Source organism: Empedobacter sp. R132-2, assembly GCF_030324375.1.
In the GTDB taxonomy this organism is placed as follows: domain Bacteria; phylum Bacteroidota; class Bacteroidia; order Flavobacteriales; family Weeksellaceae; genus Empedobacter; species Empedobacter falsenii_B.
In genome coordinates this window covers 1-101,710 of sequence record NZ_JACAGG010000006.1, presented here as the reverse complement: position 1 = coordinate 101,710, position 101,710 = coordinate 1, and the positions used below count along the sequence as shown (strand labels likewise).

The 101,710-nt window shown below is 31.6% G+C and carries 87 protein-coding genes, 7 tRNA genes and 1 riboswitch; of the genes, 64 read left to right on the top strand and 30 right to left on the bottom strand.

The annotated features are described in order from the left end of the window. Positions 1-137: 137 nt before the first annotated feature. Complete coding sequence (locus HXZ69_RS05415; RefSeq protein WP_286495291.1) at positions 138-536, bottom strand: DUF4296 domain-containing protein; 399 nt, start codon at positions 534-536, stop codon at positions 138-140. After that, positions 533-1,255 (bottom strand): polyprenol monophosphomannose synthase, encoded by a 723-nt coding sequence (locus HXZ69_RS05410; RefSeq protein ID WP_280037302.1) that lies wholly within the window; start codon positions 1,253-1,255, stop codon positions 533-535. The genes HXZ69_RS05415 and HXZ69_RS05410 overlap by 4 nt, the downstream gene beginning before the upstream one ends. Before the next feature lie 66 nt (positions 1,256-1,321). On the opposite strand from HXZ69_RS05410, the gene HXZ69_RS05405 reads away from it, so the two are divergent. From HXZ69_RS05405 to recJ, 3 genes are read left to right on the top strand one after another with little or no spacing between them, the layout of a single operon-like run. Then, complete coding sequence (locus HXZ69_RS05405; protein WP_221854394.1) at positions 1,322-1,996, top strand: DUF4271 domain-containing protein; 675 nt, start codon at positions 1,322-1,324, stop codon at positions 1,994-1,996. Between the two features lie 7 nt (positions 1,997-2,003). Then, positions 2,004-2,753: a uroporphyrinogen-III synthase gene (locus HXZ69_RS05400; RefSeq protein WP_019974792.1), complete on the top strand. Its 750-nt coding sequence runs from the start codon at positions 2,004-2,006 to the stop codon at positions 2,751-2,753. A gap of 48 nt (positions 2,754-2,801) precedes the next feature. After that, a complete protein-coding gene (gene recJ, locus HXZ69_RS05395; protein ID WP_221854393.1) occupies positions 2,802-4,502 on the top strand; it encodes a single-stranded-DNA-specific exonuclease RecJ in 1,701 nt (566 codons plus the stop codon). Here the strand turns inward: recJ and rsmI are convergent. The 4 genes from rsmI to HXZ69_RS05375 all read right to left on the bottom strand — a co-directional run bounded on the left by rsmI (position 4,499) and on the right by HXZ69_RS05375 (position 7,807). Next, positions 4,499-5,173, bottom strand: a complete 675-nt coding sequence (gene rsmI / locus HXZ69_RS05390; RefSeq protein ID WP_221854392.1) for a 16S rRNA (cytidine(1402)-2'-O)-methyltransferase — start codon at positions 5,171-5,173, stop codon at positions 4,499-4,501. The genes recJ and rsmI overlap by 4 nt on opposite strands. Positions 5,174-5,233: 60 nt before the next feature. Further along, positions 5,234-5,728 (bottom strand): DUF4252 domain-containing protein, encoded by a 495-nt coding sequence (locus HXZ69_RS05385; protein WP_038336746.1) that lies wholly within the window; start codon positions 5,726-5,728, stop codon positions 5,234-5,236. A gap of 61 nt (positions 5,729-5,789) precedes the next feature. Further along, positions 5,790-6,071, bottom strand: coding sequence for a hypothetical protein (locus HXZ69_RS05380; RefSeq protein WP_219034042.1), 282 nt, complete (start codon positions 6,069-6,071; stop codon positions 5,790-5,792). Then, positions 6,071-7,807 (bottom strand): 1-deoxy-D-xylulose-5-phosphate synthase, encoded by a 1,737-nt coding sequence (locus tag HXZ69_RS05375; protein WP_286495290.1) that lies wholly within the window; start codon positions 7,805-7,807, stop codon positions 6,071-6,073. The genes HXZ69_RS05380 and HXZ69_RS05375 overlap by 1 nt, the downstream gene beginning before the upstream one ends. A 71-nt stretch (positions 7,808-7,878) precedes the next feature. Between HXZ69_RS05375 and HXZ69_RS05370 the strand changes: the two genes are divergently transcribed. From HXZ69_RS05370 to HXZ69_RS05355, 4 genes are read left to right on the top strand one after another with little or no spacing between them, the layout of a single operon-like run. Continuing rightward, the gene (locus tag HXZ69_RS05370) at positions 7,879-8,457 is read left to right on the top strand and encodes a DUF3109 family protein (RefSeq protein WP_286495289.1); all 579 of its coding nucleotides are present in this window, start codon (positions 7,879-7,881) and stop codon (positions 8,455-8,457) included. An 11-nt stretch (positions 8,458-8,468) separates the two neighbouring features. Beyond that, positions 8,469-10,130, top strand: coding sequence for a DUF6909 family protein (locus tag HXZ69_RS05365; RefSeq protein ID WP_125349979.1), 1,662 nt, complete (start codon positions 8,469-8,471; stop codon positions 10,128-10,130). A gap of 5 nt (positions 10,131-10,135) precedes the next feature. Beyond that, positions 10,136-11,140, top strand: coding sequence for a Gfo/Idh/MocA family protein (locus HXZ69_RS05360; RefSeq protein ID WP_219034045.1), 1,005 nt, complete (start codon positions 10,136-10,138; stop codon positions 11,138-11,140). Continuing rightward, positions 11,121-11,516 (top strand): acyl-CoA thioesterase, encoded by a 396-nt coding sequence (locus HXZ69_RS05355; RefSeq protein WP_038336752.1) that lies wholly within the window; start codon positions 11,121-11,123, stop codon positions 11,514-11,516. The genes HXZ69_RS05360 and HXZ69_RS05355 overlap by 20 nt, the downstream gene beginning before the upstream one ends. A 48-nt stretch (positions 11,517-11,564) precedes the next feature. Here HXZ69_RS05355 and HXZ69_RS05350 read toward each other — a convergent pair whose 3' ends face one another. Continuing rightward, on the bottom strand, positions 11,565-12,086 hold the full coding sequence (locus tag HXZ69_RS05350; protein WP_219034046.1) for an acyl-CoA thioesterase: 522 nt from the start codon (positions 12,084-12,086) through the stop codon (positions 11,565-11,567). A gap of 174 nt (positions 12,087-12,260) precedes the next feature. Here HXZ69_RS05350 and HXZ69_RS05345 point away from each other — a divergent pair, with 174 nt between their 5' ends. The 4 genes from HXZ69_RS05345 to HXZ69_RS05330 all read left to right on the top strand — a co-directional run bounded on the left by HXZ69_RS05345 (position 12,261) and on the right by HXZ69_RS05330 (position 18,528). Then, the gene (locus HXZ69_RS05345) at positions 12,261-12,662 is read left to right on the top strand and encodes a hypothetical protein (RefSeq protein WP_286495288.1); all 402 of its coding nucleotides are present in this window, start codon (positions 12,261-12,263) and stop codon (positions 12,660-12,662) included. Positions 12,663-12,818: 156 nt separating this feature from the next. Next, positions 12,819-13,901 carry an efflux RND transporter periplasmic adaptor subunit gene (locus HXZ69_RS05340; protein ID WP_219034048.1) on the top strand — a complete coding sequence of 361 codons (1,083 nt, stop codon included), beginning with the start codon at positions 12,819-12,821 and terminating at the stop codon, positions 13,899-13,901. 18 nt (positions 13,902-13,919) lie between these two features. Further along, a complete protein-coding gene (locus tag HXZ69_RS05335; protein ID WP_286495287.1) occupies positions 13,920-17,087 on the top strand; it encodes an efflux RND transporter permease subunit in 3,168 nt (1,055 codons plus the stop codon). Further along, positions 17,080-18,528 carry a TolC family protein gene (locus HXZ69_RS05330; RefSeq protein ID WP_286495286.1) on the top strand — a complete coding sequence of 483 codons (1,449 nt, stop codon included), beginning with the start codon at positions 17,080-17,082 and terminating at the stop codon, positions 18,526-18,528. The genes HXZ69_RS05335 and HXZ69_RS05330 overlap by 8 nt, the downstream gene beginning before the upstream one ends. 78 nt (positions 18,529-18,606) lie before the next feature. On the opposite strand, the gene HXZ69_RS05325 is transcribed toward HXZ69_RS05330, so the two are convergent. Further along, positions 18,607-19,761: an HU domain-containing protein gene (locus tag HXZ69_RS05325; protein ID WP_286495284.1), complete on the bottom strand. Its 1,155-nt coding sequence runs from the start codon at positions 19,759-19,761 to the stop codon at positions 18,607-18,609. A gap of 88 nt (positions 19,762-19,849) precedes the next feature. Here HXZ69_RS05325 and dprA point away from each other — a divergent pair, with 88 nt between their 5' ends. The 4 genes from dprA (at position 19,850) to HXZ69_RS05305 (ending at position 25,224) form a co-directional block, all read left to right on the top strand. After that, a complete protein-coding gene (gene dprA, locus HXZ69_RS05320; protein ID WP_286495283.1) occupies positions 19,850-20,947 on the top strand; it encodes a DNA-processing protein DprA in 1,098 nt (365 codons plus the stop codon). A gap of 58 nt (positions 20,948-21,005) precedes the next feature. Next, the gene (gene porZ / locus HXZ69_RS05315) at positions 21,006-23,270 is read left to right on the top strand and encodes a type IX secretion system anionic LPS delivery protein PorZ (protein ID WP_286495282.1); all 2,265 of its coding nucleotides are present in this window, start codon (positions 21,006-21,008) and stop codon (positions 23,268-23,270) included. Further along, positions 23,270-23,989, top strand: coding sequence for a DNA repair protein RecO (gene recO, locus HXZ69_RS05310; protein WP_125349971.1), 720 nt, complete (start codon positions 23,270-23,272; stop codon positions 23,987-23,989). The genes porZ and recO overlap by 1 nt, the downstream gene beginning before the upstream one ends. A gap of 83 nt (positions 23,990-24,072) precedes the next feature. Next, positions 24,073-25,224 (top strand): cystathionine gamma-synthase, encoded by a 1,152-nt coding sequence (locus tag HXZ69_RS05305; protein ID WP_286495281.1) that lies wholly within the window; start codon positions 24,073-24,075, stop codon positions 25,222-25,224. Positions 25,225-25,274: 50 nt separating this feature from the next. On the opposite strand, the gene HXZ69_RS05300 is transcribed toward HXZ69_RS05305, so the two are convergent. Next, positions 25,275-26,333, bottom strand: a complete 1,059-nt coding sequence (locus HXZ69_RS05300) for a hypothetical protein (RefSeq protein ID WP_286495280.1) — start codon at positions 26,331-26,333, stop codon at positions 25,275-25,277. 124 nt (positions 26,334-26,457) lie between these two features. Here HXZ69_RS05300 and HXZ69_RS05295 point away from each other — a divergent pair, with 124 nt between their 5' ends. Beyond that, complete coding sequence (locus HXZ69_RS05295) at positions 26,458-27,051, top strand: hypothetical protein (protein WP_286495279.1); 594 nt, start codon at positions 26,458-26,460, stop codon at positions 27,049-27,051. 2 nt (positions 27,052-27,053) lie between these two features. On the opposite strand, the gene HXZ69_RS05290 is transcribed toward HXZ69_RS05295, so the two are convergent. After that, positions 27,054-27,638, bottom strand: coding sequence for a hypothetical protein (locus HXZ69_RS05290; protein ID WP_286495278.1), 585 nt, complete (start codon positions 27,636-27,638; stop codon positions 27,054-27,056). A gap of 27 nt (positions 27,639-27,665) precedes the next feature. Beyond that, positions 27,666-28,145 carry a hypothetical protein gene (locus tag HXZ69_RS05285; protein ID WP_286495277.1) on the bottom strand — a complete coding sequence of 160 codons (480 nt, stop codon included), beginning with the start codon at positions 28,143-28,145 and terminating at the stop codon, positions 27,666-27,668. Positions 28,146-28,193: 48 nt separating this feature from the next. Here HXZ69_RS05285 and HXZ69_RS05280 point away from each other — a divergent pair, with 48 nt between their 5' ends. Beyond that, positions 28,194-28,940, top strand: coding sequence for an alpha/beta fold hydrolase (locus HXZ69_RS05280; RefSeq protein ID WP_286495276.1), 747 nt, complete (start codon positions 28,194-28,196; stop codon positions 28,938-28,940). Here the strand turns inward: HXZ69_RS05280 and HXZ69_RS05275 are convergent. Further along, entirely contained in the window at positions 28,937-29,377 is a 441-nt protein-coding gene (locus tag HXZ69_RS05275; protein WP_286495275.1) for a nucleoside deaminase, read from the bottom strand. The genes HXZ69_RS05280 and HXZ69_RS05275 overlap by 4 nt on opposite strands. A 77-nt stretch (positions 29,378-29,454) precedes the next feature. Between HXZ69_RS05275 and HXZ69_RS05270 the strand changes: the two genes are divergently transcribed. Next, complete coding sequence (locus HXZ69_RS05270) at positions 29,455-30,360, top strand: EamA family transporter (RefSeq protein ID WP_286495274.1); 906 nt, start codon at positions 29,455-29,457, stop codon at positions 30,358-30,360. A 36-nt stretch (positions 30,361-30,396) separates the two neighbouring features. Here HXZ69_RS05270 and HXZ69_RS05265 read toward each other — a convergent pair whose 3' ends face one another. Further along, positions 30,397-31,350: a YncE family protein gene (locus tag HXZ69_RS05265; protein WP_353655962.1), complete on the bottom strand. Its 954-nt coding sequence runs from the start codon at positions 31,348-31,350 to the stop codon at positions 30,397-30,399. 129 nt (positions 31,351-31,479) lie between these two features. Further along, complete coding sequence (locus tag HXZ69_RS05260; protein WP_286495272.1) at positions 31,480-33,288, bottom strand: TonB-dependent receptor plug domain-containing protein; 1,809 nt, start codon at positions 33,286-33,288, stop codon at positions 31,480-31,482. Between the two features lie 34 nt (positions 33,289-33,322). After that, positions 33,323-33,465: riboswitch (cobalamin riboswitch) on the bottom strand. Between the two features lie 175 nt (positions 33,466-33,640). Here HXZ69_RS05260 and HXZ69_RS05255 point away from each other — a divergent pair. The 5 genes from HXZ69_RS05255 to HXZ69_RS05235 all read left to right on the top strand — a co-directional run bounded on the left by HXZ69_RS05255 (position 33,641) and on the right by HXZ69_RS05235 (position 39,716). Next, on the top strand, positions 33,641-33,892 hold the full coding sequence (locus HXZ69_RS05255) for a TM2 domain-containing protein (RefSeq protein WP_125349960.1): 252 nt from the start codon (positions 33,641-33,643) through the stop codon (positions 33,890-33,892). A 158-nt stretch (positions 33,893-34,050) separates the two neighbouring features. Then, on the top strand, positions 34,051-35,028 hold the full coding sequence (locus HXZ69_RS05250) for a pyruvate dehydrogenase complex E1 component subunit beta (RefSeq protein ID WP_114998120.1): 978 nt from the start codon (positions 34,051-34,053) through the stop codon (positions 35,026-35,028). A 78-nt stretch (positions 35,029-35,106) separates the two neighbouring features. Continuing rightward, the gene (locus HXZ69_RS05245; protein WP_286495271.1) at positions 35,107-37,644 is read left to right on the top strand and encodes a DUF5686 family protein; all 2,538 of its coding nucleotides are present in this window, start codon (positions 35,107-35,109) and stop codon (positions 37,642-37,644) included. A gap of 30 nt (positions 37,645-37,674) precedes the next feature. Continuing rightward, the gene (locus tag HXZ69_RS05240) at positions 37,675-38,157 is read left to right on the top strand and encodes an inorganic diphosphatase (RefSeq protein WP_038336778.1); all 483 of its coding nucleotides are present in this window, start codon (positions 37,675-37,677) and stop codon (positions 38,155-38,157) included. Between the two features lie 125 nt (positions 38,158-38,282). Next, positions 38,283-39,716 (top strand): M28 family peptidase, encoded by a 1,434-nt coding sequence (locus HXZ69_RS05235; protein ID WP_260392384.1) that lies wholly within the window; start codon positions 38,283-38,285, stop codon positions 39,714-39,716. A gap of 40 nt (positions 39,717-39,756) precedes the next feature. Here HXZ69_RS05235 and tnaA read toward each other — a convergent pair whose 3' ends face one another. Continuing rightward, a complete protein-coding gene (tnaA, locus tag HXZ69_RS05230) occupies positions 39,757-41,133 on the bottom strand; it encodes a tryptophanase TnaA (RefSeq protein WP_286495270.1) in 1,377 nt (458 codons plus the stop codon). A gap of 119 nt (positions 41,134-41,252) precedes the next feature. After that, complete coding sequence (locus HXZ69_RS05225) at positions 41,253-41,666, bottom strand: acyl-CoA thioesterase (protein WP_282630886.1); 414 nt, start codon at positions 41,664-41,666, stop codon at positions 41,253-41,255. A gap of 343 nt (positions 41,667-42,009) precedes the next feature. On the opposite strand from HXZ69_RS05225, the gene HXZ69_RS05220 reads away from it, so the two are divergent. The 3 genes from HXZ69_RS05220 to HXZ69_RS05210 all read left to right on the top strand — a co-directional run bounded on the left by HXZ69_RS05220 (position 42,010) and on the right by HXZ69_RS05210 (position 43,482). After that, positions 42,010-43,161 (top strand): LOG family protein, encoded by a 1,152-nt coding sequence (locus HXZ69_RS05220; RefSeq protein WP_286495269.1) that lies wholly within the window; start codon positions 42,010-42,012, stop codon positions 43,159-43,161. A 169-nt stretch (positions 43,162-43,330) separates the two neighbouring features. Then, a tRNA-Met gene (locus HXZ69_RS05215) sits at positions 43,331-43,403 on the top strand. 6 nt (positions 43,404-43,409) lie between these two features. Beyond that, positions 43,410-43,482, top strand: a tRNA-Met gene (locus HXZ69_RS05210). A gap of 254 nt (positions 43,483-43,736) precedes the next feature. Here the strand turns inward: HXZ69_RS05210 and HXZ69_RS05205 are convergent. Next, the gene (locus HXZ69_RS05205) at positions 43,737-44,138 is read right to left on the bottom strand and encodes a hypothetical protein (RefSeq protein WP_286495268.1); all 402 of its coding nucleotides are present in this window, start codon (positions 44,136-44,138) and stop codon (positions 43,737-43,739) included. Positions 44,139-44,147: 9 nt separating this feature from the next. Beyond that, on the bottom strand, positions 44,148-44,882 hold the full coding sequence (locus HXZ69_RS05200; RefSeq protein ID WP_286495267.1) for a hypothetical protein: 735 nt from the start codon (positions 44,880-44,882) through the stop codon (positions 44,148-44,150). A 488-nt stretch (positions 44,883-45,370) separates the two neighbouring features. On the opposite strand from HXZ69_RS05200, the gene HXZ69_RS05195 reads away from it, so the two are divergent. Together HXZ69_RS05195 and trxA are read left to right on the top strand one after the other, a co-directional pair. Continuing rightward, entirely contained in the window at positions 45,371-46,006 is a 636-nt protein-coding gene (locus tag HXZ69_RS05195) for a suppressor of fused domain protein (RefSeq protein WP_286495266.1), read from the top strand. Positions 46,007-46,240: 234 nt separating this feature from the next. Beyond that, complete coding sequence (gene trxA / locus HXZ69_RS05190; RefSeq protein ID WP_084106970.1) at positions 46,241-46,597, top strand: thioredoxin; 357 nt, start codon at positions 46,241-46,243, stop codon at positions 46,595-46,597. A 73-nt stretch (positions 46,598-46,670) separates the two neighbouring features. Here the strand turns inward: trxA and HXZ69_RS05185 are convergent, their stop codons facing one another. Beyond that, positions 46,671-47,447 carry an enoyl-CoA hydratase/isomerase family protein gene (locus tag HXZ69_RS05185; protein WP_219033920.1) on the bottom strand — a complete coding sequence of 259 codons (777 nt, stop codon included), beginning with the start codon at positions 47,445-47,447 and terminating at the stop codon, positions 46,671-46,673. Positions 47,448-47,700: 253 nt separating this feature from the next. Between HXZ69_RS05185 and HXZ69_RS05180 the strand changes: the two genes are divergently transcribed. The 12 genes from HXZ69_RS05180 to HXZ69_RS05125 all read left to right on the top strand — a co-directional run bounded on the left by HXZ69_RS05180 (position 47,701) and on the right by HXZ69_RS05125 (position 54,817). Then, positions 47,701-49,095 (top strand): anthranilate synthase component I family protein, encoded by a 1,395-nt coding sequence (locus HXZ69_RS05180; RefSeq protein WP_219033919.1) that lies wholly within the window; start codon positions 47,701-47,703, stop codon positions 49,093-49,095. Positions 49,096-49,098: 3 nt separating this feature from the next. After that, positions 49,099-49,662, top strand: a complete 564-nt coding sequence (locus tag HXZ69_RS05175) for an anthranilate synthase component II (RefSeq protein WP_125349948.1) — start codon at positions 49,099-49,101, stop codon at positions 49,660-49,662. Between the two features lie 4 nt (positions 49,663-49,666). Then, entirely contained in the window at positions 49,667-50,653 is a 987-nt protein-coding gene (gene trpD, locus HXZ69_RS05170; protein WP_286495264.1) for an anthranilate phosphoribosyltransferase, read from the top strand. Next, positions 50,650-51,435 carry an indole-3-glycerol phosphate synthase TrpC gene (trpC, locus tag HXZ69_RS05165; protein WP_125349946.1) on the top strand — a complete coding sequence of 262 codons (786 nt, stop codon included), beginning with the start codon at positions 50,650-50,652 and terminating at the stop codon, positions 51,433-51,435. Before trpD ends, trpC begins: the two co-directional genes overlap by 4 nt. After that, positions 51,432-52,103: a phosphoribosylanthranilate isomerase gene (locus HXZ69_RS05160; RefSeq protein ID WP_125349945.1), complete on the top strand. Its 672-nt coding sequence runs from the start codon at positions 51,432-51,434 to the stop codon at positions 52,101-52,103. Before trpC ends, HXZ69_RS05160 begins: the two co-directional genes overlap by 4 nt. 12 nt (positions 52,104-52,115) lie before the next feature. After that, on the top strand, positions 52,116-53,300 hold the full coding sequence (trpB, locus tag HXZ69_RS05155) for a tryptophan synthase subunit beta (protein WP_125349944.1): 1,185 nt from the start codon (positions 52,116-52,118) through the stop codon (positions 53,298-53,300). A gap of 60 nt (positions 53,301-53,360) precedes the next feature. Further along, positions 53,361-53,435: transfer RNA gene (locus HXZ69_RS05150), tRNA-Pro, on the top strand. Positions 53,436-53,482: 47 nt separating this feature from the next. Then, positions 53,483-53,557, top strand: a tRNA-Pro gene (locus HXZ69_RS05145). Between the two features lie 24 nt (positions 53,558-53,581). Next, positions 53,582-53,655 (top strand) — tRNA-Arg (locus tag HXZ69_RS05140). 19 nt (positions 53,656-53,674) lie between these two features. Continuing rightward, positions 53,675-53,758, top strand: a tRNA-Ser gene (locus HXZ69_RS05135). A gap of 22 nt (positions 53,759-53,780) precedes the next feature. Next, positions 53,781-53,855 (top strand) — tRNA-Pro (locus HXZ69_RS05130). A gap of 47 nt (positions 53,856-53,902) precedes the next feature. Then, complete coding sequence (locus HXZ69_RS05125) at positions 53,903-54,817, top strand: hypothetical protein (RefSeq protein ID WP_125349989.1); 915 nt, start codon at positions 53,903-53,905, stop codon at positions 54,815-54,817. Between the two features lie 36 nt (positions 54,818-54,853). On the opposite strand, the gene HXZ69_RS05120 is transcribed toward HXZ69_RS05125, so the two are convergent. The 3 genes from HXZ69_RS05120 to HXZ69_RS05110 all read right to left on the bottom strand — a co-directional run bounded on the left by HXZ69_RS05120 (position 54,854) and on the right by HXZ69_RS05110 (position 56,999). Next, positions 54,854-55,756 (bottom strand): ketopantoate reductase family protein, encoded by a 903-nt coding sequence (locus tag HXZ69_RS05120; RefSeq protein WP_125349990.1) that lies wholly within the window; start codon positions 55,754-55,756, stop codon positions 54,854-54,856. Between the two features lie 89 nt (positions 55,757-55,845). Next, the gene (locus HXZ69_RS05115; RefSeq protein ID WP_221855472.1) at positions 55,846-56,334 is read right to left on the bottom strand and encodes a hypothetical protein; all 489 of its coding nucleotides are present in this window, start codon (positions 56,332-56,334) and stop codon (positions 55,846-55,848) included. After that, positions 56,331-56,999 carry a hypothetical protein gene (locus HXZ69_RS05110; RefSeq protein WP_219033914.1) on the bottom strand — a complete coding sequence of 223 codons (669 nt, stop codon included), beginning with the start codon at positions 56,997-56,999 and terminating at the stop codon, positions 56,331-56,333. The genes HXZ69_RS05115 and HXZ69_RS05110 overlap by 4 nt, the downstream gene beginning before the upstream one ends. A gap of 181 nt (positions 57,000-57,180) precedes the next feature. On the opposite strand from HXZ69_RS05110, the gene HXZ69_RS05105 reads away from it, so the two are divergent. From HXZ69_RS05105 to HXZ69_RS05070, 8 genes are all read left to right on the top strand, one after another. Beyond that, on the top strand, positions 57,181-58,617 hold the full coding sequence (locus HXZ69_RS05105; RefSeq protein ID WP_371875724.1) for an amino acid permease: 1,437 nt from the start codon (positions 57,181-57,183) through the stop codon (positions 58,615-58,617). Between the two features lie 67 nt (positions 58,618-58,684). Then, the gene (locus tag HXZ69_RS05100; protein WP_286495261.1) at positions 58,685-59,461 is read left to right on the top strand and encodes a hypothetical protein; all 777 of its coding nucleotides are present in this window, start codon (positions 58,685-58,687) and stop codon (positions 59,459-59,461) included. A 13-nt stretch (positions 59,462-59,474) separates the two neighbouring features. Continuing rightward, positions 59,475-60,179 (top strand): SDR family oxidoreductase, encoded by a 705-nt coding sequence (locus tag HXZ69_RS05095; RefSeq protein WP_038330800.1) that lies wholly within the window; start codon positions 59,475-59,477, stop codon positions 60,177-60,179. A 124-nt stretch (positions 60,180-60,303) separates the two neighbouring features. Next, positions 60,304-61,353, top strand: coding sequence for a glycosyltransferase family 9 protein (locus HXZ69_RS05090; RefSeq protein ID WP_286495260.1), 1,050 nt, complete (start codon positions 60,304-60,306; stop codon positions 61,351-61,353). Between the two features lie 124 nt (positions 61,354-61,477). Beyond that, on the top strand, positions 61,478-62,191 hold the full coding sequence (locus tag HXZ69_RS05085) for a glycosyltransferase family 2 protein (RefSeq protein WP_286495259.1): 714 nt from the start codon (positions 61,478-61,480) through the stop codon (positions 62,189-62,191). Beyond that, a complete protein-coding gene (locus HXZ69_RS05080) occupies positions 62,191-62,826 on the top strand; it encodes a lipid-A-disaccharide synthase N-terminal domain-containing protein (RefSeq protein ID WP_180905754.1) in 636 nt (211 codons plus the stop codon). The genes HXZ69_RS05085 and HXZ69_RS05080 overlap by 1 nt, the downstream gene beginning before the upstream one ends. Continuing rightward, the gene (locus HXZ69_RS05075) at positions 62,810-64,441 is read left to right on the top strand and encodes an ArnT family glycosyltransferase (RefSeq protein ID WP_286495258.1); all 1,632 of its coding nucleotides are present in this window, start codon (positions 62,810-62,812) and stop codon (positions 64,439-64,441) included. Before HXZ69_RS05080 ends, HXZ69_RS05075 begins: the two co-directional genes overlap by 17 nt. Positions 64,442-64,534: 93 nt before the next feature. Further along, the gene (locus HXZ69_RS05070; RefSeq protein ID WP_286495257.1) at positions 64,535-67,918 is read left to right on the top strand and encodes a DUF8818 domain-containing protein; all 3,384 of its coding nucleotides are present in this window, start codon (positions 64,535-64,537) and stop codon (positions 67,916-67,918) included. A gap of 43 nt (positions 67,919-67,961) precedes the next feature. On the opposite strand, the gene HXZ69_RS05065 is transcribed toward HXZ69_RS05070, so the two are convergent. The 3 genes from HXZ69_RS05065 to HXZ69_RS05055 form a co-directional block, all read right to left on the bottom strand. Further along, positions 67,962-70,325: a TonB-dependent receptor gene (locus HXZ69_RS05065; RefSeq protein ID WP_286495256.1), complete on the bottom strand. Its 2,364-nt coding sequence runs from the start codon at positions 70,323-70,325 to the stop codon at positions 67,962-67,964. A 129-nt stretch (positions 70,326-70,454) separates the two neighbouring features. Then, the gene (locus HXZ69_RS05060) at positions 70,455-72,809 is read right to left on the bottom strand and encodes an alpha-2-macroglobulin family protein (protein ID WP_286495255.1); all 2,355 of its coding nucleotides are present in this window, start codon (positions 72,807-72,809) and stop codon (positions 70,455-70,457) included. A gap of 225 nt (positions 72,810-73,034) precedes the next feature. Beyond that, on the bottom strand, positions 73,035-75,245 hold the full coding sequence (locus tag HXZ69_RS05055) for an NADP-dependent isocitrate dehydrogenase (RefSeq protein WP_286495253.1): 2,211 nt from the start codon (positions 75,243-75,245) through the stop codon (positions 73,035-73,037). A 352-nt stretch (positions 75,246-75,597) separates the two neighbouring features. Here HXZ69_RS05055 and HXZ69_RS05050 point away from each other — a divergent pair, with 352 nt between their 5' ends. The 10 genes from HXZ69_RS05050 to HXZ69_RS05005 all read left to right on the top strand — a co-directional run bounded on the left by HXZ69_RS05050 (position 75,598) and on the right by HXZ69_RS05005 (position 85,084). Further along, positions 75,598-76,545 carry an endonuclease/exonuclease/phosphatase family protein gene (locus HXZ69_RS05050; RefSeq protein ID WP_286495252.1) on the top strand — a complete coding sequence of 316 codons (948 nt, stop codon included), beginning with the start codon at positions 75,598-75,600 and terminating at the stop codon, positions 76,543-76,545. A gap of 27 nt (positions 76,546-76,572) precedes the next feature. Then, positions 76,573-77,046, top strand: a complete 474-nt coding sequence (locus HXZ69_RS05045) for an Lrp/AsnC ligand binding domain-containing protein (protein WP_180905762.1) — start codon at positions 76,573-76,575, stop codon at positions 77,044-77,046. Between the two features lie 9 nt (positions 77,047-77,055). Then, positions 77,056-77,799: a deoxyribose-phosphate aldolase gene (gene deoC / locus HXZ69_RS05040; protein WP_171623290.1), complete on the top strand. Its 744-nt coding sequence runs from the start codon at positions 77,056-77,058 to the stop codon at positions 77,797-77,799. 228 nt (positions 77,800-78,027) lie between these two features. After that, the gene (locus HXZ69_RS05035) at positions 78,028-78,891 is read left to right on the top strand and encodes a helix-turn-helix domain-containing protein (protein WP_286495251.1); all 864 of its coding nucleotides are present in this window, start codon (positions 78,028-78,030) and stop codon (positions 78,889-78,891) included. Positions 78,892-79,059: 168 nt separating this feature from the next. Next, positions 79,060-79,614, top strand: a complete 555-nt coding sequence (locus HXZ69_RS05030) for a hypothetical protein (RefSeq protein ID WP_286495250.1) — start codon at positions 79,060-79,062, stop codon at positions 79,612-79,614. 49 nt (positions 79,615-79,663) lie between these two features. After that, positions 79,664-80,470, top strand: a complete 807-nt coding sequence (locus tag HXZ69_RS05025) for a fimbrial biogenesis chaperone (protein WP_286495249.1) — start codon at positions 79,664-79,666, stop codon at positions 80,468-80,470. Further along, positions 80,460-81,485, top strand: coding sequence for a hypothetical protein (locus HXZ69_RS05020; protein ID WP_286495248.1), 1,026 nt, complete (start codon positions 80,460-80,462; stop codon positions 81,483-81,485). Before HXZ69_RS05025 ends, HXZ69_RS05020 begins: the two co-directional genes overlap by 11 nt. A 102-nt stretch (positions 81,486-81,587) precedes the next feature. After that, complete coding sequence (locus HXZ69_RS05015) at positions 81,588-84,305, top strand: COG1470 family protein (RefSeq protein ID WP_286495247.1); 2,718 nt, start codon at positions 81,588-81,590, stop codon at positions 84,303-84,305. Positions 84,306-84,344: 39 nt separating this feature from the next. Then, the gene (locus tag HXZ69_RS05010; RefSeq protein WP_286495246.1) at positions 84,345-84,845 is read left to right on the top strand and encodes a DUF4184 family protein; all 501 of its coding nucleotides are present in this window, start codon (positions 84,345-84,347) and stop codon (positions 84,843-84,845) included. Positions 84,846-84,877: 32 nt separating this feature from the next. After that, positions 84,878-85,084 (top strand): hypothetical protein, encoded by a 207-nt coding sequence (locus HXZ69_RS05005; RefSeq protein WP_286495245.1) that lies wholly within the window; start codon positions 84,878-84,880, stop codon positions 85,082-85,084. 41 nt (positions 85,085-85,125) lie between these two features. Here HXZ69_RS05005 and HXZ69_RS05000 read toward each other — a convergent pair whose 3' ends face one another. Genes HXZ69_RS05000 through HXZ69_RS04990 form a run of 3 tightly spaced genes read right to left on the bottom strand, consistent with a single transcriptional unit; the run spans position 85,126 to position 88,118 of the window. After that, the gene (locus tag HXZ69_RS05000; protein WP_125350010.1) at positions 85,126-86,193 is read right to left on the bottom strand and encodes a diphosphomevalonate decarboxylase; all 1,068 of its coding nucleotides are present in this window, start codon (positions 86,191-86,193) and stop codon (positions 85,126-85,128) included. Between the two features lie 14 nt (positions 86,194-86,207). Further along, positions 86,208-87,209, bottom strand: a complete 1,002-nt coding sequence (locus tag HXZ69_RS04995; protein ID WP_221856494.1) for an NAD-dependent epimerase/dehydratase family protein — start codon at positions 87,207-87,209, stop codon at positions 86,208-86,210. Between the two features lie 6 nt (positions 87,210-87,215). Continuing rightward, positions 87,216-88,118: a CorA family divalent cation transporter gene (locus tag HXZ69_RS04990; RefSeq protein WP_286495244.1), complete on the bottom strand. Its 903-nt coding sequence runs from the start codon at positions 88,116-88,118 to the stop codon at positions 87,216-87,218. A gap of 216 nt (positions 88,119-88,334) precedes the next feature. Between HXZ69_RS04990 and HXZ69_RS04985 the strand changes: the two genes are divergently transcribed. The 3 genes from HXZ69_RS04985 to tyrS all read left to right on the top strand — a co-directional run bounded on the left by HXZ69_RS04985 (position 88,335) and on the right by tyrS (position 94,438). Next, positions 88,335-91,478 (top strand): SusC/RagA family TonB-linked outer membrane protein, encoded by a 3,144-nt coding sequence (locus HXZ69_RS04985; RefSeq protein ID WP_286495243.1) that lies wholly within the window; start codon positions 88,335-88,337, stop codon positions 91,476-91,478. A gap of 18 nt (positions 91,479-91,496) precedes the next feature. Continuing rightward, entirely contained in the window at positions 91,497-92,981 is a 1,485-nt protein-coding gene (locus HXZ69_RS04980; RefSeq protein WP_286495241.1) for a RagB/SusD family nutrient uptake outer membrane protein, read from the top strand. Positions 92,982-93,142: 161 nt separating this feature from the next. Next, positions 93,143-94,438, top strand: a complete 1,296-nt coding sequence (gene tyrS, locus HXZ69_RS04975; RefSeq protein WP_280050042.1) for a tyrosine--tRNA ligase — start codon at positions 93,143-93,145, stop codon at positions 94,436-94,438. Between the two features lie 74 nt (positions 94,439-94,512). Here tyrS and trpA read toward each other — a convergent pair whose 3' ends face one another. Further along, positions 94,513-95,280: a tryptophan synthase subunit alpha gene (trpA, locus tag HXZ69_RS04970; protein WP_286495240.1), complete on the bottom strand. Its 768-nt coding sequence runs from the start codon at positions 95,278-95,280 to the stop codon at positions 94,513-94,515. A gap of 2 nt (positions 95,281-95,282) precedes the next feature. After that, on the bottom strand, positions 95,283-96,488 hold the full coding sequence (locus tag HXZ69_RS04965; RefSeq protein WP_280050609.1) for an endonuclease/exonuclease/phosphatase family protein: 1,206 nt from the start codon (positions 96,486-96,488) through the stop codon (positions 95,283-95,285). A 91-nt stretch (positions 96,489-96,579) separates the two neighbouring features. Here HXZ69_RS04965 and HXZ69_RS04960 point away from each other — a divergent pair, with 91 nt between their 5' ends. The 3 genes from HXZ69_RS04960 to HXZ69_RS04950 form a co-directional block, all read left to right on the top strand. After that, on the top strand, positions 96,580-99,336 hold the full coding sequence (locus HXZ69_RS04960; RefSeq protein WP_286495239.1) for a carboxypeptidase regulatory-like domain-containing protein: 2,757 nt from the start codon (positions 96,580-96,582) through the stop codon (positions 99,334-99,336). Positions 99,337-99,363: 27 nt separating this feature from the next. Further along, positions 99,364-100,749 (top strand): DUF5689 domain-containing protein, encoded by a 1,386-nt coding sequence (locus HXZ69_RS04955; RefSeq protein ID WP_286495238.1) that lies wholly within the window; start codon positions 99,364-99,366, stop codon positions 100,747-100,749. A 524-nt stretch (positions 100,750-101,273) separates the two neighbouring features. After that, positions 101,274-101,710 (top strand): transposase family protein (locus tag HXZ69_RS04950; protein WP_502875736.1); only part of this gene is annotated, 437 nt, incomplete at its 3' end.

Sequence of the window (101,710 nt, the reverse complement as noted above, 5' to 3'; positions counted from 1 at the left end):
TGTAGTAACTACAATTTACTGCTTTTTAGCAGGTTGTACAACTTTTATATACAATCTAATACAAATGCACTACCGGTTATGTATACTAAAATATAGTAAACAAAAAAAAACTCAAGTGATTCACATGAGGGTTTTTGTTATTTTTCTGCTTTTATGGTATTATTTAAGCTATTCTTTTGATTTTTTTGACGCTCTTTTTCTTCGTCAGATAATTTATCTTCAAGATTTATTTTCACATCATTCAGCATTTCTTTGAATTTTTCAGGTTGCATCATATAATATTTGTAACTCTCAGAAAATTGATGAAATGTGATATCATAATTTTTCATAATATCTACCGCATCTTTTGCTAAATCGATACTTTGATCTTGATTTTGAATAGGAAACATCTGCAATCCTTGTTGACTAATATATAAATCAGTAAGAATATCAATCATTTCAGATTTACCGATGAGATCTTTTGGTTTGTCGTAATTTTTTGGTGCGCAACTAAAAATACTCAAAAAAATCAGTGATAAAAAGATCAAGTTTTTCATAATTTGCCAAATATTTTTCTTAATCGTAACGAAATTACACCAAAAACGGCTTCTCCAATAATATCAGAACTAATTTTTGATTCGCCTAAAGTTCTGTCTGTAAATATAATTGGAACTTCTTTTAGTGTAAATTTTTTAATCCAAGTTTTGTACTTCATTTCAATCTGAAATCCATACCCTTTGAATTGTATTTTATCCAAATCCAGAGACTTCAACACGTTTGCTCTATAACCAACAAACCCTGCTGTAGCATCATGAACAGGTAATCGCGTGATGATGCTCACATATTTCGACGCAAAATAAGACAATAAAACTCTGTTCATTGGCCAATTCACAACATTTACACCATTAGAATAGCGTGAGCCAATAGCTAAATCGGCACCATCTGCTAAAGCTTGGTATAAGCGAGGTAAATCATTTGGATTATGCGAAAAATCGGCATCCATTTCGAAAATATATTCGTATTTATTTGCTAAAGCCCACTTAAATCCATGTACATAAGCGCGTCCTAAACCATCTTTTGTGGTACGAATTTCTAAATGCAAACGTCCATTAAACTCAGGAATCAAACGTTTTACAATATCATTCGTTCCGTCTGGAGAACTGTCGTCAACAATAAGCACATCAAATGCTCCGTCAACAGCCAAAGCTGCACGAATAATGGCTTCTATGTTTTCTTTTTCGTTATAGGTCGGGATAATAACTAATTTGTCCGACATAAATATTATTTTGTGGGCATAAAGATAGTTATAAGATTGTTAGTCTTTTGTATTTTTGAAAAAATTATGAAAACAAACGATTTAATCTCGATAGGAAAAAATACACTTGGCAATGATACTGTTCTTATTGCTTTGACGGTGTGTTTGTTATTGGTTTGTGCAGCAAAATACTTGTTTGCGAAAAATTTCAAAACGCTAGATAATAAAACCGAATACATGAGTTTTACAGATGATAATACGACGTTATTTAGTTTTATTGTCAATGGTGTGACGGTTTTACTGATAAGTTTGTTGTTGGTTTCGTATTTTGATATTACGTATAATCATATTCCAAATTTTAAGTTTTATTATCTTTCACGTGTCGGAATTACCTTTGGTTTAATCAGTTTGATTATGCTCTTTAGGTTGATGATTGAGGTAATTTTTTATCGTGTTTTCTACGAATCTAGTTCTGTTTCATATTTTATGAAAAGTTCGAGTTTTGTTAATGCAAAAAATGTTTTACTCTTACTTATTATTTGTTTTTTGTTTTTTTACACACAAATTAACAAAGATTACTTGATGGTGATTGGCTTTATTTTGTTGTTTTTGAATAGAATATTCGAAATTTATCATATATATGCAAAACAAATAAGTGACAATAAATCAGTTTGGTATTATAATATTTTGTACCTTTGCACCCTAGAAATTTTACCTATAATGGTATTAGCAAAACTATTAATTGTAGGTAAAGTAATCTAAAATTACTATGAAAGTTAAATCAATATTAGTATCTCAACCTAAGCCTCAGGCAGAAAACTCGCCATACTACGAGATTGAAAAAAGAAATAAAATCAAAATTGATTTTAGACCATTTATCCAAGTTGTCGGAATAGACGCTAAAGAAGTAAGACAACAAAAAATTGACTTTAGCAAAGTGACTGCTGTAATTTTTACAAGTAGAAACGCTATTGATCATTTTTTTCGTTTAGCAGAAGAAATGCGCTTTACTGTTCCTGACTCTATGAAATATTTTTGCGAATCAGAAGCAATTGCATTCTATTTACAGAAATACATTGTTTACAGAAAACGTAAAATTTATATTGGAGAAAAAGTTTTTGCGGATATGGTGCCTTTATTTAAAAAGCACAAAGACGAAAACTTCTTATTACCAGCATCTGATGTTTTAAAACCAAATGTTCCTACTTTATTAGATAGTTTAGGATTAACTTGGCAAAAAGCAACTTTGTTTAGAACTGTATCGAGTGATTTATCTGATTTGTCTGATGTAAAATACGATATTTTAGTATTCTTTACACCTTCAGGAATCAAATCATTATTTGAAAATTTCCCAGATTTCGTGCAAGAAAATACAAGAATTGCCGTTTTCGGAAAATCGACAGTAGATCAAGCAAAAGAGATGGGATTACGTGTAGACATTGAGGTGCCAACACCACAAACGCCTTCAATGACAATGGCGTTAGATAAATACGTGAAAGAAGCAAATAAATCAAAATAATATTCGCTTTACCCTTCTCTCTAATTAAAAAATATGTAAATTAAAGAGATGGAAAAAAGATGGGAAATAAAAGAACAGCCCAATACTGAAGTTGTTAAGGATTTAAGAGAATCGCTTAACATATCTGAGGTGCTTGCTATTTTATTAGTCCAACGTGGAATTACGAATTTTGCTCAAGCCAAATCGTATTTTAATCCATCCTTAGACGAATTGCATGATCCTTTTTTGATGAAAGGAATGTCTGATGCGGTTTCACGTATCAAAAATGCAATTGATGATGAAGAAAATATCTTAATATTTGGAGACTACGATGTAGATGGAACGACAGCTGTAACTTTGTTTTACGAATTTCTGACTTCTATCTACTCGAAAGTCTTTTTTTATATTCCAGACCGAAATAATGAAGGTTATGGAATCTCTCAACAAAGTATAGAATTCGCTGTACAAAATAATATTTCACTTGTTATTGCTTTAGACTGTGGGATTAAAGCACACGAAGAAATAAAATATGCACAATCAAAAGGCATAGATTATATTATTTGTGATCACCATTTACCAGATCGTTCTGTGCCAAAAGCGTACGCTGTTTTAGATCCGAAACAAAAAGGTTGTCGCTATCCTTACAAAGATTTGAGCGGTTGTGGCGTTGGGTTTAAATTGGTACAAGCTTATACCGAGAAATTTAATCTTCCGAAAGAAAATCTTTTATCTCTTTTAGATTTAGTTGCAGTAAGTATTGCGGCTGATATTGTTCCGATTACAGGAGAAAATCGTGTATTGGCTTTTGCTGGTTTGAAACGATTAAATTCAGAACCTCGTTTAGCTTTTCAGCAATTAATTCCGACTAATATTAAAAATAATGTCAATATTTCGAATGTTGTTTTTTCTATTGCGCCAAAAATTAATGCTGCAGGACGTATAAAACACGGTTCGGAAGCGGTTCGTTTTATGTTGAGTACAGATGAAGAGGATTGCCGTAAATATTTGAATGATATAAATTCATTAAATAATGAACGCAAAACCTTGGATCTTGATATGACACATGATGCACTTTTTCAACTGGATCAAATTAATACCAAAGAAAAATATTCGACCATTGTTTACGATGCTTCTTGGAATAAAGGAGTAATCGGAATTGTTGCTTCTCGTTTGGTCGATTTGTATTATAAACCAACCATTGTTTGCACGAAGAATAATGAAGGCGAAATTGTATGTTCGGCTCGCTCTATTCAAGAGTTTGACATACATTCGGCAATCGAAAAAAACAAAGATTTGTTAACACAGTTTGGTGGACATATGGCTGCTGCTGGTTTGGCAATGAAAGAAGAAAACTTTGAAGAATTCAAGATTAGATTTGATCAAACAGTGAAAGAAATGTCGAATGGAAAACATTTTACGCCATCAATTTTGATCGATAAAGAGATTTCTTTTAAGGATATGACACGTTCTTTCTTGGAATCGGTGATGCGAATGGCGCCTTTTGGACCAGATAATATGAATCCTGTTTTTATTTCGAAGGATTTATTAGCAACGGATTTCCGATTAGTTGGTAAAGAACACGCGCGTTTGTACGTACATCAGCGAGATACACGTATTACGTTTCCTGCAATTGGTTTCAAATTAGGGAAATTTGGACCAAAATTAGAGAAAGGACAATCGTTTGATATGGTTTACACAATCGGAATGAATTATTGGCAAGGAAAAGGAACTTGGCAATTGAATATCAAAGATATTCGCTTCAACGATTAATGATGTCCTTCTATAACCAAAACCATTTCACCTTTTAAATTTCTTTTTTCAGCTATTTCGGCTAATTCAGTTAATGTTCCGCGTAAAGTTTCTTCAAATTTTTTCGAGATTTCGCGTGATAAACTTGCTTTGCGTTCAGCTCCAAAAGCTTCGGCTAAATCTTTTAATGTGCGTCCAATTTTATGTGGAGATTCGTAGAAAATCATCGTTTTCTTTTCTTCTACTAATGAATCTAATTTCGATTTTCGACCTTTTTTCACAGGTAAAAATCCAACAAAAGTAAATTCATTATTTGGTAATCCAGAAACAACTAATGCAGGAACAAAAGCGGTTGCACCTGGTAAACATTCGATTACGATATTATTTGCTACACATTCTTTTGCTAATAAATAACCTGGATCAGAAATACCTGGAGTTCCGGCATCAGTAATAATCGAAATGATTTGACCATCTTTTAGCTGACGAATAATATCTTCAGTTGCTTGATGCTCATTGTGCATATGGTAGCTACGCATTGGAGTAGAAATTTCGAAATGTTTCAGTAAAATACCACTATTTCGCGTGTCTTCTGCCAAAATCACATCCGATTCTTTTAGCACATCAACCGCTCTAAATGTCATATCTCCCAAATTTCCGATTGGCGTCGGAACCAAATATAATTTTCCACTCATGCGACAAAGTTACAAAGTAATTTCAAAAGAAAAAGCCAGCAAATTAGCTGGCTTCCTATATTATTTCAAAATATCTGCTAAATCTGCAATATCTTCAGCCGAAACTTTGTCCAAAATTTTGTCTAAATCTGTTCTAGGAATATCTAATTTCGAATCGATAACCAATACATTTCGTAAACCGTTAATTCCAAAAATCATTTTCTTAACTCGTCCGCCATCTTCTTGTAATGAAATGTTCAAACGGCTGTCTTTCGCTTTGAATTTTACTAAGTTCTCATATTTTTCACCACGCATAGATGACTGCAAATCATTCATGATTCTTTTTTGCTTTCCTTGTCCAGCATCTGAAACAACAAAAACTTTAGCCGATTTTAAATAATTAAATAAATCTGTTCCACCAGCTTTTCCAGCTAATTTCAACGCAAAAGAAGGTAAAGGAATTACAGTAGATTGATTATCATATTTTTTGTAGAATTCTTGCATGTTGCTTGTTGTACCGCAAGATTGCAATGTTAACAATACTGCTATAAAAGATAAACCGATTATTTTTTTCATTGTTGTTGTGTTTATAAATTAGAAAAAGCTATTACAACTCTCGTACCGAAAATTATTAAGTTTAAAAATATTCAATAATTCCTAAAACCAAATAGACAATTGAAGAAATTATCAGGAAAAATCCTATTATAATTCCACCTATTAATCGATTATAAGCTAAAACTTTAAAACCGTCTTTTAAATGGTCTAATTTATTTTCTCTTTTTACTGCATAATCAATTCCAAATTTAGGTTTCGATTTTTTATTTTTATAATATGGATAATAGAAAGGAGATATAAATATTAACATTCCTAGACCTAATAAAAAACCAACTAAAGCTTTTTCTAAATACTCATTTTCCATTACAAATAACTTTTTATCATTTCCAAAATTGATTCATCATCCAAACCAACGATTTCTTCTAATTCGGTAATCGAAGCGTGTTCGATAAATTCGTCTGGATAACCGTTGATTGTAATATTTCCTTTGTAATGTATTGAATTCAGAAACTCTAAAATTCCACTTCCAAAACCTCCTTTTTTAATCCCATCTTCAAAAGTTAGTATGGTAGAATATTTCAACGAAATAGCTTTTAAACGAGATTCATCTAAAGGTTTGATAAAAGGAAAATCAATCAAAGCAACTTTATCTTGAAGATGATTTTGGATGATAATTTCTTCGATTCGAGAACTAATCAATCCAGTCGAAAGAATTGCTAATTGATTTCCTTCAAAAATAATTTCAGATTTACCGATTTCTATTTTTTCGACTTTAGAATTACTTGTTTGGATATTATTTTTTGGATAACGAATTGCAAAAGGACGAGTTGTAAACTGTGCTGTATACAATAGATTTTTGAAATCTTTTTCGTTTCGAGGCGAAGACACAATCATATTTGGAATTTCGCGTAAATATGCTATATCAAAATAACCATGATGCGTTGCGCCATCTGTACCAACGAATCCTGCACGATCAATACAAAACACAACTGGTAGATTCTGTAACGCTACATCGTGTATCACTTGGTCGTAGGCACGTTGTAAAAATGTCGAATAAATCACACAATACGGAATGGTATTTTTCGTCGCCAGACCAGCTGCAAACGTTACCGCATGTTGTTCTGTAATTCCGACATCAAAAACACGTTCAGGAAAATCTTGATGACATTTCACCAAATTACTTCCTGTTAACATTGCAGGCGTTATCGCAACGATTTGTGAGTTATTTTCAAGTAATTGATGCATGGTTTCACCAAAAACATCTTGATACGATTTTTCTTTTTTCTTTGATTTTATTTCGCCCGTTTCTTTATCAAACAAACCTGGAGCATGCCATTTTACTTGATCGATTTCGGCTTTTTCGTAACCTTTTCCTTTTATTGTTTTGATGTGTAAAACTTTCGGACCTTTTATAGAATCAGCTTTATTGAAAGCATTTAATAATTCATCAAAATTGTGTCCATCAATTGTTCCAATAAAATTTAAACCGAAATTGGTAAAGATATTTTCGGATTGATTTTCTAAAGATTTAAAATGTTTTTTCAATCCACCAACCGAAGGATCAATTCCGATATCATTATCATTCAAAATCACTAAAACATCCAAATCTGTTGATCCAAGATGATTTAATGCTTCTAAACTCATTCCAGAAGTAATCGATGCATCACCAATAATTGCAATGTGTTTTCTATTGATTTGATTGATTTTATCTGCTGTTGCCATCCCAACAATTGCTGAAATAGATGTAGAAGAATGTCCCGTTCCAAATGTATCAAACTCACTTTCTATACGCGTTGGAAAACCAGAAATACCATCTTTTTGACGAAGAGAATCGAAAATTTGTTGACGACCAGTCAAAATTTTATGTGGATAACATTGATGACCTACATCCCAAATCAACAAGTCTTTAGGTGTATTGTAGTGATAATGTAAAGCAATCGTTAATTCAATCACACCCAAACTAGCACCTAAATGTCCTGGTTTTACACTCAAAGTATCCAAAATAAATTCGCGCATCTCGTGAGCTAAAGCAGTTAATTGAGACGCTTCAAAAGTCCTAAGTTCCTTAGGATGATTGATTTTTGAAAGTAGATTATCCATTATTCTTTTACAAAATTACATTTTTCTGAGGAAAATTCCGTACCTTTGCATGTTACAAAATTTAATGTAACATGTTCCAAATAGGAAAAACCCTTGTATCTGAAGAACTACTAAATGAAGATTTTGTTTGTAATCTGAACAAATGTAAAGGGATTTGTTGTGTAGAAGGTGACGCAGGAGCGCCTTTGAATGATGACGAACTAATTGTATTAGACGATATTTATGAAGATGTAAAACCTTATTTGCGTCCAGAAGGAATTGCGGTGATTAAGCAAGAAGGTAAGTACACAATGGATACTGACGGCGATTGGGTAACTCCATTAGTCAATAATCGTGAATGTGCCTATTTAGTTTTCGAAGAAAATGGTTTTTCAAAATGCGGTATTGAAAAAGCATACGAAGATGGAAAGGTCGATTACAAAAAACCAATTTCTTGTCATTTATATCCAGTTCGTGTTAAGGAATATTCAAATTTCACTTCTGTGAACTATGATGTATGGGATATCTGCTCAGATGCTTGTACCTTAGGAAAAGAATTGAAAGTGAATGTTGCAACATTTGCAAAAGATTCGTTGGTCCGAAAATTTGGACAAGAATGGTACGATGAATTAATGGCCATTCAACAAGAATTGAACAACCAAAAAAAGTAAAAAAAATTATTATGTCAATAACAAGAGCAAGAAGATCTACTGACGCTATTGAAAGATTATATATCTCTATGCGTCATTTATTTCATAGAGGAGTGTACCGTCCATCTGGTGCACCTGGAAAAATATTAAGAAATTTATTATTCGAAATTAATCCTGAAATCTACGGATCAATGACAGATCCAAACAAAGTAGAATTAAGTGGATTAATGTATGTTTTAGATCGTTTACCAGAAGGAATTGTAGAAACGCCATATGTGTCTTTTACATCTGACGAAGGCTATGATCGTTCTATTTTTACACCAATTATTCCTGCAAAACGTCGTCGTTTTTGTTATAGAATTGATGATGACCAGATGAATATCGAAATTTCTCGCGGTCGTTCTGACATTTATGATGTGTTAACGCACTTAACGTTTTTATATAACGAAGCGGATAAAATCAGAAATAGAGCATTTAGTAACGAAACACTTTCTAAAAGTAGAGCGTGGGAATTTATCGAAAATGTTGCATTTAATGAAGTTGAAATTTCTCGAAAAGAACGCGAAGTTGCTTTGATGCATTTATCGACGATTTTAGGAAGAACATTTGAAGAAACACAAGAAATTCATCATTATTTCAGTAAAGCAGACGACAAAGATTATTTTTTCCGTGTAGTTTATTGGATGGGCTATACTAGCCAACAAGATCGTATCGGAACAAAGAAACGTGAAATTACATTTACGTCAACTTTACGTGAATCGATTGGTCATCATATGATTGGAGAAAAATGGGCGAATGAAATCAAACGTGTATTATTCGAAAATAATCTTCAAGATAAAAACATTCACATTATTTCTGCTAATATGCATAGTGTGTCTAACATGTTGTATGCCTATGATGGATTAAAAAGAAAATACAAAAATGATGGTGTAGAAATTTACGAAGATTTGAGTGCGGCAAACAACAAAATGTTGCGTGATTCGTTAAATGAATACACTCAACAAAATGGTTTAGTTTACATCAAAGATCAATCAGGAACAAATATCGATGTTCAGATTATTGATTTATCTAAAGTAAACATTGCCAATTCTGCGTTTTCTTATGCAAAAGATAAGAACAATGAGGTGATTATTGTAATGGATTATGCCTTTGGTGAGCAAGCATTTGAGGCGATGGATGAGTTGTTGAAACCATACAAAGTAGGAGATGTAAAATTCAAAATGAATGTAAAATCTGTTGCGATTATGGGTAAAGCTGGTATTCTTGAAGGAATAAAAGGTGATATAATGATTGCGACAGCACACGTTTTCGAAGGAACAACAGATAATTATGTTTTTGATAACGAATTAACCGCTGCAGATTTCGAAGGACAAGGTTTAGGTGTTTACGAAGGACCAATGATTTCGGTTTTAGGAACATCATTACAAAATAAAGACGTTTTAGAGTATTTCAAAAATTCGTCTTTCCAAGCGATTGGATTAGAAATGGAAGGTGCGCATTATCAAAAAGCGATTCAGGTTGCGTCAAAAATTAGACATCACATTGATAAAGATGTTAAAGTAATGTATGCTTATTACGCTTCTGATAATCCGTTAGAAACAGGAAGTACATTGGCTTCTGGAGGTTTAGGATTAACAGGTGTAAAACCAACTTATCTAATCACACAAAAGATATTAGAAAAAATTATTAAATAAATTCAATGAAGAATTTTTCCATTTTAGGCTACGGTCATATTGGACGTGTACATCAACAAGCGATAGAAGAAACGGAAAATGCGCAATTAATTTCGGTGATTGATTTCAATTTACCAGAAGATTTACCTTTCAAAGGTTATTCAACACTTGAAAGTTTTCTGAACGAAGATCAAGAAACTGATGTTGTTGTGATTGCTACGCCAAATGGTTTGCACCGCGAACATGCGATTCGTTGTTTAAAAGCGGGAAAAAATGTTTTGATTGAAAAACCAATTGCATTAACTGTAGAAGATATTACTGAAATACTGAAAGTTGCTGACGAAAAGAAACTTAGAGTTTTTACGTCGATGCAGCTTCGTTTTTCTCCAGTTGTGCAATATGTAAAGAATTTGATAGATAATAATTCATTAGGGAAAATTTTCATGGTGAATATTAATTGCTATTGGAATCGTAACAAGAATTATTACAAGTTGCGTGAATGGCACGGAAACCAAGAAATGGATGGAGGTGTTTTATTTACTCAATTTTCGCATTTTGTTGATATCATGAATTTTTGGTTTGATGAGGTAATTTGTACAAATTCAAAAAGTTTCAATTTTACGCATCAAGAAGTGACAGAATTTGATGATTCGGGTTGTGTTGATTTTACTGCCGATGGAGCAATCGGACATATGATTTATACAACGTCAGTTTTCAATAAAAATTTCGAAAGTAATATCACGCTTATTGCTGAAAAAGGAACAATAAAGATTGGAGATCAATATCTTAATCAAATGATTTATTCTGATTTAAAAAATGTGTGTTGTTCAAACAAAATTTCTACTGAACAAAAGAATTTTCATCCTAACGCCATTGCCGAAATTTCTGACGCGTTAATCCGTCATAATGAATCTTTGTTAGATGGAAAATATGCTGTAAATTTAGTCAAGTTTATTTCGGATGCGAATCATTTGGCAACAGAAAATAAGCAAGAACTTAAAATAGAAAACTATGAAATTTCACACTCGTAAATGGGTAAAACCAGAAGATCTTAACCCAAACAAAACACTTTTTGGAGGAAAGCTTTTGGCTTGGATTGATGAAGAAGCGGCGTTGTATAGCATTGTGCAATTAGAAAATTCGCATGTTGTGACCAAATATATGTCGGAAATCAACTTTATGGCTTCGGCTCGTGAAGGTGATATTGTAGAAATTGGAATTGAAGTGGTGAAATTTGGAACAACTTCATTGGTTTTACAATGCGAAGTACGTAACAAAATGACGCATGAAACCATTATTACAGTCGATCGAATTACGATGGTAAATTTAGATGCAGAAGGAAAACCAAAACCACACGGGAAAACACAAATAGAATATGTGGTGGATCGTTTAGCTGGAAAAGGTTAAAAAATTATATCAATAAAAAAGTCGAAACATTGTTTCGACTTTTTTATTTTATTCTGTAATAAACAACGATTTTAATTCGTGTGCATCAGCAGGATTCATTCTGCCAGCCAAAATCAAACTTAATTGTTTACGACGCAAAGCAGCTTCATAACGCTCGATTTCTTGTTCAGATTCTGGAATTAATTCAGGGACTTGAACAGGTTTATTATCATTATCAACGGCTACAAATGTATAAATACCGCTATTTGTTTGGTTATAAACACAATTTTCGTAATCGTAAACATAGACATCAACATACACTTCCATCGATGATTTGAATGCGCGAGTTACTTTAGATTCTAACTTCACTGTACTTCCCATCGGAATCGGAATGTTAAACGCAACGTGATTGACACTTGCTGTTACAACCAAAAAACTTCCACCATGCATTTTCGCAGAAATAGAAGAAATTCTGTCCATAGAAGCCAATAATTCGCCTCCGAACATGTTTCCTAAGTTGTTGGTTTCATTCGGTAAAACCAAGTTTGTCATTACTGCTAACGACTCTTTTGCTGTTTTTGCTTTCGCCATAAACTTTTGTTTGTTGGGTGCAAATTTCAACAAAATATTCGAGTTTTGAAACAGTTATTATCGTTGTGTTAAGTATTTGTAATTGAGTTTTTTATTAAATCAATAAAATTTTATAGTTAAAAAATGTTAATATAGATTATTGTATTATTTCAAGTCTTACATTTGAACAGAATTATGAAAATGTTTATCACATACTTGCTGTCTGCTTTATTTCTGCTATTTTTTGCGGAAACTAAAGTGTTTGCGGGTACTCAACATTTTCAAGGAAATTTAACTTCGCAGACAGTTGTTAACGATAATACACATATTTATCACGCAAGTAAAATTGTTGAAACTAAATTTTCTAAAACTTCAAATTCAAATCAATTTCAAGAATTTAATCCAAGTATCGAAACGATTGATGATGATTTTCAGACATCAAACAAAATCGATTTAGAAACTTGTATCAAACTATTAAGTGTTGTTCTGGTTTTAAACTTTATGATTCAAGGTTTAAGAAAGAAGCACATCTTCTACAATAAAACCATCAAATTTTCGAGTTGTAAGTACATTTTGTTACGTACAATCAGAATTTGATTGATTTCTTAAATTTTTAAAATTACACCAAAAATTAGTGTTCAGTTCATGAATAGCTGAATGTTAACCAATTTTTGTATGTAATATTTTTTGGTAAAACTACTTCTGCCAAGAAATCCATTTCATCAAATTTTACATTTAATAGTTAGAAGAATTATGAAAAGAGTCGCATTATTTGTAGCTCTAAGTACTGTATTGTTGACAACAAGTTGTTCATCAAAAAAACAGGAAAAAGAAGAAGTGAAAGATTATCCAATCACAACGCCAATCAAAATGGATACGATTGTAGATAAGGATTATGTAGCCCAAATTCAATCGGTACGAAACATCGAAATTCGTGCGCAAGAAAAAGGTTATTTGCAAAAAGTTTTTGTGGATGAAGGTCAACATGTACAAGCTGGTCAATTGTTGTTTCGCATTATGCCTTCGATGTATCAAGCCGAATATTTAAAATCGAAAGCTGAGGTAAAAGAGGCACAAATTGAATTACAAAATTCAGCAACTTTGGCTGATAATAATGTCGTTTCTAAGAACGAAAAAGCCATTGCGCAAGCACGATTAGAAAAATCGAAAGCAGAAATGCAATTGGCTCAATTACATTTATCATTTACAGATATTCGTGCACCATTTTCTGGTGTTATTGATAGAATTCCTATGAAATTGGGAAGCTTGATTGACGAAGGAATGTTATTAACAAATTTATCTGATAACTCATCAATGTTTGCTTATTTCAACGTTTCTGAACCTGAATATTTAGATTATCAAACAAATATTCAAGATAGAGCGAATAAACAAGTTTCGTTGATTATGGCGAATAATAAACCTTTACCAGAAAAAGGTTTGGTAGAAACGATAGAAGGAGAATTTAACAACGAAACAGGAAATATTGCGTTTCGTGCACGTTTTGCAAATCCAAATCATCTGTTAAGAAATGGTGAAACAGGGAAAGTAAAAATGACAGTTCCGTTACATGATGCTTTATTAATTCCACAAAAAGCAACCTACGAAATTCAAGATAAAACCTATGTTTTTGTAGTAGATAAAAATGGTGTTGTCAAATCGAGAAATATCACGATTGGTCTAGAAATGCCTGATGTTTATGTGGTAGAAAGCGGACTTTCGGAGAAAGATAATATTTTGTTAGAGGGTGTTCAGAAAGTGAAAGATGATGATAAAATCAAAACGAAATTTATTGCACCAAGAAAAGTTCTTTCATCGTTGAAATTAAAATCAAACTAATCTAAAAAATTCAAAGTTATGTTTGATAAATTTATTCGAAGACCCGTTCTATCGATTGTCATTTCGTTGATTATAGTTTTCTTAGGAATTCTATCATTAGTCAAATTACCCGTAACGCAGTTCCCTTCAATTTCGCCACCAAAGGTGAATATTACAGCGGAATATCCGGGTGCAAATAATGAATTATTAATCAAATCGGTGGTAATTCCATTAGAACGTGCGCTAAATGGTGTTCCAGGAATGAAATATATTACATCTGATGCTGGGAATGACGGTGAAGCGTCTATTCAAGTGATATTTGATTTAGGAACTGATCCCAATATTGCAGCTGTAAATGTGCAAAACCGTGTTTCTTCGGTTGTCAATAAACTTCCGCCTTTAGTAGTTCGCGAAGGAGTGAAAATTACACGCGAAGAATCAAACATGTTGATGTACATTAACTTGTACAGTAACGATCCAAAAGCTGACCAACAATTTTTATATAATTATGCAGATATCAATATTTTATCTGAGTTGAAACGTATTAATGGAGTTGGAGATGCAGATATTTTAGGAAACCGAGAATATGCAATGCGTGTTTGGTTAAAACCAGATAGAATGCAAGCCTATAATATTTCTGCGGATGATGTGATGAAAGCGTTGGATGAACAAAGTATTGAAGCTTCGCCAGGGAAAACAGGGGAAAGTTCTGGAAAACGTTCAGAAGCTTTTGAATATGTATTAAAATATTCAGGTCGATATAACACAAAAGAACAATATGGAAACATCATTTTAAGAGCAAATCCTGATGGAGAAATCTTACGTTTAAAAGATGTTGCTGATATAGAATTCGGAAGTTCGATGTATGATATTTACTCAACATTGAACGGAAAACCTTCTGCCGCAATTGTGATAAAACAATCGTACGGAAGTAATGCGAGTGAAGTGATTAAAAATATCAAAGCATTAATGGCTGATCTTAAAGAGAATAATTTACCAAAAGGAATGGATTACGAGATTTCATATGACGTTTCGAAATTCTTAGATGCTTCAATGGAAAAAGTGGTACATACACTTTTTGAAGCTTTCGTTTTAGTTGGGATTGTTGTGTTTTTATTCTTAGGTGACTGGCGTTCTACATTGATTCCTGCGTTGGCGGTTCCTGTTTCTTTGGTCGGAACTTTTGCGTTAATGAGTTTCTTTGGAATTACATTAAACTTGATTTCATTATTTGCCTTAGTTATGGCGATTGGAGTTGTCGTCGATGATGCGATTGTGGTGATAGAGGCTGTCCACGCCAAGATGGAAGAGAAAAATCTCTCGCCTTTACGAGCGACGGAAGAAGCGATGCGCGAAATTAGTGGAGCAATTATAGCAATCACATTTGTAATGGCAGCTGTTTTTATTCCAGTTGCGTTTATGTCTGGTCCAGTTGGAATTTTTTATCGTCAATTTTCGATTACGATGGCAACATCAATTATTTTATCAGGAATTGTTGCCTTAACGCTTACACCAGCTTTGTGTGCAATGATTTTGAAAAATAATCATAATCAACCAAGAAAGAAAACGATGCTAAATAAATTTTTGTTGAAGTTTAATAATTTGTTCAACAAAGGTTCTTTTAAATACGAAAAAGTTTTAACCAAAACAGTTAACAAACGAACTGTTACATTCGGAATTTTACTTGCATTTTGCGCTGGAGTTTTCTTTTTGAATAATAGTTTGCCTTCTGGATTTATTCCAAACGAAGACCAAGGAATGTTTTATGCAATTATTCAAACACCTCCAGGTTCTACGTTAGAAAGAACGAATGAAGTTTCTCAAAAATTACAAAAAATAGCGGAAGGAATTGATGGCGTTTCATCAGTTTCATCTTTGGCTGGTTATGAGATTTTGACAGAAGGTACAGGAGCAAACTCTGGAACTTGTTTAATTAACTTGAAAAGTTGGGACGAACGTTCTAAGTCTGCGGAAGAAATCATCAAAGAATTAGAAGAAAAAGCTGGAAATATTAATGGTGCGAATATCGAATATTTTCAACCACCATCTGTTCCTGGATATGGAGCTGCAGGAGGTTTCGAGTTGAGATTATTGGATAAAGCGGGTAGTGGAGATTATCATAAAATGGAAGAAGTGAGCCGTGATTTTATAAAAGAATTAACTCGTCGTCCAGAATTGAGCTCTGTATTCACATTTTATAGTGCTTCCTTTCCTCAATATGTCTTGAAAATTGATAATGATATTGCCGAACAAAAAGGAGTTTCGATCGAAAATGCGATGGATAATTTATCAACATTAGTTGGTTCTAATTACGAAACAAGTTTCATCAAATTTGACCGACCTTATAAAGTGATGGTACAAGCTTCGCCAGAATATCGTGCGCTACCGGAAGATTTATTGAAATTGTATGTGAAAAATGATCAAGGTGAAATGGTTCCATATTCAGCTTTCATGAAAATTGAAAAAGTATATGGTTTATCAGAAATTACGCGTCACAATATGTATAATGCAGCAGAAATTAGTGGTACGCCAGCTTCTGGTTATAGTAGTGGACAAGCGATTGCAGCGATTAATGAAGTAGCTAAGAATACTTTGCCTCGTGGTTTTGGAATTGATTGGGCAGGAATATCGAAAGATGAGGTTTCTCGTGGAAATGAAGCAGTGATTATTTTCGCCATTTGTTTAATTTTCGTTTACATGATTTTAGCAGCACAATACGAAAGTTTTATTTTGCCTTTACCAGTTATCATTTCACTACCAACAGGGATTTTCGGAGCATTTTTCTTCTTGAAATTATTAGGATTAGAAAATAATATTTATGCACAAGTTGCAATGGTGATGTTGATTGGACTTCTCGGTAAAAATGCGGTGTTGATTATTGAGTTTGCAGTACAAAAACATAACGAAGGTTTATCAATTGTAAAATCAGCGATTGAAGGTGCGGGTGTTCGTTTCCGTCCAATTTTGATGACATCATTTGCGTTTATTGCAGGTCTTATTCCGTTGGTTATTGCTTCTGGTCCGGGAGCAGTAGGAAATAGAACAATTGGTACTGCTGCTGCAGGCGGAATGTTGTTCGGAACTATTTTCGGGTTGTTTATTGTACCCGGTTTATATGTTGCGTTTGGCGCTTTGGCGGATAAAATGCAATTGGTGAAATATGAAGATGAAAATCCTTTAACAGAAGAAATCACGGAAGATGAATAAAAATAGTTTAAAAAATATAATTGCAATAAGTCTTTTTGGAACAATGATTTGGAGCTGTAAAGCTCCTGCGGTAAGCAAAGAGATTGAAAATCATCAAGCACCAAAAATTCCAGAAGCTTATCAAAATGTGCAAAATGATGATGCACCAAGTTCTGGGTTGACGCCTTGGAAACAATTTTTTACTGATCCAAATTTGGTCGTTTTGATTGAAGAAGCGTTAAAAAATAACCAAGAATTGATGATTACACTTCAAGAAATTGAGATTTCTAAAAATGAAGTGTTGTACAAAAACGGAAAATTATCGCCAAATGTTTCAGCAAATGCAGGAATTGGAGTTGAGAAAGTTGGTCGTTATACAAGTCAAGGTGCTGGTGATGCTTCGACTGAGATAAAACCCGGGAAAGAAATGCCTGATCCTTTGATGGATTATGCGATTGGATTGAGCGCTGATTGGGAAGTTGATATTTGGAAAAAATTACGTAATTCGAAAGATGCTTCGATTGCGCGATATTTATCAACGGTAGAAGGAAAGAATTTTGTTTTGACAAATTTAATTTCAGAGATCGCATCGTCTTATTATGAATTATTGTCTTTAGATAGTCAATTGGAGTTAATTCATCGAAATATTGAGTTACAGAAAGAATCACTTCGTGTAGTTAAAATTCAAAAGGAAGCAGCGCGTGAAACTGAATTAGCGGTGAAGAAATTTGAAGCAGAATTATTAAAATCAGAAAGCGAAGAGTTTAATATTAAACAAGATATTACGGAAACCGAGAATAGGATTAATGCTTTATTGGGAAGATATCCGCAAAAGATAAAACGTGATGGTTCGTCATTTATGGATTTGATTCCACAAACAGTACATGCAGGAATTCCTTCTGAATTATTATCAAATCGTCCTGATATCAAACAAGCAGAATTAGAGTTAAAAGCTTCTGCTTTAGATGTGAAAGTGGCTCGTGCAGAGTTTTATCCGTCACTTAATATTTCTGCGGCTTTAGGACTAAATGCGTTCAAACCATCTTATTTGGTAAAAATGCCAGAGTCTATTTTATATTCGTTGGCTGGAGAATTAGCTGCGCCTTTAATCAATAAAAGTGCGATAAAAGCGGAGTTTAATACAGCAAATGCTCATCAAATACAAGCGTTGTACGAATATGATAAAACGATTTTAAATGCTTATTTAGAAGTGTCAAATCAAATGTCGAAGATTAATAACTTAGAACAAAGTTATTCGTACAAAGATAAACAGGCGAAAGCACTTGTAGAATCTATTGATATTGCGAATCAGTTGTTCAAAAATAATCGTGCAGATTATCTAGAAGTGTTAACAACTCAACGTGATTTATTGGATGCAAAAATGGAATTAATCGAAACAAAAGAAAAACAATTAAGTACAGTTGTCGCTATATACAAAAGTTTAGGTGGTGGCTGGAAGTAGTTTTCATATTCATTCTAACAAAGAAATAAGCTGCCTTTTGGGCAGCTTATTTCGATTTATATTGTATTAAAAAATGATTTAATTTTCAGTTCTAACCCAAGTTCCAGGAGACTTTTTATTCACATCATTCATATATTTTTGCGCGTCTTCTATGTTATTGAAGCTGCTATATGTAACATAATAATAGCGACCTTTTACATAAGAAACTCCTGCATCTTTGTAACCTTGTTTTTTCAATTCTCGAACCAAACGATCAGCATCTTCTTGACGTTTAAGCGAAGCCGCAATTACTTGATATTTTTTATTGTTAGATTTTGAAGTTGTTTTAGTTGCAACTTCTTTTTTGTCCTCAACTTTCTTTTCAGCTGTTTTAGGAGCTTCAACTTTCGTTAATTTTTTTGTTTCTGTTTTTACAATTTCTTTTGTCGAAGGCTTTTCCTTTACAATTGCCGTAATCTCCTTTTCAGTTTCATTCAGTTTCGTTTCCTTTACAACTGTAATTTCAACTTTTTTAGGCGTTTCAATTGTATCTGTTTTCGTTACCGTTTCGGCAATCTGATATTCAACTAAAGAAGGCTCAGCAATCGTTTGCGGCATATTATACACATCGTATTGCACTGTAGGTTTTTCAGTTTTGGTTGCGTCATCTTTACCAATCATTGGTAAAACCAAACCGCTCCATTGTTCTGTTACGAATTCTTGTACGGGTTGCGGCGTATTAAAATATAGGAAGCCACCAACAATAATGGGAATTAATGAGGCTGCGGCTAAAAATTTTGACATGTGTTTGTTAGAGGTTTTAGTTTTAGACGAATCTAAAATGTAATTGGCTTGTAAATTTGAAAGACCATAAGCGGCGATGAAATAATTTTGAGCATTTTCTGGTTTGAAGTCAATTTTTCCAGTGTCATTAAATTGTAATGATCCGATATTTTGTAAGGTTAAAACTTTTCCATTTTTCAAATGTTCTTGCCAAAAATAAACTTGTTCATTCAAAAATGTTTGCGCATTTTCAAAAGACATTGGCTCATCTTCTACAATTTTATTCACCAAAACACCATCACTTTTTGTTAAAGTTGTATTGAAAGAAAGCTCTTTTCTTGGTGGAATAAATGTGTTTGTTTGCTCGTCAAACGCCACATTAGCATTGTTTGAGATAAACGCTCCAAAGTTTGGAACGATTACACAATCGTGCTGAAATAATAATTGACTAATATGCTCTTCTAACCTCATACTACGAAATTAACATTTTTTTTAGATTTAGCAAAAAATAAATACTTAAAATTCTGCTTAGTTGGTTTAATATTAGTAATTTAACAAAATGCAAACCGATTTACCATATATTTTAGCACTTTCTTTTCAGAAAGGAATTGGCGATATCACAGCTCGAAAAATTATTCAATTTTTTGGTTCAGCACAGGCTGCTTGGAATTGTAAACCAAAAGATTTGCTGCAAATTTCGGGAATTGGACAGCAAATAAGCAAAGATTTTGGGAATAAAAAATGGTTAGATTTAGCTTTTAACGAAATAGAATATTGTAAAAATAATCAAATCAATATTTTAACTTTTTATGATGAAGCTTATCCACAATTCTTAAAAGAATGTATTGATGCACCTTTGGTGATTTTTTGTAAAGGAAGTTTAGAATTTAATCAATTCAATAACAAAAAGATTTCGATTGTTGGTACGCGAAAAATGACTAATTATGGACGAAATTTTATTACTGAATTAATCGAAGGTTTAGCAGATTTTGATGTTACAATTGTTAGTGGATTAGCGTACGGTTGCGATATAGAAGCACATACAAATGCGCTCAAAAATAATGTTGCAACATGGTCGGTAATGGGAACAAATTTTGAACGAATTTATCCTGCTACTCACAAAAAAATTGCGATTGAAATTTTACAAAAAGGAGGTTGGATAACGGAGCAACCAAGTTTTAAAATTGCTACACCTGAAGCTTTTTTGCAACGAAATCGGATTATTGCAGGCTTATCAGATGTTACAATTGTGGTAGAATCTGCTTTTAAAGGTGGAAGTTTGGTGACTGCAAAATTTGCAAATGAATATAATCGAGAAGTGTTTGCTTTGCCAGGGAAATCAACGGATGCGTTGAGTATTGGGTGTAATTATTTGATAAAATCTCATCAGGCTTATTTGGTCGAAAATTCGAAAGATATTATTGATTATTTTAACTTCAATTCGAAGAAGAAACCAAAACAAATAGATTTGTTTATTGAGTTTTCTAATGATGAAAATTTAATTGTAAATTATCTCAAAACCAATGGAAAACAACATATTGATAAAATGTCTTTTGACTTAAATTTGAAATCCTACGAATTGATGCCAGTTTTATTAGATTTAGAATTGAAACAAATAATTTCTACTCTTCCAGGTAAATTTTATGATTTATTGTAACAAGCAATACAATTTTTAGCAAGTTATTTTGTTATAAATTACAGTATTTTTGTGCATTATGAAGACAAAATTGTTCATTTTCATCACCATGATTTTCACAAGTTTAAACGCTCAAAATGATAAAGTGCGTTGGACTGATCTTTTTTCTTACAATAATGTGAAATTGTTGGAAGAAGTAAATGGTGTGATTTATTGTGGAACTGAAAACGGAATTTTCTTGTTCAATCCTCTAAATCCAACAAGTGATTGGATTAAACTAAATAAAACCAATTTTTTGAACAATGTTGGGGTTTCTGCAATGGCTTATGATAAAGATTCGGATTCGTTTTTAGTTGGGTATGAAAATGGAGGTTTAGATTTATTGAAATCTGGAGAATCGACAATGGTTTTGGATATCAAATGGAATGGTTTTTCGGGTGATAAAAAAGTCAATCATATTTTTATAAATGATGGCATTGCGTTTATTTCTGGAGCTTTTGGAATTGTTTCTTTCGACTTAAAACAGGAAGAATTTAAAGAGACAACACGTACAAATACAGCTGTTGTAAATGATGCAACAATTAACGGGACAACTCTTTATATTGCAACAGATAAAGGAATCTATTCGAGCGAATTATCGGATAAGAATTTGAATAATCCAGATTTTACAAATAGAAAAATTTGGAAAGAAGAAATTGTTGGTCAAAATGTTACCAATATAGAATTATTTGAAAATGAGATTTATTATTCGGTAAACAATGAATTGAAAACTTTAAATGGCTCTTCAGTGGGTTCTTATAATACAATTCTTAATTTAAAATCATCTAATGGACAATTAATTGTTACTCAAAACAATCAAGTTTCTGATTTGAGTGGTGTACATTATTCTAAAAATGATCAAGATGGAAATGTTATAAACTTCAACACAGGAATTTTTATTAACAATATTTATTTTGGAGGATCTGTAAATCATGGAATTATTAATTTATCTAATCATAAAGAATTTTATCCCGATGGACCTTTCAATAATAAAGCTTGGTCTGTATCAACAGCTAAAAGTAAAGTCTGGATTGCACCAGGAGGAATGGGAGATGTTTATAATACTCCAGCTGAAAATGTAGATGGTTTTTCATATTACGATAGTAAAAATTGGAAACATTTTTCTTTCTCAAAAATTAAAGCAAAAGATATAGTACAAGTAGAAGTGAATCCATTAGATGATAATAAATTTGTAGTAGGATCTTATAATTATTATGATAGAGATGTAGATGGACGACGAGATGTGTTAGAGTTTAATTTAGCAGATAACGATGAGCCAAAAATAATTTTACAAAAAAATGATTTTTCTAGTTCAAGAATAGCAGGTCTTAATTACGATCTTTTAGGAAATCTATATGTTGCAGCTTCTTTTCCTGTAGATAAAGCGGCAGGTGCTGGATATCCTGATTCAAAATTTAATTATTATGCAAGAAGAAAGAATGGAAATACTTCTTGGGAAATTATTGGATCTGAAAAAAATATAGCTTCTACTGCTGTAAAACCTATAGCAGGTAGCCAATATACTTTTTTTTCTAATGCACGTTATGGTGGAATCTCTGTTGTGGATAACTCAAATTTTAAAGAGATTGTAAATATAAAAGTTGCAAATGGAGACTTACCAAGTGATGATGTACATACAGTTTCACTTGATAAAAGTGGAAATCTTTGGATCGGAACAGGGCAAGGTTTAGTCGTTTTATACGGAGCTGATAATGCTGTAAGTTCTAATAATATAATTGCCGAGCCTATTGTTATTATTCAAGATGGAATTCCGGAAGCGTTGTTAACTGATGTTGGGATTTACGCTATAAAAGTAGATAACGCAAATAATAAATGGATTGCAACAAATGGGGCAGGAGTTTATTATGTTTCGGATAGTGGAGAAACGACGAAATTACATTTTACGTCTAAAAATTCACCTTTACCTTCGGATGTTGTGTACGATGTTTCGATTGATGAATCGACAGGAAAAGTATATTTTGCAACAGAAAAAGGTGTGGTTTCGTATAATGGAGATGTGTCGACAGAAGCGAATAATTTTAACAATGCAATTGCGTATCCAAATCCTTATCGACCAGAATATAAAGGTAATGTTACGATAAAAAATCTTCCAAATCGTGCGTTGGTTAAGATTACAGATATTGTTGGAAATTTACTTTTTGAGAAAAAAGCCGAAGGAGGAATTGTAGAATGGAATACAAATAATGCAAAAGGAAAGCCAGTAGCTTCTGGAATTTACTTAGTTTTGATGACAAATGCTGATGGTACAGAAACCAAAACATTGAAAATTGCAGTTGTCCGTTAATGAAAATTTTAGAAACCAAAGCCATTGTACTTTCAAGCTTAAAATATGGTGACACGAGTTTAATTATTCGTTGTTATACACAAGATTTTGGCTTAAAATCATTTATAGCAAAAGGAGTTTTCTCCAAAAAAAAGCGAAATACTTCGTTGTATTTTCCGCTAGCAGAAATAGATTTGAGTTTTCAACCGAAATCAAATGAACAACAATTGGTTTTCTTAAAATCAGCTCAGACGTCGCATTATTATGAATCGTTGCATTTTCATCCCATCAAATCGGCGATTGTTTTTTTCTTAGCTGAAATCCTAAACTTAGTTCTAAAAGAAGAATCAGATAATCCAGAATTATATTTTTACATTGAACATTCGTTAAAAGAATTTGATCAAAAAAAAGATGATTTTGCAGATTTTCATTTGATTTTTTTAATTCAATTATCACATTTTCTTGGTTTTTATCCCAACTTAGAAATTGATGGAAATCTATTCGATTTAGAAAATGGATTTTTCACAAATTCGAATTCATCTATCAATATGTTGAAAGCAGATGAAACTGTTTTGTTCAAAAAATTGTTAGAATTACACTTTTCCGAAGATTCAAAAAATACATTCAACCAATCGCAACGTTCTCTTTTACTCGAAATTCTAGTGAAGTACTATCAAATTCACACCAATAATTTTAAGAAGCCAAAATCATTACAAGTTTTATACGAATTGTTTAGTTAATCTCCCGAAATAAATTCTAACAAATCTTTAAAACAAAGAATAAATAAAACTCCATATATTTGCTATAGTTAAAAGCATTTACAATGAAATTCAATACAAAAGCTATACATGGAGGTCAACAACATGACCCTTCTACAGGAGCCGTAATGACTCCAATTTACCAAACATCAACATTCGCGCAAAGATCACCAGGAGATTACAAAGGATACGAATATTCTCGTGGTGCAAATCCAACAAGAACTGCTTTAGAAAATGCATTAGCATCTATCGAAGGTGGAGTTGCAGGTTTTGCATTTGGTTCTGGTTTGGCAGCAATCGATGGTGTATTAAAATTATTTAAACCAGGTGATGAAATCATCGCGATGGACGATTTATATGGAGGTTCTTACCGTTTGTTTACACGTGTTTATGAAAAATTTGGATTGAAATTCCATTTCGTAGATATGACAAATGTTGAGGCTGTTGTTGTTTTAATCAATGATAATACAAAAATGGTTTGGGTTGAAACACCTACAAATCCATTGATGAAAGTGGTTGATATCAAAGCGGTAAATGATGCTGTAAAAGCAAAAAAATCTGATATTTTAGTCGCTGTTGATAATACATTTGCTTCGCCTTATTTACAACGACCAATTGAGTTGGGAGCAGATATAGTGATGCATTCTGCAACAAAATATTTAGGAGGTCACTCAGATTTAGTTGCTGGAGCAATTGTGGTTAATTCAGAGCAATTGGCAACTGATGTTCACTTCAATTTATTTGCAACAGGAGGAATTTTAGGACCACAAGATTCTTACTTAGTTTTACGTGGAATCAAAACTTTGGCTGTTCGTATGGATCGTCACTGTTCAAACGGAATGAAGATCGCACAATTTTTAGAGGCTCATCCAAAAGTTGCGCACACGTATTATCCAGGTTTGGAAAATCATCCGCAACACGAAATTGCGAAAAAACAAATGAAAGATTTCGGAGGAATGGTAACGTTTACGTTGACTTCTGGGAAGAAAGAAGATGCTTTCAAAATTTTAGAAAACTTAAAAGTTTTCACTTTGGCTGAATCTTTAGGTGGTGTTGAATCATTAGCAAATCACCCAGCTACGATGACACATGCGTCTATTCCTGCTGAGAAACGTGCTGAAATTGGTATTACAGATGATTTAATTCGTTTGTCTGTTGGTATCGAAGATATAGATGACTTATTAGAAGATTTAGAACAAGTTTTGAATTTGATTTAATCGATATAAGGAAAATAAAAAAAAACGGAATCTATAAGATTCCGTTTTTTTTATTGAATTGGAGTTAATGCTTCAGAATTACGAAGAATTGCAACGTATTGAAAATAATCAGTTGTTTTTAAATTTTCTTTTGGCGTAATGTTTTCTCCAAATAATCTTGACTTTATTTGAATTAAATTTTGAGAAGATTTGTATGGTGAATTTTTCGCATTAAGATTAAAAATTGAAATGGAATTAGACTTTGCAAGTTCTTTAAAATCAAGAATACCTTTTATTAACATCATCGGTCCATCAGCATTTACCCAGTTTATTTTTTCATTTTCTGGAGTAGGAAATTGATCATTTTTAGGTAAATACATTTCACTGTCCAATGTATAACTTACGATGCTTGTTACGTTATATTTATTGTCTAAAAGTCTTTCAGCAAAAGGTTTTTCTTTATCATTCATACTTTTTTGAAGTGTATGAAAAAGACCAAATAATCCATAGAATTTTTCATTTTGTAGATGATTCTTTGAAATGATATGATTAAAATTTTCAATCATTGTAGAATCTCTTGAAATTTTGTTGTTAGAATCATCAAAGTTTGTATCAATACCCAAAACAACGATTTTAGATGAATCATTTAATGTTTTATTGTAATCATACAAGTTGTTCCATTTTTTTAGTAACTCTTGACTTGATTGTTGAGGAATTCTTTTTTTAATAGCTAAAACAACTTCTTTTAATAATTTTTCATTTTTAACATCGGAGCTTAGAAATGTGTTTAATTTTTTAGAATTTAAACTGTCCATTTCGGCAATGTAATAGTTGAATCCAAGATTCTTATTCAAATATTTAAACATAAATTCATCTAATTTTTGATTGTCAGCAAAACCATGAATTTCACCTAATAGAATAACATTTGAAGTGTTGAAGTTATTATCAAAAATCTGAGAATCAAAGTTGCTGTCAATTGTTGTTTTATTATTTTTTAGATAGCCAATATTTGTTTCATTTTTAGAAGCTAAGAAAATTTTATTACTAATAAATAAATACAAAAAAATAAGTGTAATTATTGAAATTAGAGCAATAAAGAAGATTTTTAGGATTTTGATAAGTGTTTTCATGTTGTTAATTTTTATCAAAACTATAGTTAGCAAAAGACTTGTATAAATATATGTTTACGAATTGTTGATTTTTTAGGATGAATTGAGAAAATCATTTACTGAAAATTTTTTCTATTTTTATAAAATGAAGTTTCTAATTCTTTTCTTACTTTCTGTGATGAGTTTTGCTCAAAAGTTGGATACGATTAATCTCAATCAAGTTGAGGTAGTGAATTATTCCAATTACAAACAATTTCGTCCAAAGTTTAAACAAGTGGTTCGATTAACGGATAACACAAGTTTCGGACTTAAAATATTTTCGAATTTATTACTTCCAAATGAGAAAGAAATTGAAATTGTCGCAATTGAAATTTTGTTTGAATCAAAAGTGAAAAAGAAAAATTATTGCAACGAATATTATTATTTCAAACCAATGATTCTAAAATCGATTGAGGATAAACAAAGTTTGATTGAAGAAAAATGGTTTGAAGTGGATAAAGATTATCAAGGAAAATATATTTTTCCGATTCATTTAGAACTTAACCCTTTAGAGGTGAAAAATTATTTCATTGGATTAGAAACTTCCTACGAAAATCCTTTTTGCCCCGAAGGAAATGGTTATTTTGATTTGATAAATACGAAACAACCAGTTGATTTATATTATGAAATTAATGGTGAAATGATTAAACAAGATATTCTGAAAAATCATTCACTTAACTACAAAATCTATTACAAATAGATTTATTTCCACAATAATTTCAATTCCACTTTATATTTCCCAGCGTATGGTTTTGAGTTTGTTGGTTTCTCCGAAATCGAGAATTGATACACGCCACGCGCAGGCAATTCGAAAATGGTTTCTTTGCCAAAAGGACCACCTTTTATAGAATCCGCAGGTCCTTTGATGTGATTAATTCTAATATTCGCTGTAGAATCTTGAGCAGAAATTTTGATCCAAACTTTTTTAGCAGAATCTGCATTAAAGGTAAAAGTATTTGTTTGTCCTGCTATTTTATTAGGTTCTGCTTTAGCTTTAGCATAACTTACTTCAAGATTTTCGGTAGTATTATTAGCACTTAAAGGAACAATTTTATCTATGTTAGACACAATTTTTTGTTGAGGTTTTGCAGTAACTTTTTTCTGATGTGAAGTTGTTTTCACGACTTCTTCTTTCATTACATCTTCTGTTGTTGGTTTATCTTTTTTTACCAAATCTTTGTACGCAGAATCAACTCCAATCTTGCTTGGATAAATGGTTGGCGTAGATTTGTCTTCGCAACTATAAAGCGTAATCAATGTAATAAAAGCGATAAAAGTCCATTTCATAACAGAAAAATTCTGTTGTAAAAGTAACTATTTTAACTGCAATTTCAAGGTATATTTTCCTTCAAATGTATCTCCTTGCATCAAACTTTCGCCAATTCGGATTTGATACAAGCCTTTTTCGGTTAAATCATAATTGATTTCTTGTCCAAAAGGACCATCTTTCTCGTTATTTGGAGAGATAAGTTGATTAATTCTGATGTTTCCGAGTTTATTTTGAGGAATAATTTGAATAAAAACAGAGGAAGAAGAATCATTCCTAAAACTAAAAGTTTGTTGTTCTTTCGCTTCTTTTTCAATCTCAAATTCGCCTTTTCCATGAATTAATTTCAATTCAGAATTATTCATAGTCTTTGGAGAAGCAAAAGCAATTTCTTGAAAAGAAGAATCTTTTTTGACTACTTTTTGAGTCGTTTCTCCTATTGATATTGTTTGATTACTTGTCATACAATAAATGATAATAGCACCAATAGCTATTGATAGTATTATTATGGGACTATATTTTTTCATTATTGTAAATTTGTGCATTAGTTAATTACAAATTCTGAACCAAACTATATGTTGTTTTACGAAAATACAGGAAACGGTAAACCCTTGGTGTTTTTACACGGTTTCTTAGAGAGTCATTTAATTTGGAATAATTTACGAAAAAATCTTGAGAAAGAAGTGCAAATTATTACAATTGATTTACCTGGGCATGGAAATTCTGAAAATTCGCAAGAGGTGAATACGATGGAAGAAATGGCTGAAAAAGTGATTATAGTTTTGGATGAATTAAATCTAGAAAAAGCAACTTTTATTGGGCATTCGATGGGTGGTTATGTGGCTTGTGCGTTGGCTGAACTTTTTCCAGAGCGTGTAGAAAATATTGTTTTAATCAACTCTTCGACTTTGCCAGATGATGAAGCGAAGAAAAATCAACGTTTGAAAGCGTGTGAAACTGCTCGTAAAAATTTCAATGCTTTGGTGAGTTTTAGTATGCCAGCTTTATTTGCGGCGCATCATCGTGATCAATTCAAAGATGAGTTGAAATTTGTAAAAGAAATTGCTTTAGAAACTCCAATCGAAGGCGTTTGTGCAGCTTTGAAAGGAATGCGAGAGCGTCCAGATCGTTCGTCGATTTTGTATGATTTTAAAGGTGGAATTTATATCATTGTTGGAATGAATGATGAAACAGTTAATCCTGAATTATTTTTAACCTTAATTCCAGATTTACCTAATATTCATTTGTATAAATTTGATGGAGGACACATGGCTTTTATAGAAAATTATGACGAAGTTTTATCGATTTTGAAATCGATTTAACGCTTGCGTTGAAAAAATTCTTTCATTAATAGACCACATTCATCTTCCATAATTCCCGAAACAATTTCAGTTTTTGGATGTAACTCGCCAATTTTTGCTTTAAAACCACGTTTTTCATCCGAAGCACCATAAACCACTTTCGAGATTTGGCTCCAATACAATGCCCCGCCGCACATTACACAAGGTTCTAAGGTTACATACAATGTACAATCTTGTAAGTATTTTCCACCCAAATAATTTGCTGCTGACGTAATAGCTTGCATTTCAGCGTGCGCTGTAACATCAGTCAACGTTTCGGTTAAATTATGCGCTTTTGCAATAATTTTGTTGTTACAAACAATCACAGCTCCAACTGGAATTTCGTCTCGCTCGAAAGCTGTAATCGCTTCATTAAAGGCGATTCGCATAAAATATTCATCTGTAAAAAGATTTTCCATTTCTATAAAATTTAAAGCAAAAATAATCATTTCCAAATTGGATATTCGATACATTTGTACAAATTGACGCCTCTTTTATGAATCAATCAAAATATATCATAGCAGCCATTATAACCTACTTTATGTGGGGATTTTTCAGTTTCGGATTGAAACCAATCGCTGGTTATCCACCTTTGGATATTCTATTTTTTAGATTGTACGTTTCCGTTTTCTTTTTAGTGGTCATTAATGTTGGATTTCGACGCAATAAGATGAAAGCTGATTTTGATTTGTTTAAATCATTTGATAAAAAGAAACAGAAAGAATTAGGAAGTTTAATTGTTGGCGGATCATTGGTTTTGATGACAAATTGGTTGATGTTTATTATCGTGATGAATCATATTAGTGTGCAAGCTGCGTCGCTGTCATACTTGGTTTGTCCGATTATCACCACCGTTTTGGCTTTCATTATTCTGAAAGAACATTTGACCAAAATAAAATGGATTGCAGTTGGTATTAGTTTTTTAGCATGTTTGGTTCTTTCTATAGGTCATCTTATAGACTTGGTTTATAGTTTGATTGTAGCGTGTACATTTGCACTCTATATCATTATTCAGAGAAGTTTGAATGTTTTTGATAGTTTCAATTTGTTGATGACACAATTATTAATTGTAGCCATTCTGATGTTACCATTGGTTTTCATCTTTTCAGGACCAATTCCGACCGAAACAATTTTCTATCAATGTATCATGATGATTGTGATTTTGTTCACTATCATTCCAATGTTCTTAAACAATTTTGCTTTAAAAGGAATTGACTCTTCAACTGTTGGAATTTTAATTTATTTGAATCCAATTATGAATTTTGTTTTAGCAATTTTCTATTACAAAGAAGCCGTTTCTCCAATGCAAATGATCGGTTATAGTTTGATTTTACTCGCGATTGTAGGGTTTAATTCACAAACAATTTTCAAAATGAAAAACATAAAAAAATCTGAAGTTTAAACTTCAGATTTTTTTATGTTGATTTTTCAGGAAATATTATTTGATGTAAACAGAATTTGGTGAAACTCCAGTTGTAATTGCTGGATTTTTAAGACCTCCTTGTGCATTCTGAATTAATAATCGTCCATTAGAATTGTAATCTTTTGCGTCTAAAACATAAAAAGTATCACCTTTTACATAGAAACCATATACACTATCAGCACCTGTTATGTAATCTGCTTTTGTAGGCAAAGCTGTTGCATTTGTAGCCATAGAATAAACAGAATTATTAACGATGTAATACAATTTACTATTCTCCGCAACTAAGAAATTAGGATGTTGTCCATCAGGAAAATTCATTTCTAATTTATCTTCTGAAGTTAAATTATAACGAACCAATTTTCCTTTTGTAGTAGTTCCCCAATTAACACCTTGAGAAAGCACAAATAAATTTCCGTTTTGAATTGTTAAATCTGTCGGAACATCACCAACATTTATACTTTTTTTATCATTTGTTTTAAGGTCAATAATTGTAACTGTTTTACCTGTTCCCCAGCCACCTTTTTGTGCAACATAAAGTTTGTTATTGTCAAGAATCATTTTTTCTGGACCTTCATCTACTTTATATTTTTCTACAAATGTTAAATCACTGATTTTGTATTTTGCAATAAAATCATCTGTCGTTACATTAGGATCTCCCCAGTTTGAGATATACAAAAATTGATCATCAGAAACGATATAACGAGGGTTGCTCATATTATCTGATGATGGAATTGTACTAATTTTTTTGAAAGTTGTGTTGTCTACAACTTCTACTTTATTAGAAACATTAAGAACAATATAAGCTTTGTTTCCTTTGAAATACATGCTTTGTCCTACAGAACCCAATTGTGCACCAGCGTTCGCAGTCTTGAAAATTTCTTGAATAGGATTTGTTGTACTTACATCTTTTGTTGGATCAAAATAAGTGATTTCTGCGTTAGCTGAATTGAAACCTCCTTCATTCAAAATAAAAACTCCTTTCGACTAGTTTCCTTTTTCAGGATCATTATTTGGCCCATCATCGTCATTTGAACAAGATTGTAAAAATACTCCTGCCAAGGCTATAAGTGCGATTGATTTAAATTTAGTCATAGTTTTTTAAAATTTTATTTGTATTTGTATGTTATAATTTGTGCCGGGTTGCCAACGATTTTCTTGCGTTTGATATTCTTGGTTAAACACATTATTCACACTCATAGAAACGCTATAAAGTGGTGAAATCGTAAAATTTAAACCTAAATTCGTTAGCCAAAAACCATCAAGTGTTCTTTCTTCTTCCGAATCGGTAAAAACTTTACTTGTATAAATATTTTGTACAAAAGCAGATAAACGTTTGTAAGTGTATTGTGCGCTCGCCGTCCATTTATGATTTGGGGAATACATCAATTCCTTATTTTTAAATTTATCTTTTGTTTTGGTGTATGCATAAGTTGTATTGAAACTAAATGCATTCCATTTGTAGCTTCCAATTATTTCAAAACCATAGGTTTCAGCTTTGTTGATGTTCACAGGAACCCAATAAGAAGTGTTTTGCGAACTCGGAATCCATTGAATCATATCACTCAACTTATTATAAAAAATATTGGTTTGAATGTTTAAATTTTTGTTGATAAAATCATTTCCAAGTTCAAATTGATAAGCTGATTCTGATTTCAAATCTGGATTTCCACCAGTTTTCCAAAATAAATCATTGTAGGTTGGATTTCTGAAATTTTTCGAAACATTTCCTCTCAATTGATACGAATGAATCGGACGAAAATTAAAACCCAATGAATAAATAAATGGATTTTGGTACGTATCAGAAAAATCTTGACGAATACTCGCTTCGTATTCCAAAACATCTGATAATTTATGCTTCGCGATTAAGGCAAAATTGATTGAGTTTTGATCGCTTTTATTCAAATTATTTCCACTTCCTTGATTATAATTAGCTTCAGATAAAAATGAAAGCTCGAAATTATTAGTCAATTGATGATTCAGATAATATTTTAAAACATAATTATCCACCTGTAAATCGTCCGAATAAGATTTGTGAATATTGTTGAAATAACTGTTTTCTTCTCGGATATATGCCAATTTTAACTGCGATTGCCACTTTTCATTTGGATTGAAATTCCATTCTGTCATCAAACGGTAATCCTGATTTTCGTATCCAGAAGGCGTTGAACCAATGTCAACCAAAGGAAATTCGCGCTTTCCAAAATTGAACATTGAATAAAGTTTCAATTCGTGTTCAGGATTAATTTTATAGCCAAAATTTCCATTAATTGTATTGAAATAATATTTTCCATTCAAATTCTTCTTCATGTGATTCGGAATTTTATAATCATTATCAGATTGATTTCGTTCGTAATCGATTGAAGAACTAAATTTTTCTGTACTATATTTCAATTGATATTTTCCCGACCATGTATCGTAACTTCCGTATCCTAAATTTATTTTTTGCTGTAAACCTTTGTCATACTCAAATTTATTCAACAAATGAATTGTACCGCCGATAGAACCTGTTCCATACGCAATACTTCCGCCGCCTGGTTTCACTAAAATTCCGTCAAACGAATTACTTGCAAATAAATTAAAATCCGTTTGTCCTGTTGTTTGCGAATTGACATTAATTCCGTTCCAAATTACGGCTGTGTGCGAAGCTAAAGTTCCTCGAAACGAAGGTGAAGAAACCATTCCTCGTCCATTTTCTTTAAAATAAATTGGCGTTTGCTCTTGTAAAACTTGCGTCAGTTGATTAGGATTTTGCTCTAAAATACTATCATTAAGTTTGATAATACTTTGAGATTTGTAATGATTTTTAAGAAAAGCATCGTTCAAAATCAAAGGTTTCAAATTGATGGTATCCGTCTGTGCAAAAGCAATTCCAGCGATAAGATTAAAACAAAGAAAAAGTTTTTTCATATTAAAATCTGTTTTTCCTCCGAAAACATTTTCTATTAATTTGTTAGCAATGGCAGGTTTCCTGACTTATTCTTTTACAAAAAGTATGTTAGAATTTACAGTTGCGGGGACAGTTTTGGAATTGAACCAAATTCCCTTTTAACTCACTCGTTGAGCACCATTTTATGCAAATGTAAAGAAAAGCAATTGATTTTATAAAAAGTAGATTGTTAAATCGTTAACCTTAAATTAAGATCAGATTTATTTTATTTGTACAATATTCAAAATCATTATATCTAGTGATTTTTAAGAAAGATGGACAAATTAAATTTGTAACCAACAAAAACAATTATTTAGTTAAACTTTAAAAATTATGGAAAACAATCAACCGTACAAATCAGAGAAAAAACTTATTGCCGGAATTTTAGCGATAGTATTAGGAACTTTAGGAGTTCACAAATTTTATTTAGGCTACACTAAAGAAGGTGTTATTCAATTAATTATTGGTCTTGTGACATGTGGAGCAGGAGGACTTATTGGATTAATCGAAGGAATTATGTATTTAACAAAATCTGATGAAGAGTTTGATGAAACTTATGTAAAAGGTCACAAAGGCTGGTTCTAAAAACAGAGATTACATTCTTTTTCAACTATTTTTCGATCCCAAAATAACTTTAGATTATTTTGGGATTTTTTATTGAATGAATTCGTTTTAAATAATTCGCAAGTTTTTTATTACATTTGCTTTAGGAAAAAATATAATAAAGAACGAAATCGCATAAAATGGCTATAAAAACATTTAGAGAAGTAATCGCAGAGGCAATGAGTGAAGAAATGCGTCGCGATGAATCTATATTTTTAATTGGAGAAGAAGTAGCAGAATACAACGGAGCGTACAAAGCTTCGAAAGGAATGTTAGACGAATTTGGAGCAGAACGTGTAATTGATGCGCCAATCGCAGAGGCTGGTTTTTCTGGAATCGCAATTGGATCTACAATGACGGGATGTCGCCCAATCGTAGAATACATGACATTCAACTTCTCATTAGTGTCTATTGACCAAATTATCAATAACGCTGCAAAAATTTATCAAATGTCAGGAGGACAATTCAACTGTCCAATTGTATTTAGAGGACCTACTGCTTCTGCAGGACAATTAGGTGCAACACACTCACAAGCTTTTGAGAATTGGTATGCAAATGTACCAGGTCTTAAAGTAATTGTTCCTTCAAATCCTTATGATGCAAAAGGTTTATTAAAATCTGCAATTCGTGATAACGATCCAGTAATTTTCATGGAATCTGAACAGATGTATGGAGATAAAATGGAAATGCCAGATGAAGAATACACAATCGAAATTGGTAAAGCAGAAATCAAACGTGAAGGTACAGATGTAACGTTAGTTTCTTTCGGGAAAATCATTAAGCAAGCTTACATTGCTGCTGATGAATTAGCTAAAGAAGGAATTTCTGTAGAAGTAATTGACTTACGTACAGTTCGTCCATTAGATTACGATACAATTTTCAAATCTGTTAAGAAAACAAATCGTTTAGTAGTTTTAGAAGAAGCTTGGCCTTTCGCTTCAGTTGCTTCAGAAATTACGTATATGGTTCAACAAAAAGCATTCGATTATTTAGATGCACCAATCAAACGTATCACAACAAAAGATACATCAGCGCCTTATGCTCCAAACTTGTATGAGACTTGGATTCCTAATGCAAAAGATGTAGTTGAAGCTGTAAAAGCTGTGATGTATAAATAATTAAGATTTATAAACTATATTTGTAAAGTCTAGCATACATTTTGCTAGACTTTATTTTTTTTTAACCAAATCTTATTGATGAAAAGTTATATAACAGCTTTTTTTATAGTTGTTTTAGCGTCTGTGCACGCGCAAGTAAAAATTCAAGGAAAGGTAATCGATTCTGAAACTCAGAAGCCTATTCCTTACGCAGATATTCGTTTACCAGAACTTAAAGTAAGTGCAACATCAAACTCTGATGGTACTTTTTATATCGAATCTAGTTCGAATACAAATAAAATTGTCGTATCAAAAAATGGATACGAAACTTCTGATTATGTTATCGAAAATAAAATCGATTATAATTTTATTGCTCAATTATTTTTAACAGAAGACAATACTTCAGAAGAAGATGGCGGAACGGTAGATTTACAAACTGCGGTTGTTTCGGCAAAGAAAAAACGTCCTAAAAAGAAAGAAAATCCAGCTTATGCTATTTTGCGTGAAGTATGGAAGCGTAAAAAGAAAAATGGGCTAAAATTAGCGCCACATTATCAATATGATGAATACGAAAAGTTGCAATTTGATATTAGTAATATCGATTCAACTTTTATGAAACGTAAGATTTTTAAAGGAATGGAGTTTGTTTTCGAGAAAGTAGATACTTCTTCTATTAATGGAAAAACATATTTACCAGCTTTCTTGAATGAGTCAATTTACAATGTTGCAGGAATTAATAAACCTTCTACAAAAGAACGTCGAGAATTAATTGCAAATAAAACATCAGGTTTCGAGAAAAATGAAGTGGTGGCTTCTACGGTAAAAAATCTTTTCCGTGATATTGATATTTATGATAATCGTGTCAATATTTTGGATATCAAATTTGTGAGTCCAATTGCTACAGATGGTTTCGCGGTTTATGATTACGAATTGAAAGATACTATTGATGTAGATGGAATAGAATCTTATCGAATCAAATATTATCCACGTCGCGAAGGTGAATTGACATTTAAAGGAGAATTATATATTTCGAAAGATGCTTATGCGGTGAAAGAGGTTGTGATGGAAACGACGAAAGAAATGAACGTGAATTTTGTGCGTAATATTTTCATGAATCTAGAATATGATATTCCAAACGATTCTATTTTCTATCCGAAAAAAGAATATGCGATGTTGGATATGTCGTTGTTGAGTAAAAAGGAAAGTGCGAAAGGAATTTTTGCGCATAAAACGGTGAATTATTACAATTACGATTTCGATACAACACATCCCGAAGCTTTTTATTACGAGAAATTAGATCCAGCAAAAGCTGCGCTTAACGAAAAAGATAATCAGTTTTGGGCAGAAAATCGTCCTGAAGCTTTAACAAAAGATCAAGAAGGGATTTACGAAACATTAGAGCAATTAAATAAAGTACCAAAATTCAATAATATTGTGAAAGCAATCGAGATTTTTGGTTCTGGATATTACAATGTCGGAAATGCAATTGATATCGGGAATTTATATTCATCTTTTGGATACAACCAAATCGAAGGATTCCGTTTGAGAGCTGGAGCTCGTACATATTTTTCGCAAAATGATATGTGGCGTGCGCAAGGTTTCTTGGCATATGGTTTTCGAGATGATAAATTCAAATATGGAGCAGATTTTCGTTACATGTTCAATAAATATAATCGTTTTCAAGTCGGTATCGGAACAAAACGTGATGTAGAACAATTGGCTGCAACGTTAACGGCTTCTGACGGAATTATGACCCGTAGTTTTGCTTCGTCATCAATCATCAATCAAGGAGATAATACATTTTTGAGTAACAATAATTTGACAAATGTGTATGCGTCGATAGAGCCTTGGAAGAATGTAACGTTTCGTGTTGATGGAAATTATCAATTGATAAAACCAGCTGATGCAGTACATTTTTCGATTGGATATGAAAAAAACGGTCAGATTAAAGAAACTTTAACAAATTCAAGTGTAAGTGTTTCGGTAATTGCTCGTCCAGGTGCAAAATATTCGCAATACGGGATTGATCGTTACGAAATGACAACACTTGCACCCACGTTAATGTTGCGCTATACAAAAGGATTGAAAGGTGTAATTAATTCAGATTTTGAATATGATAAATTACAATTTTTATATACACAACCAATTTTGATTGGATCTTTTGGTAAATCATTGGTAACTGTAGAAGCAGGAAAAACATTTCAAGATGTTCCTTTATCATTAATGAGTGCGTTACCTGGAAATGAGAGTTACGGACAAGTTTATGGTACATTTTCACAATTAGATTATTATGAATTTGTAACAGACGAATATGTAACGATGAACTGGGAACATCATTTTAACGGTTGGATTTTGAACAAAGTTCCGTTAATCAAAAAATTAAAATTAAGAGAAGTTGGATTCTTGAGAGCGGCTTACGGAGACATTTCTGAGAAAAGTAAAGCTATTAATCGTTCGACAATAGAATATTTTGCACCAAATCAACAAATCTACTACGAATACGGGTTTGGGATCGAAAACATTGGTTTTGGAAACATTAGACCAATACGTGTTGATTTTAATTGGCGCGGAAATTATAATAATTTGCCAGATGTTCGTAAATTTGGCATCACAATCGGTTTAGATTGGAATTTTTAGAAAATACATAATAAAAAAAAGAATATTACAATGACTTTTGATGCAATCATTGAAATCCCAAGAGGATCTCGCAATAAATATGAAATGGATCACGAAACAGGAAGAATCCGTTTTGATCGTGTTTTATACTCTCCAATGTTCTACCCAGCTGATTACGGTTTCGTAGAAAATACATTAGGATTAGACGGAGATCCAATTGACGTATTAGTTTTCTTAACAGAACCTACTGTTCCTGGATGTGTAATCGAAGTAAAAACAATCGGTGTTCTTAAAATGTCTGATGACAAAGGACAAGATGAAAAATTAATTTGTGTACCAGTTGCTGATCCAACATGGAACCAATTAGAAAACATCACTGATATGAATCCTCATACATTGAAAGAAGTTGAGCACTTTTTCAGAGTTTATAAAGACTTAGAAAATAAGACAACAACAATTGAAGGGTACGGTGATAAAGCAGAAGCAGAACAATTATTGCAAGATGCAAGAGAGCGTTTCGTACCAGCTCATTAAGAAATAATTTATAATTTCATATAAATAGTCCTCATTTTTTGAGGACTATTTTTTTTAAGTAAATTTTTCTTCCATTCTATCAACTATTTCCAAAAACATTTTTAAGTTTATAGAAATACTCACACATGAAATCGAAATTTTTATTAACACTAGGTTTAATCTCTACAATCATGAGTTTATCTGCTCAAACTAATCAACAAGTTTTAGACTTGATTAACAAAGAAGTAAAACAAAATTCTGAAGCTTATCAACAATTAAAAAAAGCAACCGAAACAATCGGACATCGTGCAACAGGAACAGAAAATGGACGAATAGCAGAAGAATATGCAGCAAATTTGTTGCGTTCGTATGGTTATGATGTGTCTTTTCAAGAGTTTACATTTAGCGGATGGAATCGTAGAAGTTTAGATTTAAAAATCAATAATCAACCTATAAAAGCCGTTGCTTTGGCGCATTCGCCAGAAAATGTTAGTCTTTCGGGAGAATTGATTGATTTAGGAAATGGACTTGAAGAAGATTACAAAAAGATTGGTGATAAAGTAAAAGGAAAGATTGTTTTTGCTGCGCTTGGTTTGTTGGATGGAACGCCAAAAGAAATAGAAAATCTACATCGTTCCGAAAAAACAGCTTTAGCAGAAAAGTACGGAGCGAAAGGAATTATCTTGTTTAATCGCCCTGCTGGAGGAATTCTATTGACAGGAACGGCTTCTGTAACGGGAGAAATTATTAAAATTCCTGCAATTAATATTAGTTTAGAAGATGGATTGAAAATTAAAGAAAATCTATCAAAAGGAAAAGAAATTGCTAAAATCGAAATGAAAAATGATGTTGGACAAATGAAAGGTCGCAACATTATTGCAAAGAAAATCGGTTCTAAATTTCCAAACGAAAAAATAGTTCTTGGAGGACATTTAGATAGTTGGGATTTGGCTACAGGAGCGATTGATAATGGTGTTGGAAGCTTTTCTGTGATGGATATTGCGAGAACATATAAGAAGTTAAATCTTCAAAATGATCGAACAATAGAATTTGTTTTATTTATGGGCGAAGAAGTTGGTTTGATAGGTTCTAAATATTACGTCAATCGAGCGCTGAAAGATGGTTCTATCAATCAAATCAAAGCAATGTCGAATATGGATATGACAACAAATCCAAAGTCTTATTATTCGACAATGGAAAGTAATTTACCTATTTTAACTGATTATGCGAATGATGTGCAAAAAGTAATTCCAGATTTTAAATTGAAAACATTTGCGAGTGTAGATTTACATTCAGATCATCAACCGTTTATGTTGCAAGGCGTGCCTATTATTGGGCTTTCGGATAGTCAATTTACAAAAGGAGCGTTAAATTGTTACCACGCGAATTGCGATACATTTGATTATGTAGAAGAAATTGGTTTGAAAAATAATGTGATTTTGGAAACCTATTTGTTGTATCGTTTGAGTAATTTGAAAGAAATTCCTTCAAAACGTTGGAACGAGCAAGAAGTAAAAGAAGCCTTAATCAAAGGAAATTTAGAAACTCCACTTCGTATTTCGGGCGATTGGAGATGGTAATATCAAAAAAATCCTTCAGATTATCTGAAGGATTTTTTATTTATTTCTTTTTCAATTTTACAGTGAAATGTCTTAAAATTTCAGATTCCCACGAAATTTCATAACCTGAATTAATCTCGTTTCGTCGATCAAAAATATTTTTCAAAGCAACGGCGATATAATCCATATGACTTTGGAAATAAGTTCTTCTAGGAATTGCTAAACGCAATAATTCTAATTTTGGATAACGATTTTCTCGTGTTTCAGGGTCACGATCAGCCAAAATAGTTCCGATTTCTACACCACGAATTCCAGCTTCTTTGTACAATTCGATTCCCAATGTTTGCGCAGGAAATTCTTCACGTGTTACATTTGGTAAAAACTTTACAGCATCAACAAAGATGGCGTGTCCACCAATTGGTTGCTGAATTGGAATTCCAAACTCAATTAATTTATTCCCTAAATATTCAATTTGTTTGATGCGCGATTGTAAATAAGAATATTCTGTCGATTCTTGTAAACCTTGTGCTAAAGCTGCTAAATCACGTCCAGCTAAACCGCCATAACTTAAATATCCTTCGTAAATAATTCCGAAATTTCCACAAATTTTATATAGCTCTTCATTATTCAGTGCAATAAATCCACCAATATTTACCAAACCATCTTTTTTCGCAGACATTGTCATTCCATCACCGTAAGAAAACATTTCTAAAACAATTTCTTTAATCGTTTTTGTCTTGAATTCTTCTTCTCTTTTTTTGATGAAATAAGCGTTTTCTGCAAAACGAGCGCCATCAAAAAAGATTGGAATTCCATATTGATTAGACAATTCACGAACTTGACGAATATTTTCGATTGATACAGGTTGGCCACCAGAAGAATTACATGTAACAGTGATTAATGTAAATGGAATTTGTTCTTTTCCGTATTCTTTGTAGACATTTTCTAACTTTTGTAAATCGATATTTCCTTTGAAAGGATGAATCAATTCGCTGTCAAAAGCCTCATCAATAGTACAATCAATTGCGTGTGCTTTTCTAAATTCGATGTGACCTTTTGTCGTATCAAAATGCGAATTTCCAGGAACAACATGACCTTCTTTTACAAGAGCTGAAAACAATACATTTTCCGCTGCACGACCTTGATGCGTAGGCAAAAGAAACTCAAATCCCGTGATGGTATTAATGGTTTCTTTCAGTTTTAAGAAAGATTGAGAACCAGCATAACTTTCGTCTCCAGTCATCATTGCAGACCACTGTTTGTCGGACATTGCTCCAGTTCCAGAATCAGTTAATAAATCAATAAATACTTTGTGGCTTTCTAGGTTAAATAGGTTGTAATCTTTTTCTTCGATCCACTTTTCACGTTCTTCTCGAGTAGATTGATAAATTTCTTCGACCATTTTTATGCGAAATGGTTCGGCAAAAGGTAATTCCATTTTTTGTGTTTAATGTAAAACTAAGAAACCTTTAGAATATTATCAATTATTAATTGGAATTCATAAAAAAATCCTCTATCAAAAAGATAAAGGATTAATAAAATTTCTATAGCTCGTTATTAATCAATAACAGGAACAGGTCTTTTATTCTCGTTGATTGCAACTAATGTAAAAGTTCCCGATATAGCTTTATCTCGCCCGTCTCTATACATACTTTCAATATAAACATCAATTTGTACATCCAAACTTGTGCGTCCTACGCGTACAACTTTTCCTACAAATTCAACAATTGTTCCAGCAGGGATAGAATGTTTAAAGTCTATTTTATCGCTACTTACCGTAACAATAGGTTTGCGACAAAAACGAGTTGCTGTCATAAAAGCAATTTCATCCATTAAATACATTACTGATCCTCCAAACATTGTGTTGTGGTGATTTGTATCTCCAGGAAAAACAGCTTTGAAAATGCGAGTTTCAGAATTGATGATACGTTGTTCAATCAACTCTTCTCTTGGTGTTTTTTCCACTTCCATTATCATATATTTACACGTTACTTTTCTTCATTAATTTTTGAGTTGATAATGTTTTTTTGTGGTGGTTTGATGATTTCATAGAACATAATTTTACTTTTTTCGCGAAAGTTTTTGGTTAATTATTAACTCAATTTAGTGGCATTCTGACTTGTCAAAAATATTGATTTACAGTTGCGCGACAGTTCGTGATTTGCATACGATTCCCCATTAAGTTGAGCACGAATTTGATGCAAATATAAATTAGAAAAATGAAAATTAGCAGATTTATTGTCCCGAATTCGTAGGTATGGAATAATTCGTGTAAATTCATTTTTTCGAATTTTTAATGAAGTAAGAAAAAAGAATGAAAATAAAACCAATCAAAGATTTAGTTCATAATCTATCAGAATGGAATGAATTAGTTTCTCAAACCAAAGATTTAACCGATAAAGTAGTTCAAGATGTTAATTTTTTGCGTCAAGAAATCAATTGGGAAGAGTATAATTTATGTAATACATCGTTTTTGGGTTGTAAGTTTAAACAATATGAAGCAATCTATTTAATCGAAAAAGGAGCATTCGTTTATCCAAAATTTGAATCAGTTCCCTATAATCCATATCGTGGAAAATTGTATACTTGGCAAGAGTTGATGGAAGGTTATAATCCGGACAATGATGAAAGTATAGATCTTAAAATCTATAAACATTTCAAAAAACATAAATATAATCCGTCTGTTTCAGAAGCTTTGGCGCAACGTTTACACGATTTGTCAATTGATGATGGTTTGCGTCGAATTTTAGAATATGATGAAAACGGAATGACGAAGAAAAAAGTGATTGGTTTTATGGGTGGACATTCTACTGCGCGCAATTCTGAGTTTTATAATGAAACGGCGAAAGCAGCGAAATTGGCAACTGAAAAAGGTTATTTTGTTGTTTCTGGTGGAGGACCTGGAATTATGGAAGCAGCAAACTTAGGTGCTTATATGGCAAACTATGCAGATGAAGATTTGATGAATGCGATTAATATTTTAGCAGATTTAGATTTTATTGATGATCAAAGAACCGAATACTTGGCAAAAAATTATATGACTAATGCACAGAAGGTTTTAGAGATTTACCCAAATGGTGCAGAAAGTTTGGCTATTCCTACTTGGTTTTATGGTCACGAGCCAAGTAATTTATTTGCCACGAATATTGCGAAATATTTTTCTAATAGTATTCGTGAAGATATGTTGTTAACAATTAGCTTATTTGGTTTAGTTTATGCGCCTGGAAGTGCAGGAACGACACAAGAAATTTTTCAGGAAGCAGCTCAAAATCATTATGGAACTTCCGGATATTACAGTCCAATGATTTTTTTGAGTAAGAAAAGATATGTAGAAGATACAGCGATTTATTCGGTTTTGCATCAATTAGCAACAGGAAGACCATATAAAGAGTTATTATTTTTAACAGATAGTGCTGATTTAGCAATTGATTTTATCGAAAATCATCCACCAATCAAAGCGATTTAAAATTATTTTAGAAGATTATTAAAAATAAATTTAATTATTTAAAACTACATAAACCTCTTTAATAAAATGGTTTATGTGGTTTTTATTTGTTTTATGTCCGAATAAAATAAAATAATTTCGAAAAATGTTTGGTATTTTAAATAATGAACGTATATTTGCAGTCCAATAACGCGAGATGGAGCAGTAGGTAGCTCGTCGGGCTCATAACCCGAAGGTCACAGGTTCGAGTCCTGTTCTCGCTACTAAATCGCGAGGTGGAGCAGTAGGTAGCTCGTCGGGCTCATAACCCGAAGGTCATCGGTTCGAGTCCGGTCCTCGCTACTACAAAGAGAGTTTCTAACAAGAAGCTCTCTTTTTTTATGTCTTTAACTGAGAATTAAGATTGGATAAACTATTTTTGTATGATGAATGTAGAAGAATATAAAAAACAATATAACGCTAAACAGCGAAAACTGAATAGCGTTTTTATCATTTGTAAATAACAGTTAAAAGCATATGATTTTTAACTCATTTTTACACCTATTTTTATATCGTTTTTTACGATGGATTTTTATATTAAAAATTACACTATCATTTTAATTGATTTTATAACCTTTTTTCTCAAGTAAATCTATTAATTTGGTATAATCATCTCCTTTCTTGATATTTATCGATACATATTTAATTATATAATAAATAACAATAGGATTAAAAACAATTGGCAAATACATTGTAATTGAAGTATGATTAGCATTATAATCATCATTTAAATGAATACCTTCTTTTACAATATTGAGAAAAGTTGAAATACCAAGATAAATAACAATAGTAATAAATAAAACTATCCACATGCTTACATATGGTTTAAGCTTTATTTCTTTATCGTTCTTTCTGATTTTAAATTTTTTACCATTAAATTCATATTTGTACCACTTTCTATTTTCTAATGATTCAATTTCAATAGATACAACCTCATCTAACTTCTCTAAATTATTCATACTTAATATTTATATATAAAATATTTCACGTTTAATTTCCTGTTCTAAATTTTCGTTAATTGATTGTCTTTTTAATATCCAATCATTATTCTCGTTATATTCGTATATAGATTTTGATTCATTTTCAATATCTAAATTGTTTAAAAAATTATAAAAATCATCATCATTTACAAACTGACCTTCTTTTAAAAAATATACATCAATTTTTTTTCTATGTTCATCAAATATTTTGTAATTCTGAATAAATTTCTTTTTATACAACTCTTTATTTTTAAAATAAAACTTTTCAACATCATCAGAGTCACTTTTCTTTACACTCAAACAATTAAAAAACCATCTATAAGAATATTTACAGACTTCTGTTTTACCATTTTTTAATAATCTTTTCTCATAAATAAGATTACCATTACTATTATATTCAAAAATAACTTTTTCAAAAGGCTTTTCATTAATACATTCATAAAAATCAACTTGCCTTAGATTACATGAACCATCAAAATAAAAATCTCTAAAATATTTTCTATTTATAGGAGGTATCCATCCATCAGATTCAGAAATTTCATTACTTCTAATTTTTATTTTTTCTACTTGACCAATGTTATCTTCAATTATATCAATAAAATCATATTTATAATCAGGTTTATATTTAAAATTTAAAACTTCTGGATATTTTAATAGTTTACTATATAAATAGTAAATTAAAAATATAAGTACTAAAAAAACTAAAAGTAATTCAATATTCATATAGTGTAATTTTAGTATTTTTAAAAAGTTCGTTTTATAATATAGAAGATCCGGTACACATCATTTAGATTAATCGTAAAATCTTCACATTTAGGATTTCTCGAATGCAAAGTCAATTTTCCATTATAAGGATTATAACCTACAATATCTTTATGATAGATATTATTTTTTGTCATCAAGAATCCTCATTTATATTATCACCTTCTATAATGAGTTTTTTTCTTTTCTTGAATATTACGAAATAGTACAAAAGTAACCAAAACGTAACTCAGTAAAAATAGGAAAAATTACCTATTCAATAATAGTTTATGATCAAAAAATATTTTTCTAAAATCGTAAAAGATCAAAGAAAAGTATAAAGAAGTTATAAGTACTTGGTAAAACATTTTGTGCTCTTCAAAACGACTACAAAGAGAGTTTCTAACAAGAAGCTCTCTTTTTTTATGTCTTTAACTGAGAATTAAGATTGGATAAACTATTTTTGCATCATGAATGTAGAAGAATACAAAAAACAATATAAATCAGATCAAGCGGTTGGTGCAATTGCGATTGAAAATCGCTTAAAAGAAGTTTATGGGACTTTAGAGCCTCGTTTTTATTCGCCGCAGGTAATGTCTTTTCAAGGAGGTGATGATCCAATTGATGGAGTTGCGGTTTTTGATGTCAATGGGTATTATCATTTGGTGAGTTACGGAATGTCACATTTATACTATTCGGAAGAGAGTGTAGGAGCGGATTTTAGTAAGTGGGGATTTGAGTTTTCTTTCCGTGTGAAACCTGTTAAAGATGATAATGGTGAAGATCCTTTTTGGGTGGTTCAATTAATGAATAATTTGGGACGATTCGTGAACGAAACAAAAGTTTGGTTTGATGAATACCAATTTTTACCATTAGGAGGACCAATTCGTACAGATTCGGAAACGGATATTGTTGGTTTGGCTTTTATCAAGGATGATGATTTAGATGAAATTGATACGCCACATGGAAAAGTTACATTTATACAAATGATTGGTTTGAATTCGGAACAATTGAAAAGATTGGAAGATAATTCAACCAAAGAAGAAATAATGTCAGTGATAGCTGAAATAAAGTCAGTTAATCCAAAATTTGTGTGTGAATTATAGTAGAATTTCTAAAATAAAACATATTTACGTTAACCTATTTCTTAAATTATGTTAAATGTAAAAAACAGATTGTCAGTGTTTTAAGCTTGGTATTTGTTTTGATTATACCTAAATGTTAGTAGCACTAACAGTAGAATAAATTTTTCATAGGTTAGGTTAATAATTAGTAAAGCTAATTATGAAGCACTTCTTCGGAAGTGCTTTTTTTAGTATATTTAAGAAGAAAAAATAAAGATGTTTAAAAATTTATTCAACCGAAATAAAAATCAATCAAATAACAAAGAAGAATCAAAAACGATGACTTTCGAAGAAATTATTAATTCAGATAAACCAGTTTTGTTAGATTTTTTTGCAACTTGGTGTGGTCCTTGTCAAATGATGGGTCCAGTTTTGCAACAAGTGAAAGAAGAATTGGGAGATGATGTCAAAATCCTAAAAGTGGATGTTGATAAATATCAAGATTTAGCTGCACGATATCAAGTGCAAGGGGTTCCGACTTTTGCCATTTTCAAAAATGGTGAATTATTATGGAAACAAAGTGGAGCACGACCAAAAGAACAATTGGTTACAGAAATCAAAAAATATATTTAAAAATAGGTTTGCTTTGCAACCAAAGTCGATTAAAAAATCCGCTCAATGAGCGGATTTTTTTGCTTATGTAAATTTACTTAAAATTAGGTTTTCTTTTCTCAACAAAAGCAGTTGTTCCTTCTTTGAAATCTTCTTCGTCAAATAAATTTCCGAAACTTTCAATTTCAACTTCAAAACCATTGTCTTTATCTGACGCATTAATCGCTCGAATCGCGTGACGAATCGCTACAGAAGAATTTTTTGAAATTTTAGTCGCAATTTCTTTTGCTCGATCAATTAATTCAGCTTGCTCAACAACTTCATTCACTAAACCAATTTCATACGCGCGTTCAGCTGTAAACATATCTGCTGTCATAATTGCCTGCATTGCACGACCTTTTCCAATTAATTTTGGCAAACGTTGCGTTCCTCCATAACCTGGAATCAAACCTAATGTAACCTCTGGTAATCCTAATTTTGCATTGGTTGATGCTATACGAAAATGAGACGCCATCGCTAATTCTAAACCACCTCCTAAAGCAAAACCATTCACTGCGGCGATTACAGGTTTTTTAGAATTTTCAATTTTATCAAAAACATTTTCTTGTCCTTTTGCAGCTAATTTTTCACCTTGACGACCATCAAAACTTGCAAATTCTTTGATATCAGCACCAGCAACGAAAGATTTTTCACCAGAACCTGTTAAAATAATTACTCGAATAGCGGGATCAGAATCTGCGTCTGTAAAAAAGTTTGAAATATCATCTAATAAATCTTTGTTCAATGCATTTAATGCTTGCGGACGATTTAAGGTAACTAATGCAATTTTATTTTCTACTTCAACAATCAGATTGTTATAATTATATTCCATTTTGTTTGTGTTTTTATTATTCACTCAAAAATATCAATTGTTCACTCAACTAAAAAATTTATCAAAAAATAATTTGTACAATTCAAAATCCTTCCTAAATTTGTCCCAATGAAAACATTATTTACAAATAACTGGTGGTGGAATATCGAACAACAAAACGTTGGTTCGTAAGACCTCTATGCAGTTATATGTAGAAAAGGCTTGTCGTAACCGACAAGCCTTTTTTTGTGCTCTAAACCTAAATATTTAACAAATGAATTTAACTTTTAACATACAGAAAGAAACTGTTTTAGCCGATTTAACAACTCCTGTTCAGCTTTATTTGAAATTGCGAGATATTTATCCGAATGCCTTATTATTAGAGAGTTCTGACTATCATTCTAAGACAGATGCTAACTCTTTTATTTGTCTAAATCCGATCGCAACTTTTAAGGTTACAAACGGAATTGTGAATGAAACGTATGCGAATGGAGAAACAAAAGAATATGCGTTGAATGGTCAAGAATTGACAGAGAAATTCAAAAAATTTACAAGTCAGTTTATGATTCAAAATGGAGAAGATTTACCTGTAAATGGTTTATTTGGATACATTGCGTGGGATGCGATTCCACATTTTGAAACAGTAAAATTTTCAGCAAAAGGAAACGAAGCAACGATTCCAGAATTTTCGTATTCGTTCTATCAAAATATTGTGGTGTTCAATCATTTTCACAATGAAATTCAATTCATCGAATTTCAAAATGATGAAATAGATTCTAAATTTTCTGAAATTAAAAGTGTTGTTCATAACAAATCAATTGTTGAATATCCATTTAATGTAGAAAGTGAAATTCAATCGAATTTAACAGATGATGAATTCAAAGAAATGGTGACAAAATGTAAACAATCTTGTTTCCGTGGAGATGTTTTCCAAATTGTTCCTTCTCGTCAATTCAAACAAAAATTTTCGGGTGACGAATTTAATGTTTACCGCATTTTACGCTCTGTAAATCCTTCGCCCTATTTGTTTTATTTCGATTACGGAAATTATAAAATCTTCGGATCTTCACCAGAAGCGCAAATTATCATTAATAATAATCATGCAGAAATTCATCCTATTGCAGGAACAGTTCGCAGAACTGGAAGTCCAACTTTGGACAAAGAATTGACCGAAAAATTAATTGCTGACCCAAAAGAAAATGAAGAGCATGTGATGTTGGTCGATTTGGCTCGCAATGATTTAAGTCGAAATTCTGCTGATGTAAAAGTCGCACAATACAAAGAAATTCAGTATTTCTCGCATGTGATTCACATGGTTTCAAAAGTAACTGCTCAATTGGATCCAAGCGTAAATACGATGAAAGTTTTTGCAGACTCTTTTCCGGCTGGAACACTTTCTGGCGCACCAAAATTCAAAGCAATGGAATTATTAGACGGTTACGAAAATCAAAATCGTGGCGTTTATGGTGGCGGAATTGGATATTTAGGATTCAACGGTGACATCAACATGGCGATTGCGATTCGTACGTTCGTCAGCAAACAAAATACCTTATATTTTCAGGCTGGTGCTGGAGTTGTTTCCAAATCGGTCGAAGAAAATGAATTACAAGAAGTCAATCATAAATTAGGAGCGCTTCGTCGCTCAATAGAAATCGCTCAAAACCTATAAACTATGAAAATTTTAGTTATCGATAATTACGATTCGTTCACCTATAATTTAGTGCATTCATTAAAGAAATTCGCCGATGATATTACCGTTGTTCGCAATGATGGAATTACTTTGGAAGATGTGAATAATTATGATAAAATATTACTTTCTCCAGGTCCAGGAGTTCCTGATGAAGCCAATTTATTGAAACCAATCATCGAGAAATATGCTTCAACAAAATCTATTTTTGGCGTTTGTTTAGGACAACAAGCAATTGGAGAAGTTTTTGGAGGGAAATTATTAAATACACAAGAAGTTTTTCACGGAGTTGAATCTAAAATTGAAGTAATAAAAGACGAAGTGTTATTCCAAAATTTACCAAAAAAATTAGAAGTTGGACGTTACCATTCTTGGGTAGTTTCAAATGAAGATTTTCCTGAAGAATTAGAAATTACAGCAGTTGGTCCAAAAGGAGAAGTGATGGCTTTACGTCACAAAACGTATGATGTTCGCGGTGTTCAGTTTCATCCAGAATCTATTTTAACACCACTTGGAGATGAGATGATTAAGAATTGGTTAGAAGCTTAAAACGATGAAAAAATTATTAAATTTATTATTCGAAAATTATACTTTGAGCGAAAATGAAGCCTATCAAATTATGGTGGAAATTTCGGAAGAAAAATATTCGGCTGTCGAATTAGCTTCATTTATGACCATTTTTAATATGCGTAACATTACGTTGGAAGAATTAAAAGGATATCGTCGAGCGTTGTTAGATTTATGCATCAAAGTTAATTTACCAAAGCAAGCGATTGATGTTGTAGGAACGGGCGGTGACGGAAAAGACACTTTTAATATTTCGACATTGAGTTGTTTTGTCTTGGCTGGAGCTGGAGAGAAAATTATTAAACAAGGAAATTACGGAACGTCGTCTGTAAGCGGTTCTTCGAATATGTTGGATAATTTTGGTTACGAATTTTCTGTTAATCAAGATAAATTAAAACGTGAGTTCGATGAAGTTGGAATTACATTTTTACATGCGCCACTCTTTCATCCGGCTTTAGCGAAAGTTGCTCCGATTAGAAAAGGTTTGGCGATAAAAACATTTTTCAATTTAATGGGGCCTTTGGTGAATCCTGTTCAACCAGAATTTCAAAATTTAGGAACATATGATGTCAAAACTGCTCGATTATATCATTATGTGATGCAAAATTCGGGCGTGAAATATTCGATTTCGACTGCGTTGGCTGGTTATGATGAAGTTTCGTTGACATCGCCTACAAAAGTGTTCAATAATTCGGGGGAATTTGTTTTAGAAAGTAAAGATTTTGGTTTAAATATTCTTCAACCTGATGAGATAAAAGGAGGAAAATCAATCGAAGAAAATTCAAAAATATTTTTGAGCGTTTTAGAAGGAAATTCAACTAAAGCACAAAAAGAAGTTGTTTTAGCAAATGCTGCTTTAGCGCTTAAAACAATTTATCCAACCAAAGATTTAATCGAATGTGTAGCAATTGCGAACGAAAGTTTAGACAGTAAAAAAGCATTGAATGTATTCCAAAAATTAATGAAACCATGAAAACGATATTAGACGAAATTGTCGCGCAAAAACGTATTGAAATTTTAGAAAAACAGAAAACTCAATCAATAGAAAGTTTTAGAAATTCAGAAAATTTTTTGCTTCCTGTTAAATCTACAAAAGCTTCAATTTTAGATAAATTAAAATCTGGAATTATTGCAGAATTTAAGCGAAAATCACCATCGAAAGGTTTTATTAACAAAGACGCAAATGTAAAAGAAGTTGTTTCCGGTTACGAAAAGTTTGGTGCTTCTGTCGTTTCTGTTTTAACAGATGAGCAATTTTTTGGCGGAAGTTTTGATGATTTAAAACAAGCAAAAGAAGTGTTGAATATTCCTGTTTTGCGTAAAGATTTTATTGTTGATGAATTTCAAGTGTACGAAACAAAAGCGATTGGTGCAGATTTGATGTTATTAATTGCAGAATGTTTAACAAAAGACGAAGTCTATAATTTAGCTAAAACTGCTAAGGGAATTGGATTAGAAGTTTTATTGGAATTACATTCAGAAGATCAATTAGAAAAGGTAAATGAATTCATTGATTTGATTGGAATTAACAATCGTAATTTGAAAAATTTCGAAGTTGATATTGAAAAATCAAAACAAATCTTGAAACAATTACCAACCGATTTAATTAAAGTTGCGGAAAGTGGAATTTCTGATCCTAAAACAGTAAAAGAATTAAGACAAGCTGGATTTCAGGCATTTTTAATTGGTGAAAATTTTATGAAAGCAGATAATCCATCTCAAGCATTTGAGCAATTTGTAAAAGAATCAAAATGAAACGTTTTCAAGTAAAGGTTTGCGGAAATAATAACATCGAAAATTTTAAAGAAATTGCAGCAATCGAACCCGATTATGTAGGCTTTATTTTCTATCCAAAATCAAAAAGATTTGTAGAAGACGAATCTATTTTTGAAGTTTTTCCGAATGCAGAAAAAGTTGGCGTTTTCGTGAATGAATCAGTCGAGAAAATTCTCGAAAAAGTTGAAGAATATAAATTAGATGTTGTCCAATTACATGGTGATGAAACAGCTGACTTTTGTGAAGAATTAATCAATCAAAAACATCAACGATTATTAACTGATGAAAACTTTTTAGACTTTAAAATTTGGAAAGCCGTTGGCATAAAATCGATTGAAGATTTTCAACAATTAACCACTTATCAACAAGTTATTGATAGTTTTGTTTTCGATACAAAATCAAATAATTACGGAGGAACTGGAAAGAAATTTGATTGGCAATTGTTAACAAATTATCAGTTATCAATACCCTTTTTATTAAGTGGCGGAATAACACTTGAAGATGCATTTATCTTGAAAAATTTTCAGCATCCGAAATGTATTGGATTTGATATCAATAGTGGTTTTGAGTCAGCACCAGGAATAAAAAAAACTGACGAAGTAAAACAGTTTATCGATACAATTGATGGACGAATTGAACAAAATTAAAAAAGAAACAAAATGAAATACGAAGTTGACGAAAGAGGTTTTTATGGTGAATTTGGAGGAGCATTTATCCCAGAGTTATTACATCATAATTGTGAAGAATTATCTGAAGCTTTAGCACAATATATCGATACAGACGAATTCAAAAATGAATTTAATTTGTTATTAAAAGATTACGTTGGTCGACCAAGTCCATTGTATTTTGCACCAAATCTTTCAAAAAGATATAACACCAATATTTTATTAAAGCGTGAAGATTTGAATCATACAGGTGCACATAAAATCAATAATGCGATTGGTCAAGCTCTTTTAGCAAAACGAATGGGTAAAACCAAAATTATTGCCGAAACTGGTGCTGGACAACATGGTGTTGCAACTGCTACTGTTTGTGCGTTGATGGGATTAGAATGTATCGTTTTTATGGGAGAAATTGACATTGCTCGTCAAGCACCAAATGTTGCACGAATGAAAATGTTAGGTGCAGAAGTTATTCCAGCAACCTCAGGAAGTAAAACCTTGAAAGATGCAACAAATGAAGCGATTCGCTATTGGATCAATAATCCTGAAACTTTTTACATCATTGGTTCTGTAGTTGGTCCTCATCCTTATCCAGCAATGGTAACGAAATTCCAAGCGATTATTTCAGAAGAAATTAAAGCACAAATGAAAGAGAAATATGGGAAAGAAAATCCTGATTACGTGATTGCTTGTGTTGGTGGCGGAAGTAATGCTGCGGGAGCTTTTTATCATTTTTTAAATGATGATTCTGTCAAATTAATCGCGGTTGAAGCGGCAGGTTTGGGCGTAGAATCTGGAGAAACTGCTGCTACAACTATCAAAGGAACAGAAGGAATTATTCACGGAAGTCGAACATTATTGATGCAAGATAAAGATGGACAAATTGTTGAACCTTATTCAATTTCGGCTGGATTAGATTATCCTGGCGTTGGTCCTTTACATGCGCATTTGTTCAAAACTGGACGTGCTGAATTCTTAAATGCAACAGATGATGAAGCCTTGGAAGCTGCTTTTATGTTGACAAAAGAGGAAGGAATCATTCCTGCATTAGAATCTTCTCACGCTTTAGCTGCTTTAGAAAAAATTAATTTTAAACCGCAAGACATTGTGATTCTGAATCTTTCAGGAAGAGGAGATAAAGATTTAGAAACATATATGAAAGTTTCCGAAAAATATTCTTAAAAATATTTGGTTAATTTTCAAAAATCACCTTACATTTGCACCCACGATAATGAAATCTATCGGGGTGTAGCGTAGCCCGGTCATCGCGCCTGCTTTGGGAGCAGGAGGTCGCAGGTTCGAATCCTGCCACCCCGACAAAATTTTCATCCGAAAAAAGATTTATCGTAAAAGAATGACCGAATCGGGGTGTAGCGTAGCCCGGTCATCGCGCCTGCTTTGGGAGCAGGAGGTCGCAGGTTCGAATCCTGCCACCCCGACAAAATTCAATGAATTTTTGGATCGGTCCAGTAGCTCAGCTGGATAGAGCAACTGCCTTCTAAGCAGTAGGTCTCAGGTTCGAATCCTGACTGGATCACACGTTTTATTAAAAACCAGGAGAGGTGCCAGAGCGGTAATGGAGCAGATTGCTAATCTGTCATCGGGAAACCGATGCCAGGGTTCGAGTCCCTGTCTCTCCGCATTTTTTTTGAATGACCGAATCGGGGTGTAGCGTAGCCCGGTCATCGCGCCTGCTTTGGGAGCAGGAGGTCGCAGGTTCGAATCCTGCCACCCCGACAAAAACCTTTGTATATTTGCAAAGGTTTTTTTTATACATTTATTTCATGAAATCTATCTTAGGTAATAAAGAATCTTTTGTCTCATACTCTGTCGCTTTTCTATTTATTTTAATCATGATTGGAACAGCAATGATTTATGATGATAAAGAAATTATTTTACCAGAAGTTGCTGCATTATCTGTCGGAATTTTAACGTTTCGAGAAAATAAATGGCTACAACGACCATTTCATATTTTTTTACTTCCATCCATAACTGCTATTTTAGGATTTGGGATTAATTTTTTACCGATTATATTATCATTCAAATTAGCATTGGTATTGGTTGCAATGTTAATTGTCCTGAAAATTTTTAAAAGTCAACTTGCGCCAGCATTAGCTACGGGATTATTACCAATTGTTACAAATACAGAATCTTTTGTATTTCTATATGCGATATTTCTATTTGTCTTTTTACTTTTTCTATCAATAAAAATATTCAAACTAAAACCAACTGAAAATGCGGTTCCAATGATTTATACAAGCCATAACAGATGGTTAATCGGATTATGTGTAGTTTGGTTTACAGCTTGTTATTTTAGCGGTTTTGCACATTTCTCTGCTATTCCACCTATTATCGTAATTTCTTTTGAATCTTTAAATAATCCAACATTAAAATTAACCGTACGTCTAAAACGTATTCTTGTAATGTTCATGGCTACAATGGCTGGTTGTTTAACAATGCATTATCTTGATAATTGGTTAATCATTGGCTTGATCGATTTGATTATCGTAATGTTTATTTTGAAATTAACAGATTTACGCTTACCTCCTGCTTTTGCAATGGTTATTTTACCAATGATTTTACCTTCTGACTCGATAAAATATTTACCTGTTGCAACATTAATCATGAGTATATTTTTTATGCTATCGATTTATATTATTCAGAAAGTTGCTTATCCAAAAGCGATTGATTTCAAATAAAAAAGTCATCCAAAATTGAATGACTTTATGACTATTTTAATATGTTTCTTCGATTGATTTTACCATATTATAAATGAACTCGTTGTAAGGTGTCGGAATATTATATTGTTTTCCTAAACTGATAATTTCGCCTGCAAATTCATCCACTTCCGAATATCGTTTTGCTTCGCGATCTTGTAACATCGAAGTTTTACCAAATTCATCCACAATTTTCATCGTAGATTTCATTCGATCCACTTCTTCTTGACCAATTGCAACTCCATGTGCATTCCCAACTGCAAGAACTTCATTAGAAATCATATCCATTAAAACCTCGAGATGTTGATTGGTACGAAATTGTCCATATGGAAACTCCAACAAAAACGTCAATTGATTTCCGACAACATTTACCAAATATTTCGCCCACTGCGCTTTCTGAATATCATCCGATAATTGATTTGGAATTTCAGCAACATTCATCAATTCATGTAAATCGACTAATTTATCATGATTAATTGAATCCATTTTCCCAAAAATAATTTTTCCTATACTCGAAAACGTCACGCGATTATCAACTTTTACAGCATCCATATATGCAACTGCATTCACCACACGATCCCATCCAAAATGATCTGCCAAAACACGTTCAGAAGAAATTCCGTTCATCAAACTTACAATCATTGTGTTTTCACCAACAAAAGGCTTCATATCTTCTATCGCTTGCTGTAAATGTGAACTTTTAACGACTAAAAATATATAATCTGGATAATTATTCTCCTCGATTTTTGTGACATAATTAAAATCATACGCTTTATCATTCACAAAAATTTGCGATTTTTCGTATCGATTTTTTCGCTCCTCATCTACAATTACACTTACAATTTCTGGATTATATTCATAAAAACTCGCTGCATATTTTGCTCCTAAAGCTCCCAATCCAAGAAAATAAATTGATTTCATTTTTTTGTTATTTAGAAGATAAATTTAAAATAAAATCTACAACATTTACGAATTAAAGTCTTTGAAAAAATTTAATATTTCGGTTATAATTAGTTTTGATAAACTTTTGACAATTCTTTTGGATTGAGATACAAATAATAAATCAAATTACGCAAATCATCAAGGTTTGAGCTAGAATCTACAGCTATTTCATTCTCTTTTTGAAAATTCTTTTTCAATACATCATACAATTGATTTATTTTCTTCCAATTATCTTTTGCAGCAATTTTTTCAACAGATTTATTATTCGCAGATTTCGCTAATTGTGAGGGCATTTTCTGAATCGCTTCAAATAAAACATATAGATTGTTGACATGATTGATATAATTGTATGTTTCATTTACGGCAAAATAATTCAGAAGAGTTTTCTCTTCATCCGAAATTTTCAAGCTTGAAATTAACATCATTTCCTCACCTAACCATTCATAAGCCGACAATCCAATTTGAGAAGCATTTGACGTCACAACCATTCTTGGAATTGGTTCTGCATTTGCAATTTTATTTAAAGTAAATCCTGTTTTTTGATTCAGAATATTCAATCGATTATTTGCAGGAGCAAGACATTCAAAGCATAATCGCAATTGTATCCTAACGCAATAATCTCTTCAAATTCAGAAAAAATATCGGCAGAAGTATCGTTGTTAAAACTCTCAAAATTTTGCAAACAATTATCTTGATATTTTTCTATAAAATCATTCATAGAAGAATAATCTTTTTTATCATCATCCCAAATAAGATTAAAATTATAAGCAAAAATATTCACAAATTGCATCGTTTTACTTTGAGGATTTTCATCAACAAATTTTTGATATACTTCTACTTTAGGAGATTCTATATCGTAATCATCCATCAACGCAATTAAAAATCGTTCATTGATTGGAGTTTTAGTTCCAAATTTCTTTCCAACTGACTTTTTAAATTTCTCTTTATAATCAACAAAATATGATTTTTGATTATCATTCACCACAAAATAAACTTCGAGTTCAGAAAGAAGCCCAACTTTTTTGCCTAATTCTATATTATTATCCAACATATATTTTTCGAAAGTAGAATAATCAATTCCTTTTTCTTTCGTTTTTTCTAAGATCGTTTCATCAGGATAAACTCTCGAACCAAAAGGTAAAGAATATAAAAAAGGTCCATCTGCAAAAAGTTGAACTGAGGTGAATAGAGTCAATAGAAAAGTAAAAAGTAGTTTTTTCATAAGGTTGATTTTTATATAATTAGAAATTTTATTGAATATTTTTTCAATTTTTAGATGATTTAACATGAATAAAATTTATTATTAAAGCATTTTCTTTATATTAATTCAAACAAGACAATTCTTCAAATTGTTCTTTTAGAAAATAGTTTTTACATATATTTAACAAATTAATACATCACACGTGAGTCAAATAAATAATACTGAAGAAAAAGAATTACAAAGAGGCCTTACTAACCGACATATTCAATTGATTGCTTTAGGTGGCGCGATTGGAACTGGTTTGTTTTTAGGAATTGGACCTGCTGCTGTTTTAGCTGGACCATCTGTTATTTTGGGATATGCAATTGCAGGAATTATAGCCTTTTTTATTATGCGCCAATTAGGAGAAATGGTTGTTAACGAGCCTGTTTCAGGAAGCTTTAGTCATTTTGCATATAAATATTGGGGATCTTTTGCTGGATTTGCTTCTGGTTGGAATTATTGGATTCTTTACGTTTTAGTAAGTATGTCCGAATTGACTGCAATCGGAATTTATGTACAATTTTGGTGGCCAGAAATTCCATTATGGGCGTCGAGTTTGTTCTTTTTTATTGTGATTAACGCATTGAATTTAGGCTCAGTAAAAATGTTTGGTGAAGCTGAATTTTGGTTTTCTATCATCAAAGTAATTGCCATTATTGCTATGATAATCTTCGGAGCTTACTTATTAATAAGCGGAACTGGAGGTGAACAAGCAACAATACAAAATCTTTGGAACAACGGAGGTTTTTTTCCAAAAGGTTGGTTATCTGGTAATAGCGAAGGCGGTTTTAGTGGATTATTCGCCGCAATGGCTCTTATTATGTTTTCTTTTGGAGGTTTAGAATTGATTGGCATCACAGCTGCTGAAGCTAAAAATCCAGAAAAAACAATTCCAAAAGCAACCAATCAAGTAATTTATAGAATTTTAATCTTCTATGTTGGAGCATTAATTATCTTATTTTCGTTAGCTCCTTGGGAAACGATTACGGATAAAAGTAGTCCTTTTGTAATGGTTTTTGAGAATTTGAATCATTTGAAACTAAATATTTTTGGTAACACAATTGATTTTTCAAGATTAATTGCCAATGCACTAAACATTATTGTTTTGACGGCTGCTTTATCAGTTTACAATAGCTCTGTTTACAGTAATAGTAGAATGTTATATGGTTTGGCAGAACAAGGAAATGCGCCTAAATTCTTAAAAAAATTAAACAAAAATCACGTCCCTGTTATGGCGATTTTAGTTTCATCTTTTTTCGCAGCAATTTGTATTTTAATTAATAAAATAATTCCAGAAGATGCATTTCATGTATTGATGTCTTTAGTGGTTTCTTCGTTGGTAATTAACTGGATTATGATTTCGATAACACATCTTAAATACCGAAAACAAAAGAATTTGGAGAATACAAAAACATTATTTCCATCTTTCTTGTATCCTATCAGTAATTATATTTGTCTAATTTTCTTATTTGGAATTTTAGTGATTATGTGGTTTACAGGACTTAAAATTTCAGTAGAATTAATTCCAGTTTGGTTGATCTTCCTTTACATCGCTTATCGAATTGTAAAAGAAAATAAAAAGACTAAGAATTCTTGATAAATTTTAATTTAAAATAGTTCATATAAAAGCTTCAAGATTACTTGAAGCTTTTTAATTTTACATCATGAAAAAAATAGTTGTTGGATTCATTTTGATGATGAGTTCTATTGTGTTTTCACAAGAAATTTATCAAGTTATAGCGCAAGAAGGATTGACAGTTAGAACAAGTCCGAATGGAAAACGAATTGGTAAAATTCCGTATGGATATCCTGTTAAAATTTCAGAAAAAGGTGAAGCGTTTGCAATTAAAGATAATGGGAAAGCAAAAAATGGAAACTGGGTGAAATTAGATGTTAGCTCGTCTAAATTAATTTTGGATGAAGGAGTTAATGATTCTTCTGCTCAAGGCGATTTGTATGCGTTTAGTGGTTATTTAATCACACAACAAAATTTTGTCAATCAATTCGAAACAGAAATTTCTACGCACCCAGCTTTTAGCGAATTTTATTTAGCAACAGCTTACAAATGCTTCGCAATTAAAGGCGACTTTTTTGGTGACGGTGTGGTGGATTATTTATATAGAATGATTGATACAAAAGGAAATATCCGTTTATTTATTGTGAATAATATGAAAAAAGGAAGTCAAATTTATGGTTTGGGAGGAGCAAAAGATCCGTTCAAAATTACAAATTATGATTTCGGAACGTTGATGATGATTCCAAAAGGAACGCCACTTTATTCGAATTATAAAGATGGAGTGAAACGAAATTTAAATGGAGTTTCTAAAAATGAAATCGTAACTTTAGATTATGATGCGATTTATGTGCATCAAGATAACGCAAAAGAAGGCGGATTTATTTACCGAAAAGATGGTAAATGGAATTGGCTGAACCAAAAATAAAACTAAAATAATTATGCAAAATATAGAAGGTAAAGTAGCTTATATAACGGGGGGAACAAAAGGAATTGGATTAGGAATTGCAAAATCATTGGTAGAAAATGGTTTGAAAGTGGCAATTTCTGGACGAAACATTGATGATGTTGAAAAAGCTCGTCATTATTTAGGAAATCAAAATGTATTGGCTATTCAGTCGGATGTGAGACATTTCGAAGATGAACAAAATGCAATTGAGCAAATTATTTCTGCGTTTGGACGTTTGGATATTGTGATTGCAAATGCTGGTTTAGGAAAATTTGCGCCAGTTGATGAACTTTCTTTAGAAGATTGGAATGCGATGATTGATACTAACCTGACAGGAGTTTTTCATACGATAAAAGCTTCAGTTGAAGCATTAAAAGTTTCGAAAGGATATTATATTTCGATTGCTTCTTTGGCTGGAACAAATTTCTTTGCGAATGGAGCTGGTTACAATGCTTCGAAATTTGGAGTTGTTGGTTTTACACAGGCTGCGATGCTTGATTTGAGAAATTATGATATCAAATGTACGACAATTATGCCTGGTTCTGTGACTTCAAATTTTAATGATCATGTGCCAAATTCTGAGGATGGATGGAAAATTCAACCCGAAGATTTAGGACAAATGGTAGTTGATTTATTGAAAATGAATCCAAATGTTTTGCCAAGTAAAATAGAAGTTCGTCCTACGAAAACAAAATAATTTAAAGATCTCGATAAGAGATCTTTTTTTATGAAGAAAATATTTCGTAATTACCAATAGTTTACATAGTTTCGTGGAAAAATAAGAAATACAATAAAGGTATTTTTTTTATGAACCCTTTTTAATGAGTTTTAAAAAATCAGTCAATCATTTTCGTCGTACAATTATGCGTCGATTAACAGGAGGAATAGGTGATGGTAATTTGCCAAAAGTAGACAAAGAAAAACCTCTTGAACTTAATAGAGTACTGATAAACAGACCCAATCAACGTCTGGGAAATATTCTATTGATTACACCTTTGATTCAGGAAATTATCCGATATAATCCTGATGTTAAAATTGACTTATTTGTAAAAGGAAAGGTCGCTCCGATTATTTTTGAGAATTATCCTAAAGTTGATCAAATTATTGAATTACCTAAAAAACCTTTCAAAGAATTGATTCAATACGCTAAAGTTTGGCTAAAAATCAAAAAAAAGAATTACGATTTAGTGATTAATGTTGATAAAAATTCATCTTCAGGACGACTTTCAACTTCTTTTGCGAATTCTAAGTATAAAATTTTTGGGAATGAATTTGAAATGAATTCGAATCAAGAAATTCATATTCATCAAGCACAATATCCAGTTTATGTGTTTAGAAAATTCTTAGAATTATTTAAAAATAAAGAAGGAAATTTAGATATTCCAACTTTAAATATTCAGTTAACAGAGCAAGAGTCTATGAAAGGAATAGAAATGTTAAATGAATTGATTCAAGATCCTTCTAAGAAAACACTTGCATTTTTTACGTATGCAACTGGTGCAAAATGTTATGATGAAGAATGGTGGACAGAATTTTACAATTTATTTTATCCAAAATATTCGAAAGAATATAATTTAATTGAAATTTTACCTGTCGAAAATATTTCGATGTTAAATCATAGATTGCCTACTTATTACAGTAAAGATGTGAGAGAAATTGCAGCCGTGATGAAAAGTTGTGAATTTGTGATTGCAGCAGATTCTGGTATGATGCATTTGAGTTGTGCAGCGCCTACAAAAACAATTGGTTTGTTTAAAGATCAAAGCTTCTTAGAGCGTTATAAACCTTATGGAGTAGGAAATGCTGTAGTCTTGATTAATAATGAAGATAAGAGTATTCTTGTTCAAGAAATGGATAAATTATTGGTTTAAAAAAGCTGTTTTTTATCATTAAATAAAGTTTGTATCAATTTGATATGAAATAAATTAGCTTCAACAAAAATATTTTAATTTCGTTTGATTATTTCATAGCTTTGTCCTCTGAAATAATTTAAAAATGTCAACAGAGTTTACAATTATCATCCCAATTTATAATGAGGAAGATAACTTGATAAGATTGGAAGAAACAATGAATCAATATCTGTCAAAGTCAATAAAACAGACTGAAATTTTATTGATTAATGATGGTTCTAAAGACAAAAGTTTGGCTCTTATTAAAGAGATTTGTAATAGAAATCAAGCTTTTCATTATATTTCTTTTGACAAAAACTATGGTTTATCTGCTGCTATAAAAGCTGGTTTTGATACAGTGGAATCAAAATGGGTTGGTTATATCGATGCGGATTTACAGACTGATCCAGAAGATTTCAATAGATTATTAGCGTTAGCAGATCAATATGATTTGGTGACTGGAGTTCGTGCAGATCGCAAAGATTCTTTCGTGAAAAACATGTCATCTAAAATTGCCAATTCTATTCGTAGAGCATTTACTAATGACGGAATGGATGATACGGGTTGTCCATTAAAAGTTATAGATGCTGAAAAAGCAAAAAAAATTCCGATGTTCAAAGGATTGCACCGTTTTTTACCAGCTATGATTTTATTACAAAATGGAACGGTTACTCAAGTTCCTGTCAAACATTTTCCTCGTATCGCAGGCGAATCAAAATTCAATTTATGGAACCGTTTATTAGGGCCGTTAATGGATTGTTTTGCATTTGTTTGGATGAAGAAAAAATACATTAATTATAAAATTCAAGAAAGAGCATAATGCCAAATTGGGTTATCATCAGTATTGGTTTTCTTGCACAAGCACTTTTTTCGAGTCGTCTTATTTTACAATGGATTGTTTCTGAAAAGAATAAGAAAGTTCTTACACCAAAATTATTTTGGGAAGTTAGCTTGTTTGCCTCTGTTTTGCTATTTTTATATGGTTATTTGCGTCATGATTTTTCGATTATGTTGGGACAAACACTGACGTATTATATCTATATCAGAAATATTCAACTACAAAATCATTGGAAAGAATTTCCGAAAATAGTACGTATTTTCTTGTATATTTTTCCTGCATTAATCGTTTTATATGGTTTCAATAACGGAATTTTTGATGTAGATTTATTATTCAAAAACGAAAAAATTCCGATGTGGCTTTTATCTTTAGGAGTCGTATCTCAGGTACTTTTTACATTTCGTTTCGTTTATCAATGGATTTATTCCGAACGAAAACACGAATCGCAATTACCAATGGGATTTTGGGCAATTAGTTTAACAGGATCATTGTTGATTTTAACTTACGCGATTATTCGAAAAGATCCCGTTTTATTTGTTGGTCATTTTATGGGATTTATCGTTTATGCTCGAAATATATTAATCAAACGAAAAGAAAAAAATGGTTCAGTGGATTAAGCAAAATTCCGTTTTATTTTTAATCATCGTAACAATTTTGATGTTGTTTGTCAATCTTGATGTTTTACAAACGAACATTATGGAAGCTCGAAACATTATTTCGGCGCGAGAAATGGTACACGATGGAAACTGGATTTTTACCACGCTTAACGGTTTGCCTCGTTATGAAAAACCACCTTTGCCAACTTGGATTACGGCTGCTTTTGGAAGTGTTTTTGGTTTCGAAAACTTTTTTTGGTTACGTATTCCTGTTGTTCTAATTACCATTTTATTGGTAGTTTGGTTCTATAAAACATTAACGCATTTCGATTTAACAAAATACCAAGTTGTTAATTCTTCATTGGTTTTAATTACTTCATTTTACGTGTTTTTCTCAGGAAGAGACAACAATTGGGACATGTACACGCATAGTTTTGTGATGGGAGTGATATTGTTTTTGGTGAAAGAATTTCAATCATCAAAATTTAATTTATTCAACTTTATTGCTGCATTTTTCTTATTAGGATGTTCGATAATGAGCAAAGGTCCAGTTTCGTTGTACGCGTTATTTTTACCGTTTTTAATTGCTTATTTTATTGTTTATAAATACAAATTAGGAAGAAATTTAGGCATCACAATTTTAACGATAATATTAGGTTGTGTCGTAGGATTTGCATGGATGATGTATGTCAAATACTTTGATGCAGAACATTTTTTAGCCGCTTCTCAAAAGGAGGTAAACAATTGGCACAGCTACAATACTCGTCCATTTTATTACTATTGGAGTTTCTTTACACAATCGGGTTTATGGACAATTCCAGCTTTGGTAAGTTTAATTTATCCTTATCTCAAAAATAAAGTTGCCAACAAAAAAGCTTATCAATTTGCTTGGTTATGGACAATTTTATCGGTGGTTTTATTATCTGTAATTCCAGAAAAAAAATCAAGATATTTATTGCCAGTTTTAATTCCATTAGCGATGAATATTGGCTTTTATATCGAATATTTACGATTAGAATTCAAAAATTTATCAAATAAAACGGAACGATATTTTACCAATTTTACGTTTGGTTTATACGGAATAATAGGAATTGCGATTTCAGTTGGTGTTTTTATTTATACAAAAGATCATTTGTCAGAATTTTTAATTTGGTCGATTCCTTTTGCTGTTGTTGGATTAATTTTAGGAATCTCAATTTTTAAAGGATTAAAGATAAAATCATTTGAACAGATATTTTACTCGACTATTTTATTGATGTGCTCGGTTGTTGCATTTGGATTTCCACTTTCTAAATTAACTTTTTCTGAAGAGTTGTATTCTTCTGCTAAAAATCTAAAGAAATTAGAACAACAAAATCAAATCAAAACATACGAATGGCAAAGTTTTGTTCCAGAAATAGTGTTGGATTATGGGACTTCAATTCCTGCAATTAACGATGGAAAGAAAACTATTTTCCCGAAAGAAGAGAAGTTTGGAATGTTAGCTAGTCCGTCAGATTCTACTTTTTTTGCTAATCATTTTAATAATTATTCAATCAAAAAAATTGGTGTGGTCGATTTGAATCATTCTTCAAAAGATCAAAAAAATTATAACGATCGTATTCAAAGAAACTATTATTTGATTCAAAAAAAGTGATTAAATTTCGAGTAAAATTTTTAGCTTAAATTTTCGTTATTCTAATAAAATCTTTTGCAGTTTCGGATTCTATTTTTTCTATGTTTTTGGTTAGTGAACAGTTTTGTTTTTGCTCAACATTTTGGGTGGAAAAATCCTAATTTTAGACAAGATTCTGTTCAACTTTCTGATACGATAAAGCTGAAAAATAAAGGAATTTTATCCGAAAAATTTCAAGTTTTAGATTCGACAGGAAATCCAATTTCAAAAAAATTTTATACGATAAATTTCGAACGAAACGAAGTTTATTTCAATTCTTCAATCGCCAAACAAATGGTGAAAATTCAGTATTTTGTTAATCCAAAATTAGCCGAATCTGTTTTCTATGCAAAAAATCCGAATATCATTGTCAACGATGCAAAACCAGTTGATATTTTTCATCAAATAGAACCGAATTCTAAACAAGCGAACAAAGATGTTTTTGATGGTTTGAATAGCAAAGGATCAATGGTTCGTGGAATTCGTTTTGGAAACAATCAAAGTGCGTCTGTGCAATCTTCGTTGGATTTGGAATTGTCTGGGAAATTATCGGATGATATTACGGTAAATGCGGCGATTGCGGATAATAATGTGCCAATAGAATCGGATGGATACACGCAAAATTTGCAAGAATTTGACAAAGTTTACATCGAATTAGCGAGCAAAAATTCAAAAATTCGAGCTGGTCATATTGATATTAATACAAATCAAGAAAGAGATTTTTTCAATCCATTCAATCAAAAAGTAACAGGATTACAATTATCAACTCAGTTGAAAGGCGAAAAATCGTCGACCAATATTTTTGCTTCGGGAAGTATTACACGAGGTGAATTTATGCGCGTTAATTTTGTTGGACAAGACGGAAATCAAGGTCCTTACAGGCTTTCTGGAAAAAATAATGAATTGTATGTGATTATTATTTCGGGAAGTGAAAAAGTTTATATTGATGGCGTTTTATTGGAACGAGGCGAGCAAAATGATTATGTGATTAATTACAATACGGGCGAAATTTCTTTTACTTCAAATCGATTGATTACCGCAAATACGCGCATTAATGTGGAATATTTGTACAATTCTCGAAATTATTCGCAAGTTTTGCTTTATGGCGGCGCTGAATACGAATCGGAACGATTAAAATTGTCAGGTTTTTTCTTTTCTCAAGGAGATTCGAAAAATAATTCACTTGGAAATGATTTGACAGATACTGAAAAGCAAATTTTAGCAAATGCAGGAAATGATCCAGATAAAATGTACACCGTTTCTGCTGAAAAAACGACTTATGATTCGAATAAAATATTGTATCGAAAAGTAAATCAAAATGGTTTAGATATTTTTGAATATTCGACAGATCCAAACGATGAATTGTATCAAGTGGCTTTCACGTATGTTGGTGTGAATCAAGGAAGTTATCGACAAATAAATGCGAATCAAAACGGAAAAGTTTTTCAGTATAATGAAGCAATTGCTGGCGTTTTACAAGGTGATTATGAACCAATAAAGCAATTAATTTCGCCTAAAAAATTGCAGATTTATACGTTGAATGGTCAATATCAATTGAAAAATAATGGAAATGTTGGTTTTAATTTAGGTTTGAGTAATTATGACCAGAATTTATTTTCATCGATTGATGATCAAAACAATTCTGGTTTAGCAACTCGTGTTTATGGTGAAAAAACATTTTCTTTCAAAAATTGGAAAATTACACCTTATGCAGAATGGAATTTTATCAACAAAAATTATAAAAGTGCCGAGCGTTTACGATCTGTTGAATTTGCACGAGATTTTAATTTGGATCAAGAATTAAGTGGCGTTAATCAGAATTTTATCACAGCGAAAATTAATTCATCTTGGAAAGAAAAATTTAATGCGCAATATAAATTCGATTATCTTGAAAATACTGGTTTGTACAAAGGTTTGAGAAATCAACTTGATGCGAATTACAAAACTGAAAAAGATGAAATTGTTGCGCAAGCAAATATTTTGTCAACAAAAGCAACGTTTCAAAATACCAATTTTGCACGTTATATGGTGGATGGAAAACGAAAAATTGGAAATAAATTTTGGGTTGGAGCAAGAGTTTGGGGCGAAAATAATGACATGGATGATTTGACAAAAAATCAAAAATCAGATTTGAGTTTTAAATGGAATGAATTTCAATTGAAAGGAGGTTTTGCAGATTCGATAGGTCATAAAATTGATTTGACGGTTTATCAACGTCAAGACGATTCGGTTCGTTTAGGAACTTGGCAAAATATTCAACAAAGTAAAGGCGCTATTTTAAATTCAACTTTAATTCAAAAACAAAATCATCAATTGAGTTTAAATTTCCATTATCGACGAGTTAATTATCAATTTTTAGATGCGCCGAACGAAGATTTTATGACAGGAAGCGTAAAGTGGTACAAAGCTTTTTTCAATCAAGGTTTACAGTTAAATGTAGATTATGAAGTGGGAAGTGGAGTAGAACCGCAGCGTGAATTTCAGTACGTAAAAGTTTCGGATGGAATGGGAATTTACAAATGGACGGATTATAACGGAGATGGAATTGAGCAAATTGATGAGTTTGAAGTGGCAGAATTTATTGATCAGGCAAATTATATTCGCGTTTATACAAACACAATCGAGTATCTGAAAACGAATAAAAATCAATTCAATTTTACGTTGCGTTTTCGTCCAAAACAAGTTTTCAATACCGAAAATGAATTTTGGAATCGTTGGATGTTTCAACAAAATATCTCGGCAAGTAATTCGTTACGCAAAGAAGGAACGACTTTGGAATGGAATCCTTTTACGAATTCGGCTCAAATTTTAGGCAAAGCAAGAAGTATTCGTTCATCGATTTTCTTTAATCAAGGAACACAATATAAATGGTCGTCGAATTTTATTTACAATCAACAACAATCCCAAACGTATGTTTATACAGGTTCTGAATATCGTGATTCGGACAGTTATTTGTTGCAAACGCGTTATAAGATTTTGCAAGATTTAATCGCAAGTTTCGATACCGAATATATGGTAATAAAGAGCAATTCAGAGTTATTTTTGAGTAGACGATACAAGTTAAATAATCTTCGTTTATCACCAAAAATGACGTATCAAACAGAAAAAAATCTTGTTGCGTCATTGTTTTATAATTATCAAAATAAGAAGAATGTTTCAGGTGAAGAGCAATTAAATCAGTCGGATTTGGGAACAGAAATTCAATGGAACAGTTCGGATAAAATGAGTTTGTTGGGAAGTTTTAGTTTTATCAACAATAAATTTATCGGAAACCAAGAATCTGTTGTTGGAAATCAAATGATGGAAGGTTTGCGCGCTGGAAATAATTTTGTTTGGCAGTTGCAAATTCAACGACAAATTACAAGTTTTTTGCAATTGAATATTTCGTATGATGGACGAAAAACCGAAGAAAATAAACCAATACATACGGGAAGTGTGCAAGTGCAGGCGAGGTTTTAAAATAATAAAAGACGATTTTTAAAATCGTCTTTTATTATTTTTTTTACATTCTATTTACTTCATCTTGATTTCCGGTTTCGCGATTTTTTACTGATAATTTATTACTTCCGAATTTATAATTCAGTCCAATTCTAATGCTTTGCGAATCCCACACATTCGCAAAAGTTTGTACGATTCCATTGTTATTTTGCGATAAATATTCTTGCGCTTTGAAAATATCTGTAGCATTCAAACTCAATTCTAATTTTTTATCTAACATCAAATATTTGAAAGAAAGATTGAAACGTGCATAAGGTTTTAGTTTATAATTTTGGAAAGTTTCTCCAAAATTTTGAAAATAAATCAAGTTAATAAACATTGTTTTTTGTTGATTAAGCGTAAAATCATTTGTCGAAAATAATGAACTCGACCAACCTTTGAATCGCTTAGAAGAAATTGCAACATTTGAGCTCGAATAAGAAACTTCAAAAGTAGTAACGCTTGACCACCATTTTGTAGGATTTATTGTCATATTTTGGCTCAAACCAAAGCTATCCGAATCTACAAAATTCATCCAAACAAAAGTATTATGTTTTGTGCTCTCATCAATGATTGAAGCTTGATTGACACCATCTCTCAAACTTGAATAATAAAGTCGCGTATCAAATTTTTTGTAAGTAAAAGTAAGTTCTAAATTGTGTGTAAAAGCTGGTTTCAAGAAAGGACTTCCTTCGTTGTAAACATATTCGTTTTGTATCATTCGAAAAGGATTTAAACTTTCGTAATTTGGGCGATTGATACGACGCGAATAATTAATTCCTAAACTTTTGCTTTTATCAAAAGTATGCAACAAATAAAATGACGGAAACAATTTGATATAATCTGTTTTGTTCGTTTGATTATTTTCTCTCGAAAAACCTTCTGTTTGCGTTGCTTCTAATCTCAAACCGGCTTGCATCTGCCATTTTTCTCCAAAATTTTTACTTCCGTTCAAATAAATTGCTTCGTTATTTTCTTTGTATTTGAAAAGATTCGACAAATTTTCATCAAATGTATAGTTGTAATTTTCGTCTGCTTTATATGCTTCAACCAAATTATTTGATTTTGATTGCGAAAATTTAGCTCCGAAACTCCAATTGAAATTTGTTAAAGGAAGCTCTACATCAATTTTTGACGAAAAATTCTCAATTCGATTGTTTAAATTACTTTTTCCACCAAAAAAAGAATCTTCTATTAACTGATTATTTTTGTAAGAATTGGTTGCGTAAGTTCTATTCATTGGAGATGAATAATTGGCGTAATCGGCATCAAACGAAATCTTTTTACCTAATGAATCAAGTGCAAATTCTGAATAAAGATTGACCAAAGGTTGATTTGTTTTACCATTTTCGAATGAATTTCCTTTATTTGTTTGATAAATTTCGTTCGCTAAATTCTTGAAAAACATTTCTTGTGGATTTTCTGAATTATATTTCGAATTGTTGAACGAAAATTTAGAACCAATTGTCCATTTATTGGTTAATTTATAATCAACAGAGAATCGTCCTCCAAGATATTTATTAATATAATCTGTGTAAGAAATGTTATGTCTGCGCGCATCAGAGAAAAATAATTCGTTGTTCCATGTTCTTAGAAATCTTCTATCTCCAGCATTCAACGAAGTCTGAATTGTCCATTTATCTTTTTGTAAATTGTAAGCTGCATTGTAGCGTTCTGTGTTTCTTTTACTTCGCGTATATGATGTTCCAATAGTGGAATTCCAGCTATTATTTTTTATTTTTTTGGTTACAATATTTACAATTCCACTATTTCCTTCTGCCTCATATTTTGCAGGCGGAGTCGTAATGACTTCAATTTTTGAAATATCAGAAGCGCTCATACTTTCCAAATAATTAATCAAATCCGTTTGTGACATATAAGTTGGTTTGTCATCAATCAAAACCATTACAGAATTTTTTCCAGAAACCGCAATATTGTCATTTGTTACATTCAAACCAGGAGTAACGCGTAAAACATCCATCGCAGTTCCGCCAGCAGCTGAAGTAGAATTTTCTACATTGAAAACAAAACGATCGATTTTTCGTTCCATGATTTTCTTTTCTGCTCCAACGACAACTTCTTTCAAGTTTGTAGATGTTTTAATTTCAATCTTTCCTAAATCGATAGAATTATTCAATTGAATATCTTTCTGAAAAACAATTTCTTCAAAATAGTTTATTTCAAATTTGTACGTATTTTTATTTGCTTCAATGGAGAATTTTCCACGCTCATCTGTTGTTAAATTGATAATTGTGTCTTGATTAGATAAGGTTATATCAACATAAGGAAGCGCATTGTTTTGCTCCATAACTTCGCCTGTTAGAGTATAATTTTGAGCAAATAGAAAACTTGAGCTAAATAAAATGATAAGTTGAATAAATGTTTTCATGTTGAATTAATTTTAAACAAATATTCTCCAAATCGATTCTTTTTGAACTTTAAAATCGACAAACCCTACTATATTATCGACGAATTTGATTAAAATAAAAAACCTCGAGAATCTCTCGAGGTTTTTGATTTAATTTATTTTTCCTTCATAATAAACAGGATTTCCTTTTTCATCGAAACCAATTATAGTTAATTGATAATCTTTTGGTTTATCGTTGTTGAAATATTCTATTTCTGTGTCTTCTCCTGGAGCTGTATACAAATTAGGATTCCAAAATAAAGTACTTCTTATGTCATTCGGAACATCGTTGTAAAGCGATTCGTAATCATCATTGTTAAAATATGGAAGGGATTGATTATAACCACCAATTTGAATTAAATTATTAGGTAACATAGGCGTGTTATCAACTGGCGCATCACTTCCTCGTTTAGAGTAAATTGCAATTGCATTACCAAGTAAACCAGCGCCTTTGAAAATTTTTACCATCGCAATATCTCTAGGATTAATACTAGTTAAATTATCTGAAGTCATTTTCATTTCGTTCCAATAAATTGCAACTTCAGAATTTCTAATTTTTGGAACTCCGTTAGAAACCGTTAATCCTGCAACTCGTCCAGCTAAAAAGTCCATAATATTTGTATAACCTTCTATTGGCTGAGATTCGTTTACGAAATCTATCACAGTTTCGTTTATGTTATTGAACATTCCGCTACTTAATTCATTGTTCAGCTTCTCAGTTTTCGATTTTTTATCCGCTTTTACAACAACTTCTTTCAGACGAATACTTTTATCATTGATGATTTTGATGTTCTGTTTATACGTATTCTGCTTCTCGACTTCTTCTTTATTCGTAATTTCTTCTAATAAATAAGGCGTTGCAGGCAATTTGGATTTATAACTTGTACTTTTATAATTTGGCACAACAGATAAAGTTAAAGTTCCGTTGTTGGCAGATTTTCCATTTTCCGAATTCAAGAAATAATTCATCGCCATTGGCCCATAATAAAACAAATTATTCATCTCGAAGTTTCCTTCATAATCAGTATCAAGCGTTGCAAATTCTTTTCCATTATTCTGCATTTTATAAATAATACTCAACGAAGCATTGCTCAATTCTCTCCCGTTATTATATGCTTTCACTTTGTAGGAAAGATATCTACGATCGTTGTCAATAGTAGGTTTTACGATATTTCCAACCACTAAATCTTCCCAATTAAATCTTTTCCATTTTTCTGTTATTAAAAGCGCATCCAGATTTTCTGAGAATTCATTATTTTTAAAATATTGTGTAGGATGATTAATTTTCGAACTAAAATCTCGCGTCAATAACATTGCAGAAATTAAATTGTCTTCATCATTATTTTTTTGATCTTTGATAACAGCCGAAAAATTAATTTCTTCAGGATATTTTACCTTAATTGTGTTTAATTCTCGTGGATTAGCCGTTGTTTCGAAAGAAATTTCAGGTTTTTTGTACGATTCTTTTGGATTGATAAATATCAAACGATGAGCAACCTGAATATCATTTGCATCAAAAATGGCAATGTTCAAAATACCTTTGTCATTGTCTAAAACCTCTTTTGGAACATAAGTTGAAACCGATTCCACACTTTTTACAATTTGAGAACTCATTACAAGTTCATTATTAATTGTTCCAATAATTTTATGATTCAATAAAGGATTTTCTTGATTGATGCTTTTTAATTGGATCACAATGTCTTTGCTATTTCGAACAACTTTCATCAGAATCCCATTTTTTTTAGCTTCAGGTAAATCAATAATTTGTTGATTTCCTTTTTCGTCATTTAATTGTACTTGATAAGATTTGCCTTCTTCTGCTCTCAACGCAAAAGTCGCAACGTTTTCATCTAGATTATCAAATGTTGTAATTTTATTGGTAGGATTATTTTTCTCGAATACAAAACCATTCCATTTTTTTGGTAAATCTCCGTCCGATTTTAATCTTACAGCAAATTTAGTTGTCTGATTTTGAATGAAATTTCCACCTTCAGCAAAAGCTTTTGCATTCCATTTTAAATTTGGATTTGGAACAAGTTTTAATTTAGAATTTGGATTATAAATCTTGACTTGATTGATATGTTGAAATTCTTCTGAGAAGAAAGTCATGTACGTTGTGTAGGCTCTTACAAAGTAAATTCCTTCTTCGTTTTCGTTTTTGGTATTCAGTGTTCCGTCACTTTCACCGTTCACAATCGGAACCAATTTTCGGTCGATTAATTTTTTGTCTTTATCGTATAATTCAACAATAAGATTTGTAGAAATTAAGCTTGGTTTGTAGCCATTTAATGTATAAGCTTTGAACCAAATATTATCTCCAGCAATGTAATCTTCCTTATCAAATAATAAATAAACTTTTTCTTGAGCGTAATTTGTATCCAGACTTTTTATAGCCGTTTCCAATTTTGATTGCGCAAAAGTTGTAATCGAGCAAAAGTATAATGCGAGTAAATAAATATATTTCATGCGAGAATGATTAATCTAATAGAATGAATTTGAATTCTTAAAATTATCATTATTTAGATGATTTTCATTCATACTTTTTATTAAAATTTATCATAACTTTTGATTGAATGACGATTTTTCTTCTCGAATAATGTTAATTTTTGTTAATGAATTTAATTAAAAGACTTTAACAAAAAAACCTCGAGAATTTCTCGAGGTTTTGATTTATAAAGAAATGTTGTTGGATTAAATTCCGTCAACAATTGCATTTAATGTTGCAGATGGACGCATTGCAGCAGTTGTTTTAGCAAAATCTGCTTTGTAGTAACCACCAATATCTTGAGGTTTACCTTGTGCACCAATTAACTCTTCGTTAATTTTTGTTTCGTTTTCTTCCATAGCTTTTGCAACAGGAGCAAATTTAGCAGCTAAATCAGCATCTTTTGTTTGATTTGCTAATGCTTCTGCCCAGTACATTGCTAAGTAAAAGTGAGAACCACGGTTATCGATAGTTCCTAATTTACGACCTGGAGATTTGTCAGTTGCTAAGAATTTAGCATTTGCTTCGTCTAAAGCATCAGCTAAAGTTTGAGCTTTTGCATTTCCTTGTGTTTGAGAAACGTGCTCTAAAGAAGCTTGTAATGCTAAGAATTCACCTAAAGAATCCCAACGTAAGTAACCTTCTTCTACGAATTGTTCGATGTGTTTTGGAGCAGATCCTCCCGCACCAGTTTCGAATAATCCACCTCCGTTCATTAATGGAACGATAGATAGCATTTTAGCAGAAGTTCCTAATTCTAAAATTGGGAATAAATCTGTTAAGTAGTCACGTAAAACGTTACCAGAAACAGAAATAGTATCTTTTCCTTCTCTTGCACGGCTTAAAGTTTCTTTCATAGCATCTTTAACGTCCATGATACGAATATCTAAACCTGTTGTATCGTGATCAGCTAAGTATTTTTCAACTTTTTTGATGATTTGTTGATCGTGAGCTCTTCCTTTATCTAACCAGAAAATTGCTGGAGTATCAGATAAACGAGATCTGTTAACCGCTAATTTAACCCAGTCTTGAATAGGAGCGTCTTTAGTTTGAGACATTCTGAAAATATCAGAAGTTTCAACTTTTTGCTCTAATAAAGTGTTTCCGTTTGCGTCTTCAACTTTGATTGTTCCGTTTGCAGGAGCTTGGAAAGTTTTGTCGTGAGAACCATATTCTTCCGCTTTTTGAGCCATTAATCCAACATTAGGAACAGAGCCCATAGTTGTAGGATCTAAAGCACCGTTTGCTTTCATATCGTCTACAACAGCTTCGTAGAAACCAGCGTAAGAACGGTCAGGGATAATCGCTACAGTATCTTCTTCAGCACCATCTTTGTTCCACATTTTACCTCCGTTTCTTACCAATGCAGCCATAGATGCATCAACAATAATATCAGAAGGAACGTGGAAGTTAGTAATTCCTTTATCAGAATTCACCATTGCTACACGTGGTCCGTTTGCTAAATCAGCTTCAATTGCAGCTTTGATTTCTGCTTCTTGTGCATGACCTTTGATTTTTTCGAATAAATCAGCTAAACCGTTGTTTGGATTAATATCTAATGCTTTGAAAGTATCAGCATATTTTACGAAAACATCTTTAAAGAAAGTTTCAACGATAGCTCCAAAAATAACTGGATCAGAAACTTTCATCATTGTTGCTTTTAAGTGAGCAGACAATAATACGTTTTTGTCTTTTGCTTCTTGAATAGCTTCTTGAACAAATGATCTTAAAGAGTTTAAGTTCATTACAGAAGAATCAATTACTTCTCCAGCTTTTAAAGGTGCTGCTGATTTTAATTCTTGAACAGAACCATCTTCTCCGTAAAATTTGATTGTATATTCAGTTGCGTTTTCTAATGTAGTTGAATTTTCAGTACCATAGAAATCACCGGATTTCATGTAAGCAACTTCTGTTTTGCTGTCTGTAGCCCAAGCTCCCATTTTGTGAGGATTAGCTTTTGCATAGTTTTTAACAGCTTTCGGTGCACGACGGTCAGAGTTTCCTTCACGTAAAACTGGATTTACAGCAGAACCTAAAACTTTTCCGTATCTAGCTTTGATTGCTTTTTCATCTTCATTTTTTGGTTCAGCTGGATAATTTGGTACAGCAAAACCTTTCGCTTGCAATTCTGCAATTGCTTCGTCTAACTGAGGAACAGAAGCCGAAATATTAGGTAACTTAATGATATTTGCTTCCGGAGTAGTCGCCAAAGCTCCTAATTCTGCTAAAGCATCAGGAATTCTTTGTTCTTCTTTTAAGAATTCAGGGAAGTTAGCTAAAATACGTCCAGCTAAAGAAATATCTGGAACTTCGATTGTAATATCAGCTGTTTTCGTGAATCCTTGTACGATTGGCAAAAATGAGTGAGTTGCCAACATCGGAGCTTCATCCGTAAGTGTGTAATGAATTTTTGACATTATGTTTTAAATTTTTTTGAGACTATTTTAATAATAGTCAATTAAAAATACATCTTTTCAATTTTGAATGCAGATACTGCAAACTTTGCAAATATACAATATTTAGCAGATTAAGTTGACCATAAATCAATCATTTACACTAATTTTAGTATAATTTTTAACATGATTTTTGATAGGTCGTCAAGTTGATAATTTATTGAAAGAAAATTGTTCAAGTTGATAATTTTTGATTGATTTTTTTTTCAACTTCATGTATAAGTTGACTTTTGAGAAAATCGTCTTTTCAATTCTTCTTAAGAAACCAATTTTTATAAACTTAGTTTCTTTCTTAATTTTGCATAAAACAATTCTTTTGAAACAAAATTTAGCGACAATCGCATTTTATAATGTCGAAAATTTTTATTCTAAATCTTCAGACGAATCTTTTTTGCCCAGTAATTTTATCAAATGGAAAGATAATCGTTATGATACAAAGGTGAAAAAGATTGCATTCTGCATCTCTAAAATTGGAAAATTTGAAACAAATGAATTACCATGTTTGGTTGGTTTGGCTGAGGTTGAAAATGAAGAGGTTTTGCAAGATTTGATTCAAAATGATTTTTTGAAAGATGGTGATTATAAAACACTTTTATATAAATCATTAGACGAAAGAAAAATAAATGTTGGATTAATTTATCGTCAACAATTTTTTGAAGTTATAGAAAGCGAACCAATTAGATTTATCTTTAAAGATCAGTATGATACAAAATCTTATACACGAGATATTTTATATGTGAAAGGAAATTTAGTTGGCGAAATTATTCATATTTTTATTGTTCATTTGCCTTCTAAAATTGATAAAGAAGTCAATCAATTAAAACGTCAATATATTTTAAAAACGATTCGAAAAAGAATTAACGATTTGTTAACCGAAAATTATTCGGCAAAAATTGTTGTGATGGGAGATTTTAATGATGCTCCAACAAATTCTGACTTAATTGATGAATTGGATACTCGTTCTAAACAAGAAGAAATAAACAGAAACGAATTATTCAATCCAATGGTCAGTCTACAATCGTATAAAAGAGGTTCGATGATCTTTAAGAAACAATGGATGTTATTCGATCAACAGATTTTTTCGAAAGGATTTTTTACTTGTCAATCAAATTTAGAATATATAAAAACAGATATTTTTGATGCTGATTTTTTGAAGAATACAGGCGGAAAATCTACAGGTTCGCCATTCAGAACTTTTGTTGGCGGAAAATATTTCGGTGGATATAGCGATCATTTTCCCGTTTATACCATTTTAAAATATTAAATTTGTAGCAGTATAATTTAAGAATAGGTGAGAATCCACGAAAATGGTCAGGTTGAGATTGACGGAATCGATAAGTTGATTCTGAATGCCTTTATGGACAATGCTAACATGCCTGTTTCGCAATTAGCAAAAGAATTAGGTATATCAAATACGGCAGTTCATCAACGTATCAAGAAATTAGAAGCTTCTGGTGTGATTGATTCAACTAAAGTAATTGTAAATCCAACAATTTTAGGTTATTCAACGATGTCATTTGTTGGTGTTTTTATGGACAAACCTTCTTCTTATAAATTAGTTGTGAAAGCTTTGGAAGAGATTCCAGAAGTAGTGGAAGCTCATTTTACAACGGGAAATTACGGGATTTTCCTTAAAATTTTGAGTCGTGATAATCTACATTTAATGAATGTGTTGAACAAAAAAATTCAGCAAATTGATGGCGTTACACGTACAGAAACTATAATTTCGTTGGAGCAACCAATAGATAGACAAATAAAACTTTAATATACAAAGATGAATATTAATCAATATTTAGACTCGACGTATCTTAAAACACCTGAACAAGCAGGTATTTCGAATTCTGATACATTAGAGATGGTGCATAAGTTAGCACAAGAAGCTATTGATAATGATATCTATGCGGTAATGATTCGTCCTGATTATGTAAGATCAGTTCGTGAATTATTGGATGAGAAAAAATCGAATGTTGTTTTGGGAACTGTAATTGGTTTTCCTGAAGGGACTTACGATTTGAATGAAAAGTTGAGAGAAGCGCAAAAAGCAATTGCTGATGGAGCCGATGAATTAGATTTTGTAGTAAACTACGAAGCGTTCAAAAAAGGTGATAGCGATAAAGTAAAAGAAGAAGTAGAAGCTGCAACATTAGTCGCATTGCGTGAAGGTAAAGTTGTAAAATGGATTATCGAAACTGCTGCTTTAACAGATGAACAGATTGTTGCTATAACACAATTAATTCGTGATACTGTTTTAGAAAAAGCAGGTGAAGAAAAAGCATCAAAAGTTTTTGTAAAATCTTCTACAGGTTTTTATAAAACTGAAAATGGAGAACCAAATGGAGCAAATGAGCATGTTATTAAATTGATGCTTGAAAATTCAGGTTCGCTTCCAGTGAAAGCTTCTGGCGGAGTTCGCACAACAGAAGAAGCTGAAAAAATGATCACTTTAGGCGTGAAAAGAATTGGAACATCGTCTGCATTGGCGATTTTAAAAGGAGAGCAAGGAGCAAAAGGTTATTAGAAAATTTCTACATTATAATACATTTAAAAGTCTCAATATTTATTGAGACTTTTTTTTATTCATTAAAAATGAGCTTCCTTTTTTAGTTAATTTCTAAAAATACTTAAATAGCATATTGTATTTTATTATTTTTGGAGCCCTAAAATTATAACTTGATTTATATCAAGTGATTTGATTAAAAATGGTCCTAATTTTGCATTGATAACACTGATAAAATAGTATAGACGTATGTTGTGGAATAATCGAAATGTTTATAATAAGTTGATTTTTGATGTAGGTATAACTGCATTTGAATTGAATGATATCCTACATACAGAAAAATTGAGAAAAGAGTTATCTGTTGATGAGTATTTTGGAATAATCTGGTCTGGTTCTAAAAAATTTGTTCATAAAATAAATGGAAAAGAATATTCGATTCCTAAAAATCATTTTCTTTTTATAGCTCCCAATATCTCTCAAGAATTTGTGAAACAAACTACTCGTACTGATGCTTATTATATTGTTTTTAAACAAGAATTTTATTCAAAATCAATCGAAGAAAACTTGAAGTTAGAAAATTCTACACTTTTTTCGCGAGATATTATAAATATTGTTGAGAATACAATTTGTTCTGCTCCAATTTTTGAGGCTAATTATTTGCAATATTTCTTTACTGCATTCGAAAATGAATTAGATATGAAGCTTGCTCATAATCTCTTGGAACGTATTATTATCAATGGTCAAATGGAAACATTTGATATGCAAAGCCAATTTATACAAGATGATTTTGATGTAGAACTTGCGACAAAATTCAAAAAACTTTTGCAAGAAAATGTCAAGGAAAATAAACAAGTATCTTTTTACAGTGATAAACTTTTTATTACAAAAAGAAGGTTAGATAAAGCAACTCAAATCGTTTTTGGAAAAACAGCAAAAGAAATGATTGTTGAAGAATTGATGAAAAATGCAAAGATTTTATTAGTCAACTCAAAAATGTCAATAAAAAACATTGCGCTGGAACTCAATTTCCTTCAAGAAACCAATTTTACTGCGTTTTTTAAGAAAAACACGGGGATTTCTCCGACTAAATTCAGACAAAGTACTCCGAATTAAATAGTTAGAATTGTCGTTTTTCATCATCTTTTGGTATGATTTAATCTTTTAAGAACACAAAATAACTTCTACATTTGCATCGCATTTGAGAATAACCAATCTTAAATATATAAACTACCAGTTTATTTAACAAATATTTTTTAATAAATTTTTAACAAATTATAAATCATGAAAAAATTAGCATTTTTTTTAACAATTTTCTGTACATTAACTTCAGGATTAGCAATTGCACAAACTACTGCACAAGCCACATTGAACGTAGTACTTTACCCAATTCAAACAATTGTTATTGGTGGTGATAATACAGTTAATTTAGAGTATATATCTGAAAAAGATTATTTAAATGGTGTAACTGCAAAAATGGACAACCACTTAATTGTATATAGTACTGGTGGTTTTGCTGTTAAAGTAAAATCTGAAAATGAAAATTTAGAATATACATCTAAAGATGGTAAAACTCGAAAAATTAGAACAAATACAATTAACTTAAAAGCAAGCTTAGGAACGGGTAATATTTTAAATTCTTCAAAATTTAGTAGTGTAGTATTAGATAAATCAGATAAAAATCTGATTTCTAGTAATGTTGGTGGTACAAATTTAAAATTCAACGTTGCGTATAGTGGAAAAGGAAACAACGATTATGTAAACAAATATTACAATGTTGAGAAACCTAACACAAATATTTACACAACTACTGTAACTTATACAATAGAAGCACAATAATATAAAAAATAGGAAGTGATATTGAAAAATGTCACTTCTCTTTTTGCTTATGAAAGTTCTTCGTTTTTTAACAATCGTTTCTTTTTTAGCATTAATCGTTTCAACTAAGATTAGTGCACAATCAGGTATATCTGTAAGTCCACCAAGGACTTATTTTGCGTTAAATCCTGGTGAATCTGAGCGTAAAAAGATTATGGTAACCAATGTAAGTGATGTACATACATTAGAGTTGTCTGTTTCTTTTAATGATTGGAAGTATGATGAATTTGGAGGTAATGTTGTCTCTGAACCTAATACTTTACCAACAAGTAATGCAAACTGGATCACAGTTTTACCAAGTAATACATTTACACTTTTGCCAAAAGAATCAAAAGAAATAGAAGTTCTGATGCAAGTTCCAGAAAAGATAAATACAGAGAGTGTGCATACATCAATGATGTACATCACGCAAACAAATCCGATTGCTGGACAAAATAAAAGTGGAGAAAATATTAAAATCTCCATTCGTACAGGTGTCAAAATTTATCAACGATTAAATATTGCGCGTGATACAAATGTTGAGTTTACAAATTTTGTTTACGATAAAACTGAAAATCGTTTGGTGCTAAATATTTCGAATGATGGAAATATTTGGGGTGAAGGAACGATTACAAATGAAATCATTAACCAAGAAAATGGTCAACAAATAAAATTGCAAGATGCAGTTTTCTATAGTTTACCAACTGATAAAAGAATTGTATATATACCATTGCCAAAGGATTTGCCAAAAGGCTCGTATATTGTTACCTCAACTTTAAGTTTTGAGAAAGATGATCAATTGAAAATTGCTGAATTGACGTTCTCAAATGATAAATAATAATTTGTTTCAGAAAATAGTTTCAACAATTACAGTATTGTTGACAATGGCAGTTTCTGCTCAGTTTACGTTAAATGCTCATAATAAAGGTTGGGTGTTAGTGAATGGAAGTAATGGAGTTACGACGGCTAATGTTGTGGTTGTAGAAATGCACATGTCTGGTGCTTTAAATTATAAAAATTGGTCTTTAGTTGCGCGTGTTGTTTCGCCTATTGTAAATTCTGAGAAAAAAGAATTTCCTGTCGAAAAACTGAAGCTAAAATTTAATAATTATACAACTTCTCAATATTATTCAGAGAATTATCCTACACTAAATCAATTAGGAGTTATTCAGAATAATATCGCGATGAGTTTTTCTCCAAATTATTTTATTCGAAATTCTCCTTTAACAATAGCAACACCAGCAGGAAAATATGGAGCAATTGTCTTGAATTATGATATTGTGATTGATGCAGGAACATATCTAAATGCTCTAAAATCATGGAACAATTATCCAATTCAATTCGAGTTTTCTTTATTGAATGAATTTGGAACCCTGATTGGTAAAAGTCTTTTTCCGATTGTAATGCAAATTAGTCCAAACGGAAATTACGAATCAGCTCCGACGTTTTCTATTGCGGTCGATGGTTCTGCTGTAAATGGAGAATTGGTTTTCAATACAATACAAGATTATAGAAATGGTGTGAAGAAAGAATATCAAAATGGCTTAATTGTTTCTTCTGATACAGCTTACGATATTCAAGTTTCGTCGATTAATCAATATTTACAATCAAGTGATGCGCAGAATTTGGAATTAAATTCAATCAATGTTCAGATAAAAGACATCGAAACAAATAATCTTTCTAAGGTTATAAAACTTTCGAATTACAATCAATCATTGATGACGAATAGTTCTAAAACAGCTTCAAAAAAGTATAATATTATTTATTCTACAACTCCGTCGGATAATAAAATTTTGAATAGCAAACCGGGGAATTATTCAACTTCTTTGTTGTACACGATTACACCTTTGTAAAACAATATGTTCTTTTCAATCAATTATTTTCGGAGCGTATTTTTTATTCTGCTTATGCTTGTTAGCGGACAAAACTTACGTGCTCAAACAATAAATAACGGATTGAAATTTAGTACAATAAAAGAAGTTAAATTAGAAGATAGCAACAACTTTTCTGTTATTCTTCAATTAGAAAATACAACCAATGATACGATAAATGCTCGTCTGGCACTTAAAATCCCTTCGGCTATAAAATCGTATTCGCAAGATAATCTTCAAATAAAAATCAATCCAAACAAGAAGGCTTTTATTCCTATGCAATTTACGGTGAGTAAATCGCAAATGGCTGGAAAATTAGATTTAGAATTCAGTATTATTGATTTTTTAAGTAAAAAAGAAATAGGAAAATCTGTTACTTCAGTTGTTGTTTTGCAAAAGAGAAACATCAAAATTTTTCCTGTCCAGAGTAATATTTTTTACCGTCAAGAAGGAGATTCTATTCATTATGAATTAAAAGTAATGAATATGGGAAATCAAGCCGAAGAAATTTTGTTAACCAATGTACTTCCTGATTTCAGAGGAAGTTATACTTATAATAACAAACGACTTATAGTTGAAGCTTTTCAAGAAAAAATTGTTCGATTTTCTAAATATGTCGACCGAGATATGATGAAAATTGAAAGTTTTCAGGCAAATGTTTCGGGTTATACAACGACCAAAGATTTTGCAGGAAATGTGTTTTTTACGATACAGAATGCAAGTTCCAATCGTGTGTATATAGATCCAACAATGCTAAATCAGAATTGGACCAATTTTTCTTCAAATTATGTTCGATTAACTGCTCGCGATATTAATTCTGCTAATGCGAATTATAACTTAATGGCTCATCAAGAATTTTCGGTTGGGTTGAATGAATTTGCATATAATATTAATGGAACAACTTGGAATAAGAATCAAGACATGGTTTTGACAGATTCTTGGGTGAAATATCAACGCAAAGACAAAGGAATTTTAATCGGATCAATCAATAACAACGATTTTGATATTCCAGTTAACGGACGAGGAGTGATGTTGTTTAATAATTATGATAAGAATGATAACCGAATTGTAGTCGGAACGGTCGAAAAAAATTATAATTTATTAGATGATTTGACGAACGATGTTTTCAAGAATAGCAACACAACTTTTGCGAATGGACGATTTTTAATAAAAGATAAAAACGAATTAGAAACAACAGCTTTGTTTGATAGAACTTATTCTACAACGAACTTTATTTTGACAAATGGTTACAAATGGGTTACACCAAATAAGTGGAATCATTCAGTGAAATTTGGGTATGGTTTATCAAAATTTAAAGAGACGAACAATGTCGAAAACTCGATGTCGATTTCTGCAAATGTTTCTGGAACAATAGGCAAATTTGATTTTTATAGTTCCAATTATTACAGCTCAGGATATTATCCGGGGACACGACGTGGAGCATTGTATCTTAATCAGCGTTTTCAACGAACGTTTTCTAAATTTTCGTTGTGGTCTTCGTTAACGGTTACCAATAACAATCCGAAATCTATCGATCCATATTTGATGAATTATACAAAAGCGAATGAGTCGAAAGCGTTACGTTTTGAGACGGGTATATCATTCAAATTGGCAAGTCATTTTAATGTTTCGATTTCTCCTAAATTGAATTTAGAAAAATCAAATATTCTGAATTATGAGACGTTTAAGTATATGCCGATGGACTTTAAATCAGCTTATTTGAACGGAACATTTACGTGGTTGTCTAATTCTCGTGTGCATCAGTTGGTGTTGAATGCTTTGGGAGGATTTTCTGAACTAAAAGAATTGAGAAATGCTGATCCAATTGTTTATGGACAATTAACGTGGAGTGTTAAAAACTTTCAGTTAAACTCAATTTATCAAAGAGGAAGTATGATGATTGCAGAAGTTTATTCGATGAATAATTTAAATCATCAATTAGAACGTTTTACAAATTCGGCGAGTTTTCGTCAAAGCTTTTTTCAAAAAAAATTGAATACAGCAGTTTCTACTTATTATAATATTGACAAAAATTTTGGAAATACTCTAACTTTTGGAGCTTCTTTAGATTATCAACCCATTGATAATTTTATTGTGAGTACACAAGCTAATTTTAGTCATTATGATTCGAAAACTTTTAACAACAAACAAACTTATTTGCAGGTTGGTGTTCAATATAATTTGCCTGCGAAACGCACTGTGACAGATGTAAAAGACGGAACATTGAATTTGTTTGTGTTTTATGATTACAATGCAAATGGTATTTTTGATGAAGGTGATAAAGTGGCTGATAGTCGTAATGTAAAGATAAATGAAACTAACTTTATTACAGATTTGGAAGGTAATATCAAGTATAAAAAAGTTCCTTATGGTAATTATATAATCAAACTTCCTGGACAAAAATGGTTTGCACAAGATTTCGCGGTTAATATCAATGCGAAAACGACTTCTATTTCTATTCCAATGCAACAAACTGGTATTGTGAGAGGAAAAGTTGAGTATGAATTATCTTCAAATTTGGAGTATCAGGTTTCGGCAAATTTATTCGGATTTACATTGATTTTTAATCACGAAAATGGACAGGTTTTTACAGTTAAAACAAATGATAGAGGTGAATATACAGCTTTTTTACCTGTCGGAAATTATACGTTTCATCTTGTAGAAAATAGTTTACCAGAACATGTTTATGCAAAAACATATTTGAATAAAGTAACGGTAGAAAAGGAACAAAATACAGAATATGAACCGCTTATTTTGAAAATTAAGGAGCGAAAAGTTAACATCAAACGTTTTGGTAGTTAATGGATATTTTGATTTACTTAGCATCAAAATAAAACCTAAATGCCACTAACTTTTTGCCATCCAGCAATTGTTCTTGCGCTAAAAAAGCTAAAATCGAATTGGTTTTCGATGACGGGATTAATCATTGGTTCGATGTTGCCAGATTTAGAATATTTCTCTCGAATGGAGATTGTAGCGACGTATAGTCATTTGTTTTGGGACGTTTTGTATTTTGATTTACCAATTGCTCTTATTTATTGTTACGTTTTTCACTTATTTGTCCGAAATGTTTTAATTCATCATTTACCTTATTTTTTTAAAGAACGATTTGCTCAATTCCTAATTTTTGATTGGATTGATTATTTCAAAAAACATTGGATAATCATAATTCTCTCAATTATAATAGGAGCTTATTCGCATCTTTTTTGGTATACTTTTACTCACGAATGGGGATTTTTTGCGAAACATGTTCACGCTCTACAGGAAACTTGGGTACAAATTCCTTTCAATAATTTCGAAGTAAAAGGGTATAAATTTTTACAACATTTTAGCAGTTTTTAGGTGCAATTTTTATTGCTTTTTGGATTTATAAAATGCCAAAACAAATTCTTCCTAATACTAAACTTGATTACATTTTTTGGTTAAAAGTAGTTCTATTTACAACAATTATTTCCGCAATACGATTTGTTTTCTTTCCTGTCGAAATTGCTTTAGGAAATATTATTGTTGTTATCGGAATGAGTATTTTTTTGAGTTTGATTATTTTTGGGTTAATGGAGAAACTATTAATAAAAAAATAAAAGGTTATCAAATAATTGACAACCTTTTATTTTAGAAGTGATTAAAAACTCACTTTATCTTTTATATAATTTCCGTTTTGACAGAATTGTTTCAATTCATTTTCGATGAAAATTTCAATAGCTTCCGCATCTTGCGAAGGATACAATAAATGTACATTTGCGCCAGCATCTAATGTGAAATACAAATGATTTCCTGTTTCACGACGGAACTCCCACAATTTTTCTAAAGCAGCAACTGTATTTGGTTTCATCAAAATAAATGCAGGATTCGACATCATCATCATGGCGTGCAATGTCAAAGCTTCATGTTCTACCAATTCTCCAAACGCTTTGATATCGCCAGATTTTAAAATTGGTAATAAAGCTTTTAAGTTTTCATTTGCTTCCACAAAACGACGTTCTGCATACGGATGTCCATTCATTAAATTGTGACCAACAGTAGAAGAAACCGATTTTTGACCTTCGTGAATCAATAAAATGGTATCATGAAAAGTTTTGAAAACATCATGAATTTCGACATCTGGATATTTTGTTCCAAATAAATCTGAACTACCTTCGATAAAATCATTTTCTCCCCATTCAACCAAACCTTTGTAAACCGAACGACAAGCACTTCCAGAACCTAAACGAGCCAAGAAAGAAGCTTTTTTCTTGGCGTCTTCTTCTGATAAATTTGCGCCAAGAATATTCTCAATTTGAACTAAACATAATGCCATTGCCGACATTCCAGAAGCTGAAGAAGCAATTCCAGAACTATGTGGAAAAGAATTATGTGTGTGAACTTCAAATTTGAATTGATTCAAAAATGGAATGTAAGCCGTAATTCTTTCGAAAAAAGTAATGATTTTTGGAGTAAAACTTTCTTTCAATTCACCTTCTAAATAAACTTCAACTTCGAAAGCATCCGATGTTTTTGGCGAAAATTTTAATTCAGTTTCTGTATAGCTATTGGTTAACGTATAACTAATTGAACTATTGGTTGGAATTTGATTTTTCTTTTTTCCCCAATATTTTACCAACGCAATATTTGATGGACTTTTAGCAGAAACGCTTCCTGATTTTAATTCCGAAGCAGTTGTTGAAAGTGTTGAAATGAATTGTTGTTCCATAAAACAAAAGTAAACTATTTTGTAGAATTCAGCTTTTGAAAGCGTTTATAATGATAATCAATTGCTTCTTTGATTGGAATAAATTCGTATTGAAGCAAATTTTTAACTTTAGAATTGTCGTATTTGGTATAAGTTGTCAACGAATAATAATTCGCTTTTGTCATATATTTTCCACCAAAGATTCGACTGAAAATAGATAGATTTTTAATAATTTTCAAGGTTGAATTCGAAACATTTTTGACTGAACGTTTGCTATTGATCGAAACAAGATCAAATACTTCTCGGTAACTTTTATTTTCAGAAATTACCACAAATTTTTGATTGTAAACTTGTTGATTAATTAACTCTAAAAAAATCTTCACCACATCGCGTACATCTACAAATCCTGTTCCGCCCGAAGGAGCATAATCGCTTTTTGATGAATTTTGTTGAAACAAACTTTCGCTTGCACGTTTAGTATCCAAAGTTCCGATGATTACACCAGGATTTATAATAATAACTTTAATACCTTCTTGTGAAGCACGCCAAACTTCCATTTCTGCTCTAAATTTTGAGATAGAATAAGAAGAATGCGTCAAGCCATTATTCCAACCAGAACGTTCGTCAATCATTTTAGTTGCTGGATTCAAATCATCCATCGAAGCAATAGAGCTGATGAAGAAAAATTCTTTCACGCCAGAATCAATCGCTTCATTTACCAAAGTCTCAGTTCCTAAAATATTCGTATTGAAAATTTCTTCTTCTTGACGTTCATCAAACGAAACAAAAGCTGCAGCGTGATAAATTGTTTCGATCCCGTCTAATAAATTCGGAAGTTCAGTTACATCCAACAAATCACCATCAATCCAATGAATAAATTGATAAAACTGTAAAGCGTTTTGTTCTGCAAAGAAATTTTTGATGATTGCTGTGTTCGATGTTTTTCGTTTTAAGGCACGAATAGGTTGTTGCTTTTTTGCCAATTCTACCAACAAATGCGCGCCAACCAAACCTGTTCCTCCCGTTACGAAAATCATACTGAATTATAAATATTTTTTTTTCTTGAACCAAAAGTAAATAAAAATTACCACTAATAACATGACAAGTAAACAAATTGGATAGCCTAATTTGTAATTTAACTCGGGCATGAAATCGAAATTCATTCCATAAATTCCAGCGATAAAAGTTAAGGGTAAGAAAAATGCTGAAAAAACGGTAAGCGTTTGCATGATTTCGTTAGATTTCTGTCCATTTAACGAAAGATAAATTGTTAACAAACTTTGTACATCATCTACAATTTGCGAATGCAAGTGTAACATTTTTACGTTTTCTTCGTACAAATCCTGTGATGAACTTGTCTTTTTGTTATCTGCGCGATATTCTTTCAGTGCTTCAAGCGTATAATCTAATATTTTTTTGCAAGCTGTAGCTTCTCGTTTGATTTTATATAAGGTAGGAAGTTTAATTTTTCTGAAATCATCCGTAAAAATTAAATGTTCGAGTTGATTGACTTCTTCGTCCATTTGATATGCTGGTTCTTCATATGTTTTGATGGTTTCGGAAATAATACGATACAAAATTCCTTTGATAATGATTTTAGAAGGATCAGTATTAGCTAAATATTTTTTCTGAATTTTCTCGAAAATATCCGTTTCCTTTTGATGAACAGTTACAATAAAATCTACTCCGATGTAAATACTGATTTTGTGACTAAATTCTCGAACAGTGTTTTTCAACATACGGTGTTCTTTATCAAAAAAACGAATTAACAAAAACGAAACTTTTGAATCATCTGATTCATATTTAGGTAAATGTCCAGGCTCCAAACTATCTTCAATCGTTAATTTCTGAAAACAATATTTTGTAGCAATTTCATCTAACTCAATTTTTGTTGGATTTTGTAAATTAATCCATTTGAATTTTTCATTCTCGAAAAGTGTTTGCATGACGATTAGATATTGATTATAATAATACAAAAATATTATATTGTTGAGATTAATTTTATTTATTGATTTTTCATTAAATAGGTGTTATTGTTAAAAATAATTTATTTTATTTAACAATAATTGAAAATATTACTTTATAATGTAAAAAAAACATTTTTTTTTTTTTAATCATGTTAAAAAATGTTAATATTGTATTAAAATAAACTATAAATACACATGAGAAAAAAATTGACTTCTTTGTCATTGTTAGCTTTTCTTGGGTTGAGTACAGCAGTATTTGCTCAAACAAAAGGAACAGTGAATGATGCAAATGGTTTTCCTGAAGCTGATATTGAAGTTTCAGTAAAAGGAACTGATAAGGTGGCTTATACAGATGAAAATGGAAACTTTGATATCGACGCAAAAGTTGGTGATGTTTTATTAATTAATGGGACAGAGTATATTGTTACAAATGCAAATTTAGGAGTATTAAAACCTAAAAAGACTGATACAGTAGATCTAGAAGAAACTGTTGTCACTGCTTTTGGAGTTCAGAAAAAAGAAACAGTAGTTGGTTCTATTGGTACTATAAAATCAGAAGACATAGAAAATAGACCAATTTCAAACGTTGCTAAAGTTTTAGATGGTTCTGTTTCTGGGGTGCAAGTTTCTACAGGTTCTGGACAACCAGGTTCTGGATTGAGTGTGCAAATTCGTGGTGTAAGTTCATATACATTGTCTTCTACTCCATTATATATTGTAGATGGTGCTGTATATACAGGGAGTTTACAGGATTTGAATCCAAATGATATTGAGTCTTTGACGGTATTGAAAGATGCTGCCTCAACATCATTATATGGTTCATCAGCTGCGAATGGTGTTGTTATGATTACATCTAAAAAAGGTAAGAAAGGTAAAGGGGCTTTTAGATTTTCTTCTAATACAGGAGTTGTCTCTAGAGCAATCCCTGAATACTCAAGAATTGGAGCTGGAGATTACTATGTGACAGCTTGGGAAGCTATGCGAAATGGAGTTTTAGGAACTACTAATAGTGCAACAAAACTACCTTACACATTAGCAGAGGCAAATGCTTATGCAAACTCTTCTTTAATTAAAGATAACTTAAAAAATAATATTTACGGAGTAGCTAATGATAAAGTTGTTGTAGATGGTAAATTGACAGATGCAGCAATGTTATACAACGACTTTGATTGGCAAGATTATATTTCAAGAATTGGTACTTTTCAAAAGTATGATGTAGATTATTCGGGAGCAACAGATAATACTTCTTATTATGCTGGTTTTGGGTACTCGAAAGAGACAGGTTATGTGATTAAGTCTGATTTTGAACGTTATACTGCTAAGACTAGTATTGATAGTCAAGTAACAGATTGGTTAAAATTAGGAACGAATTTATCTGGTAGTTTAGTGAAATCTACATTAGCAGATGACGGAGGTGGTTCGTCATATATTAATCCATTCTGGTTTACTCGTGCAATGGGGCCAATCTATTCTCCATTCTTATATGATGCAAATGGTAAAAGAGTTTATGATTCTTATGGAAATCCGTTATATGATGGAAATGATTCAAGAGGTAGAGGTGCATCAGCTAGTTCAGGACGTAATGTTTTACAAGAAACATTATTGAATAATAATAGACAAGATACTAATGCTATAAACTCTAGATTTTTTGCAGAATTTAAAATTATACAAGGGCTGACATTTACAACAAACTTAACATATGATGTAAGAAATTACACTTATAAAGAGTATGGTAATAAAGTAATTGGAGATGCAGCAGGAACAGCCTCTTTAGGATTAACAACTTATAAATATACAGGGGTTACTTGGAATCAATTATTAAACTATAAAAAATCAGTAGGGTTACATAATTTTGATGTTATTCTTGGTCATGAATCTTTTGATAGAAAAGTAGATTATGGTTATTTAAGAAAAATTGGAGAAACAGTTTCAGGAATTTATGAAATGTCAAACTTCTTGACACCAACGTCTTCATCTGGATATAATTATGTAATTAGAAAAGAAGGGTATTTTGCTCGATTAAATTATGATTTCAGTAACAAATATTTATTATCTGGATCTATACGTATAGATAAATCATCTAGATTCTCTGATCAAAATTATCAAGGAACTTTCTGGTCTGCAGCAGCAGGATGGAATATACATAAAGAAGCTTTCTTAGCTGGATCTTCTGTTGTTAATGAATTAAAATTAAGAGCTTCTTATGGGCAAGTTGGTAATGATGGAGGAATTGGTGCAGAGCCTGGTTATCAAGTGGATTTAGATCTTTATTCATTAGGTTACAACAATGGAGGTGAGTCGGGAGTTTATCTTGGTCAAGTAGGTAATCCTAATTTAACTTGGGAATCTAAAAATTCTTGGGATTTTGGATTAGATTTCTCTTTGTTTAAAAGAAGAGTATCAGGATCTATTGAATATTATCTTCAAGATATTAATGATATGATTTTTGCAGAACCAGTACCTAATTCTGCTGGGGTTCCAGGAAACTCTATTTATAGAAACATCGGAAAGATGCGTAATAGTGGTTTAGAATTTTCATTGAATTTAGGGATTGTTCGCAATGATAAATTTTCATGGGATTTAGGTTTGATTGCAGCACACAATAAAAATGAAATGATTAAAATGCCAAAAGGTAAAGATGATGCAATTATTAATGGTACAAAACGTATTGCTGAAGGTAGATCTTTATATGAATTTTGGTTACGTCAATGGTACGGAGTAGACCCTACTGATGGAGCTGGTTTATTTATTCAAGATCCTGATAAAGCATCAGATGGAAACTCTAGAACTGTAAATGGAGTTTTAATGACGACTAATCAAAATAATGCGTTGTACGCTTATTCAGGAACTTCTAATCCAGATATTTACGGAAGTGTTACAAATACATTCAAGTTTGGTAATTTTGATTTATCTGTAATGTTAAACTATCAATTAGGAGGAAAAACGTATGATGGGAATTATGCTTCTTTGATGAATAGTTATGCGCAAGGTCAATCTCAACATGTTGATATTTTAAATGCATGGAAAAAACCAGGAGATATAACTTCTGTTCCTATTTTAAGTTCAGCTAATGCTAGTGCAGTAGGAGCAGCTTCAACAAGATGGTTGGTTAAATCTGATTATTTAAACATCAGAAATGCTCAAATCGGATATAACTTTGATAGAAAAGTATTAGATACCGTTGGATTAAAAAACTTTAGAGTTTATTTAGCAGGAGAAAATTTATATGCTTGGACAGCTAAAAAAGGTTTGGAACCAACACAATCTTTCAATGGTACAACGACATATCGTTATACACCTTCAAGAACTGTAAGTTTAGGAGTTAATGTATCATTCTAATCTAAAATTTAAAAAAAAATGAAAAAAATTAAAATTTTAATATCAGCATTAGTTGTATCGTCTCTGTTTTTTACTTCTTGTAATGATGACTTTTTAGATACAACACCATCTTCATCTGTAGGAGATCAAACTATTTATTCTTCGGCAGATAACTTAATGGCAGCTATTAACGGTATGCACCGTAATATGTATGTACGTCAAAACTCTTCTCAAGGTAATAATGGATATACAGCTCAATTAATTATTTCTGATGTGATGGGAGAAGATGTTGTATTTCCAAGTGTGGGTAATGGATGGTTTAGAGACGAAATTAGATGGATTACTCAAAATAATACAAGTTCAGGAACAGCTTCATATCCATGGACATTTTGGTATGGGATGATAAAAAATGCGAATAATATCATTACTTATGGACCAGCTGCTTCAGGAGATCCTTTGTTAAGAGATAAGGCTATTGGGGAAGCTTATGCATATAAAGCATTTGCTTATTTTCAGTTAGTACAAACATATGGTAAAAGATATGTTGCAGGAGACACTAATGCTAATGATGGAATTGTCTTAAGAGATGATCCTACAGAAGTGACACCTAAAGAAAGAGCAACTGTAGCAAAAACTTATGAAGCAATTTGGGAGAATCTTAATAAAGCTGAAACTTTATTAACAGGAAAAACAGCTGCAAATAAATCACATTTTTCTGTAGCAAATATTAAAGGTTTGAAAGCTCGTGTAGCATTAGTGCAACAAGATTATACTAAAGCGGCTCAATTTGCGAAAGAAGCAAGAGGGGTATTGACACTTATGACTCAAACTCAGTATAAAGCTGGTTTTAATGATTATACGAATCCAGAATGGATGTGGGGTGTTAAAATTATTTCTGATCAGACAGATTATTTTGGAAACTTCCATGCGTACATGTCAAGAAATTATAACTCAACACAAATTAGAACAGCTCCTAAAGTAATGAATACGAAATTGTATAATGCATTTCCTTCTACTGATGTGAGAGTACAAGTTGTGGATCCGACAGGAAAACATACAAGTTTAGGTTTGCCATCAAAATATTCGTTATTTGCTTATACATCTCAAAAATTTCTATCAGAAAGTACTGCGTCTTCATTAGGCGATGTGCCATTTATGCGTGTAGCTGAAATGTATTTAATAGAAGCAGAAGCATTATATAAGTTAGGTAAAGAAGCAGATTCGAAAACAGTATTGTCTACTTTAGTAAAGGCAAGAGATACATCTTTTACAACATTTACAACTACTGGAGATGCGTATTATCAACAAATCTTATTGAATAGACGTTTAGAGTTGTGGGGAGAAGGATTTAGGTTCTATGATTTAAAACGTTTAGGGCAAAAACTTGATCGTACTGGAGCAAATCATAATACAACTGTTATTAATAATGTGTATACAATTGAGGCATCAGACAATAGATGGCAGTGGGTAATTCCTCAAGCTGAGATAAACTCAAATCCATTATTAAAACAAAATCCATCATAACATTTTTAATATAATTTATCCTCATTAATTATATACTTAAAATAGAGGTTTTCCATTAGGAAAACCTTGATTTTTTATATCCAAAAATCTCTATTATAATCTACTGAAAAATCATAACTTTGTACCTTGTAAAAATTAGATAAAAAATATATTAAAATACTATGAATCCATTAATTGAAGAATTGACTTGGAGAGGACTGGTTCACAATATTATGCCAGGGACAGAAGAACAACTAAATAAAGAAATGACTTCTGGTTATGTAGGTTTCGATCCTACAGCAGATTCTCTTCACGTGGGAAGTTTGGTTCCTATTTTCTTATTGGTTCATTTGCAACGTCACGGTCATCGTCCAATCGCCTTGGTTGGTGGTGCAACTGGTTTTATCGGTGATCCTACTGGTAAAGCAGCAGAGAGAAGTTTATTAGACGAAGAAACATTGAATAAATATGTTGCTGGAATTAAAGCACAATTGTCTCGTTTCTTAGATTTTGATACGAATAATGGAAATTCAGCTTTATTGGTGAATAACTATGATTGGATGAAAGATTTTTCGTTCATCGATTTTGCACGTAATGTCGGAAAACACATTACTGTAAATTATATGATGGCAAAAGATTCTGTAAAATCTAGACTATCTTCTGAATCGAATGTCGGAATGTCTTTCACAGAATTTACATATCAATTGATTCAAGGATATGATTATTTACATTTGTACAAAGAATTAGGTGCAAAATTGCAAATGGGAGGTTCTGATCAATGGGGAAATATTACAACAGGAACAGAATTAATTCGTCGTACAGTACAAGGTGAAGCTTTTGCTTTTACTTGTCCATTAACAACTAAAGCGGACGGAACTAAATTTGGGAAATCGGAAGGTGGTGAAAATATTTGGTTAGATAAAAACCGTACTTCTCCTTATAAATTCTACCAATTTTGGTTAAATCAAGCGGATGCTGATGCTGAACGTTACATCAAAATTTATACGTTCTTAGAAAAAGAAGCGATTGATGATTTAATCGAGCGTCATCGTCAAGAGCCACATTTACGCGAATTACAACGTAAATTAGCAACTGAAATTACAATTTTAGTTCATGGTGTTGAAGAATTACGCAAAGCAGAAAAAGCATCTCAAGTTTTATTCGGAAAATCAACTTCAGAAGATTTGAAAGAATTAGATGGAGATACTTTCTTATCAGTTTTCGAAGGTGTGCCTCAAGCAACTATTGCAAAAACTGATATCGAAGCGGGATTGGATATTGTTACTGCTTTAGCAGAAAAATCAGGCTTCTTAAAATCAAATTCAGAAGCGCGTCGTGAATTAAAAGCAAACGCAATTTCTGTAAACAAAGAAAAAGTAGCGGAAGAATTTGTATTAACAACAGAAAATTTAATTGCTGATAAATATGTTTTATTACAAAAAGGTAAAAAGAATTATTTCATCTTAATTGTTGAATAATTTTTTAGATAAAACATTTCCAAAATAAAAAGCAAGCTAGAAGAGCTTGCTTTTTTGGTTTGAAAACTATTTTTTTATCTCAATTCTGAAAGATAATCTTTAATTGCTCCAGAAAGATTTCCATTCGAATTTTCTAAAACACGTAAAAAAGCACTTCCGATAATTGCTCCATCTGCGTAATTCCAAGCTTTTTCTACATCAGCTTTTGTCGAAATTCCAAATCCTATTTGATGTGGTTTTGTTAAACCTAAATTTTTAACATTTGACAAAAAATCTTCATTATAATTAGATTGTGTAGCACCAGTTGTAGCTGAACTCGAAACGATATAAACAAATCCAGAAGTTGCATCATTAATCTCTTTAATGCGTTTTTCTGTTGTTAAAGGTGTAATTAAAAATGTAACTTTTTGATCGTATTTCTCAAATAATTCTTTGTGTTGCGTCAAGTAAATTTCGTACGGCATATCAGGTAAAATCAAGCCTGAAACTCCACTTTCTTGACAGTTTTGTAAGAATTTTTCTAATCCGAATGTCATTACTTGATTGTAATAACCCATCAAAACAATTGGCGAAGATATTTGATTTTGAACCGATTTTAATTGCTCAAACAAAATGTCCAATGTCATTCCATTTGCTAACGCTTTTTCACTTGTAGCTTGTATTGTTGGACCATCAGCTAAAGGATCAGAATATGGAATACCGACTTCGATAATGTCAACATTATTTTGATCTAATTCTTTTAAAATAACAGGGGTATCCGATAAATTCGGATACCCAGCTGTTGTGTATATTGTAATGAGGTTTTTATTTTTTTGACTAAATAATTGCTCTAATTTGTTCATTTTTATTTTGCTTGTTTTAATAAGATTGTATAGACTGGAAAGTGGTCAGAATAACCGTTTGCACGATAAGTATCGCCGCTCCACATACGGTTAGGGAAGCCTTTATACGCACCTTCTGTTGCTTTTAAATAATCTTTGTTGTAAATTTCAGTTTTGAAGATTTTATACGTTGAATAATCTTTATTTTTTGTAACCAATGATGAAGTTGAGATAAACTGATCAAATAGATTCCAAGCATCACGATAAGCTAAAGTACCAACACCTTTTTTATATAAAGGTAACATAGGATCGTAATATCCGTTATCCGAAACTTTAGCAATTTCTCCAGCCGGATCAAATGTATTTTTAATACTTGGAGAAATAGGATCATCATTAAAATCACCCATTGCAATTACTTTTGCATTTGGATTTTTAGATTTTAACTCATCAAAAATTCCTTTCATCACCTTTGCTGCTTCCATACGAGCTGGCATCGAAACTTTTTCTCCACCACTACGAGAAGGCCAGTGATTCACTAAAAAAGTGATTTCTTCACCGTCTAATAAACCTGTAACTTGTAGAATATCACGCGTATATTTGCGTTTACCTTCAGCATCATAATTGAAAATTGGATGAGGTCTTGCATCAATAACCTTGAAACGAGATTTTTGATACAATAAACCTGTATCAACTCCACGAGCATCAAACGAATTGAAATGAACAACACCATAATCGTATTTTTTCAAAGCAGAGCTTTTTGCTAAATCTTCTAAAGTTTCTCTTGTCTCGATCTCACAAATACCTACGATTACTGGAGCAGAGCCTGTAACATCTGCGCCTAATTCGCTAATAACTTTTGAAATATTATTGACTTTTTGGAAATATTTTTCTGTATTCCATCTTTTATTTCCGTTTGGTAAAAATTCTTCTTGAAGAATTAATGGACGGATAATTTTCTTTCCTTTTATATTTTCGTACGTATAACTTTGTTTGAATTCTTCTGTTTCGTACTTCGATATGTCAGATTCTGCAATCTGAATGTGATAATTTTTGTCATTAAAAGGTAAAGTTCCATTTACATATCCAACTGATTTTATGGTGTCAAAAAGATTTTCAACATTGTAAAAGGCTACAGTTGCACTTGAATATTTGCTTTGAGCTTTAACATTTAACGTTAAGAATAAATTAAAAATTATTAATAAAGTTAAAGATTTATTAATTTTAAACATATGTTATTAATTATGAATTTATTAAATTTGTTGTCCTATTTTTTCTGATGAAGGAAATAGAGAGCTAATTTATAAATAAAAATTCGTTTGAATGAACAAATTATTGTTAAGTCTTTCAGTCTTTGCTGCAACTGTCGCTATGGCGCAGGCGCAAACAAAGGTTACTGGGGTAGCAAAAAATGCTGCTACAGGTGAAGAGGTTTATAACCTCACTGTACGTTTGGACGGAGGAGCAGTAAGCGATGCTGCTATCACCGATCGTATAGGTTATTTTCAGTTTGTAGATATTCCGGATGGAACATACAAATTACAAGTTTATGGCGTGGGCTATGACCCATATGAAAAAGAAATCACTGTAACAGGGCAAAAAGAGCTTGACTTAGGTGATATTAAATTAACATTTAATCCAAATACAGCAGAAGTTGGAATTATTACATTAACAGATGATGAATTATCTGATGATGAAAGTTCGACAGCTTCAAATTCAGGACTTTTACAATCTTCGCGCGATGTTTTTGCTCGCGTTTCTGCGTACGAATTAGGTTCGTATTGGTTTAAACCAAGAGGTTTAGACAACAAATATAATGACGTATTATTTAATGGGGTTCGTATGAACAAAATGGATAATGGTCGTGCAACTTTTAATAACTGGGGAGGTTTGAATGATGTAACTCGTCGTCCAGATGAGTTAACATACGGAATCGAACCTTCTAATTATGCTTTTGGAGATTTAGGAGGAGTTACAAATTTTGATACTCGACCTTCAACAATGCGTAAAGGAGTAAGTTTGGCTTATTCTAATACAAATCGTTCATACAGAAATCGTGTAATGGCAACATACAATACAGGATTAATGGATAACGGTTGGGCATTTATGGTTTCAGGAAGTAGACGTTGGGCAGATGAAGGTATTATAGAAGGTACTTTTTATGATGCATATGCTTACTATTTAGGTGTTGAGAAAAAGTTTAATGAAAAACATACCTTAAACTTTACAAGTTTTGGTGCGCCAACTCGTCGTTCTACAGGTTCACCTAATACGCAAGAAGTTGTTGATTTAAAAGGTATTTACTATAATTCTTATTGGGGATGGCAAGATGGTGAAAAACGTAATGAACGTGTAAAGAAAACTTTCGAGCCTATTAATATGTTGACGCATCATTGGAATATTAATAATAAATCAAAATTAACGACAACTATTTCGTATCAATTTGGAAAAGAAAGTGGATCTCGTTTAGATTGGTTTAAAGCAAATAATCCTTCACCAACATATTACCGTAATATGCCGAGTTACTTAGCTTTTAATGGAGCGTCTGCTGATGCAATCGCAGAAAGAGAGCAATTATGGAGAAGTGGTCAAATCTCTCAGTTAGATTGGGCAAGTATGTATCGTGCGAATGAAAATAGTACGACAGGAAGAGCGGCTTATTGGTTAACTGCAGATGTTAATGAAGATAAAACAGCTACGGCTTATACTAATTTTCAAACAGAATTAACTTCAAATATAGATTTAACAATTGCTGCATCTTATCAAAATACAAAATCTAAATTGTATCGTGAGATTCAAGATTTATTAGGTGCACAATATGTATTAAATGTAGATGATTTTAATGTGACGACAAATTTACCTGTTAATCATTTTTATAATTTCAACTTATTGGATCCTGATTATGTTGCTAAGAAAGGAGATAAACAAGAGTATTACTACGAAATTAATCGTGATTATGCAGATTTATTCGCGCAGTCTAAAATTAAATCTAAATACTTAGATGTTACTGTTGGAATGAAAGCTGCTTTAACGAAGTTTTACCGTGATGGAAAGTTCCAAAATGAAATGTATAAAGACAATTCTTATGGAAAGAGTAAAACATATGATTTTGTAGACTTTGGTGTAAAATCTAACTTTTTAGTAAAATTAGATGGACGTAACTTTATTCAAGCAAATGTAATGTATCAGACAGAAGCACCAACTTCTGATGAGATTTTTCCAAATGCACGTCTTAATGATGTAACTGTTAATGGAATTGAAAGTGCTAAAATATTTTCAAGTGATTTATCTTATATTTTAAGAGCTCCACGTATCAAAGCTCGTGCGACGGCTTTTTATACTAGAACAAAAGATGAGATAGAGAAGGCTTTTGGATATATTGATGGTGTTTCGGATCAAATTTTTGTTTCTGAGGTGATGACAGGTGTTGGAAAAGAATATTTAGGAACTGAGTTGGCTGTAGAAGCGCAAGTTTTACCAGTTCTTACAGTTTCTGCTGTAGCTGCTATTGGACAATATGTATACAAAGACAATTCTGATTATAACCTATATTCTGATGAATTCGGGATTAATGGAATTCCTTACAAAAATTATGGAACTGCTTATTTAGAAAACTATAAACTTGCTTCTGGACCTCAATCAGGATTTACTTTAGGTGCTGAGTATCGTGATCCTAAATTTTGGTGGGTTGGTGTTTCTGGAAACTATTTAATGAACAATTATGCAGACCCTGCTCCTTTTAGAAGAACAATTAATTTTATTACCCAAAACGGGGTTCCAGTTAACGGAGTAACAGAAGAAGGGTTGAAAGAAGTTTTGAAACAAGAGAAGTTTAGTGATGAGTTTATGTTGAATATCAATTTAGGGAAAACGTTCCGTATTGGTAAATATTCAGCAGGGATTTCAGGAACAGTAAATAATGTACTGAATAATAAAAACTATGTTACAGGAGGTTTTGAACAAATGCGTACAGGTAATTATAATAATGCAATTGATAAAAACTACCAACGTATGTTTGGTTCAAAAATGTTCTACGGAATGGGAACAACTTATTTCGCTAACATTTATTTCAGATTTTAATTTTATTAACAACGAACACAATTTAAAATGAATACAATATCAAAATTAACAATAGCTGGTGTTTTAAGCTTAGGTTTATTTACAGCGCAATCTTGTGTGCAAGATGATGATTATGCAACACCTCCAATTGAATGTAATTTACCAAGTCCTAATATTTCTTTGGCTGATTTAGTTTCTAAAGTAACTGCTGGATCTATAAAATTAGATGCTAATAAAGCAATAGCAGAAGATTTAATCGTACAAGCATATGTTATATCTAGTGACGAAACGGGGAATTTTTTCAAAACGATTTCTTTACAAGATAAAGTTGAGAACCCTACAACAGGTATCCAAATAGAAATTGACGGAAGTAATTTATATAATTCTTATCCATTGGGAGCGCAAGTACAAATTAATTTGAAAGGGTTAATAGTTGCGAATGATCGTGGAGTAATGAAAATAGGTTCTGTAGATCCACAATATACTGTTGGTCGTATTCCAAGTGCTGTCATGTCAACTTATATGATTAAAACATGTGAAGCAATCCAAACGATTAAACCAAAAGTTGTTTCTTCATTAACAGATGCTTTAAAACCTGAAAATCTAAATACATTAGTAACGATAGAGGGAGTTCAATTCAGTGATCCTGATGGAGATAAAACGTATGGGGTTTCAGGTGCAACAGTGAATAGAGTGATTGTGGATAAAAAAGGAAAAGAAACAGATTTACGTAACTCTGGCTACGCAACATGGTATGCAGATGTTTTACCTAAAAAAAGCGGGTCTATTACAGTAGTAGTTTCTCGATACAATTCAACTTATCAAGTATTTATCCGCGATACAAAAGATGTAAAATTCGATCAACCTCGTTTTGATGTAGGTGGAGGCCAAAATCCAGGTGGAGGAAATAATACAGAAGCTGCAAACTTGTTATTCAAAGGTGCTGATTTCAATGTTTGGGCTGACTTTTTATCTTCTATTAACTCTTTTGGCTTAGTGAAAGATACCTATGCAACTAGTGGAGTTGGGGTTGGTAGAGATAATACAAATGCATTACTTTTAAAAGGAACACCAAAAGCAAATGATTATGTATTTACAACTATTGTAAATAATACAATTCCTGCAACTCCAAAGAAAATTACATTTTATGTAAAAGGAACATCTGGAAAATCATTGTCACTAAATGTGTATAAATCTGATAAAAAATACGTAGTATATAATGTAGGAGATTTATCGAATGCAAATGTATCTTTATCTCCAACTGATGCAAATCAATATACAGGTAAAATTGATACTAAAGGCGAATGGGTTCTTGTGACTCTAAATATTGAAGGAGTAGATATTCAAAAAACTGCTGGTGAAAATATTTTTGCACTAAAAGTAGGAAAAGATGAAGCTTATGATTTAGTTATCGATAATATTAAAATTGACTAATTAATTAGTTTCAATACTATAATAATTAAGGCAACCACTTGGTTGCCTTTTTTGTTTTTATTAGGTTAACAAATTCCTAAATATTCTTCATTTTTTAAAGTGATTTCATATTCTGAAATGTATAAAATTCAAATAAAAATTATCTGTTAATACATATTGATTTTATTTAATTCAAAAAAAATTAACATAAAATCAATTTTAATTTTATTAAAAAAAGTTAAAAAAAGATTTATTAATCATTTAATAAGTAGTTAAAAATAGATAATAGATAAAAAAAAGTAAATTATGTCTTATTTAGATAAAATGTTAATTATATATCATTTTGTTTTTTTCTCTAAAAAATAATGTTCAGATTTGTTACCCTATTTTATAAAAATAAGACTATGAGGAGAATTGGATATCCTAACAAAACTTCCGTAGTAAGAAAAGATATAAGACACCCGTTGTGCATTTTGATTACTAAATAATAAAGTTGTTCATTTGATTGAAAATCAGTAAATTGCTTTAACCACAAAACATTTACAATGAACAACTTACTTGCAAATTATGAAAGAATATTGGAAGTTCTACGAAAAATTTCCACAGATACACTTTTAATTTATCAACGTAGAAGACCTAAACTTTTTGATTTAGAACTCATAAGTCTTGTTTTAACAGCTGAATTTATGGGTATTGATAGTGAAAATCATTTATTTCGAAATCTTCCTAAAGCGCTAAGTTGTAAAATTGAGCGTAGTATTTACAATCGTAGAAAACGAAGATTATCAGAGCAAATTAATAGTATTCGACTTAAATTAGCGAAAGAATTTAATGAATTTGAAAATTGTTTTATCGTTGATAGTATGCCCTTGGAGGTGTGTAAAATAGCAAGAATTAATCGCTCTAAAATTTGCAAAGAACATCAGTACAGTGCACCAAATAGAGGTTTTTGTGCTTCTCAGCAAATGACTTTTTATGGCTA

Bases quoted from the DNA above. Each gene is read 5' to 3' on its own strand.
- HXZ69_RS05415 (WP_286495291.1), bottom strand. From the start codon at position 536: ATGAAAAACTTGATCTTTTTATCACTGATTTTTTTGAGTATTTTTAGT.
- HXZ69_RS05410 (WP_280037302.1), bottom strand. From the start codon at position 1,255: ATGTCGGACAAATTAGTTATTATCCCGACCTATAACGAAAAAGAAAAC.
- HXZ69_RS05405 (WP_221854394.1), top strand. From the start codon at position 1,322: ATGAAAACAAACGATTTAATCTCGATAGGAAAAAATACACTTGGCAAT.
- HXZ69_RS05400 (WP_019974792.1), top strand. From the start codon at position 2,004: ATGAAAGTTAAATCAATATTAGTATCTCAACCTAAGCCTCAGGCAGAA.
- recJ (WP_221854393.1), top strand. From the start codon at position 2,802: ATGGAAAAAAGATGGGAAATAAAAGAACAGCCCAATACTGAAGTTGTT.
- rsmI (WP_221854392.1), bottom strand. From the start codon at position 5,173: ATGAGTGGAAAATTATATTTGGTTCCGACGCCAATCGGAAATTTGGGA.
- HXZ69_RS05385 (WP_038336746.1), bottom strand. From the start codon at position 5,728: ATGAAAAAAATAATCGGTTTATCTTTTATAGCAGTATTGTTAACATTG.
- HXZ69_RS05380 (WP_219034042.1), bottom strand. From the start codon at position 6,071: ATGGAAAATGAGTATTTAGAAAAAGCTTTAGTTGGTTTTTTATTAGGT.
- HXZ69_RS05375 (WP_286495290.1), bottom strand. From the start codon at position 7,807: ATGGATAATCTACTTTCAAAAATCAATCATCCTAAGGAACTTAGGACT.
- HXZ69_RS05370 (WP_286495289.1), top strand. From the start codon at position 7,879: ATGTTCCAAATAGGAAAAACCCTTGTATCTGAAGAACTACTAAATGAA.
- HXZ69_RS05365 (WP_125349979.1), top strand. From the start codon at position 8,469: ATGTCAATAACAAGAGCAAGAAGATCTACTGACGCTATTGAAAGATTA.
- HXZ69_RS05360 (WP_219034045.1), top strand. From the start codon at position 10,136: ATGAAGAATTTTTCCATTTTAGGCTACGGTCATATTGGACGTGTACAT.
- HXZ69_RS05355 (WP_038336752.1), top strand. From the start codon at position 11,121: ATGAAATTTCACACTCGTAAATGGGTAAAACCAGAAGATCTTAACCCA.
- HXZ69_RS05350 (WP_219034046.1), bottom strand. From the start codon at position 12,086: ATGGCGAAAGCAAAAACAGCAAAAGAGTCGTTAGCAGTAATGACAAAC.
- HXZ69_RS05345 (WP_286495288.1), top strand. From the start codon at position 12,261: ATGAAAATGTTTATCACATACTTGCTGTCTGCTTTATTTCTGCTATTT.
- HXZ69_RS05340 (WP_219034048.1), top strand. From the start codon at position 12,819: ATGAAAAGAGTCGCATTATTTGTAGCTCTAAGTACTGTATTGTTGACA.
- HXZ69_RS05335 (WP_286495287.1), top strand. From the start codon at position 13,920: ATGTTTGATAAATTTATTCGAAGACCCGTTCTATCGATTGTCATTTCG.
- HXZ69_RS05330 (WP_286495286.1), top strand. From the start codon at position 17,080: ATGAATAAAAATAGTTTAAAAAATATAATTGCAATAAGTCTTTTTGGA.
- HXZ69_RS05325 (WP_286495284.1), bottom strand. From the start codon at position 19,761: ATGAGGTTAGAAGAGCATATTAGTCAATTATTATTTCAGCACGATTGT.
- dprA (WP_286495283.1), top strand. From the start codon at position 19,850: ATGCAAACCGATTTACCATATATTTTAGCACTTTCTTTTCAGAAAGGA.
- porZ (WP_286495282.1), top strand. From the start codon at position 21,006: ATGAAGACAAAATTGTTCATTTTCATCACCATGATTTTCACAAGTTTA.
- recO (WP_125349971.1), top strand. From the start codon at position 23,270: ATGAAAATTTTAGAAACCAAAGCCATTGTACTTTCAAGCTTAAAATAT.
- HXZ69_RS05305 (WP_286495281.1), top strand. From the start codon at position 24,073: ATGAAATTCAATACAAAAGCTATACATGGAGGTCAACAACATGACCCT.
- HXZ69_RS05300 (WP_286495280.1), bottom strand. From the start codon at position 26,333: ATGAAAACACTTATCAAAATCCTAAAAATCTTCTTTATTGCTCTAATT.
- HXZ69_RS05295 (WP_286495279.1), top strand. From the start codon at position 26,458: ATGAAGTTTCTAATTCTTTTCTTACTTTCTGTGATGAGTTTTGCTCAA.
- HXZ69_RS05290 (WP_286495278.1), bottom strand. From the start codon at position 27,638: ATGAAATGGACTTTTATCGCTTTTATTACATTGATTACGCTTTATAGT.
- HXZ69_RS05285 (WP_286495277.1), bottom strand. From the start codon at position 28,145: ATGAAAAAATATAGTCCCATAATAATACTATCAATAGCTATTGGTGCT.
- HXZ69_RS05280 (WP_286495276.1), top strand. From the start codon at position 28,194: ATGTTGTTTTACGAAAATACAGGAAACGGTAAACCCTTGGTGTTTTTA.
- HXZ69_RS05275 (WP_286495275.1), bottom strand. From the start codon at position 29,377: ATGGAAAATCTTTTTACAGATGAATATTTTATGCGAATCGCCTTTAAT.
- HXZ69_RS05270 (WP_286495274.1), top strand. From the start codon at position 29,455: ATGAATCAATCAAAATATATCATAGCAGCCATTATAACCTACTTTATG.
- HXZ69_RS05260 (WP_286495272.1), bottom strand. From the start codon at position 33,288: ATGAAAAAACTTTTTCTTTGTTTTAATCTTATCGCTGGAATTGCTTTT.
- HXZ69_RS05255 (WP_125349960.1), top strand. From the start codon at position 33,641: ATGGAAAACAATCAACCGTACAAATCAGAGAAAAAACTTATTGCCGGA.
- HXZ69_RS05250 (WP_114998120.1), top strand. From the start codon at position 34,051: ATGGCTATAAAAACATTTAGAGAAGTAATCGCAGAGGCAATGAGTGAA.
- HXZ69_RS05245 (WP_286495271.1), top strand. From the start codon at position 35,107: ATGAAAAGTTATATAACAGCTTTTTTTATAGTTGTTTTAGCGTCTGTG.
- HXZ69_RS05240 (WP_038336778.1), top strand. From the start codon at position 37,675: ATGACTTTTGATGCAATCATTGAAATCCCAAGAGGATCTCGCAATAAA.
- HXZ69_RS05235 (WP_260392384.1), top strand. From the start codon at position 38,283: ATGAAATCGAAATTTTTATTAACACTAGGTTTAATCTCTACAATCATG.
- tnaA (WP_286495270.1), bottom strand. From the start codon at position 41,133: ATGGAATTACCTTTTGCCGAACCATTTCGCATAAAAATGGTCGAAGAA.
- HXZ69_RS05225 (WP_282630886.1), bottom strand. From the start codon at position 41,666: ATGGAAGTGGAAAAAACACCAAGAGAAGAGTTGATTGAACAACGTATC.
- HXZ69_RS05220 (WP_286495269.1), top strand. From the start codon at position 42,010: ATGAAAATAAAACCAATCAAAGATTTAGTTCATAATCTATCAGAATGG.
- HXZ69_RS05205 (WP_286495268.1), bottom strand. From the start codon at position 44,138: ATGAATAATTTAGAGAAGTTAGATGAGGTTGTATCTATTGAAATTGAA.
- HXZ69_RS05200 (WP_286495267.1), bottom strand. From the start codon at position 44,882: ATGAATATTGAATTACTTTTAGTTTTTTTAGTACTTATATTTTTAATT.
- HXZ69_RS05195 (WP_286495266.1), top strand. From the start codon at position 45,371: ATGAATGTAGAAGAATACAAAAAACAATATAAATCAGATCAAGCGGTT.
- trxA (WP_084106970.1), top strand. From the start codon at position 46,241: ATGTTTAAAAATTTATTCAACCGAAATAAAAATCAATCAAATAACAAA.
- HXZ69_RS05185 (WP_219033920.1), bottom strand. From the start codon at position 47,447: ATGGAATATAATTATAACAATCTGATTGTTGAAGTAGAAAATAAAATT.
- HXZ69_RS05180 (WP_219033919.1), top strand. From the start codon at position 47,701: ATGAATTTAACTTTTAACATACAGAAAGAAACTGTTTTAGCCGATTTA.
- HXZ69_RS05175 (WP_125349948.1), top strand. From the start codon at position 49,099: ATGAAAATTTTAGTTATCGATAATTACGATTCGTTCACCTATAATTTA.
- trpD (WP_286495264.1), top strand. From the start codon at position 49,667: ATGAAAAAATTATTAAATTTATTATTCGAAAATTATACTTTGAGCGAA.
- trpC (WP_125349946.1), top strand. From the start codon at position 50,650: ATGAAAACGATATTAGACGAAATTGTCGCGCAAAAACGTATTGAAATT.
- HXZ69_RS05160 (WP_125349945.1), top strand. From the start codon at position 51,432: ATGAAACGTTTTCAAGTAAAGGTTTGCGGAAATAATAACATCGAAAAT.
- trpB (WP_125349944.1), top strand. From the start codon at position 52,116: ATGAAATACGAAGTTGACGAAAGAGGTTTTTATGGTGAATTTGGAGGA.
- HXZ69_RS05125 (WP_125349989.1), top strand. From the start codon at position 53,903: ATGAAATCTATCTTAGGTAATAAAGAATCTTTTGTCTCATACTCTGTC.
- HXZ69_RS05120 (WP_125349990.1), bottom strand. From the start codon at position 55,756: ATGAAATCAATTTATTTTCTTGGATTGGGAGCTTTAGGAGCAAAATAT.
- HXZ69_RS05110 (WP_219033914.1), bottom strand. From the start codon at position 56,999: ATGAAAAAACTACTTTTTACTTTTCTATTGACTCTATTCACCTCAGTT.
- HXZ69_RS05100 (WP_286495261.1), top strand. From the start codon at position 58,685: ATGAAAAAAATAGTTGTTGGATTCATTTTGATGATGAGTTCTATTGTG.
- HXZ69_RS05095 (WP_038330800.1), top strand. From the start codon at position 59,475: ATGCAAAATATAGAAGGTAAAGTAGCTTATATAACGGGGGGAACAAAA.
- HXZ69_RS05090 (WP_286495260.1), top strand. From the start codon at position 60,304: ATGAGTTTTAAAAAATCAGTCAATCATTTTCGTCGTACAATTATGCGT.
- HXZ69_RS05085 (WP_286495259.1), top strand. From the start codon at position 61,478: ATGTCAACAGAGTTTACAATTATCATCCCAATTTATAATGAGGAAGAT.
- HXZ69_RS05080 (WP_180905754.1), top strand. From the start codon at position 62,191: ATGCCAAATTGGGTTATCATCAGTATTGGTTTTCTTGCACAAGCACTT.
- HXZ69_RS05075 (WP_286495258.1), top strand. From the start codon at position 62,810: ATGGTTCAGTGGATTAAGCAAAATTCCGTTTTATTTTTAATCATCGTA.
- HXZ69_RS05065 (WP_286495256.1), bottom strand. From the start codon at position 70,325: ATGAAAACATTTATTCAACTTATCATTTTATTTAGCTCAAGTTTTCTA.
- HXZ69_RS05060 (WP_286495255.1), bottom strand. From the start codon at position 72,809: ATGAAATATATTTATTTACTCGCATTATACTTTTGCTCGATTACAACT.
- HXZ69_RS05055 (WP_286495253.1), bottom strand. From the start codon at position 75,245: ATGTCAAAAATTCATTACACACTTACGGATGAAGCTCCGATGTTGGCA.
- deoC (WP_171623290.1), top strand. From the start codon at position 77,056: ATGAATATTAATCAATATTTAGACTCGACGTATCTTAAAACACCTGAA.
- HXZ69_RS05035 (WP_286495251.1), top strand. From the start codon at position 78,028: ATGTTGTGGAATAATCGAAATGTTTATAATAAGTTGATTTTTGATGTA.
- HXZ69_RS05030 (WP_286495250.1), top strand. From the start codon at position 79,060: ATGAAAAAATTAGCATTTTTTTTAACAATTTTCTGTACATTAACTTCA.
- HXZ69_RS05025 (WP_286495249.1), top strand. From the start codon at position 79,664: ATGAAAGTTCTTCGTTTTTTAACAATCGTTTCTTTTTTAGCATTAATC.
- HXZ69_RS05020 (WP_286495248.1), top strand. From the start codon at position 80,460: ATGATAAATAATAATTTGTTTCAGAAAATAGTTTCAACAATTACAGTA.
- HXZ69_RS05010 (WP_286495246.1), top strand. From the start codon at position 84,345: ATGCCACTAACTTTTTGCCATCCAGCAATTGTTCTTGCGCTAAAAAAG.
- HXZ69_RS05005 (WP_286495245.1), top strand. From the start codon at position 84,878: ATGCCAAAACAAATTCTTCCTAATACTAAACTTGATTACATTTTTTGG.
- HXZ69_RS05000 (WP_125350010.1), bottom strand. From the start codon at position 86,193: ATGGAACAACAATTCATTTCAACACTTTCAACAACTGCTTCGGAATTA.
- HXZ69_RS04995 (WP_221856494.1), bottom strand. From the start codon at position 87,209: ATGATTTTCGTAACGGGAGGAACAGGTTTGGTTGGCGCGCATTTGTTG.
- HXZ69_RS04990 (WP_286495244.1), bottom strand. From the start codon at position 88,118: ATGCAAACACTTTTCGAGAATGAAAAATTCAAATGGATTAATTTACAA.
- HXZ69_RS04985 (WP_286495243.1), top strand. From the start codon at position 88,335: ATGAGAAAAAAATTGACTTCTTTGTCATTGTTAGCTTTTCTTGGGTTG.
- HXZ69_RS04980 (WP_286495241.1), top strand. From the start codon at position 91,497: ATGAAAAAAATTAAAATTTTAATATCAGCATTAGTTGTATCGTCTCTG.
- tyrS (WP_280050042.1), top strand. From the start codon at position 93,143: ATGAATCCATTAATTGAAGAATTGACTTGGAGAGGACTGGTTCACAAT.
- trpA (WP_286495240.1), bottom strand. From the start codon at position 95,280: ATGAACAAATTAGAGCAATTATTTAGTCAAAAAAATAAAAACCTCATT.
- HXZ69_RS04965 (WP_280050609.1), bottom strand. From the start codon at position 96,488: ATGTTTAAAATTAATAAATCTTTAACTTTATTAATAATTTTTAATTTA.
- HXZ69_RS04960 (WP_286495239.1), top strand. From the start codon at position 96,580: ATGAACAAATTATTGTTAAGTCTTTCAGTCTTTGCTGCAACTGTCGCT.
- HXZ69_RS04955 (WP_286495238.1), top strand. From the start codon at position 99,364: ATGAATACAATATCAAAATTAACAATAGCTGGTGTTTTAAGCTTAGGT.